Source organism: Staphylococcus agnetis, from assembly GCF_011466855.1.
Lineage (GTDB): Bacteria > Bacillota > Bacilli > Staphylococcales > Staphylococcaceae > Staphylococcus > Staphylococcus agnetis.
In genome coordinates, this window is record NZ_CP045927.1 from 288,358 (window position 1) to 403,700 (window position 115,343).

General features: G+C 35.6%; 122 protein-coding genes and 1 riboswitch (1 of these 123 running past the window's edge). Of the genes, 87 read left to right on the forward strand and 35 right to left on the reverse strand.

Going from position 1 to position 115,343, the window contains the following annotated elements; translation table 11 throughout:
• Nucleotides 1–204 precede the first annotated feature (204 nt).
• Nucleotides 205–1,092: a hypothetical protein gene (locus tag GJE18_RS01450; RefSeq protein WP_107396853.1), complete on the forward strand. Its 888-nt coding sequence runs from the start codon at nucleotides 205–207 to the stop codon at nucleotides 1,090–1,092.
• Between the two features lie 258 nt (nucleotides 1,093–1,350).
• Here GJE18_RS01450 and thiD read toward each other — a convergent pair whose 3' ends face one another.
• Nucleotides 1,351–2,181: a bifunctional hydroxymethylpyrimidine kinase/phosphomethylpyrimidine kinase gene (gene thiD, locus GJE18_RS01455; RefSeq protein ID WP_060552354.1), complete on the reverse strand. Its 831-nt coding sequence runs from the start codon at nucleotides 2,179–2,181 to the stop codon at nucleotides 1,351–1,353.
• 132 nt (nucleotides 2,182–2,313) lie between these two features.
• On the opposite strand from thiD, the gene GJE18_RS01460 reads away from it, so the two are divergent.
• The 5 genes from GJE18_RS01460 to GJE18_RS01480 all read left to right on the forward strand — a co-directional run bounded on the left by GJE18_RS01460 (nucleotide 2,314) and on the right by GJE18_RS01480 (nucleotide 6,160).
• Nucleotides 2,314–2,976, forward strand: coding sequence for a uracil-DNA glycosylase (locus tag GJE18_RS01460; RefSeq protein ID WP_060552355.1), 663 nt, complete (start codon nucleotides 2,314–2,316; stop codon nucleotides 2,974–2,976).
• Nucleotides 2,973–3,320 carry a DUF5327 family protein gene (locus tag GJE18_RS01465; RefSeq protein WP_060552356.1) on the forward strand — a complete coding sequence of 116 codons (348 nt, stop codon included), beginning with the start codon at nucleotides 2,973–2,975 and terminating at the stop codon, nucleotides 3,318–3,320. The genes GJE18_RS01460 and GJE18_RS01465 overlap by 4 nt, the downstream gene beginning before the upstream one ends.
• 21 nt (nucleotides 3,321–3,341) lie before the next feature.
• On the forward strand, nucleotides 3,342–3,704 hold the full coding sequence (locus GJE18_RS01470; RefSeq protein ID WP_037566351.1) for a DUF423 domain-containing protein: 363 nt from the start codon (nucleotides 3,342–3,344) through the stop codon (nucleotides 3,702–3,704).
• Between the two features lie 127 nt (nucleotides 3,705–3,831).
• Complete coding sequence (locus tag GJE18_RS01475) at nucleotides 3,832–5,283, forward strand: APC family permease (RefSeq protein WP_060552357.1); 1,452 nt, start codon at nucleotides 3,832–3,834, stop codon at nucleotides 5,281–5,283.
• 325 nt (nucleotides 5,284–5,608) lie between these two features.
• The gene (locus GJE18_RS01480; protein WP_060552358.1) at nucleotides 5,609–6,160 is read left to right on the forward strand and encodes a GNAT family N-acetyltransferase; all 552 of its coding nucleotides are present in this window, start codon (nucleotides 5,609–5,611) and stop codon (nucleotides 6,158–6,160) included.
• Between the two features lie 286 nt (nucleotides 6,161–6,446).
• Here GJE18_RS01480 and GJE18_RS01485 read toward each other — a convergent pair whose 3' ends face one another.
• Nucleotides 6,447–7,004, reverse strand: coding sequence for a TetR/AcrR family transcriptional regulator (locus GJE18_RS01485; protein WP_107368301.1), 558 nt, complete (start codon nucleotides 7,002–7,004; stop codon nucleotides 6,447–6,449).
• Nucleotides 7,005–7,132: 128 nt separating this feature from the next.
• Between GJE18_RS01485 and GJE18_RS01490 the strand changes: the two genes are divergently transcribed.
• Together GJE18_RS01490 and GJE18_RS01495 are read left to right on the forward strand one after the other, a co-directional pair.
• Nucleotides 7,133–7,780 carry an HlyD family secretion protein gene (locus tag GJE18_RS01490; protein WP_107368300.1) on the forward strand — a complete coding sequence of 216 codons (648 nt, stop codon included), beginning with the start codon at nucleotides 7,133–7,135 and terminating at the stop codon, nucleotides 7,778–7,780.
• Between the two features lie 15 nt (nucleotides 7,781–7,795).
• A complete protein-coding gene (locus GJE18_RS01495; protein ID WP_060552361.1) occupies nucleotides 7,796–9,538 on the forward strand; it encodes a DHA2 family efflux MFS transporter permease subunit in 1,743 nt (580 codons plus the stop codon).
• A gap of 166 nt (nucleotides 9,539–9,704) precedes the next feature.
• Here the strand turns inward: GJE18_RS01495 and GJE18_RS01500 are convergent, their stop codons facing one another.
• Together GJE18_RS01500 and pta are read right to left on the reverse strand one after the other, a co-directional pair.
• On the reverse strand, nucleotides 9,705–10,562 hold the full coding sequence (locus tag GJE18_RS01500; RefSeq protein ID WP_060552362.1) for a lipoate--protein ligase family protein: 858 nt from the start codon (nucleotides 10,560–10,562) through the stop codon (nucleotides 9,705–9,707).
• A complete protein-coding gene (gene pta, locus GJE18_RS01505) occupies nucleotides 10,562–11,551 on the reverse strand; it encodes a phosphate acetyltransferase (protein WP_037566357.1) in 990 nt (329 codons plus the stop codon). Before pta ends, GJE18_RS01500 begins: the two co-directional genes overlap by 1 nt.
• A gap of 359 nt (nucleotides 11,552–11,910) precedes the next feature.
• Here pta and hemQ point away from each other — a divergent pair, with 359 nt between their 5' ends.
• The 18 genes from hemQ (at nucleotide 11,911) to GJE18_RS01595 (ending at nucleotide 28,705) form a co-directional block, all read left to right on the forward strand.
• Nucleotides 11,911–12,660 (forward strand): hydrogen peroxide-dependent heme synthase, encoded by a 750-nt coding sequence (hemQ, locus tag GJE18_RS01510; protein ID WP_103345843.1) that lies wholly within the window; start codon nucleotides 11,911–11,913, stop codon nucleotides 12,658–12,660.
• Nucleotides 12,661–12,915: 255 nt separating this feature from the next.
• Nucleotides 12,916–14,265, forward strand: a complete 1,350-nt coding sequence (locus GJE18_RS01515; RefSeq protein ID WP_107368299.1) for an APC family permease — start codon at nucleotides 12,916–12,918, stop codon at nucleotides 14,263–14,265.
• A gap of 26 nt (nucleotides 14,266–14,291) precedes the next feature.
• Complete coding sequence (locus tag GJE18_RS01520; RefSeq protein WP_240928888.1) at nucleotides 14,292–15,053, forward strand: threonine/serine exporter family protein; 762 nt, start codon at nucleotides 14,292–14,294, stop codon at nucleotides 15,051–15,053.
• Nucleotides 15,054–15,056: 3 nt separating this feature from the next.
• The gene (locus GJE18_RS01525) at nucleotides 15,057–15,524 is read left to right on the forward strand and encodes a threonine/serine exporter family protein (RefSeq protein WP_037566360.1); all 468 of its coding nucleotides are present in this window, start codon (nucleotides 15,057–15,059) and stop codon (nucleotides 15,522–15,524) included.
• Nucleotides 15,525–15,746: 222 nt separating this feature from the next.
• Nucleotides 15,747–17,288, forward strand: coding sequence for an SLC13 family permease (locus GJE18_RS01530; RefSeq protein WP_060552365.1), 1,542 nt, complete (start codon nucleotides 15,747–15,749; stop codon nucleotides 17,286–17,288).
• 100 nt (nucleotides 17,289–17,388) lie between these two features.
• Nucleotides 17,389–17,730, forward strand: a complete 342-nt coding sequence (locus GJE18_RS01535) for a YuzB family protein (protein WP_060552366.1) — start codon at nucleotides 17,389–17,391, stop codon at nucleotides 17,728–17,730.
• A 221-nt stretch (nucleotides 17,731–17,951) separates the two neighbouring features.
• The gene (locus GJE18_RS01540; RefSeq protein WP_037566362.1) at nucleotides 17,952–18,500 is read left to right on the forward strand and encodes a flavodoxin family protein; all 549 of its coding nucleotides are present in this window, start codon (nucleotides 17,952–17,954) and stop codon (nucleotides 18,498–18,500) included.
• Nucleotides 18,501–18,646: 146 nt separating this feature from the next.
• Entirely contained in the window at nucleotides 18,647–19,129 is a 483-nt protein-coding gene (locus GJE18_RS01545) for a GNAT family N-acetyltransferase (protein WP_060552367.1), read from the forward strand.
• Nucleotides 19,130–19,150: 21 nt separating this feature from the next.
• On the forward strand, nucleotides 19,151–20,452 hold the full coding sequence (locus GJE18_RS01550) for an HD domain-containing protein (RefSeq protein WP_037566364.1): 1,302 nt from the start codon (nucleotides 19,151–19,153) through the stop codon (nucleotides 20,450–20,452).
• A gap of 71 nt (nucleotides 20,453–20,523) precedes the next feature.
• Nucleotides 20,524–21,030, forward strand: coding sequence for a YwhD family protein (locus GJE18_RS01555; protein WP_103345840.1), 507 nt, complete (start codon nucleotides 20,524–20,526; stop codon nucleotides 21,028–21,030).
• 461 nt (nucleotides 21,031–21,491) lie between these two features.
• Nucleotides 21,492–21,917, forward strand: coding sequence for a YwiB family protein (locus GJE18_RS01560; RefSeq protein WP_037566366.1), 426 nt, complete (start codon nucleotides 21,492–21,494; stop codon nucleotides 21,915–21,917).
• The gene (gene argS, locus GJE18_RS01565; protein ID WP_107368298.1) at nucleotides 21,904–23,562 is read left to right on the forward strand and encodes an arginine--tRNA ligase; all 1,659 of its coding nucleotides are present in this window, start codon (nucleotides 21,904–21,906) and stop codon (nucleotides 23,560–23,562) included. The genes GJE18_RS01560 and argS overlap by 14 nt, the downstream gene beginning before the upstream one ends.
• Nucleotides 23,563–23,697: 135 nt before the next feature.
• Nucleotides 23,698–24,579 carry an ABC transporter substrate-binding protein gene (locus GJE18_RS01570; protein ID WP_060552370.1) on the forward strand — a complete coding sequence of 294 codons (882 nt, stop codon included), beginning with the start codon at nucleotides 23,698–23,700 and terminating at the stop codon, nucleotides 24,577–24,579.
• A gap of 4 nt (nucleotides 24,580–24,583) precedes the next feature.
• Nucleotides 24,584–25,546, forward strand: a complete 963-nt coding sequence (locus tag GJE18_RS01575; protein ID WP_060552532.1) for a FecCD family ABC transporter permease — start codon at nucleotides 24,584–24,586, stop codon at nucleotides 25,544–25,546.
• Between the two features lie 162 nt (nucleotides 25,547–25,708).
• Nucleotides 25,709–26,413 carry an HAD family hydrolase gene (locus GJE18_RS01580; RefSeq protein ID WP_060552371.1) on the forward strand — a complete coding sequence of 235 codons (705 nt, stop codon included), beginning with the start codon at nucleotides 25,709–25,711 and terminating at the stop codon, nucleotides 26,411–26,413.
• Nucleotides 26,413–27,213, forward strand: a complete 801-nt coding sequence (locus tag GJE18_RS01585) for an alpha/beta fold hydrolase (RefSeq protein WP_085622163.1) — start codon at nucleotides 26,413–26,415, stop codon at nucleotides 27,211–27,213. Before GJE18_RS01580 ends, GJE18_RS01585 begins: the two co-directional genes overlap by 1 nt.
• 91 nt (nucleotides 27,214–27,304) lie before the next feature.
• The gene (locus GJE18_RS01590; RefSeq protein WP_060552373.1) at nucleotides 27,305–27,811 is read left to right on the forward strand and encodes an SA0570 family protein; all 507 of its coding nucleotides are present in this window, start codon (nucleotides 27,305–27,307) and stop codon (nucleotides 27,809–27,811) included.
• A 177-nt stretch (nucleotides 27,812–27,988) separates the two neighbouring features.
• Complete coding sequence (locus GJE18_RS01595) at nucleotides 27,989–28,705, forward strand: hypothetical protein (protein WP_037566372.1); 717 nt, start codon at nucleotides 27,989–27,991, stop codon at nucleotides 28,703–28,705.
• A gap of 160 nt (nucleotides 28,706–28,865) precedes the next feature.
• Here the strand turns inward: GJE18_RS01595 and sarA are convergent, their stop codons facing one another.
• The 5 genes from sarA to sroA form a co-directional block, all read right to left on the reverse strand.
• On the reverse strand, nucleotides 28,866–29,237 hold the full coding sequence (gene sarA, locus GJE18_RS01600; protein WP_037566374.1) for a global transcriptional regulator SarA: 372 nt from the start codon (nucleotides 29,235–29,237) through the stop codon (nucleotides 28,866–28,868).
• A 293-nt stretch (nucleotides 29,238–29,530) separates the two neighbouring features.
• The gene (locus GJE18_RS01605) at nucleotides 29,531–30,427 is read right to left on the reverse strand and encodes an efflux RND transporter periplasmic adaptor subunit (protein ID WP_085622161.1); all 897 of its coding nucleotides are present in this window, start codon (nucleotides 30,425–30,427) and stop codon (nucleotides 29,531–29,533) included.
• Between the two features lie 522 nt (nucleotides 30,428–30,949).
• Nucleotides 30,950–31,873: a DMT family transporter gene (locus GJE18_RS01610; protein ID WP_171509159.1), complete on the reverse strand. Its 924-nt coding sequence runs from the start codon at nucleotides 31,871–31,873 to the stop codon at nucleotides 30,950–30,952.
• A gap of 697 nt (nucleotides 31,874–32,570) precedes the next feature.
• Complete coding sequence (locus GJE18_RS01615; RefSeq protein WP_107368296.1) at nucleotides 32,571–32,786, reverse strand: DUF2922 domain-containing protein; 216 nt, start codon at nucleotides 32,784–32,786, stop codon at nucleotides 32,571–32,573.
• 15 nt (nucleotides 32,787–32,801) lie between these two features.
• Nucleotides 32,802–33,005, reverse strand: a complete 204-nt coding sequence (gene sroA / locus GJE18_RS01620; RefSeq protein WP_107368295.1) for a sigS mRNA-stabilizing protein SroA — start codon at nucleotides 33,003–33,005, stop codon at nucleotides 32,802–32,804.
• Nucleotides 33,006–33,148: 143 nt separating this feature from the next.
• Here sroA and GJE18_RS01625 point away from each other — a divergent pair, with 143 nt between their 5' ends.
• The 9 genes from GJE18_RS01625 (at nucleotide 33,149) to GJE18_RS01665 (ending at nucleotide 40,464) form a co-directional block, all read left to right on the forward strand.
• Nucleotides 33,149–33,700, forward strand: coding sequence for a tyrosine-type recombinase/integrase (locus GJE18_RS01625; RefSeq protein WP_037566382.1), 552 nt, complete (start codon nucleotides 33,149–33,151; stop codon nucleotides 33,698–33,700).
• A 23-nt stretch (nucleotides 33,701–33,723) separates the two neighbouring features.
• Entirely contained in the window at nucleotides 33,724–36,108 is a 2,385-nt protein-coding gene (locus GJE18_RS01630) for a DUF4040 family protein (protein WP_085622155.1), read from the forward strand.
• Nucleotides 36,095–36,520: a monovalent cation/H+ antiporter subunit B gene (locus tag GJE18_RS01635; RefSeq protein ID WP_085622153.1), complete on the forward strand. Its 426-nt coding sequence runs from the start codon at nucleotides 36,095–36,097 to the stop codon at nucleotides 36,518–36,520. Before GJE18_RS01630 ends, GJE18_RS01635 begins: the two co-directional genes overlap by 14 nt.
• A complete protein-coding gene (mnhC2, locus tag GJE18_RS01640) occupies nucleotides 36,517–36,864 on the forward strand; it encodes a Na+/H+ antiporter Mnh2 subunit C (protein WP_037566386.1) in 348 nt (115 codons plus the stop codon). Before GJE18_RS01635 ends, mnhC2 begins: the two co-directional genes overlap by 4 nt.
• The gene (locus GJE18_RS01645; RefSeq protein ID WP_107368294.1) at nucleotides 36,854–38,356 is read left to right on the forward strand and encodes a Na+/H+ antiporter subunit D; all 1,503 of its coding nucleotides are present in this window, start codon (nucleotides 36,854–36,856) and stop codon (nucleotides 38,354–38,356) included. The genes mnhC2 and GJE18_RS01645 overlap by 11 nt, the downstream gene beginning before the upstream one ends.
• Nucleotides 38,353–38,835 (forward strand): Na+/H+ antiporter subunit E, encoded by a 483-nt coding sequence (locus GJE18_RS01650; RefSeq protein WP_060552381.1) that lies wholly within the window; start codon nucleotides 38,353–38,355, stop codon nucleotides 38,833–38,835. The genes GJE18_RS01645 and GJE18_RS01650 overlap by 4 nt, the downstream gene beginning before the upstream one ends.
• Nucleotides 38,832–39,134, forward strand: a complete 303-nt coding sequence (locus GJE18_RS01655; RefSeq protein ID WP_037566390.1) for a monovalent cation/H+ antiporter complex subunit F — start codon at nucleotides 38,832–38,834, stop codon at nucleotides 39,132–39,134. The genes GJE18_RS01650 and GJE18_RS01655 overlap by 4 nt, the downstream gene beginning before the upstream one ends.
• Nucleotides 39,109–39,552, forward strand: a complete 444-nt coding sequence (locus GJE18_RS01660) for a Na+/H+ antiporter subunit G (RefSeq protein WP_060552382.1) — start codon at nucleotides 39,109–39,111, stop codon at nucleotides 39,550–39,552. Before GJE18_RS01655 ends, GJE18_RS01660 begins: the two co-directional genes overlap by 26 nt.
• A gap of 276 nt (nucleotides 39,553–39,828) precedes the next feature.
• Nucleotides 39,829–40,464, forward strand: coding sequence for a FusB/FusC family EF-G-binding protein (locus GJE18_RS01665; protein ID WP_085622151.1), 636 nt, complete (start codon nucleotides 39,829–39,831; stop codon nucleotides 40,462–40,464).
• Nucleotides 40,465–40,568: 104 nt separating this feature from the next.
• Here the strand turns inward: GJE18_RS01665 and mntC are convergent, their stop codons facing one another.
• The 3 genes from mntC to GJE18_RS01680 are packed head-to-tail and all read right to left on the reverse strand — an operon-like array spanning nucleotide 40,569 to nucleotide 43,076.
• Nucleotides 40,569–41,483: a manganese ABC transporter substrate-binding lipoprotein MntC gene (mntC, locus tag GJE18_RS01670; RefSeq protein WP_060552533.1), complete on the reverse strand. Its 915-nt coding sequence runs from the start codon at nucleotides 41,481–41,483 to the stop codon at nucleotides 40,569–40,571.
• Nucleotides 41,483–42,322: a metal ABC transporter permease gene (locus GJE18_RS01675; RefSeq protein ID WP_060552384.1), complete on the reverse strand. Its 840-nt coding sequence runs from the start codon at nucleotides 42,320–42,322 to the stop codon at nucleotides 41,483–41,485. The genes mntC and GJE18_RS01675 overlap by 1 nt, the downstream gene beginning before the upstream one ends.
• The gene (locus tag GJE18_RS01680) at nucleotides 42,297–43,076 is read right to left on the reverse strand and encodes a metal ABC transporter ATP-binding protein (RefSeq protein WP_037566396.1); all 780 of its coding nucleotides are present in this window, start codon (nucleotides 43,074–43,076) and stop codon (nucleotides 42,297–42,299) included. Before GJE18_RS01680 ends, GJE18_RS01675 begins: the two co-directional genes overlap by 26 nt.
• Before the next feature lie 120 nt (nucleotides 43,077–43,196).
• Here GJE18_RS01680 and GJE18_RS01685 point away from each other — a divergent pair, with 120 nt between their 5' ends.
• On the forward strand, nucleotides 43,197–43,847 hold the full coding sequence (locus GJE18_RS01685) for a metal-dependent transcriptional regulator (protein ID WP_060552385.1): 651 nt from the start codon (nucleotides 43,197–43,199) through the stop codon (nucleotides 43,845–43,847).
• A gap of 666 nt (nucleotides 43,848–44,513) precedes the next feature.
• On the opposite strand, the gene GJE18_RS01690 is transcribed toward GJE18_RS01685, so the two are convergent.
• Nucleotides 44,514–45,260, reverse strand: coding sequence for a M50 family metallopeptidase (locus GJE18_RS01690; protein ID WP_060552386.1), 747 nt, complete (start codon nucleotides 45,258–45,260; stop codon nucleotides 44,514–44,516).
• A gap of 567 nt (nucleotides 45,261–45,827) precedes the next feature.
• Here GJE18_RS01690 and tarA point away from each other — a divergent pair.
• Nucleotides 45,828–46,652, forward strand: a complete 825-nt coding sequence (gene tarA, locus GJE18_RS01695; RefSeq protein WP_060552387.1) for an N-acetylglucosaminyldiphosphoundecaprenol N-acetyl-beta-D-mannosaminyltransferase TarA — start codon at nucleotides 45,828–45,830, stop codon at nucleotides 46,650–46,652.
• A 61-nt stretch (nucleotides 46,653–46,713) separates the two neighbouring features.
• On the opposite strand, the gene tagH is transcribed toward tarA, so the two are convergent.
• The gene (gene tagH, locus GJE18_RS01700; protein WP_037566400.1) at nucleotides 46,714–47,508 is read right to left on the reverse strand and encodes a teichoic acids export ABC transporter ATP-binding subunit TagH; all 795 of its coding nucleotides are present in this window, start codon (nucleotides 47,506–47,508) and stop codon (nucleotides 46,714–46,716) included.
• Nucleotides 47,509–47,918: 410 nt separating this feature from the next.
• Between tagH and GJE18_RS01705 the strand changes: the two genes are divergently transcribed.
• From GJE18_RS01705 to tagD, 3 genes are all read left to right on the forward strand, one after another.
• The gene (locus GJE18_RS01705; RefSeq protein WP_037566496.1) at nucleotides 47,919–48,722 is read left to right on the forward strand and encodes an ABC transporter permease; all 804 of its coding nucleotides are present in this window, start codon (nucleotides 47,919–47,921) and stop codon (nucleotides 48,720–48,722) included.
• 182 nt (nucleotides 48,723–48,904) lie between these two features.
• Nucleotides 48,905–49,996: a teichoic acid glycerol-phosphate primase TarB gene (tarB, locus tag GJE18_RS01710; RefSeq protein WP_060552388.1), complete on the forward strand. Its 1,092-nt coding sequence runs from the start codon at nucleotides 48,905–48,907 to the stop codon at nucleotides 49,994–49,996.
• A gap of 129 nt (nucleotides 49,997–50,125) precedes the next feature.
• Nucleotides 50,126–50,524, forward strand: coding sequence for a glycerol-3-phosphate cytidylyltransferase (gene tagD, locus GJE18_RS01715; RefSeq protein ID WP_037566401.1), 399 nt, complete (start codon nucleotides 50,126–50,128; stop codon nucleotides 50,522–50,524).
• 39 nt (nucleotides 50,525–50,563) lie between these two features.
• Here the strand turns inward: tagD and pbp4 are convergent, their stop codons facing one another.
• Nucleotides 50,564–51,844, reverse strand: a complete 1,281-nt coding sequence (gene pbp4, locus GJE18_RS01720; protein ID WP_107368293.1) for a penicillin-binding protein PBP4 — start codon at nucleotides 51,842–51,844, stop codon at nucleotides 50,564–50,566.
• A 217-nt stretch (nucleotides 51,845–52,061) separates the two neighbouring features.
• Here pbp4 and GJE18_RS01725 point away from each other — a divergent pair, with 217 nt between their 5' ends.
• Nucleotides 52,062–53,786: an ABC transporter ATP-binding protein gene (locus GJE18_RS01725; protein WP_107368292.1), complete on the forward strand. Its 1,725-nt coding sequence runs from the start codon at nucleotides 52,062–52,064 to the stop codon at nucleotides 53,784–53,786.
• Between the two features lie 62 nt (nucleotides 53,787–53,848).
• On the opposite strand, the gene GJE18_RS01730 is transcribed toward GJE18_RS01725, so the two are convergent.
• From GJE18_RS01730 to GJE18_RS01740, 3 genes are read right to left on the reverse strand one after another with little or no spacing between them, the layout of a single operon-like run.
• The gene (locus GJE18_RS01730; RefSeq protein WP_060552391.1) at nucleotides 53,849–54,010 is read right to left on the reverse strand and encodes a FeoB-associated Cys-rich membrane protein; all 162 of its coding nucleotides are present in this window, start codon (nucleotides 54,008–54,010) and stop codon (nucleotides 53,849–53,851) included.
• Between the two features lie 10 nt (nucleotides 54,011–54,020).
• Nucleotides 54,021–56,015 carry a ferrous iron transport protein B gene (feoB, locus tag GJE18_RS01735; protein ID WP_060552392.1) on the reverse strand — a complete coding sequence of 665 codons (1,995 nt, stop codon included), beginning with the start codon at nucleotides 56,013–56,015 and terminating at the stop codon, nucleotides 54,021–54,023.
• The gene (locus GJE18_RS01740; RefSeq protein ID WP_060552393.1) at nucleotides 56,008–56,244 is read right to left on the reverse strand and encodes a FeoA family protein; all 237 of its coding nucleotides are present in this window, start codon (nucleotides 56,242–56,244) and stop codon (nucleotides 56,008–56,010) included. Before GJE18_RS01740 ends, feoB begins: the two co-directional genes overlap by 8 nt.
• Nucleotides 56,245–56,511: 267 nt before the next feature.
• On the opposite strand from GJE18_RS01740, the gene GJE18_RS01745 reads away from it, so the two are divergent.
• The 8 genes from GJE18_RS01745 (at nucleotide 56,512) to GJE18_RS01780 (ending at nucleotide 65,295) form a co-directional block, all read left to right on the forward strand.
• Nucleotides 56,512–57,738, forward strand: coding sequence for a NupC/NupG family nucleoside CNT transporter (locus GJE18_RS01745; protein WP_060552394.1), 1,227 nt, complete (start codon nucleotides 56,512–56,514; stop codon nucleotides 57,736–57,738).
• Nucleotides 57,739–58,250: 512 nt separating this feature from the next.
• Nucleotides 58,251–59,084, forward strand: a complete 834-nt coding sequence (locus tag GJE18_RS01750) for a YitT family protein (protein WP_037566498.1) — start codon at nucleotides 58,251–58,253, stop codon at nucleotides 59,082–59,084.
• 199 nt (nucleotides 59,085–59,283) lie between these two features.
• Nucleotides 59,284–60,090, forward strand: a complete 807-nt coding sequence (locus GJE18_RS01755; protein ID WP_037566407.1) for an ABC transporter ATP-binding protein — start codon at nucleotides 59,284–59,286, stop codon at nucleotides 60,088–60,090.
• Between the two features lie 21 nt (nucleotides 60,091–60,111).
• A complete protein-coding gene (locus tag GJE18_RS01760) occupies nucleotides 60,112–61,113 on the forward strand; it encodes a FecCD family ABC transporter permease (protein ID WP_060552395.1) in 1,002 nt (333 codons plus the stop codon).
• Nucleotides 61,110–62,126, forward strand: a complete 1,017-nt coding sequence (locus GJE18_RS01765) for a FecCD family ABC transporter permease (protein ID WP_107368291.1) — start codon at nucleotides 61,110–61,112, stop codon at nucleotides 62,124–62,126. Before GJE18_RS01760 ends, GJE18_RS01765 begins: the two co-directional genes overlap by 4 nt.
• Nucleotides 62,127–62,266: 140 nt before the next feature.
• Nucleotides 62,267–62,767 carry a hypothetical protein gene (locus tag GJE18_RS01770; protein ID WP_037566411.1) on the forward strand — a complete coding sequence of 167 codons (501 nt, stop codon included), beginning with the start codon at nucleotides 62,267–62,269 and terminating at the stop codon, nucleotides 62,765–62,767.
• Between the two features lie 380 nt (nucleotides 62,768–63,147).
• Entirely contained in the window at nucleotides 63,148–64,215 is a 1,068-nt protein-coding gene (locus GJE18_RS01775) for a YkvI family membrane protein (RefSeq protein WP_037566412.1), read from the forward strand.
• Between the two features lie 42 nt (nucleotides 64,216–64,257).
• Nucleotides 64,258–65,295: an alpha/beta hydrolase gene (locus GJE18_RS01780; protein ID WP_107368289.1), complete on the forward strand. Its 1,038-nt coding sequence runs from the start codon at nucleotides 64,258–64,260 to the stop codon at nucleotides 65,293–65,295.
• Nucleotides 65,296–65,483: 188 nt separating this feature from the next.
• Here GJE18_RS01780 and GJE18_RS01785 read toward each other — a convergent pair whose 3' ends face one another.
• Complete coding sequence (locus GJE18_RS01785) at nucleotides 65,484–65,990, reverse strand: GNAT family N-acetyltransferase (protein WP_037566415.1); 507 nt, start codon at nucleotides 65,988–65,990, stop codon at nucleotides 65,484–65,486.
• A gap of 112 nt (nucleotides 65,991–66,102) precedes the next feature.
• On the opposite strand from GJE18_RS01785, the gene GJE18_RS01790 reads away from it, so the two are divergent.
• The 3 genes from GJE18_RS01790 to GJE18_RS01800 all read left to right on the forward strand — a co-directional run bounded on the left by GJE18_RS01790 (nucleotide 66,103) and on the right by GJE18_RS01800 (nucleotide 69,425).
• Nucleotides 66,103–67,035 (forward strand): NAD(P)H-binding protein, encoded by a 933-nt coding sequence (locus GJE18_RS01790; protein WP_060552398.1) that lies wholly within the window; start codon nucleotides 66,103–66,105, stop codon nucleotides 67,033–67,035.
• A 756-nt stretch (nucleotides 67,036–67,791) separates the two neighbouring features.
• Complete coding sequence (locus tag GJE18_RS01795; RefSeq protein ID WP_039646860.1) at nucleotides 67,792–68,409, forward strand: DUF47 domain-containing protein; 618 nt, start codon at nucleotides 67,792–67,794, stop codon at nucleotides 68,407–68,409.
• A 14-nt stretch (nucleotides 68,410–68,423) separates the two neighbouring features.
• Entirely contained in the window at nucleotides 68,424–69,425 is a 1,002-nt protein-coding gene (locus tag GJE18_RS01800) for an inorganic phosphate transporter (RefSeq protein WP_060552399.1), read from the forward strand.
• A gap of 287 nt (nucleotides 69,426–69,712) precedes the next feature.
• On the opposite strand, the gene GJE18_RS01805 is transcribed toward GJE18_RS01800, so the two are convergent.
• On the reverse strand, nucleotides 69,713–70,534 hold the full coding sequence (locus GJE18_RS01805; protein WP_060552400.1) for a CHAP domain-containing protein: 822 nt from the start codon (nucleotides 70,532–70,534) through the stop codon (nucleotides 69,713–69,715).
• Between the two features lie 277 nt (nucleotides 70,535–70,811).
• Here GJE18_RS01805 and GJE18_RS01810 point away from each other — a divergent pair, with 277 nt between their 5' ends.
• The 10 genes from GJE18_RS01810 to GJE18_RS01855 all read left to right on the forward strand — a co-directional run bounded on the left by GJE18_RS01810 (nucleotide 70,812) and on the right by GJE18_RS01855 (nucleotide 78,535).
• Nucleotides 70,812–71,450: a Bax inhibitor-1/YccA family protein gene (locus tag GJE18_RS01810; RefSeq protein ID WP_107368360.1), complete on the forward strand. Its 639-nt coding sequence runs from the start codon at nucleotides 70,812–70,814 to the stop codon at nucleotides 71,448–71,450.
• 16 nt (nucleotides 71,451–71,466) lie between these two features.
• A riboswitch (TPP riboswitch) is annotated at nucleotides 71,467–71,576 on the forward strand.
• A 60-nt stretch (nucleotides 71,577–71,636) separates the two neighbouring features.
• The gene (locus GJE18_RS01815; RefSeq protein WP_060552402.1) at nucleotides 71,637–72,221 is read left to right on the forward strand and encodes a thiamine phosphate synthase; all 585 of its coding nucleotides are present in this window, start codon (nucleotides 71,637–71,639) and stop codon (nucleotides 72,219–72,221) included.
• Nucleotides 72,218–72,418, forward strand: coding sequence for a sulfur carrier protein ThiS (gene thiS / locus GJE18_RS01820; RefSeq protein WP_107368359.1), 201 nt, complete (start codon nucleotides 72,218–72,220; stop codon nucleotides 72,416–72,418). Before GJE18_RS01815 ends, thiS begins: the two co-directional genes overlap by 4 nt.
• Before the next feature lies 1 nt (nucleotide 72,419).
• The gene (locus GJE18_RS01825; RefSeq protein ID WP_107368358.1) at nucleotides 72,420–73,187 is read left to right on the forward strand and encodes a thiazole synthase; all 768 of its coding nucleotides are present in this window, start codon (nucleotides 72,420–72,422) and stop codon (nucleotides 73,185–73,187) included.
• The gene (locus GJE18_RS01830; RefSeq protein ID WP_060552404.1) at nucleotides 73,187–74,179 is read left to right on the forward strand and encodes a ThiF family adenylyltransferase; all 993 of its coding nucleotides are present in this window, start codon (nucleotides 73,187–73,189) and stop codon (nucleotides 74,177–74,179) included. Before GJE18_RS01825 ends, GJE18_RS01830 begins: the two co-directional genes overlap by 1 nt.
• A 79-nt stretch (nucleotides 74,180–74,258) precedes the next feature.
• On the forward strand, nucleotides 74,259–74,972 hold the full coding sequence (locus tag GJE18_RS01835) for a YebC/PmpR family DNA-binding transcriptional regulator (protein WP_037566429.1): 714 nt from the start codon (nucleotides 74,259–74,261) through the stop codon (nucleotides 74,970–74,972).
• Nucleotides 74,973–75,273: 301 nt separating this feature from the next.
• Nucleotides 75,274–75,837, forward strand: coding sequence for a ribonuclease FAU-1 family protein (locus GJE18_RS01840; protein ID WP_060552405.1), 564 nt, complete (start codon nucleotides 75,274–75,276; stop codon nucleotides 75,835–75,837).
• A 103-nt stretch (nucleotides 75,838–75,940) separates the two neighbouring features.
• Complete coding sequence (locus GJE18_RS01845; protein WP_060552406.1) at nucleotides 75,941–76,810, forward strand: LysR family transcriptional regulator; 870 nt, start codon at nucleotides 75,941–75,943, stop codon at nucleotides 76,808–76,810.
• Between the two features lie 13 nt (nucleotides 76,811–76,823).
• The gene (locus GJE18_RS01850) at nucleotides 76,824–78,026 is read left to right on the forward strand and encodes a sugar efflux transporter (protein WP_060552407.1); all 1,203 of its coding nucleotides are present in this window, start codon (nucleotides 76,824–76,826) and stop codon (nucleotides 78,024–78,026) included.
• Nucleotides 78,027–78,043: 17 nt separating this feature from the next.
• Nucleotides 78,044–78,535, forward strand: coding sequence for a DUF456 domain-containing protein (locus tag GJE18_RS01855; protein WP_060552408.1), 492 nt, complete (start codon nucleotides 78,044–78,046; stop codon nucleotides 78,533–78,535).
• Nucleotides 78,536–78,686: 151 nt separating this feature from the next.
• Here GJE18_RS01855 and GJE18_RS01860 read toward each other — a convergent pair whose 3' ends face one another.
• Nucleotides 78,687–79,391, reverse strand: coding sequence for a DUF1129 family protein (locus GJE18_RS01860; RefSeq protein ID WP_037566437.1), 705 nt, complete (start codon nucleotides 79,389–79,391; stop codon nucleotides 78,687–78,689).
• 89 nt (nucleotides 79,392–79,480) lie between these two features.
• Between GJE18_RS01860 and GJE18_RS01865 the strand changes: the two genes are divergently transcribed.
• The 4 genes from GJE18_RS01865 (at nucleotide 79,481) to GJE18_RS01880 (ending at nucleotide 81,427) form a co-directional block, all read left to right on the forward strand.
• Nucleotides 79,481–79,951: a GNAT family N-acetyltransferase gene (locus tag GJE18_RS01865; protein WP_060552409.1), complete on the forward strand. Its 471-nt coding sequence runs from the start codon at nucleotides 79,481–79,483 to the stop codon at nucleotides 79,949–79,951.
• Nucleotides 79,952–80,016: 65 nt separating this feature from the next.
• Nucleotides 80,017–80,400, forward strand: coding sequence for an SA0632 family lipoprotein (locus GJE18_RS01870; RefSeq protein WP_179142029.1), 384 nt, complete (start codon nucleotides 80,017–80,019; stop codon nucleotides 80,398–80,400).
• A 99-nt stretch (nucleotides 80,401–80,499) separates the two neighbouring features.
• Entirely contained in the window at nucleotides 80,500–80,799 is a 300-nt protein-coding gene (locus tag GJE18_RS01875; RefSeq protein WP_037566439.1) for a hypothetical protein, read from the forward strand.
• Between the two features lie 76 nt (nucleotides 80,800–80,875).
• On the forward strand, nucleotides 80,876–81,427 hold the full coding sequence (locus GJE18_RS01880) for a GNAT family N-acetyltransferase (RefSeq protein ID WP_060552410.1): 552 nt from the start codon (nucleotides 80,876–80,878) through the stop codon (nucleotides 81,425–81,427).
• Nucleotides 81,428–81,508: 81 nt separating this feature from the next.
• Here the strand turns inward: GJE18_RS01880 and GJE18_RS01885 are convergent, their stop codons facing one another.
• The 6 genes from GJE18_RS01885 to GJE18_RS01910 all read right to left on the reverse strand — a co-directional run bounded on the left by GJE18_RS01885 (nucleotide 81,509) and on the right by GJE18_RS01910 (nucleotide 86,331).
• On the reverse strand, nucleotides 81,509–82,075 hold the full coding sequence (locus GJE18_RS01885) for an LOG family protein (RefSeq protein ID WP_165805069.1): 567 nt from the start codon (nucleotides 82,073–82,075) through the stop codon (nucleotides 81,509–81,511).
• Nucleotides 82,071–82,541 carry a YaiI/YqxD family protein gene (locus tag GJE18_RS01890; RefSeq protein WP_060552411.1) on the reverse strand — a complete coding sequence of 157 codons (471 nt, stop codon included), beginning with the start codon at nucleotides 82,539–82,541 and terminating at the stop codon, nucleotides 82,071–82,073. Before GJE18_RS01890 ends, GJE18_RS01885 begins: the two co-directional genes overlap by 5 nt.
• 1 nt (nucleotide 82,542) lies before the next feature.
• Nucleotides 82,543–83,829 carry a hypothetical protein gene (locus GJE18_RS12135; RefSeq protein WP_240928890.1) on the reverse strand — a complete coding sequence of 429 codons (1,287 nt, stop codon included), beginning with the start codon at nucleotides 83,827–83,829 and terminating at the stop codon, nucleotides 82,543–82,545.
• Nucleotides 83,830–84,034: 205 nt separating this feature from the next.
• Nucleotides 84,035–84,391 (reverse strand): DoxX family protein, encoded by a 357-nt coding sequence (locus tag GJE18_RS01900; RefSeq protein WP_165886068.1) that lies wholly within the window; start codon nucleotides 84,389–84,391, stop codon nucleotides 84,035–84,037.
• A gap of 31 nt (nucleotides 84,392–84,422) precedes the next feature.
• Nucleotides 84,423–85,037: a CPBP family intramembrane glutamic endopeptidase gene (locus tag GJE18_RS01905; protein ID WP_157951751.1), complete on the reverse strand. Its 615-nt coding sequence runs from the start codon at nucleotides 85,035–85,037 to the stop codon at nucleotides 84,423–84,425.
• 439 nt (nucleotides 85,038–85,476) lie between these two features.
• Nucleotides 85,477–86,331 (reverse strand): undecaprenyl-diphosphate phosphatase, encoded by an 855-nt coding sequence (locus GJE18_RS01910; protein WP_037566446.1) that lies wholly within the window; start codon nucleotides 86,329–86,331, stop codon nucleotides 85,477–85,479.
• Between the two features lie 248 nt (nucleotides 86,332–86,579).
• Here GJE18_RS01910 and GJE18_RS01915 point away from each other — a divergent pair, with 248 nt between their 5' ends.
• Nucleotides 86,580–88,184, forward strand: coding sequence for an ABC transporter ATP-binding protein/permease (locus GJE18_RS01915; RefSeq protein WP_107368355.1), 1,605 nt, complete (start codon nucleotides 86,580–86,582; stop codon nucleotides 88,182–88,184).
• Nucleotides 88,185–88,255: 71 nt separating this feature from the next.
• Nucleotides 88,256–89,905, forward strand: coding sequence for an amino acid ABC transporter ATP-binding/permease protein (locus GJE18_RS01920; RefSeq protein WP_060552414.1), 1,650 nt, complete (start codon nucleotides 88,256–88,258; stop codon nucleotides 89,903–89,905).
• A 209-nt stretch (nucleotides 89,906–90,114) separates the two neighbouring features.
• On the opposite strand, the gene mgrA is transcribed toward GJE18_RS01920, so the two are convergent.
• Nucleotides 90,115–90,552: a global transcriptional regulator MgrA gene (gene mgrA, locus GJE18_RS01925; RefSeq protein WP_037566449.1), complete on the reverse strand. Its 438-nt coding sequence runs from the start codon at nucleotides 90,550–90,552 to the stop codon at nucleotides 90,115–90,117.
• A gap of 220 nt (nucleotides 90,553–90,772) precedes the next feature.
• On the opposite strand from mgrA, the gene GJE18_RS01930 reads away from it, so the two are divergent.
• From GJE18_RS01930 to mdh, 4 genes are all read left to right on the forward strand, one after another.
• A complete protein-coding gene (locus tag GJE18_RS01930; RefSeq protein WP_107368354.1) occupies nucleotides 90,773–91,693 on the forward strand; it encodes a CobW family GTP-binding protein in 921 nt (306 codons plus the stop codon).
• 23 nt (nucleotides 91,694–91,716) lie between these two features.
• On the forward strand, nucleotides 91,717–92,625 hold the full coding sequence (locus tag GJE18_RS01935; protein ID WP_060552416.1) for an aldo/keto reductase: 909 nt from the start codon (nucleotides 91,717–91,719) through the stop codon (nucleotides 92,623–92,625).
• Nucleotides 92,626–92,647: 22 nt separating this feature from the next.
• On the forward strand, nucleotides 92,648–92,932 hold the full coding sequence (locus GJE18_RS01940; RefSeq protein WP_060552417.1) for a hypothetical protein: 285 nt from the start codon (nucleotides 92,648–92,650) through the stop codon (nucleotides 92,930–92,932).
• Nucleotides 92,933–93,083: 151 nt separating this feature from the next.
• Nucleotides 93,084–94,028, forward strand: coding sequence for a malate dehydrogenase (gene mdh / locus GJE18_RS01945; RefSeq protein WP_107368361.1), 945 nt, complete (start codon nucleotides 93,084–93,086; stop codon nucleotides 94,026–94,028).
• A 136-nt stretch (nucleotides 94,029–94,164) separates the two neighbouring features.
• Here mdh and GJE18_RS01950 read toward each other — a convergent pair whose 3' ends face one another.
• The gene (locus GJE18_RS01950) at nucleotides 94,165–94,884 is read right to left on the reverse strand and encodes a CPBP family intramembrane glutamic endopeptidase (RefSeq protein WP_060552418.1); all 720 of its coding nucleotides are present in this window, start codon (nucleotides 94,882–94,884) and stop codon (nucleotides 94,165–94,167) included.
• A 289-nt stretch (nucleotides 94,885–95,173) separates the two neighbouring features.
• Entirely contained in the window at nucleotides 95,174–95,791 is a 618-nt protein-coding gene (locus GJE18_RS01955; protein ID WP_107368353.1) for a DUF1361 domain-containing protein, read from the reverse strand.
• Nucleotides 95,792–95,999: 208 nt separating this feature from the next.
• On the opposite strand from GJE18_RS01955, the gene norA reads away from it, so the two are divergent.
• From norA to GJE18_RS01995, 8 genes are all read left to right on the forward strand, one after another.
• Complete coding sequence (gene norA, locus GJE18_RS01960) at nucleotides 96,000–97,157, forward strand: multidrug efflux MFS transporter NorA (protein ID WP_107368352.1); 1,158 nt, start codon at nucleotides 96,000–96,002, stop codon at nucleotides 97,155–97,157.
• A 62-nt stretch (nucleotides 97,158–97,219) separates the two neighbouring features.
• Complete coding sequence (locus GJE18_RS01965; RefSeq protein ID WP_107368351.1) at nucleotides 97,220–99,547, forward strand: CDP-glycerol glycerophosphotransferase family protein; 2,328 nt, start codon at nucleotides 97,220–97,222, stop codon at nucleotides 99,545–99,547.
• 31 nt (nucleotides 99,548–99,578) lie between these two features.
• Nucleotides 99,579–100,040 carry a Cys-tRNA(Pro) deacylase gene (gene ybaK / locus GJE18_RS01970; protein WP_060552536.1) on the forward strand — a complete coding sequence of 154 codons (462 nt, stop codon included), beginning with the start codon at nucleotides 99,579–99,581 and terminating at the stop codon, nucleotides 100,038–100,040.
• A gap of 154 nt (nucleotides 100,041–100,194) precedes the next feature.
• The gene (locus tag GJE18_RS01975) at nucleotides 100,195–100,950 is read left to right on the forward strand and encodes a DeoR/GlpR family DNA-binding transcription regulator (RefSeq protein WP_037566461.1); all 756 of its coding nucleotides are present in this window, start codon (nucleotides 100,195–100,197) and stop codon (nucleotides 100,948–100,950) included.
• Complete coding sequence (gene pfkB, locus GJE18_RS01980; RefSeq protein ID WP_060552423.1) at nucleotides 100,947–101,870, forward strand: 1-phosphofructokinase; 924 nt, start codon at nucleotides 100,947–100,949, stop codon at nucleotides 101,868–101,870. The genes GJE18_RS01975 and pfkB overlap by 4 nt, the downstream gene beginning before the upstream one ends.
• Nucleotide 101,871: 1 nt before the next feature.
• Nucleotides 101,872–103,785, forward strand: coding sequence for a PTS fructose transporter subunit IIABC (locus GJE18_RS01985; protein ID WP_107368350.1), 1,914 nt, complete (start codon nucleotides 101,872–101,874; stop codon nucleotides 103,783–103,785).
• Between the two features lie 407 nt (nucleotides 103,786–104,192).
• Nucleotides 104,193–105,554: a hemolysin family protein gene (locus GJE18_RS01990; protein WP_085622138.1), complete on the forward strand. Its 1,362-nt coding sequence runs from the start codon at nucleotides 104,193–104,195 to the stop codon at nucleotides 105,552–105,554.
• A 280-nt stretch (nucleotides 105,555–105,834) separates the two neighbouring features.
• Nucleotides 105,835–106,800 (forward strand): glycosyltransferase family 2 protein, encoded by a 966-nt coding sequence (locus GJE18_RS01995; RefSeq protein ID WP_103345897.1) that lies wholly within the window; start codon nucleotides 105,835–105,837, stop codon nucleotides 106,798–106,800.
• Between the two features lie 431 nt (nucleotides 106,801–107,231).
• On the opposite strand, the gene GJE18_RS02000 is transcribed toward GJE18_RS01995, so the two are convergent.
• The 5 genes from GJE18_RS02000 to queC form a co-directional block, all read right to left on the reverse strand.
• On the reverse strand, nucleotides 107,232–107,489 hold the full coding sequence (locus tag GJE18_RS02000; RefSeq protein WP_037566470.1) for a GlsB/YeaQ/YmgE family stress response membrane protein: 258 nt from the start codon (nucleotides 107,487–107,489) through the stop codon (nucleotides 107,232–107,234).
• 76 nt (nucleotides 107,490–107,565) lie between these two features.
• Nucleotides 107,566–108,153 (reverse strand): hypothetical protein, encoded by a 588-nt coding sequence (locus GJE18_RS02005; protein WP_107368349.1) that lies wholly within the window; start codon nucleotides 108,151–108,153, stop codon nucleotides 107,566–107,568.
• A gap of 99 nt (nucleotides 108,154–108,252) precedes the next feature.
• Nucleotides 108,253–108,966: a 7-carboxy-7-deazaguanine synthase QueE gene (gene queE, locus GJE18_RS02010; RefSeq protein ID WP_105994958.1), complete on the reverse strand. Its 714-nt coding sequence runs from the start codon at nucleotides 108,964–108,966 to the stop codon at nucleotides 108,253–108,255.
• On the reverse strand, nucleotides 108,959–109,390 hold the full coding sequence (gene queD, locus GJE18_RS02015; protein WP_107368348.1) for a 6-carboxytetrahydropterin synthase QueD: 432 nt from the start codon (nucleotides 109,388–109,390) through the stop codon (nucleotides 108,959–108,961). Before queD ends, queE begins: the two co-directional genes overlap by 8 nt.
• The gene (gene queC, locus GJE18_RS02020; protein ID WP_103345894.1) at nucleotides 109,390–110,058 is read right to left on the reverse strand and encodes a 7-cyano-7-deazaguanine synthase QueC; all 669 of its coding nucleotides are present in this window, start codon (nucleotides 110,056–110,058) and stop codon (nucleotides 109,390–109,392) included. Before queC ends, queD begins: the two co-directional genes overlap by 1 nt.
• A gap of 456 nt (nucleotides 110,059–110,514) precedes the next feature.
• Between queC and GJE18_RS02025 the strand changes: the two genes are divergently transcribed.
• The 7 genes from GJE18_RS02025 to ltaS all read left to right on the forward strand — a co-directional run.
• On the forward strand, nucleotides 110,515–111,108 hold the full coding sequence (locus GJE18_RS02025) for an anthranilate synthase component II (RefSeq protein ID WP_060552430.1): 594 nt from the start codon (nucleotides 110,515–110,517) through the stop codon (nucleotides 111,106–111,108).
• The gene (gene pabB, locus GJE18_RS02030; protein ID WP_107368347.1) at nucleotides 111,092–112,225 is read left to right on the forward strand and encodes an aminodeoxychorismate synthase component I; all 1,134 of its coding nucleotides are present in this window, start codon (nucleotides 111,092–111,094) and stop codon (nucleotides 112,223–112,225) included. The genes GJE18_RS02025 and pabB overlap by 17 nt, the downstream gene beginning before the upstream one ends.
• Before the next feature lie 3 nt (nucleotides 112,226–112,228).
• Nucleotides 112,229–112,837 carry an aminotransferase class IV gene (locus GJE18_RS02035; RefSeq protein WP_060552432.1) on the forward strand — a complete coding sequence of 203 codons (609 nt, stop codon included), beginning with the start codon at nucleotides 112,229–112,231 and terminating at the stop codon, nucleotides 112,835–112,837.
• Nucleotides 112,838–112,849: 12 nt separating this feature from the next.
• Nucleotides 112,850–113,053 (forward strand): hypothetical protein, encoded by a 204-nt coding sequence (locus tag GJE18_RS02040; RefSeq protein WP_085622134.1) that lies wholly within the window; start codon nucleotides 112,850–112,852, stop codon nucleotides 113,051–113,053.
• Between the two features lie 17 nt (nucleotides 113,054–113,070).
• Complete coding sequence (locus GJE18_RS02045; protein WP_037566480.1) at nucleotides 113,071–113,754, forward strand: 5-oxoprolinase subunit B family protein; 684 nt, start codon at nucleotides 113,071–113,073, stop codon at nucleotides 113,752–113,754.
• Nucleotides 113,751–114,755: a 5-oxoprolinase subunit C family protein gene (locus GJE18_RS02050; protein WP_037566482.1), complete on the forward strand. Its 1,005-nt coding sequence runs from the start codon at nucleotides 113,751–113,753 to the stop codon at nucleotides 114,753–114,755. Before GJE18_RS02045 ends, GJE18_RS02050 begins: the two co-directional genes overlap by 4 nt.
• A gap of 521 nt (nucleotides 114,756–115,276) precedes the next feature.
• Nucleotides 115,277–115,343 carry the 5' portion of a polyglycerol-phosphate lipoteichoic acid synthase LtaS gene (ltaS, locus tag GJE18_RS02055; RefSeq protein WP_060552434.1) on the forward strand. It continues 1,871 nt past the right edge of the window, so 67 of the gene's 1,938 nt are visible here — the first part of the coding sequence; it begins with the start codon at nucleotides 115,277–115,279; its stop codon lies off the right edge, out of view.

Below are 115,343 nucleotides of genomic sequence, written 5' to 3' on the forward strand. Positions count from 1 at the left end.
CGATTCACTTAAATGAAACGATGCTCAACTTTATAAATCGATATTTAATGATGAAACATTCACAGTGCTTAGGTATATTATTTTTTAAATTGCATTATTAGTATATTAAGAATTTAAAAAGTAATTTATAATTTGGAATGTTATAATAATGAGTGATATATATCATAAAAATGATAGACATATTTAGGGGAGGTATGAAGATAGATGAAAAAGTGGATTCTCATAGTGATGACCCTTGCTTTAGTATCAGCGTGCGGTAATGAGCAACAATCGGCACAACCATCTCATAAAGATGAAAAATCAACCACACATAAGCAAGACTCTGCCGATACAAAAAAGGCATCAAAGGACAATCAAGCATCAACGGCTAATAAAACACAGACAACTACACATGAGGACGACGTCGCCAAATTGCCGGATCAGATGAAAGCAGCTTTAGTATTTTCATCACCAGAAGCAACTGCGTTTACATTATCGAAAGAAGAGATTTTAACGGGTGTTTTCGAACAAGATTATTTGAATAAACCTCAAAAGAAACAATTGTGTAAATTATATTTAATTGAATCAAAAGGGTATACAAACGGACCCGATGATATGAAATTTTATAGCGTTTATCCGCCCAAAAAAGGGTTTAATACCGTCATGGGAATTGGGAAGCATAAAGCATTTATCGGAGGTACGCAAAGTCCAGGAACGTATCAACAATTATTAGAAACGGGTAAAGAACTAGATTTAGACACCTTATATGCCCAAAATAAACAACTTAAGTCACTAACCGAACTATCACAAAAAGTTGAATTTACAAATAAAAATCCTATGGAAAATGAAGCAACGCGTAAAGATTTTGAAGAAAAAGAGAACCCAGCAACTATGGCACATGCACGAAGCCAAGTGTATGAGATGATCAACAAATTTGAAGGAAAACCTATCAATACAAAAGATTATATTTGGGATAATGTGCGTTGGGACAATGGTCTTACTGGGTGGACAGTGAATTATCGCAATCATAATTTAGAGATTGTAGGTACATACAAACAAGTAGAAGGACAACCTTTGGTAAAATTGGATGCAAATGGTCAAAAAATCAAATAGCAATTAATAAGTTTAAGTTCTGTAAAACATCGATCTAGTGAATCAATTGTGCGTATCATTAGATCGATTTTTTGTTTTTAAAAATAGCTTAATCATCCTTTTATTAAAGGTGACTAAACCACCATTAAAATAGAAAAATGTGCCTATTAAATTTTTATATTACAAGCAACATAAAAACCTTCAAAATCAAGATAATGAATTTTGAAGGTTTTATTATAGGTCTGATTTAATTTGGTCATTGTGCGTGACCTTTATTTTTTAAATTTCTGTAACTTCAACGTCAATTTTTTCAATGCGATTTGCGGCACCGTGATCAACTGGGCCTACAAAGTCGTTCATTTTCCATCCATTTTTAATCGCTGAAGCAACAAACGCTTTTGCATTAATAACAGCTTCTTTTGGTGTTAAGCCGTTTGCCAAATTTGCTGTCGTTGCAGCGGCAAACGTACACCCTGCACCATGATTATAACTTTGTTGGAACATATCTGTCGTTAATTGATAGTATGTTTGACCATCATAATACAAATCGTATGACTTATCTTGATCCAGTGCTTTACCACCTTTAATGACTACATGTTGCGCACCTTGATCATGAATGATTTGAGCCGCTTTTTTCATATCTTCTATAGATTTTAATGCCCCCAACCCTGACAATTGACCTGCTTCAAACAAGTTGGGCGTCACAACAGTTGCTTTTGGCAGTAAATATTCAATCATTGCATCAGTATTTCCCGGGTTTAATACTTCGTCTTCCCCTTTACATACCATAACAGGGTCTACAACGAAATGCTTTGCGCCAGACTCTGTAAAAGCTTCCCCGGCACGTTTGATAACTTCTTGTGTACCAAGCATACCTGTTTTAACGGCATCTGGGCCAATACTAATGACCGTTTCGAGTTGTTTATTAAACACATCGAATGGAATTGGTGTCACATCGTGTGACCATGTGTTTTTATCCATAGTGACAATTGCAGCAAGTGCAACCATGCCATAAGTGTCATGCTCTTGAAATGTTTTTAAATCAGCTTGCATGCCAGCCCCAGCACTTGTGTCAGAACCTGCAATGGTTAATACTTTTTTTAATGCCATTATTTATACACTCCTCGAATTCAATTATTAATTATTATCATATCACGCACGGCTTTAAGTGGAAATATATTCGTTTTAACGCGGGCGAGTTTTTCATTGAATTGTGTTAAAATGTGAACTGAGGTGAAGGTTATGGAATGGTCCACCATTTTTCATGAAATAAAATCAAAACATGATTTTAAAGCTATGCATGATTTTTTAGAAAAAGAGTATGCGACTGAAATTGTTTATCCAGAACGTAAAAATATATACCAAGCGTTTGATTTAACACCATTTGACAATGTCAAAGTTGTGATTTTAGGTCAAGATCCTTATCACGGTCCGAACCAAGCACATGGTCTTGCTTTTTCAGTCCAACCCAATGCGAAATTTCCACCTTCGTTACGCAATATGTATAAAGAGTTAGAGGCTGACATTGGCTGTCATCGTACGTCGCCACACTTGCAAGATTGGGCGCGAGAGGGTGTCCTGTTATTAAATACTGTGCTTACAGTCCGCCATGGAGAAGCGCACTCCCATCGAGATATTGGTTGGGAAACGTTTACCAATGAAATCATTCAATCTATCTCAGACAATCGTGAAGGTGTTGTATTTATTTTATGGGGAAAACCTGCACAACAAAAAGAACGCCTCATCGATACGTCAAAACATTTTATTATAAAATCACCCCATCCGAGCCCATTGTCGGCACATCGTGGTTTTTTTGGTTCAAAACCGTATTCACAAGCAAATACTTATTTAGAACAACAAGGCAAAACACCCATTCATTGGTGTGAAAGAGGAGGAGACGCATGATTAAAGATAAACTTATCGAATTAATTGAAGCAGAACTCGTTAAAGCAGATGCATCTGCTTCGGATGCTGAATTTCATAAACATATGTATGCCATTCATACGCTTACATCATTATATTCACATTCCGATTCACAATCTTCTGCACCATCCTTACAGCGCAAGCAAGGGGAGCAAGCTACCGTTTCACACGCTTCATCCTCTGCAAAGACGGTAACAGATGAAGAAATTCGTTTAATGGGTGGTAAAGTGCCATCACAAGCGTCACATGCATCACACACACCTTCGAATCCTCGAATGATCACGGATGATGCCTTAGGAAATGGAGAATCACTTTTTGACTTTTAATAAATGATAGGAGCGAAACTTATGAAAGTATTTATAATTTTAGGTGCATTAAATGCACTATTCGCTGTTGGCACAGGTGCATTCGGCGCGCATGCTTTAGAAGGAAAACTCTCTGAACACTATATGTCTGTTTGGGAAAAAGCGACGATGTACCAAATGTACCATGCATTGGGATTAGTACTGATTGGTATTGTTGGTGGTGCATTTGACGTAAATGTAGGATGGGCCGGTTGGCTTATGTTTTTAGGTATTCTGTTCTTCAGTGGTTCATTATACATTTTGTCGCTCACAGGTGTGAGTGTATTAGGCGCTATAACGCCCATTGGTGGCGTGTTATTTGTCGTGAGCTGGCTGATGCTTGCGATTGCAGCATTTAAAATATAATTATTAAACACACATTTGAAGCTTTGCTAAGGCAAAATATTGTTTAAATGTGTGTTTTTAATTTGTTTAAGAAAATGATTGTTAATTTTTTAGTCATCGGTATAATGTAACAAGGGGTGAATAGTATATGCAAAATAAACACAATCAAATTGATCGTGGAGATTTACAAGCTAATTTATCAGAGAAGTTTGTTTGGGCGATTGCTTACGGCTCTTGTATAGGATGGGGGTCCTTTATTTTACCAGGTGACTGGATTGCACAATCAGGTCCGATTGCGGCATCAATTGGCATTTTAATTGGTGCATTACTCATGATAGTGATTGCCGTAAGTTATGGCGCTTTAGTCGAACGCTTCCCAGTTTCAGGTGGAGGATTCGCGTTTAGTTATTTAGGATTCGGGCGTTATGTTAGTTTTTTCTCATCTTGGTTTTTAACATTTGGATATATATGTGTTGTTGCATTAAATGCGACAGCGTTTAGTTTATTAATTAAATTTTTATTACCAGACTTATTGGAAGTTGGAAAATTATATACGATTGCTGGTTGGGATGTATACATCACTGAAATTATCATAGCTACAGTCTTATTACTCGTATTTATGCTTATTGCGATAAAAGGTGCAAGCGTCTCAGGTTCATTGCAATATTATTTTTGTGTTGCGATGGTCACAGTGGTCGTATTACTTTTTATCAGTTCCTTCTTTGGTTCGAACTTTTCATTAGACAATTTAAAACCGCTCAATGGTCCAAAATATGGATGGTTTCAGGCGATAGTCATGATTGTAGCGGTTGCACCATGGGCTTATGTCGGGTTTGATAATATTCCTCAAACAGCCGAGGAATTTAATTTCTCTCCGAATAAAACATTTAAACTGATTGTTTATAGTTTGATTGCTGCCGGCCTAACGTATACAATGATGATTTTATACACTGGTTGGTTAAGTGGTGCAAGTCAAGACTTATGGTTAACAGGTTCAGTTACGCGTGAAGCGTTTGGAACGATTGGTTTGGGTGTGTTAGCTATTGCTATAATAATGGGAATATTCACAGGTTTAAATGGCTTCTTACTTAGCTCAAGTCGTTTATTGTTTTCAATGGGACGCTCAGGGATTATGCCTACCGTTTTCAGTAAACTACACCCAAAATACAAAACACCTTATGTGGCGATTATCTTTTTAGTTTCATTGACACTAATTGCACCTTGGCTTGGACGTACTGCACTCACTTGGATTGTGGATATGTCATCTACAGGGGTTTCGGTCGCGTATTTTGTGACGTGTCTAGCAGCGGCCAAGTTATTCAGTTATGACAAATCGAGTCCGTCTTATGGGCCCGTCTATAAAACATTTGCGATTGTAGGTTCGGTGATTGCATTTGTGTTCTTATTCTTATTGCTGTTCCCATGGTCACCAGCATCATTATCAGGGCCATCGTATATTGCATTAGCAGGATGGACAGTATTAGGATTCATTTTCTTCATCATACGTTATCCTAAATTACGTCGCATCGATAAAGAAGAACTTTCAAAATTGATTTTAGATGCAAATAACAAAGATATCGTAAAAATGATTGAGAAATAGTAATACCTCGCATTTCTAAAAACTTTACCACAAAATATATTTTCGTTTATGGTTAAGAAATGAATCGAATTGATATGTTTTAAATACATGATTTTTATTACGCTTTGATGATTAAATTTATTTAAAATGATATGCACCCTATAAAGTAGACGCTTGAATAGTGAACACTTTATAGGGATTTTTTGTATGTGGAAAAGTAAAAATACTGGAAGGGTTACAAGAGTTGAGAAATCTGATTTTTTTCTGAATTTTTATATTGTTTTGCAAATTTTAGAATGATATGTTTTAATTAAAAGTAATTTTATATAAAAAAGGGTGGTCTCAGATGCATTATTTTAGGTTGCCAATAGACACACGTTTTAGTTTAGTGAAATTAGATATGTCGCGAGCCTATGAAGTATTTGAAGTTGTAAAGCAAGAGCGTGAACATTTACGCGAGTTTCTAGATTGGATTGATTACGTTCAATCGATAGAAGATGAAGTGAAATTTTTAAAAGAAGCGCTGAGATTAGAAGCGGAGAATCAATCACGTCTATATTTTATTTATGAAGAGAATCAACTTGTAGGTGCGATCGATTTACATAAAATAGACACGATAAACAATCAAGGTGAAGTAGGGTATTGGTTGAGTCAGCATGTGACAGGTCAAGGTGTGATGACTAAAGCGGTCAAGTTATTATGTGATATCGCTTTTAACGAATTAATGTTAAATCGTCTCGAAATTCGTGCACAAAAGGAGAATATAGCGAGTCAACGTGTCGCAGAAAAAGCAGGATTTCGATTTATGGGGGAAGCGCGTGAATCGCTTTACCGAAACAACACCTATGTGACGATGTATCATTATGAGTTGCTTAAACGACACTTTTCAACAACATGAAAATGGGATATTTTAAGCCAATTAAGTAAAATGTTCATAAAAAATTAATAAATATTCAATATTTCTATCCCAAAAATTCAGAAAACATGGTACATTAGATTTAAGCAAAAGATATGCACAGTCACGACATATCATTTTGTGTTTTTCATTTTCAAAAAAGTTCTCCAATAAAAAGGCCTGCTCATTAAGATAGCGTAGCGACTGTCTTAAGTGAGTCAGGCCTATTAACATGCTTATCTTTAAAGCGCAGTGGACGTTTGCATGACATAATAATTTGACTGCTAGGCTAACGATTAACTTTGATAATATTGTTGAATAATATTTGCGCCATTGTTTCACTGTTTTCTTGACATCCTACTGAAAGCCACGAATAGATAATTGCGAGTTGTCCTCCAATGGTATAGTCGATAAAGTACTGTGAATCTTTTAATGGCGGTAGCACTTCTAAAATAGAGGAGTAACCTTCTTTAGTAAATTGAATATAATCGCGTACGAGGCGATACTGTGACTGTGTCAAAACAAGACTCATGAAATATTTTTTAAAACGTTGCATATACGTAAATAACACGCGGAAAACTTGAATAAGTCGCTGTTTTGCAATTTCCAAAGGATACGTTTCTATGAGGTTTTTCGTATAGCGCATAAGCTTATGGTATCTTTTCATATGGTATGCTTGAATTGTATCCATTAATTGATATTTATCTTCAAAGTGTGCATAAAATGTCGAGCGATGGACCCTACTTTCAGCACAAATTTGTTTGATTGTTATATATTCAAATTTTTCAACCTCTAACAATGACACCATTGCCTTAATAATGGCAAGCCTTGCATTTCCTCTATTCATGTCTATCACCCAAAGCTATTATAATATATTTTCAAATCCGACACATTTAAAAAGATTGTCTGTATAAATCACTAGATAATTGGTTATATAATACAGATTGTTAATTTTAACTGGAGGAGATTTTTTGTATGAAAAAAATTATTTTGATTAATATTGTAACGATACTGTTGTTAGTCGTGATAGGTGTAGTTGCATTTTACTTCTATAATCAATCTGCAAATTATATAAACACAGATAACGCTAAAGTAGATAGCAAGCAAATGAAACTTGCAAGCCCAATTTCAGGAGAAATTTCAAAATTAAACGTTCAAGAGGGTGACAAGGTGAAAGAAGGGGACACGGTAGCTGAAATCCGTGGTCAAGGTCAAGATGGGCAACCTCAAACTATGGAAGTGAAAATGCCTAAAGATGGCACGATTGCCAAATTAGATGGACAAGAAAAAGGAATAGCACAAGCAGGTCAACCTATGGCATATGCCTATAATATGGATGCGCTCTATATTACTGCCAACATTGATGAAACGGACATTAAAGATTTGAGTGAAGGTCAAACGGTGGATGTCTCTATTGATGGTCAAGATTCGGAAATTAAAGGTCATGTTGATCGTATCGGTAATGCGACTGCGGCGAGCTTCTCATTAATGCCTTCATCTAACAGTGATGGTAACTATACTAAAGTCAGTCAAGTTGTTCCTGTAAAAATTAAATTAGATAGTCAACCTTCTAAGGGGATTGTGCCAGGAATGAACGCGGAAGTGCGTATTCATAAAAATTAATAGGGAGGACAAAAGATGTTCATTACGTTATATGTCGTTGTTGCCCTTATTGTGATTGTTTGTATGAATATGGTAATAATCAAGCGAAATAAGCGTTTATCCAGATTGCAAACATCTGAAAAAATAAATCAAAAAGAAGCATCACAATCTAAAGCAGGGACGTCTTCCTCTGCTTATCAATTTCAAATCGACGAAGAAAATGAATCCCAGAAGCCTGTTAATGAAACGGCGCAACATGCCACTCAAGATTATGTGTTTAAAAAGGGGATTACACGTAATAAAATTTTAGTAGCAATGGTGTTCGGCATGTTCATTACCATATTAAATCAAACATTGCTTAATACGGCATTACCTGTTATAAATACCGACTTTAATATCTCGGCTTCAACAGGACAATGGTTAATGACGGGGTTTATGTTAGTTAATGGTATTTTAATACCAGTTAGTGCGTATTTGTTTCATAAATTTTCTTATCGCAGTCTATTTCTAGTAGCGATGGTCGTGTTCACATTAGGTTCATTTGTATGCGCAATTGCGTGGAGTTTTCCAGTGATGATGACAGGGCGTGTATTTCAAGCGATTGGAGCAGGTGTTTTAATGCCACTAGGAACAAATGTGTTTATGACGATATTTCCGCCTCAAAAACGTGGGATGGCCATGGGGATTTTGGGTGTAGCGATGATATTAGCGCCAGCAATCGGACCGACTTTGTCAGGTTATATTGTTGAAAATTTCGATTGGCATGTCATGTTTTATGGCATGTTTGCAGTAGGTTTCGTATCTTTTATGCTGTCTTATATTTGGTTTGGTATATACCAAAAAACAACACAGCCAAAGGCGGATATCCCAGGAATTATATTCAGTACACTTGGTTTCGGTGCTTTATTATACGGCTTTAGTGAAGCCGGCAATAAGGGTTGGGGTTCTCCGGAAATCATTGCCATGTTTCTGATTGGAAGTACGTTTACAATCACGTTTGTTATACGTGAGATGACTATGAAAGCACCTATGCTTGATTTTGGTGTATTAAAGTACTCGGGATATACATTAACAGCACTTATAAATATGATTGTAACAATGAGTTTGTTTGGTGGTATGATTTTATTACCACTTTACCTTCAAAGTTTGAGGGGTTTCTCAGCCTTAGATTCAGGACTATTATTATTACCAGGAGCAATTATCATGGGCTTTATGGGGCCAATAGCGGGTAAATTACTTGATACTATTGGTATTAAACCATTGGCCATTATTGGTTTGGCGATTACAACGTATGGCACATGGGAATTAACGCAGTTAACCATGAAAACACCGTATTCGTCTATATTAATGATTTATATGATTCGCTCTTTTGGTATGAGTTTTGTGATGATGCCAATTATGACAGCAGGTATGAACGCATTACCAGCAAGGTTAATTTCTCATGGTAATGCATTAATTAACACGATGCGTCAACTCGCAGGATCTATCGGTACTGCAATATTAGTGACTGTGATGACGCAACAAACAGAATCACACCTCGCTTCATTTCAACAAGATTTAGACCAGACTAAGCCTTTTATAAAGGATCAAGTTGGTATGATGGCGCAACAAATGGGTGGAAAAGAACAGGCTTTAGGAAGTGTTATTAAATTTGTGAACCAGCTGGCTTCTGTTGACGGGGTTAATAGCGCTTTTTGGGTAGCAACGGCACTAAGCTTTCTTGCGTTTGTTTTGAGTTTCTTTTTAAAAGGAAAATCACACTACATTTCGCATGAATAAGCAGAATATAAAGTGGGAAAGTAAAAATTCATAAAAGACGGGGCTAGGAGATAGCCACCCTGTTAATCAAAAAACCAACAAAGTGCTTCGTACATGAACTTTGTTGGTTATATTTATATATTGAGTCTTTACGCGGGGAAGGATGGTAAATCAAAATTGAAATGATTTATGTCCGAGTCCCTTTAGATTCACTTAAGCGTTCATTCATTTTAGCATTGCGCTCTAACATGCGCTGGTAATAGTACTCATAACGGGCCCATTCCTCAGATGTGATAGGATCCGTAGTGAGTGTGCCACCTAAGTCTTTGATCGCATACAATAACTTAAACATGACATCTTGCACTTTAATGTCAGATTGAAAGAGTTCTTGTAATGACGCCATATGATGTGGATAAATGTCAGGATAGGTGAATTTTGTTTTTTCACCTTTTAATGCATGAGCGTAAAAATCTTTCATTAATTGTGCACGTTCACGACCTGACCCCTCGACACATAAATAGATTTGTACAGCAATACCTCCGCGTACACGTCTTTGAGAGATGCCCGCAAATTTTTGATGATTGATACTCAAATCGAATTTACCCGGGCAATATGAATGTGTAATTTCAAACGTATCAATATCTACATTTTCATCCTCAAACATTTTACTTATGAGTAAATACATGACTGTAAAAGCTTCATCAATGGACGTTTCTGTTTTTCCTTTAAACATTAAAGAAATATTTAAAATGCCTTGATCTAATACCACACCTAAACCACCTGAATTACGCACGATAGCATTGTAACCTTTTTCATCCGTTAAAAATTGAATGCCATCTTTTAAGTAAGGTAGCCGGGAGTCATGAATGCCTAAAATGACGGTATGTTGATGTATCCATGTGCGAACAACATTTGGTGACGTGTCTTTGCCTACACTTTCAGAAAACGTATCATCAAAAGCAAAGGATTGCATCGGCGCTAAACCCGTTGCATGATCAACGTAGCGCCATGCGATATCCTTAAAATATTTAGAGGTTAAGTCCATTATTGTAAACTTTGCGCAGCGGTAATGATAGATAAGTTGTAGACATCTTCACTTGAACAACCACGTGATAAATCGTTAACAGGTGAATTTAATCCTTGTAACACAGGACCTACTGCGTCAAACCCACCTAAACGTTGTGCGATTTTATAGCCGATATTACCCGCTTCTAAGCTTGGGAAAATAAATACATTCGCGTCACCTTGGATTTTAGCGCCCGGTGCTTTTTTCTTTGCTACTTCAGGAACGATTGCTGCATCAAATTGGAATTCACCGTCGATGACTACGTTAGATAAGCCTTCCGCTTCAACTTTCTCTTGCGCAAGTTGAACCGCTTCAGAAACTTTTTCAGTATCATCTGATTTTGCAGAACCTTTTGTAGAGAAACTTAACATTGCAACGCGAGGATCCATACCGAAGCTTTGTGCTGATTTTGCACTTTCAACAGCGATTTCAGCTAAGTCAGATGCACCGAGTTCAGGGTTAATTGCACAGTCTCCGAAAATATATTGTTGATCCTCTTTAATCATGAAGAAGATACCTGACGTTTTAGACACGCCTGGTTTAGTTTTAATAATTTGTAATGCAGGACGTACTGTGTCTGCTGTAGAGTGTGCAGCACCACTAACTAAACCGTCTGCTTTACCCGCATAAACAAGCATAGTACCGAAGTAGTTCACATTGTTTAATAATTCTTGTGCTTGTTCTTCAGTTGCTTTACCTTTACGGCGTTCGACAAATTTAGCAACTAAATCTGCTTTTAAGTCACTTGAATCGGGTTGAATGATTTCTAAGCCATCGATAGAAAGCCCTTTATCTTTAGCAAGTGTTTCAATGTTCGCTTTGTTACCTAATACGATTGGCGTCACATAATCAGATTGTTGTAAGTCAACTGCTGCAGTTAAGACACGCTCATCTTCACCTTCTGGTAATACGATACGAACATTTTGTCCTGATAATTTTTCTTTTAAAACATCTAATAAACTAGACATATTTGTCCTCCTCTACTTTCCTTTCAACATTTCATGCCATTGTAATTATACGATAATTAATATGACTTTTCCAAGGGGGCGTTTTATCGAAGAAATCCTATTATAATTTTGTAAATGGTAACTGATATAAAGGTATAATTACCGTTTAAATTCTCAATATAGTTAAATGTGGATCATGATTGGATTCAATTTAGAATTGATAGTCATTGTGCGCATTTTGAAAACGCAACGTATATACTTTATAGCTACTTTGTATATTATTTTGTTCATAAAATGTTACTAATCGTAACGTTCGGTCTTGAGAAAGGAGTATGATAAACTTTAATAAGTTAGAGATTAAATTAAAGGAGTGTTCATGAATGAGTCATGCAGCAGAGACTTTAGATGGATGGTACAGTTTACATTTGTTTTATGCAGTAGAATGGGCTTCTTGGCGTTTAGTACCTGAAGAAGAACGGCACAATATGATAACAGAATTTGAAAATAAATTAAATGAATTAAAAGGCGTGAAAGACCAAGGTCAGGGCGACCATGTAATGTATAATATTACGGGTCAAAAAGCGGACATCTTCTTATGGTTTTTACGTCCAGAAATGAAAGACTTAACGAAAATTGAAAATGAATTAAATAAATTAGCCATTTCAGATCATTTGATTCCTACATATTCTTATGTATCGGTGATTGAGTTAAGTAATTATCTTGCTGGCAAATCAGATGAAGATCCATATGAAAACCCACATATTAAATCACGTCTTTATCCGGAACTTCCTACGACTGAATACATCTGTTTCTATCCGATGAATAAACGTCGTAATGAAACATATAACTGGTATATGTTATCGATGGAGGAACGTCAGAAATTAATGTACGATCATGGTATGATTGGACGTAAATATGCAGGTAAAATTAAACAGTTCATTACAGGTTCTGTTGGTTTTGACGATTTTGAATGGGGCGTAACGTTGTTTGCGGAAGACGTGCTTCAATTCAAGAAAATTGTGTACGAAATGCGCTTTGATGAAACAACTGCGAGATATGGAGAATTTGGTAGCTTCTTCATAGGTAATCGTTTAGATACAACGATGTTAAAAACATTTTTTGAAATTTAATAGATAAGAAGCGAGGTGGGTGCTCGTCCCACTTTAATACAAATAGCCGTCAAAGTCATCGATTGATGAACATTGAGGGCTATTTTAATGCGATAAAATATTTATGAGACTACCCAAAGGTGGAACATGATTCGGTTACGTGTTTCAAATGCTGACTTCAAGCAACTTTTTCAACAAAGATGATTTTATTACAATTTTATATGACGTTTCATGTTATAGTTGAATCGTTAAGATTTCAATGAGGGAGGCAAAGGCATGCAGTCGGATAAACATACATTGAAACCCACGATTGGACTATTTACAGCTGTGACTATCATTGTAGGAACAATCATTGGTTCGGGCGTATTTGTAAAGCCAAGTTCCGTTTTAGCCTATGCAGGAACGAGTAATATGGCTTTATGGGCTTGGGTAATTGGTGGTGTGTTAACACTCGCATCTGGTTTAACAATTGCCGAAGTAGGGGCTCAAATCACGCGTACTGGTGGCTTATACGCATATATTAAAGATATTTATGGATCGTTTTGGGGATTTTTAACAGGGTACACATTAACGGTACTTTACGGGCCGGCCATTATCGTATCTTTGATTTTATTTTTAGGCATATTGATTACAAACTTCTTTGCCTTGTCCCAATTTTGGATTATTCCTATCGGTGCAGGAATTTTTCTGTTTTTACTTATCACCAATATGGTAGGAACATATTATGCGAATGCAGTTCAAAATGTCACAACATTAGCTAAATTAATCCCAATTATTGCTATCGTCGTATTTGGATTAATTTATGGTCAAGCAGGCATTTTCGGTCAAGATGTCACTGAGTTGATTTTAAATAAAGATGGCACAGTGAACTTTGGGCGCGCTGTACTTGCGACGCTTTTCGCTTATGACGGATGGATTATGTTGACGACGATGTCAGGTGAGATGAAAAATCCACAAAAGCATTTACCATTAGCAATGTTTATCGGTATTTTAACAGTGACACTGGTTTACGTATTAATCAATGTGGCGATATTTAAAGTGTTGCCAGCCTCGGACATTTTAAGCTTTGGTAACAATGTGAGTGCTGAAGCGGCGATTGTACTTTTTGGAGGTATTGGTGCAAAGATTGTCAATATAGGACTGATTGTCTCGATTATCGGTACGTTGAATGGGAAAGTAATGACATTTCCACGTATTCCATTCGCTATGGCGCAAGATGGCTTGTTACCTGGTTCGAAAGGTATCAGATACGTGAGTCCACGATTTGAAACTCCAATTGGTGCGCATACGGTCATGTCGATATTAACTCTAATCATTTTAACGTTAAGTTTGACATTCCCGACGGTTTTTGATGCCGATTATTTATCAGAGATTACCATTTTTATTATTTATTTCTTTTATATGGCTGCCTTTATTGGGGTGTTTATTTTAAGACGTCAAAATAAAGGAAAGCCACGTGCATTTTCTGTACCATTCTATCCAGTGCTTCCGATATTAGCACTTTTAGGTGGCATGTTTATTATTATTAATACATTGGTTTCCGATCCTCTGGGAGCAGGTATTGCTGTCATAGGGTTATTAATGGGTGTCCCACTGTACTGGTTTACGGTTAGAAAAAACATTTAACATTGATAGAGAAAGAAGGTGACAACGTGTCGCATACATTACCAACAGATAGAGACGTTGCCAATATTATTATTCTTGCGGGCCGTATTTTGCTTGAATCAGGTGCTGAAGCAAAACGTATAGAAGATACGATGGTCCGCATAGCGGCGAGTTATGGATTTCGTGAAGTACAAGGTTATGCGTTAAATATTTTCATTGATTTTTCGTTGTCACCTGACCATGAATCACGCATGGTAAAAATTAACAAAAATGATACGAATTTACGCAAAATCTTTTTAGTGAACCAAGTATCTCGCCAAATTGCGAGAAATGAATTGTCATACAAAGAAGCATATCAAGCATTAAAAGACATTGATAAAAATACAAAACGCTATCATCTAGGTCACAAAATGTTGTTTGCAGGGATGATTTCGATGAGCTTTTTATACCTACTTGGTGGCGGTTGGTTGGAATTATTTCCAGCAGCTCTAGCGGGTGCTCTAGGCTTTTTAGTTACCGAGTACATGAAGGGAAAACAGCTCACGCTTTTTATCCCTGATATGATTGGTTCATTGGTCATAGGTCTTGTCGCTCTTTGTATAAATATGTGGCTACAAAGTCCGAATTTAGGTTCTATTATTACTGCAGCAGTCATGCCAATAGTGCCGGGTGTGTTAATAACGACAGCTATTCAAGATTTATTTGAACGACACATGCTCATGTTTACTGCAAAATTTTTAGAGGCGATTGTGACATCGTTTGGTATTGGTGCGGGAATAACAACAGCATTTTTATTAATAGGAGGTTAAAAGATGGTTTTAGTTTTTATGTTTATATTTAGTTTCTTAACCGCCTTCTGTTTTGCTTTTGTCTATGACGCACCTAAGCGGCTCTTTATCCCAGCTGGCTTATGCGGAGGATTTGGATATATCATTTTTCATATTGCGACAGTTATTCTTAATGTCGATAGCATTTACGCAAGTTTATTAGGGAGTTTTACATTGGGCATTTTAAGTCATGTTATGGCACGAGTGATGAAGTCGCCAGTCATTATTTTCATGGTACCAGGCATCATCCCCTTAGTCCCAGGAAGCATCTTTTTTAAGGCAGCTCAAAAGTTGCTAACGCTTGATTTTAATGAGGCCAATGTCATTTTTATACGTGCAACACTTATCGCAGGTGCCATAGCTGTCGGACTATTATTTTCAGATCAGATTGCCAAATCTTTTATACGAAAACCAGTACAAATTATAAAACCGAAACGCAAACATATTGAATAATCAATTGAACGAGATTAACGTAACTGTCACTTGAAGCGGTTATGGCCATCTCGTTTTTTTATTTGATTTACTTATTAAAATTAATTTGTAATTTCTAACATATATGACACGTTGTTTATGAAAAAGTATATATTAATTCCCTATTAATTATGCTATTATATTTAAAATATCTTATTTGGTAGCGCTACCAAATAGGGTGTGTAAAGGGGGAAGGGTGTTTTGATGCAAAATCAGTCTCAATTATTAACTTATTTTTCGAAAAAGCAACCAGAACGTCAACCGTCATACTCTAAGGCACAATGGATTGGGCTCATTTTAGGTCCATTGTTATTTATAGTGACATTACTTTTTTTTAAACCTGAAAATTTAGCCTTTCAAGGCGTTTATGTGTTAGCGATTACGGCTTGGATTGCTGTATGGTGGATTACAGAAGCCATCCCTATACCAGCGACCAGCTTACTGCCGTTAATTTTATTACCTCTTGGAAAAGTGATGGATAGTGCAACAGTATCCGCACAATATGGGAACGATATTATCTATCTCTTTTTGGGAGGCTTTATATTGGCAGTTGCAATGGAACGATGGGATTTACATACGCGTATCGCGCTTACAATTATTAACAGTATCGGAACGAGTACAGGGCGTATATTACTTGGCTTTATGGTCGCTACCGGGGGACTTTCGATGTTTGTATCGAATACAGCGGCTGTTATGATTATGATTCCGATAGGGCTTGCGATTGTAAAAGAAGTCCATGAATTAAAAACGGATCAAACGAATGATGAAAGCATCTCTAAATTTGAGCGTTCGTTAGTTTTAGGTATTGGGTATGCGGGAACGATTGGTGGACTCGGGACATTGATAGGAACACCACCACTAATTATTTTAAAAGGTCAGTATGCGTCACATTTTGGTGAAGAATTAAGTTTTGCTCGTTGGATGATGGTTGGAGTGCCAGCAGTCATTTTGCTCTTGTTTCTCGCGTGGCTATATTTTAAATTTATTGCGTTTAAGCATGATATGAAAACGTTACCCGGTGGCAAACAAGTAATTGAAACAAAGCTCAAAGCGCTAGGAAAAGTGAAATATGAAGAAAAAGTTGTTTTCACAGTATTTTTACTTGCAAGTTTTTTATGGGTATCACGAGAATTTCTATTGGCGAAGTGGGCGCCTACAGCATTTGTAGCAGATGGCACGATTGCTATGTTTGTGTCGGTATTACTTTTCTTAATCCCGGCTAAACAACAACATCGTCGTATTATCGATTGGACAATTGCTAAAGATTTACCATGGGGTGTATTAATTTTATTTGGTGGCGGTCTCGCACTTGCCAAAGGTATTCAAGATAGTGGTTTGGCCAAATGGTTAGGTGAACAATTAACATTACTTAATGGTGTGAGTCCGATTATCATCGTCATTGTAATCACAATATTTATTTTGTTCTTAACTGAAATCACTTCAAATACGGCGACAGCTACAATGATATTACCTATTTTAGCGACATTATCTGTAGCTATACACGTTCATCCTTTATTGCTCATGGTCCCTGCAGCAATGGCAGCTAATTGTGCGTACATGTTGCCAGTGGGCACACCGCCGAATGCCATTGTTTTTGGAACAGGTAAAATTCAAATTAAAGAAATGGCTATTAAAGGGTTTGTCATGAATATGTTGAGTATTGTTGTTATTATATTGATTGTCTATTTCTTAGTACCACCTATTTTAGGTATCGACATTACACAAAGCTTGCCAATTAAAAATTAAAATGATTAATTATGTCATAATTTATTTGCCAACACCTTGAAAAAATAACAAAAAAGAGTAAAATAAGTAGAGTTATCATTTAAGGAAAGGTGTGGCGTAGTTGAAAAATAAATTCATGGTCTGTGATGATTGCCAAGCAGTGAATTTAAAAAGTGTCATGAGCAAATTGAAAAAAATTGACCCTGATGCTGAAATTGAAATTGGTTGCCAATCGTATTGTGGACCAGGTCGACGTAAAACTTTCGCCTTTGTTAATAATCGTCCTCTTGCTGCACTGACAGAAGAAGAGCTCATGGAAAAAGTGGTAAAACAGTTAGAAAAGCCACGAGATCCTGAAGAAGAGGAACGTTTGCGTCAACGTAATGAAGAACGTAAACGACGCAAAGAAGAGCAAGATCGTAAACTTAAAGAAAAATTAGCGAAACGTAAACAACAGAGCTAAGACAGTGTTGTTTTAATTCAATACATTTAAATCTTTTAAGAGAATGGGAATGGGTAACCCCGTTCTCTTTTTTATTAGATATGCTTTGTATCAATGAAATATTTGATTGAATTGAGTGTGTTTGTATTCTGGGAAAATTAGTGAAAATTGTATGCTTAAACTTCTGTACAAGGGGAATAGTTTCTACGAACGCAATATGTTTATGTTTGTAGGTGTTAAAAATGATTACAGTGTTATTTGGTGGAAGTAGAGAAAATGGAAACACAGCAACATTAACTGAAAAAATTTTAGAAGGTCAAGACTATCGATGGATTGATTTAACGCAACTCACCTTAAAACCAGTTAGAGATGTACGGCATTATGATAGTCAGATTTTAGAATATAATGATGATTATCAACGTGTGATTGATCAAGTTTTAGAGAGTGATGAAGTGATTTTTGCTTCACCAGTGTATTGGTATAGTATTAGCGCAACGTTAAAATCATTTATTGATCATTGGTCTGAAACGCTACAAGATCCACGTTATCAAGATTTTAAAGCAAAAATGCAAAAAATTAATTTCCGACTTGTACTGGTTGGTGGCGATAGTCCGAGAATTAAAGCGCTCCCTTGCGTGCAACAGATCGAATATAGTTTGCAATTTTTAGGCGCACATCTTGCGAGTTATTTGATTGGCTATGCGGAAAAACCTGGTGATATTGAACAAGATCAATATGCGATGAAAGAAGCTGAAAGATGGAATAGTAACTTTCTTGCTTCAATAGATTAAACGTGCAATTCCAAGCATCGAAGGTACGTCAAAATCGGTATCTTATGCTATAATATAATATATTCAATGTGATTAATGCGTATTGTATGAGTGGTGTTTTAACCCTACATTGCGCATTGATTTTTATTTAAGGGAGCGGTTTAGGAATGTATGAAGTAAGAATTGCTACACCTAAGGATGTTATTGGCATTCGAGATGTTGCAACAAAAGCATGGTACAACACATATTTAGATATTTATGCAGCTTCAACGGTTAATGCGTTATTAGCTGCTTCATATAATGAAAGTCACCTCTTAAAACGTTTAGAAGACCAACTGTTTTTAGTCGCAATTGAGGATGGAGACGTCGTTGGATTTGCCAACTTTATTAGTGGCACTGAGTTATATTTATCTGCGCATTACGTACGTCCTCACTCGCAACGTAAAGGTTTTGGACGTTTACTATTAGAGCAAGGTTTCGCGCATTTTAAAGGGCAATATGACGCAGTATATTTAGAGGTTGATACACAAAATGAACGTGGTGTGGCATTCTATGAAAAAGAAGGTTTTGAAATCATACGTACATATGAAAGAGAAATGTATGAGGAAACAATGCACTTGGCTTTAATGAAAAAAACACTCACTACATGATGGGTTAAGGAGGGATCTCGTTTGTCAGAGATACCGTATGTCAACCGTAAATTATCAGAAGAAAAAGTATTCAAAGACCCGATACATCGCTATATTCATGTGAAAGACCAACTTATTTGGGATTTAATTAAAACGAAAGAGTTTCAAAGGTTACGACGTATTAAACAGTTAGGGACATTAAATCTAGCATTTCATACGGCTGAACATAGTCGCTTTGGACATTCTCTAGGTGTGTATGAAATTGTGCGTCGCATGATAGATGAATCATTCAGTGGACGAGATGCATGGCGAGATGAAGACCGTCCATTAGCGATGTGCGCCGCGTTGCTTCATGACTTAGGACACGGTCCATTTTCCCATTGTTTTGAAAAAATATTTAATACTGATCATGAAAAATTTACACAAGCCATCATTACTGGCCATACAGAAGTCAACCAAGTATTACGGCGTGTAAGCCCAGATTTTCCACAAGCAGTTGCTGAAGTGATTAATAAAACACATCACAATAAACTTGTGATTTCAATGATTTCTTCTCAAATTGATGCAGACCGTATGGATTACTTACAACGTGATGCGTATTTTACAGGTGTGTCTTATGGCATGTTTGATATGGAGCGTATTTTACGCTTAATGCGTCCGTCTGAAAATGAAGTGTTAATTAAAGAGAGCGGCATGCATGCGGTTGAAAACTTTATTATGAGCCGTTACCAAATGTATTGGCAAATCTATTTTCATGCAGTAAGTCGTGGCGGTGAAGTGCTTTTAAATAACTGTTTTAAACGTGCAAAATATTTATATGAAACAGGTTATCATTTTGATACTGTTCCAATAGATTTTATACCGTTTTTTGAGGAACGTGTAACGATTGAAGAATATATTAAATTAGACGAAACGGATGTCACTTATTATATGAAAAGTTGGACGAAAGAATCCGACCCGATTTTGAGTGATTTAGCTCGGCGTTTTATTAATCGTGACTTATTTAAATTTATTCCTTTTGATGGGTCTATTATTACCATTTCAGAATTACGTGAACTCTTTGAAAAAGGTGGTATTGATCCTGATTATTACTTTGTAAGTGATTCATTTTCTGATTTACCTTATGATTATGATCGCCCAGGTTCTAATCGACAACCGATTCATTTACTTCAACCTAACGGTGGGATACGTGAAATCAGTAGTCAATCACTGATTATTTCAAGTATTACTGGTATTAAAAGAGAAGACTATAAATTGTATTATCCAAAAGAGTTAGTTCTAAAAATTGAAAACCTGGAAATTAAAGGGGCTATTATCAATTTATTAAATGAACTCAATTCATAATTGAAGGAATACTCATTGATATAATATTAGAGAACGACACATTAATGTCGCATGCTACAGGAGGTATAATCGTGGCAGAACAAAAAGGCTTTAAGTTTAATATTATTAAAAACGATCCTTTAGACGGTCATAAAGGGACAAATATTGGGTCGATTAGTTTAGATAATGTGGCACCTGTGTTTATAGATATTGAGGCGCAAGAAGCGTTTATAGATATTGGTGCGATGCATGCACGTGCGGATGTAGAACGTGGAGTAAAATGGATTACAGATAAGGACACTGTGAACGTTGAAGGTGCTAAAGCATATTGGTTATGCTGGGTGACGACAGAACGTGGTGAGCAAGGTCCTTATTATGCTGGTTTAACAGCTGCTTATTTGCTCGTCAACAAATCTATTAAACGTGGCTATAAAAGCATGCCAGAACACGTCAATATGATGGACAAATCAATGAAACATAAAGTCATCATTGATCATATTGGGGAAGCAAACAAACACGTATTAAAAACATTTTTAGAAACGCATAATGCAGAGATGTGGCGAAACTCAGGTGAGGCGCTGAAACAAGCATTATCTTAAATACACGAATGAGAGGGGCTGGGACATCGTACAGCTCCTTTTATCATTGAAGCCAACAAGTTCATGTACAAATGAAATTTGTTGGCTATTATTTTCTATATAGATACTTTAATCTTTGTGAAAGTAAATAGATGAATTCACAATTATCAATTCAAACGAGGCCTTAGCCAAGACTTCTGAGGCATTGAACCGAAATCGAAAATTCATTTTGTGGTAAGGTGCCATGAAAAGTGAGGTTTTAGGAACGATTAAAATTAAGAATGTTTAGGTCCTCACTTTTATTTATATGAATAAATATAAAAGAGAAAGAGTTAAAATTAATCGCTCTGTATGGTTGAGTTCACGAAGCTTTTGGTATTGGGACCGAATGTCAACATTCCATCATCGTTTTGCTTCTTTTTTCTCCCTACACCATTATGTTATAATTATGAGTATTATTTATAGAGATAAGGTGAAGCGAATTGGAAAGAAATGTGAGGATAGAAACACTCCAAATTGTGAAACAAGATGACAGCAAAGAGAAATTTGTGAACCAACTTGAAGGGACACTCACTGAAAAAAATGCGACATTTATCCGTTATAATGAACAAGTTGATGAAGTAAACGTCAATGTAACTGTTAAGATTGCGCCAGATGCTATTAAAATTATTCGTAAAGGCGACATTAATATGACGTTACATTTCCAAGAAGGTCAACCTACGAAAACGTTTTACCATATTCCTGAAGGTAAAATGTTGTTGATGGTCAATACATTGAGCATTATTCATTTTGTAGATGAAGCTGGCGGAAAGTTAAAAATTCATTATGAGTTATACCAAGATGATGACAAAATGGGCACGTATCAATATGAAATAAAATATAAGGAGATAAAAGATGAACTTAATTGATCAAGTCAAACAAACATTAGTTGATGAAATTAAAAAAAGTATTCAGCAAGCCGGTATTACAGATGACGTACCAGCGATTAAAATTGAAATACCAAAAGACGAGAAAAATGGTGATTATTCTACAAATATCGCCATGGTTTTAACGAAGATTGCAAAACGTAATCCAAGGGAAATTGCGACGCTAATTGTTGAAAACTTGGATGCGACGAAAGCGCATGTAAAGTCTATTGACATTGCTGGACCAGGATTTATTAATTTCTATTTAGATTCAAGTTATCTATATGAAGTCATCGATCAAGCAATGGAAAAAGATGAACGTTTTGGCTATGCAGACGTCCCTAAAAATGAAAAAATCCTTGTGGAGTATGTCTCTGCCAATCCAACCGGGGATTTACATATCGGTCACGCGCGTAATGCAGCAGTAGGTGATACGTTATGTAATATTTTAAAAGCGGCTGGATACGACGTGACACGAGAATATTACATTAATGATGCAGGGAATCAAATTACGAATTTAGCAAAATCCATTGAGGCGCGCTTCCTTCAGAGTTTAGGTGAATCAGTAGACATGCCAAAAGATGGCTATCATGGTAAAGACATTAAGAAAATTGGTGAAGATTTAGCGGCGACGCAGCCTGAACTAAAATCTTTAGACAGCGACACACGTATTAAGCAATTTAGACAATTAGGTGTGGACTATGAAATGAAAAAATTGAAAAAAGATTTGGCTGATTTCAATATTCATTTCGACAATTGGTTTAGTGAAACAACGTTATATGAAAAAGGTGATATTAAAGCTGTATTAGAAAAAATCACTGACCTTGGCTATATTTATGAAAAAGATGGCGCGACGTGGCTACGTACAACAGATTTCAATGATGATAAAGACCGTGTATTAATCAAACAAGATGGTTCTTATACGTACTTCTTACCAGATATTGCATATCATTTTGACAAAATTCAACGTGGAAATGATAAGTTAATCAATTTGTTTGGTGCTGACCATCACGGATATATTAATCGTTTAAAAGCAGCGGTGGAAACGTTTGGTGTGGATCAAGAACGTCTTGAAATTCAAATCATGCAAATGGTACGTTTAATGCAAAATGGCGAAGAAGTTAAGATGAGTAAACGTACTGGTAATGCAATCACTTTAAGAGATATTATGGATGAAGTAGGTATTGATGCCGCACGTTATTTCTTATCTATGCGTAGTCCTGATACACATTTTGATTTTGATATGGAGCTTGCGAAACAACAATCTCAAGATAATCCTGTCTATTACGCACAATATGCACATGCGCGTATTTGTTCAATTTTGAGACAAGCGGATGAAAAAGGGTATCATGTCGAACAAGGTTTGGATTACACAACGATCACGAATGATAAAGCGATTGAATTGCTTAAAAAGATTGCAGAATTTGAACCAATGATTGAAGGTGCTGCTGAAGCACGCGCAACACAACGGGTGACAAACTATATTCAAGATTTATCTGCACATTTCCATAGATTTTATAATGCTGAAAAAGTGTTAACTGACGATGAAAATAAAACAAAGGCGCATTTAGCGTTAATCACTGCAACACGTATTACATTACGTAATGCCTTAACTCTAGTTGGTGTAACTGCACCAGAACGTATGTAAGATTAATCTAAAATTCTATAGAAAAAATGATGTACGACAACGTGCATCATTTTTTTGTTGGCATTTTATAAATAATAGTGGTATCTTACGCGGGATTTGTTATAATTTGTGAATAATCAGATGAGGAGTGAGCACATGAATTTAAAGCGTGTCATTGTTTTTGTTTTGACGGTAATCATCATGTTATCAGGATGTAGTTTTAACCAAAATCAATCGCAACAATCTGGTAAAACTTCAGATAAAGTGCCTAACCGTATTATTTCACTCATGCCGAGTAATACTGAAATTTTATATGAATTAGGGTTAGGTAAACATGTGGTAGGCGTATCAACCGTTGATGATTATCCTAAAGACGTACGTGAAAAAACGCAATTTGATGCGATGAAATTAAATAAAGAATCATTGATAAAAGCACAACCCGATCTTATTCTCGCACATGAATCACAAAAAGCATCTCAAGGGAAGGTGTTAAAAAGTCTTGAGCATAGTGGCATCCATGTGGTTTATGTTAAAGATGCACACTCTATTAAAGATATGTATGAGAGCTTTGCACAAATAGGAAAAGTGACGCATAAAGAGCGAGAAGCTCAAGCATTAATTAAAGAAACGCAAGCAAATATTGACAAAATTACAAAACAAACGAAAAAGAAAAAAACCAATCCAAATGTATTTATTGAAATTGCTTCAGAGCCTGAAATTTATTCTGTAGGTCAAAAGACATTTATGGATGACATGTTAACACAATTGCATGCTAAAAATGTCTTTCACGATCAACAAGCGTGGCCTACAGTGAGTAAAGAACAAATCATCCAAAAAAATCCAGATGTGATGATTACGACATCAGGAGTATCAACTAAAGAGTATCAACAACTCGTGGCACAACGTGGCGGCTTTAATAAAGTTAACGCTGTAAAAAATAACCGAATTATTGCATTAAACGATGATGTGTTATCTCGACCAGGTCCACGCATTGATGAGGCAATGAAGCAACTGAGTGATGCGATATATGAAAAATAATATGATGAAAGACCTCATAACTTTAAGTTTATGGGGCTTTCTTTTAATCGGTATCACCATTTACAGCTTGTGTAGTTTTATGGATTGGTCAAGCCCTTATGCGTCAACAATCATTTTTGAGGTACGTTTGCCTCGGATTTTACTCGCACTTTTATCAGGGATGGGGTTAACATTAGCAGGTTTTTTGTTTCAGCTTATTTTAAACAATCCCCTTGCTGATAGTTTTACACTCGGTTTAGCAAGTGGGGCGACACTAGGGGCTGCACTCACTGTGTTTTTGGGGATATCTTTTTTATGGATTGCACCTATTTCCATATTATTTGGAGTGGTTTCGCTCTTCGTTGTAGTTTTAATAGCGCATGTTGTATCGTGGGGATACCCAACTAAAATGTTAATTTTATCAGGAATTATGGTAGGCGCGTTAATGAATGCCATTTTGTATCTCTTAGTTCAAATGAACCCACAAAAATTACAAAATATATTAAATTATATGTTCGGTGGATTTTCAGCAGCGGAAATGAGAGAAGTTATCATCATAGGTAGCGTACTTTTATGTGTCATAAGCATCATTTCAGCGTTATTACCTCAATTAAAGTTGCTACAACTTAATGACTTGTCTAGTCAAAGTCTAGGACTTAAAACGCAACAACTCAGTTTCATCACATTATTTATTGCAACATTACTTTCTGCAGTCATTATTGGTTACGTCGGGGTCATTGGGTTCATAGGCATCGTGATACCGCAATTTGTTCAGCGTACGAGTCGAGGTCATTTAGGGGTTAAAATGGTTTTGAATCTGATTATAGGTGGTACTGTGATGGTGTTTGCAGATGTATTAGGAAGTCAGTTATTAAGTCCTACGCAACTGCCGGCAAGTATCGTTTTAGCGTTAATCGGGATTCCTTTAATGTTTTATATATTGGTTATAGAACAAAAAAACCGGCATCAACATAGCACCAATATATAGGACACGCAAAAATATGCCACTTCAATCAGCATTTAATACCGTAGTTGATAGGTATACACAATGTGTACGTACTTTAATTTTAGAAAAAATGAAGGTATGCTACTATTACATTAATAAATTTCGTAGCTAGGATTAATTTTTAAAAGTAATGAGGTCGTCATAATGGAATTAAAACATATTAAAGCAATTATTTTTGATTTAGAAGGAACGTTGCTTGATCGAAAAAAATCTAGAGATAAATTTATAGAGGAACAGTATGAACGGTTTCACGACTACTTAGTGCGTGTTCAAGCTTCTGATTATCGTAATAAATTTATTGAGCTAGATGATGATGAAGATCATGATAAACCAGACGTGTATAAAGAAATCATTAAACAATTTAATGTAGATAGACTTAGTTGGAAAGATTTGTTTCATGACTTTGAAATGCATTTTTATCGCTATGTATTTCCATTTTATGACACCACATATACACTACAAAAGTTGAAAAAAGCTGGCTATAAAATCGGTATAATTGCTAATGGGAAATCAAGTATTAAACATTATCGTGTCTATGCGTTAGGGATTGAAGATTACGTCAATCATCTGTCGACATCTGAAGCGGTAGGTTTTAGAAAACCTCATCCGCGCATTTATGAAGATATCATCGAAAAGTTGAATGTAGACCCTTCAGAGGTTGTGTATGTCGGTGATGATGCTTTAAATGATGTAGCGCCCGCTAGAGCTATGGGAATGGTGAGTGTATGGTATCGTCATAAACAAGGAGAATCAGACCTTGAGCCATTAGCTTCAGAAATGGATTATGAAATCTCTACATTAGAAGAAATATTAGATATTTTGAATATACCGAGAGGGGATGAAAAATAATGAAATTATTTCGTACATCAGATGGTACAGCTTTATACTATCGTTCAATGGGTCATGGAGAACCGATTATTATGATTCACACAATTCATATGAATCATACCGTGTTTGAAGACATTTCTAAACGATTATCACGTCATTATCAAGTGATTCTTATTGATTTAAGGGGGCACGGTTATTCTGACAAACCTTTAAGCATTGCATTTCAAGCTTTTGCGCAAGATATTAATGAGCTGATGGAATTTTTATATTTAAAATCAAGTATGATTGTAGCAAATGAATTAGGAAGTATTGTTGCCATGGATTTAGCAGTACGCTATCCAAATAAGGTCACAGAACTTGTGCTCATTAATCCAACCGTTAGTAACGATTTATTGCCTAAAGAACGCTTATTTTTAAAATATGCCGAAAAAATCAGAACGTGGGATAAGGCAGACCAAGAGCAGTTTTTTGAAAAACATTTGTATTACGCTAAAAATAAAGTGCGCAAATTTTTAAAAGGGGTAGATAATTCAGCGGAACTACTCACGGATTATGAACAACGTGCAGTCGATCAAGCATTTCAAAGTGTGGACATTAAACAATTGACGATGCAAGTCAAGAAGCCAACGCTCGTCATTGCAGGTAATGCCAATGAGCGTGTTACACCAATTGAATCAAAAGACGTCGCAGACTTAATTCCAAATTCTGAATTTCATCTATTTAAAAAATCAGGCGTGTATCCTTTTGTTGAAGAAAAAGAACGATTTTTAAAAACACTAAAAACATTTACAAATAATAATGTGAAAGATAATGTTTTGTAATCTTTTTGTAATATAACTGTTATTATAATGACATTTCGTGTATACTAGTAGTGAGCACAGAATCGAAAGAACGAAAAGGAGCGTGTGCTTTATGAAAAAACTCGTCATCGCTGTACTTATTACTGGTTTAACATTGTCAGGAGTAGCAACAGGATCTGCCTCTGCGATGGAAGGCAATACCATTCAATCTGTAAAAGCTTTACAAAAAGGTGATCAAACAGTTGAAGGTGTTAAAATCGGTCAAAATATGGCAGACGTGATTCGTGTCAAAGGTGAAGGTATTCATACACAAGCAGGATTTGGTTCTGAACAATTTTATGAGTACCATACATCTAAGGGAACAATGATTGTCACAGCGAATTCTAGTAGCGCAAATGCGAAAGTGACACGTATCTCAATGAGTTATAACAAAGCAAATGGCCCAACTTACAAAGAGGTTAAAAAGAATGTAAGTGATAAGGCTGTGACACGTGAACATTATAATAAAGTAACAGGTAACAGTGGCTTTATTATTGATGGGAAACGTTCATATCAATTTGCATCTACATCACCTAAAGACAAAGTCATCAAATTGTACAGAATTGATCTTGAAGGATAAATACATTGATGTTTGATTATCATGACTGGGGACAGTGGGGCTGAAATCGTTAGAGAGCATCTTTAGATTTCTTAGTCTCACTTCCTTTGATTTATGTATAACGACACTTTATACTTATGGTTTCGGGTACGGGCACTGTCCTTCCACCGAACATAAGTATTGATGTTGGAGGCACTTATGAGACCGAATGATCGCACTTTAATAGATAACGTGGAAGATTATCTCACGCATAAAGGGATAACCACGACGTTAATAGATGATGTTAAAGAAAATTTGAGAAAAGATATACAGAAATCTGAAAAACAAGGTGTAGATTATATAGAGTATCGTCAAAAATCGACTGCTGAAATTATATTAACGATTCAAAAAAATTTGTTCACATTACAGTTTAATCCAGTAGTCTTTTTTATTATAAACTTTATCTTGATTTCCTATCTTTACGATAAGCAACTGGTACCATTTGGTGCGGCTACAGGTTTATCTATTTTATATATCTTAGTTTTATTGCCGATTTCTGTAACGATTTATTCACGCATTATGCGTAAAAGTTATCTTTATCAAAATCGCCTTGAAAGTTATATAGGATTAATATTAGCAGTTGTCGCTATGTTGCTTATCGGAATGAATACATTTGATATTACATTAGGCATCCATATTGTCACACAATATACGCATCTTGTTATCGCAGTTTTTGGCATGTTTTTTACTCTATGGGGATTATATCGTAAACGTTTAGAATATACGGGTGTGGGTTTATTACTCGTGCAAAAAACGGTAGATATCATCATACGAGATCCTCAAGCAGCACAACTCATCTCTATCGCAATATGGGTGATGATTCTTGTCCTTATTATTTTTTACACGATTGAACTTTCGTCAAAAAAACAAGTTTAATGGGCGCGTTGCATTAAATTAACGTCATAAGTTAGAACGTTTACAAACGTTACTTAATCGAATGTTAGTTTATAAAATGATCGATTTCGATAACTATAAGGTTCAGTTCAATATAAAAAAGTACCACTTCACATCGGTTAGGTGAAGTGGTACTTTTTTATTATTGTGGTTTAATGTCGGTGCTTTTGATTGTTTCGTTTACACGATTTAACAATTCGTCGATTTTTTTACGTTGTTCATCGTTTACCAAAATTAGAACAGTTCGCTCATCCTGTTCGTTACGACGCTTGTTGAAGTAACCTTCTTGAGATAAGTTCTTTACCGCTTTAACAACTTGTGGTTGTTTGTAGTTTAAGTTGTTAATAATATCTTTAAGGTAATATTCGTCTTCGATGCGGTAGCTTAAGTGAGTTAATACTGCAAACTCCTCAAAACTAATTTGGAACTCTTTTTTGATTACGCTTTTTAATCTGTCTGCGTACGTAACCATTGATAATAATTCGAAACAATCTTTTACTCTAGTAACAGCCATGTTCATAACCTCCCGTATTTCATTGCCCTTGGATATATTTTTCAAAACTGTCTTGGAAGACAGATTAATGAAACCCTTTACTTATTAATTACAAATGAAATATCTATACCTTCTTTTAAAAAGTTATTGATATTATTGCTTGTGAATTGATTTAAGTGCAATTAGATTGTAATTATAACCAAATTATTTTTGATTGTAAACTAAGAAGGCTTAACCGCACTCTATATGAAACAAATTTTTTGTAAAATAGTGGATTCCGTCACCTTAAAGCAACATGATCATGCTTCTCTATTTTAGTGCGCATTTATTTCATGTGGATATCGTACGACTTTCTCCCCTGCAAATATTCCATTCTTAATTATAAGTTGCTCATTTATTCTATCATAACTTATTATTCGTTTAACCAATTTGCTTTTCTTATAAATCAACACGGAATTTTCATCCAGTAAAATGTCACGCGGTAATATCATTTGTGGCTTTGAAAATTGGACTTCAAAATGAGTGCCAATAGGGTAGGTTTTAGGTGTCTTAATTTTAATAAAATAGTACGTTTTTCTAGAAATTTCAGGGGAATATGTAGGGGTGAAATGTGTTGATACTACAGTGCCTTTAACGGTTTTATCCATTAAAGTAGAACGGAGTGTAACGGGTTGCGCTTTTTTAAATTTTGTATATAAATGTTCGGGAACTTTAACCAGAATATGTTGTTCTTTAGATGATATTTCTAAAATTTTTTCTTTATTTTTGTCTGGAACAAATTCATGCAAACGCACGATTCCTTCTGCAGGTGATGGTATTGTATGATACAAATCTGATTTCAGTTGTATAATTTCTTTATTGATTTCGAAGATTTGGTTGGCGTTTAATTGAGAGGATAATAATTGATTTAAAGCGTGAATCAAAGGTATTTTCGAGGGGTTGTGATAGGTGATTAATGGTTGATCTATAGTTACTTTTTCATTATCTTTCACATGAATATCTTGAACAAAACCTAAATTCTCATTATATTTTAATATATAGTTATAGTCAGATTGCACAATGCCTTTCAAATATTGAGGGTATGTGAATGTGGCACGTATCGTTTGAATATTTGGTTTGTTTAGTTGGTAAATAAAATAAACAGAAATGCTTAGAATTAAAATTAATAAAATTAAACTTGATGAAATAAAGAGGATAAAGGACTTTTTCATTTTATCACCTCGAAATGTAGTTGATGAAAATTATACTCTAATAATGTTTTTGTGCAATAGAAGTATGGTGGTTATAAACAGAATTCTAAATATAATTAAAACAACATTCGAGAAAAATGAAAAAATCTTGATAATGTGTTCCATTTGATATAAAACATTTCAAATTGTACAGATTATATCTAATTTTCTGAGTTTTTGAATAAGAATTACTGGTTTGAAAAAAGTAATTCGTCTTGGAATGTGACATAGATCATTAAACCTATGATTGTCCCTAACGCCTCGCTTTTCTAGGCGCCTTACCTCAAAATGGATTTTCGGTTGCGGCTCAATGCCTCAGAAGTCTCGGCTAAAGGATCAATCACAATGCATCATAGTGTCCATCACTAAGACAAAATCGATTTATATAAATAATAGCTAACAAAGTTCATGTATAAATGAATTTTGTTAGCTTATTTTTTATTAAAAGGTCTGCTATGTCCCAGCCCCGACAGGCGAAACTGATGGTTGAAAGGGGTTAGTGCGTTAATGAAACTGAATCAAGATAATAGCTGTAATGATACACAAAAGCCCAAGTAGACGTTGGCGATCAATGGAACGTTTGGTCATTCCCATCCATCCAAAATGATCGATGCATAACCCCATAACAATTTGACCTAACATAACGATGATTAACGTTATGGTGATGCCTAATAGAGGCGCCACGATGATATTCGTTGTAACAAATAAAACACCTAGTGGTCCACCAATAAAATGCCATATGCGTAAGGGTCCGTAAGTATCGTGGTGCGTGATGATTTTGAAACGGCGATGCACGATAAGGGTTAATAGCATAAGTGTGAATGTACCTACTAAAAATGAAACAAAAGCTGCAAATAAAGATGAGTGCGTGAGCTGACCTAGGCTGCTGTTAACAGCTGTTTGAATGGGGGGCGCAAATCCAAACATGATGCCAATAAGCATCCAAATGACGTTTTTTTGACGAGTGTCTACCGCTGATTTGGGTTGATAGTTCATCAATAGGATGCCAAGTATAAGAATGAAAAAGCCAACGATTTTGAGAACCGTTATGGTTTGCACTGGCATCTGAAACAAGCCGAACGTATCAATAATCACTCCCATCATCATTTGACCCGAAAGTGTTGTGATCACGGTCAAAGACGCACCAATACGCGGGAGTAAAAGAAGGTTACCTGTTAAAAAGATGACCCCCATTAATCCTCCAATAATCCATCGATAATCAAGCGTATAGGAATTGAATATATTGAGCGAAAAATATTGGGGTTGCGATAGTATAATGATGATTGCTAAAACACACGTTCCTGTAAAAAAAGACACTGTAGATGCGTAAAATGCAGATTGCGTATATTGACGTAAACGTGTGTTAATGGATGTTTGAATAGGAATCACTGTACCAGCTAAAAGTGTAAGTAACATTAAAACGAAAATCATAATAGCTCCTTTGTTTGTAATATGATGCATTTAATTTATAAACGATGTCTTTCACATTTTAAAACGGCATATAGACAAGTGAAAAATGGGACTGCACTAAAGGTATTAAGCTTATTAAATGAATGTAAAGATTAAAATAAATTTCTATTAAAGTTTACATGGTATGTACAAGTTTTAGTACGATAGTAATAACTTAAAGAGAGTGCGGTGATTTTTGTTGTCTGAGTTTGAAGTGGTAAGACTGATTAATGAAGAAAAGTTTATCGTAAACAATGCCGTCGAGGGTGCATTCCAAAGTAATGATTACGTAGAAGTATTACGCGTGGAATCACCTTATCAAATTATAGCACGCGTATGTGAAGTATATGACAAATACATAGTATGTAAAACGATTGACACATCAAAAGTGTTTTATGGGGAAAAGGTTAGGATACTTGAATAACATATTGTATTCATCATACGATAATATGCTTAATCAGTTGTGATGCTACTTAAACAAAAAGGCCTTCAAAATTCATTCTAAAATGAACTTTGAAGGCTATTAAAATACATATAAGGAAATGCTGCACTGTATTTGTGTGATCATAATACTTTTACTTTCATATCAAAATCTTTATTAAAAATTTTGACATCAAGCATAAGTGCCATGAAGCTGGGGATTTAAGGGGAAGTGACGATGTTTTGAAATATGAATCTAGAACAATACTGTAATATTGCGGTCTATCAACTGTGCAGATTTAACTTTTGTAATCGGCGTGCCATTGTTATTTAAAATATTTAATTTAACAATCTTGTCCGCTTGAATTTCTACGAGCTCTCGTGTAATTGTCGTTGCTAACTTAGGAAGTTGAAACTTAAAGGGCTTTTGTAATGTGTTCTCAAATGTGATTTCTAATGTTTTAGTGTTCATTGGGTACCTCCAGAATTATCCGATTTGTTCAGTTTTTACAGTTTCAATAGTGTCATAATGTTCACCAGTCAGAGCTTCTATCACTTTAGCGAATGAAAGCAATTCTTGCGTCGTGGCAGAGCCTTTAATTTGATTAAATCGACGGCTCATTTTGGTAGTCTTTCCCTCTGGTGATAAAGTGGTTTGTGTCAGAATAAGTGTCAAATTTGAATTGTTCATGATGTCTGACCTCCTTTCACTTTATATATCGTAAAAAAAGCAACAAAAGGTCAAAACTTTTTTGAAAAATTTGAACTTAACCCTTTAATGTTACAAAAATATATTATATCATTGTATAAGAAACATTAAATGAGGTGTGATAAGTGAATTTTGTAGATCCTATTAGAGATAAGTCTGATATTCATAAAATGTATGTCTATTTGCAAAGTCAATCTATGCGAGATTACTTATTGTTTAAGTTTGCGATTCATACAGGAATCAAATTAAACGAACTTCTAAATCTTGCGGTGAAAGATGTTTATAACGACCATCATGAAATCGTCCATGTTTGGGTTGCGAGTTCATCTGAAGAAATTCGCGTCATTATACCAGAGAAGTTAAGAAATGAATTGAAGTGGTTTATTGATCAGGAGAAGTTGCAGTGTGACGATTTGTTATTTCAATCTAAGCGCACTAAAAAAGGCTTAAGTCGCCAACAAGCGTATCGTATTATTAATGCTGCCGCAACTAGAGTAGGGATTGAACATATTGGATTGACGACGTTACGTAAAACATTTGCTTATCATACGTATCGTTCCGGTGTATCCATTTCAATTATTCAAAAATATTTAGGGCATCAAACTTCATATGAAACGATGAAATTTATCGGTATTACTAAGAAAGAGATCAATACCACAATCGCCTTAAATTTATAATTTTAAACAAGGGAGGATGATTTATGCACATTATAGGATTAATGATATTTTTAATTCTAATGATTCTATTTTTGTCAATTATGATAAAGTGGGATTTTAAACAATGGCCAGGTTATATCGCATTATTAGCACCTATTGTAGCCTCTTTATTTTTTATTACACACATACCCAATGTCCTCAATCATCAATACGTCACATACACCTTAAAATGGTTACCTGCTTATGATATCAATATAGACTTTAGGCTTGATGGATTAAGTTTATTTTTTGGACTGTTAATATCTGTAATTGGCATCGTAGTCTTTTTCTACGCGACCCAATACTTATCTCATAAACATAATGATTTACCACGTTTTTACATGTATTTAATCCTTTTCATGTTTAGCATGTTGGGGATTGTACTTTCGAATAATACCATTTTGTTATATGTCTTTTGGGAATTAACAAGTGTTTCTTCATTTTTATTAATTAGCTATTGGTTTGACAAATCTGAGAGTCAACGTGGCGCTGTTACTTCATTTATGATTACAGTGTTTGGTGGCTTAGCGATGCTGGTGGGATTTATTATGCTTTATGTCGTAACAGGTACAAACACCATTACTGAACTCATTGCTCAAAGACATGTAATTGTGTCACATTCGCTCTTTATTCCGATTGTTTTGATGTTATTACTCGGTGCATTCACTAAATCGGCACAATGGCCATTCCATTTTTGGCTACCACGAGCAATGGCCGCACCGACCCCGGTCAGTGCATATCTACACTCAGCTACAATGGTCAAAGCGGGTATATTTCTGTTGTTGCGTTTTACACCGATATTAGGTCAAAGTACTTTTTACATTTATATAGTGACGGGAATTGGATTGTTAACGATGATATTTGGTGCTATCGTAGCGGTTCGTCAATATGATCTTAAGAGTATTCTTGCCTATTCTACGATTAGCCAACTGGGCATGATTACAGCAATGGTTGGTCTCGGCGGTGGTATTGCGACAGCAACGGAACCTGCCATGAGTGAAGCCTATGCATATGTCTTATTTGCAGCGCTTTTTCATTTGTTTAATCATGCGTTATTTAAAGGGACGTTATTTATGGGTGTCGGATTAATTGATCACGAAACAGGAACACGTGATATCCGTGAACTTGGAGGCTTAAAATCTGTACTACCAATAACGATGGTAGTCATGACGTTAGCAGCGCTTGCCATGGCCGGCGTGCCATTTTTAAATGGATTTCTTAGTAAGGAAATGTTTTTTGAGGGGCTTGTTCAGGCGTATCAATTTAAAGATTTTAATCTATTATCAACGATTGTTATCACCTTAATTGGTTTTATTGCGAGTATTTTCACGTTCATATATTCATTAAATATGATTAAAGAGACGTTTTTTGGGAAGTTGAAAACGAATAAATCTATTCATGAGCCGAAATATTTTGTATTACCGGCAGTGTTCACTGCTTTAGGCTTACCTTTATTTTTTATAATGCCACAACTTATAGGAAATACTGTTTTAAAAGCAGCATTTACCACAATTGTTGCATCCGAATCTCTAGCAACGTATGCACCAAAGTTAACCCAATGGCATGGCGTGACACTACCGTTAATCATGAGTGTATTGATTATCATCATTGGAACACTCAGTGTCTTATGTATCAACTGGAATTCATGGATTCAATCGAAAGAAAGCCGTTGGTCTAGTCTTAATGTTTATCAGGAATCATATATGTCTCTAGAAGCTTATTCAGGTTATGGTTTACGCACGTTGATGAATAATCGACTTAACTCATATATTATTCTCACGCTAATGATTTATTTTGGGATTAACGTATATGGCTTGATACGTGTAGGTGTACCTGAAATGTATCGTATTGATGTTACGAACTATCATATTTTTCATGTTCTTTTATTAATTACCGTTATAGTTATTGGTTTTGCGTTAATTTTTATTCGTCAACGTCTTACGATGGTTATTTTAACCGGTGGGATCGGTTATGCTGTTGCATTATTCTTTATACTCATGCGTGCTCCAGATTTAGCATTAACGCAGCTTGTGACAGAAACGATTACCACTGTGCTTTTTATTGTCAGTTTTTCAAGATTACCCAATATTCCGCGTGGTACCTTTAATATGAAAAGAGAATCTGTAAAAATCATCGTATCCTTAATCACTGCACTTACCGTCGTAGGTTTTGTATTTATGATTCAACAAGCGAGTGCATTAGAAACCATATCTGTGTTCTATCACGATGCTTATGAAAAGTCTGGTGGTAAAAATGTCGTCAATGCCATATTAGGTGATTTTAGATCACTCGATACGATGGCTGAGGGATTGGTATTAATTATTGCAGGACTAGGTATCTATACGTTACTCAACTTTAGAGATAGGAGGGGACAAGATGAAAGAGAATGATTTAGTTTTAAAAACCGTCACGCGTATTGTCATATTTATCATTTTGACTTTCGGTTTCTATCTCTTTTTTGCCGGGCATAACAATCCAGGTGGTGGTTTCATAGCTGGTTTGATATTGAGTTCTGCATTTATATTAATGTTTTTAGCTTTTGATGTTCAACGTGTAATTGAAGCGTTACCTATCGATTTTAGAAAATTGATGATATTGGGTGCGTTTGTATCATTTACAACAGCACTGGTTCCCGTGTTCTTTGGTAAAAACATTTTATATCAAGCTGATGCATATTTTAGTTTTCCTTATTTTGGTGAAGTGCATCTTTCTACAATTACATTGTTTGAAGCGGGTATCACACTCAGTGTCGTGGGTGTGGTAGTCACTACGATTTTATCATTGAGTGGGGGGAGATCATGAATATTATATTACTCCTCACAATAGGCTTTTTAGTTTTTATTGCAACGTATATGATTCTATCCAAAAATTTGATTAGAATTGTGATTGGTATCGCGATTTTTACACATGCAGGCAATCTGATTATTATGAGCATGGGAGAATACACAGCGAATAAGACAGAACCGTTAATTGTTACGGGTAAAGAAGATTTTGTGGATCCATTGTTACAGGCAATTGTACTTACGGCTATTGTTATCGGTTTTGCGATTACCGCATTTTTACTCGTATTAGTGTATCGTACCTTTAAAGTGACAAAAGAAGATGAAATTAATGTTTTAACAGGTGGTGAAGAAGATGAACGATAATATGTTAGCAATTCCATTTTTATTACCACTTGTAGGGGCATTAATTTTAGTGATGTTGAATAAACAAGTGAAAATTTCACGTATGATTGCGTTGGTCATACTTTTTATATCATTTATTTCGTCTTTAATGTTGTTGATTTATGTGATGTATCATCAACCGCTTAAATTGGATTTTTCAGGATGGTCTGCACCATTTGGCATCCAATATGTTGGGGATCCTTTGAGCTTATTACTTGTTACTACAACACATTTTGTCGTCTTTATGATTATAGGGTTTGGATTCGGTCGAGGTGAAAAGCGTGCCAATCGTTATTACTTGCCATCCTTTATTTTGTTTTTAGCGGTCGGTGTTGTAGGGTCTTTCTTAACTGCAGATTTATTCAATTTATACGTGATGTTTGAAATTATGTTATTAGCATCATTTGTACTTGTTACGCTGGGGCAATCAGTTGAACAATTGCGCGCAAGTATCATTTATGTCGTACTCAATGTCATTGGTTCATGGATCTTTTTAATAGGTATTGGTTTGTTATACCGTCAACTTGGAACTTTGAATTATACGCATATAGCGATGCGCATTAATGAACTTGAGGATCCGACTGCGATACATTTAGTCGCGATGTCATTTATTGTGGCCTTTGGTTCAAAAGCGGCTTTAGTGTTATTCATGTGGCTTCCTAAAGCTTATGCCGTGTTAAACACTGAACTTGCCGCGTTATTTGCTTCCTTAATGACAAAGGTGGGTGCTTATGCACTTATACGCTTTTTCACACTGATTTTCAATCAAAGTAATGATGTTACAGAGCCTCTACTCATTGTTATGGCGTGTATCACAATGGTGATTGGTGCAGTAGGTACTGTTGCGTATAAAGATATTAAGAAAATTGCTGCGTATCAAGTTGTACTATCCATCGGTTTTGTCATTTTAGGTCTAGGAACTCATACGGTTCATGGTGTGAATGGTGCGATTTTTTACCTCGTGAATGATATTGTTGTTAAAGCTTTATTGTTTTTTGTTATAGGTATTATTGTGTATACGACAGGTTATCGTCAATATCGTCATTTGAAAGGTTTAGCGCAAAAAGAACCTTGGTTAGGTATCGCCTTAATCGTTGTGACACTGGCAATTGGTGGTGTCCCACCATTCAGTGGATTTCCTGGGAAATTATTTATTTTTATGGGTGCTATTGAACATAAACACTATATAGGATTAACATTAATGATTCTAACGAGTCTAGTAGGTATGTATAGTTTATTTAGAGTGTTTTTCTATATGTACGCAGGCAATCAAGAGAAGGGCGCTGAAATTACTTTCCATCCTATACGACCTGTTCGTAAACGCATCATTATGATAATGACGTGGATGGTTTTAATAATTGGACTCGCAGCACCTGTAATCATGCAAGTCACAGAACGTGCAACTGCTATAAATATGAACGTACATCAATATATAAAAATGGTTAATCCCGAGTTAAGAGGTGATGCTAAATGAGACAAATCGCCTTAAATATTATGATTGCTATGCTTTGGGTACTTTTTCAAGATGAAGATGCGTTTAAGTTTCCAACATTTGCAGTGGGATATATGATCGGTTTAATCATTATTTATTTGCTTCATAAGTTTTTCGACCAAGAGTTTTATCCTAAAAAGATATGGGTGTCCTTTAAATTTTTAATGACATACTTATATCAATTAATAACATCTACATTTTCTATCATCAATTATGTATTGTTTAAGACGCATAAAATGGATCCAGGACTCGTATCTTATGAAACGAAATTAGATACAGATTGGGAAATTACATTTTTAACGATACTTATCATTATTACGCCAGGATCAACAATCATTAGGGTGAACCGTAATCCGAATGTATTTCTGATCCACGCGATTGATATTACAGCGAAAGAGAAAAAACAATTATTAAGAAGTATTAAAAAATATGAGGAACTTATTGTGGAGGTGACGAAATGATTTCAACAGTGACAGAGTTACTTTTATCCGGTGCGTTAATTATTTTTGCAATTTCACTTGTTGTAGTGTTGTTTCGTTTAATAAAAGGACCGACAACGGCTGACCGTGTCGTCGCATTTGATGCGATCAGTGCGATATTAATGTCCACAGTAGGTGTCCTTAGTTTATTGTTTAAAACGTTCTCGTTTTTAGATTCGGTCGTTTTAATCGCGATTATATCATTTTTAAGTTCCGTAACTATTTCTCGCTTTATAGAAGGGGGGAATGTGTTTAATGGAAACAATAAACGACATCATTAAACTATTCGCCGCTTTTTTAGTGTTTGCAGGGAGTATCATTGCGCTTATTAGTGCAGTGGGGTTAGTTCGCTTCCAAGATGTGTTTTTACGGATTCATGCCGCGACCAAAGCCTCTACGCTGGCCGTTTTATTAACGTTATTAGGTGTATTTATCTATTTTATATTTGAACAAGGTTATGTCAGTGTCCGCACATTGTTAGCATTGGTTTTTATTAATATCACTTCTCCGGTGGGTGGTCATTTGATTTCCCGTGCAGCTTATCGAACTGGCGCATATATGTATCAAAAACATGTGACAAATGAAGAAGATGCAGATCTTAACAAAGCGGATTTAGATGATGAAGCCAAACGTCAAATCAGAGTGGAAAAGCGAGCCAAACGTCGTAAAGAAGTTTATTCACGGCTAGATGACGATTAAATGATGTTAATGGGTTGATACCTAACGCGTGCAATTGATGTGTTTAAAACTTGGTTTGAGTTCATGTCTCCTCCATTCGAAATTAATCCTTGATGATATCATTCGTCTAATGAAACTGATATAATAAAGTGTATTATTATACGAGGAGATGATTGTATGAGACATGTTAATGTGTCTTATATCATACGCCATAGTACATTCATTACAAATTTTGAAGTACTTTAGGGCAAATATTCATTTCTTAAAGTACTTCACATTAAAATGGAGGCATGAGAAATGAATCAAATTAAAGCGTATGAATTTATAAAAGTAAAACAGCGCGTCAATCAACTTATACGATTATATAAAACGAATGATATTCAAACTCACGCGATGCAAAAACAAATCATATTTAATGAAATTAAAGAGATTTTCGAAGCACAACATATTTATATTGATGATTTTATCAATCAAATCGATGATGTGACTTTGACGAAAAAGAAAGCATCCATGTTATTAGAAAATTTAAAAGTACATGTAGAGGCATTTGAATTGCCAACCTCTAACGCGTTGCATAAGTGTTTTCGCAAAGTGAAAAAACTTAAATTACCGGAGACTGACCATATAGATCTCAAAGAGACAACATTTTTAGGTTGGAATGATTTAGCGTCTCATCGAAAATACATTGTTTATAGAGAGGACAACCAACTTAAAGGTATGTATGGTGACCTCTCTCCAACTAAGGTTAAAGGATTTTGTAAGATATGTAATGCTGAGTCGTATGTTTCTTTATTTCTAAATCAATCTAAACATAATAAAAAAGAAGGAACGTACACAAAAAAGGGTGACTACATTTGCTATGATAGTGTGGCATGCAATGGTCAATTAGAAGACATTACACGGTTGTATCATTTTATTGAGCAAACAAAATAAGCGAGTTGTATTCTAGTAACATGTATAATGGTTTACCCACCGCATCTATCGCTGATCAATAAAAAAGGAGTGAACGGTTTAAGTACCCGTTTCACTCCTTTTTCTTATTTCATACTATCATGTATCGTTTTAATATTTGAAGCCATCATTTTGTAATATGAGTCTCCATCGCTACCTTCTTTACCAATTGAGTCTGTATAAACTGTACCAAATATTTTAGCATCAGTATCTCCACTTAAGCGTTTCATTGCTTTATCGCTTACGCTTGTTTCTTGGAGAAGGTGTTTCATGTGATTGGCTTTTACAAAGTCAATGGCTTGTTTCATTTGTTGAGGCGTACCTTGGTTTTCTGTATTAATTTCCCAAATGAAACCGGCTTTGATGTCATATTGTTTTGCGAAGTACTTAAACGCACCTTCACTTGTAATCATGACACGTTTGTCTTTTGGAATATCATGAAATTGGTTATGACTTTTCTCGTTTAATGACTTAAGCTCTGATAAATATTTGTCGCCTTGTTTTTGGTAATCTTTTTTGTGGTCTTTGTCCGCTGATTCTAATCCTTCTTTAATGCGTTCAACATATTTAATACCGTTACCTAAGCTTAACCATGCATGTGGATCGATATGTGCATCTGACTTTTCGTTACCATTTAAATAGATAGGTTCTACTTTTTCAGAAGCTTGGATGACATTTTTATCTTTTAGTGATTTATTGGCTTCTTTTAATGCTTTTTCAAACCAACCATTACCACTTTCCAAATTAAAACCATTGTAAATGACTACGTCGGCATCAGCTAATGCTTTAATATCTTGAGGTTTAATTTCGTATTCATGTGGATCTTGACCAATAGGGACAATACTATGTATCTCCGCATGTTCACCAGCAACGTTTTTAGTCATGTCATAAAGAATTGAATTCGTTGTTACCACTTTTAATTTGTTTTGTTTTTCGCTTTTACCAAATCCACAGGCTGTAAGCATTACTGCGACAAGTAAAAGGGTAATAATACGCTTAATCATGATGTATGGACAGCTCCTTTGAGTAATTTTGATTTGATTTTGATGTAAATAAAACTTAATACATATAGTGTTGCGGCGATAAGTACAATCACTGCACCACTTGGTAAATTAAGTTGAAAACTAATGTATATGCCGAGTGTAGCGCTAATCATACTACAGATACATGAAATCATTAGCATCGTTGACAGTTTGTTGGCGATAAGGTAGGCAGTCGATGCGGGTGTAATTAACAATGCAACAACTAAAATAACCCCTACCGTTTGGACACTCGTAACAATGACGAGTGCTAAAAGCAACATAACCAAATAGTGAATGAAGCGTGTAGGGATGCCGTTCATTCTGCTGAAAATCGGATCGAATGTCGAAATTTTTAACGGACGGTAAAGAAACAGTATAACACCAACTACGCACAGACTAATCCAAAGTGTTGTATAGAAGGCATCATCTGTAATGGCTAAAATATTACCGAATAAAATATGATACAAATCGGTTGTGGACTGTATCGCACTGATTAAAATAATACCTGTAGCCAGAAAAGTGGTGAAAATAATACCAATGGCTGCATCTTTTTTAGTTTTGGTTGTGTCAGAAATGTAACCAATACATAAGCTACTTAAAACACCTGTCACTAAAGCGCCGATAAACATTGGAATATTAAGTAGAAACGAAATCGCAACGCCTGGCAATACAGCATGACTCATTGCATCTCCCATTAAAGACAGACCTCTTAATAGAATGAAACAGCCGACAATACCACATACCGCACCAACGAGAATAGCCGTGAGTAAGGCACGTGTTAAAAACGGATAATCAACGAGATGTTGTAGGAATTCCATTGTTAGATTGCTCCTTTCGTTGATTCATATGTGTCATGGCTTCGCTCACATGTAATGAGGCTAGGAACGTTTGTTCAATATTTGATGGGATTAATACCTCACGGGTAATACCAAAAAATTGAACACTCTGATTAAGCAATAAGACACGATCAAAATAGTCTGATGCTGTCGACAAATCATGATGAACGATGATGATGAGTTTGCCTTCTTCTTTGAGCGCATTTAATTTTTGGATAATCATTTTCTCGCTCTTGAAATCAATGCCTACAAAAGGTTCATCTAAGATATAAACGTCATGTGTACGCATTAATGTACGCGCTAAAATCACACGTTGTAACTGGCCACCACTTAATGTATGTAGTGGACGTTTTCGCAAATCGAATAGCTCTAATTCTTGTAACAATAAATGACATTGTTGGCGTTTTTGATGTGGTACCCGTTTAAACCAACCGATTTCACCATAGCACCCTGATAACACTAAAGATTCAACGTCAATTGGGAAATCAAGGTCTAAAGCCATTTTTTGAGGCACGTATGCGACATGACGCTTGAGTTGACTTAATGGTTTACCGTTTAATGTAATCGTACCTTTATATTGCAACTCTCCTACTAAAGCTTTAACTAATGTAGACTTACCGCTACCGTTTGGTCCCATAATACCTATAATTTCACCATTTAACGGTAACTTTAATGAAATATCTTTAAGTACATGCTTATGTTGAAGGGTAAGGTTTAAGTTGTTAATTTCAATCATTTTAACACAACCTTTTAAGTAATTTAGGTTACCCTAATAAATTTATATTATAGAATGAAATCTGTCAAAGTCAAGATGTTTCGTGATACAATAAGGTGAATCTTTTTAAGAGGTGAAAAAATGTTAACTGAGGAAAAAGAGGATTATCTTAAAGCGATACTAAGTCACGACGGAAAAACGCATTATGTTTCGAATAAAACGCTCTCTCAGTTTCTGAATATAAAACCGCCTTCAGTAAGTGAAATGGTGGGAAGATTAGAAAAAGAAGGCTTTGTTGAAACAAAACCCTATAAAGGTGTAAAGCTATCTGAAAAAGGCGTCTCAGCTACTCTAGATATTATTAAGAGACACCGTTTGATTGAATTATTTTTAATCGAAGTGATGAATTATACATGGGAAGAAGTACACGCAGAAGCAGAAGTGTTAGAACATCGTGTATCTGATCTCTTTGTAGAGCGCTTAGATGAGTTGCTTCAATATCCTGAGACATGTCCACATGGTGGTATGATTCCAAGAGGGCATGACTTTGAAGAACGTTACAAGACACCTTTAATTGATTTCGATGCTGGGGATAAAGTGATTATTAAACGCATCAGAGACAAAACAGAACTATTAATTTATCTTTCAAGTAAATCAATTCAAATGGGTGACACGGTAGAAATTTTACAAAAAGATGAAACGAACCAAATGCTTGAAATTAAATATGAAAATCAAACTGTCATTTTGAGTTATGAAAACGCAAAAGTAATTTTTGCTGAAAGAGCATTTTAAGTAATATCAAAATGAAAAGCAGCCCGATACATTTATATGGACTGAAAGAGCCATCAGAGTTCATCACGAGATGAATTTTGATGGCTCTTGATTGGTAGAGAGAAAGTCCTCATCATGTGTTTCAATTGTTATAGGTTCTTGTAAACGACAAAACGGGGATGCGTCATAGCACACCTATTAATTAAAAATAAGCCAACAAAATTCATTTATACATGAACTTTGTTAGCTATTATTTATCTTTATAAATCGATTTCGTCTTAGTGATGGAAACTATGATGAATTGTGATTGATCCCTTAGCCGAGACTTCTGAGGCATGTAGCCGCAACCGAAAATCCATTTTGAGAGCAAAAATCTAAGACTAATGGCTTTTACAATATATAAGGCAGTAGCTGATTGGATTGCGTATGCGCTTAAAAGCTTGGCTATTGACCTCCTATTCACGCATGTTCATAGGTGTACTGAAGACGTAATTCATTTCATTCCTAACGTCTTCATGCACCGGCGGGCATTACAACGAAATCAATTAGATTTCTGTAATGCTCCCTAGTTGAGGTGAGGCACCTAGAAAAGCGAGGCGTTAGGGACAATCATAAATTAAAACGATTGATGTCACAACCCTGTTTAAATCTACCATCTTATTACCATACTTGAGTGATTTTAAGTGTTTACGATGCAAAGAGTTGTTGAAAGAGAAAGTAGATACTTGTAAAGTTTAAAATGATCCAAATACTTGAATAAAATAAGGTAGGAATGTGTGTGAGAGCACTCAACGCACTTCCATCCCATGAAGGTCTAGGTCTAGTGAAAGTTAATTGGGCAATCGTCACGGTTGACTGCAACACTTCACCAAGTAATGTGCCTAAAATAAAATGATAGATAAGCATATAAATGTATGAGTAATTCGTTAGATTTTCAGATTGTACACCTAAATAAATCGTTAAAGTAAGTATTAATATAATGAAGATAGGTGTGATTTTACGAGAAGTAACGACCGTAAAATATAAAAATATTAGGACATAAAATAAGATGAATAATGCGCCATATCCTTTACTTTGCATAATGAGGCCTACACTCAACATAAAAGGAGGCATAATATAGCCACCTAAAGTAGTCCAAATTTGTCCTAAGCGGTTTCGTGATTTCGTAATCGCATAGCCTTGTTGTCCTGTTGTAAGTCGTTCACTTCTTTTAACAACAACGACAAAATCAACGGCACGCCCACCACTTAATCGATTGAACAATACATGCCCGAATTCATGCGTAAGGACTGGAATATAATTTAATACAATGTCTAATAATGAAAAAATAGGGCGACGTTGATAGTAATGGCTTACCACGTAGAGGGTGGTAATAAATAATAAAAGCATAATGGAAATCGGAACAGGAGAAATGAGCCATGATTGATCCATCATAAATGTAATCCTTTCTGAATGTAATTGGGTTTATTATACGTGATTGTTCCGGGCCTTGACTATAGACTTTAGACGTATATCTTCATGGGTTGGCAATCTTAAAGATGTACACGTATGTTTACTAAAATGAGTTGTGTCCATTTTAACATAGGAGTATAAAGAGAGGATGAGTGAATAAAAATAAATGATGGGCATAAGCATAAAATTTTTATCAATTAAGCATTAAATCTAGTTATAACTATGTAAAAAAGATGATTTAGTTTTAATAATGCATCAATAAAAATGGTATGATTGTATATCGTTATAACAATAGGCACATATCATGCTTGTACTGAAGTCAACTACATAAAGATTCAATCGGCACCTATACGTGCGTTACACATGATGGGACACTTCAATAGACGGTGAATCTTAAAATTATGGCGTTATTGTGAATTAGGATTAACTTCGCCCTCATACTTTGGTATTAATTATGTTTAATTAACTTGATTTAGGTGTAAAATGTGTTAAAGTTACATAAATGATATGTAAATCTTATGTAAAATACAAGGGAATGAAGGTGAGACTATGGCAAAAGTGTTGCCAGAGATAAAAAGTGAGCGCTCTTTTCCTAGTCATGACGTAGTTAGCAAACCGGATTCTTATGCACTTGAAAAAAAACATGCTCAAGTTCAAGTGTTGGATGTTAAGTTTGATAACGTTACATTACTAGATATGCGTGAACATATCATGCGTTATATGCATACAGACACAGCACATAATTTATTCGTTGTGACCGCAAATCCGGAAATAGTTCACTATGCATCAGAAGAACCATTGTACCAAAACATTATTACGAAAGCGGATTATATTATTCCAGACGGCACAGGCATTGTTAAAGCAGCGCGAATTTTAGGCCAACCTTTACAAGAGCGTGTACCTGGTATCGAAGTCATGGAACAATGTTTAGATATTGCCGATATTGAGAAACGCAAAGTATTTTTACTTGGAGCAACGTCTCCTGTAGTTGAGAAAGCAGCGCGTCGTATTAAAAAGCAATATCCTAATTTAATCATTCAAACGCATCATGGTTTTATTGACATTACTGACCCTAAAGTTGTTGAAGTCATCCGTGACTTTAATCCAGACTTTATATTTGTTGGAATGGGTTATCCTAAACAAGAACAATGGATTCAGCATCATCGTCATCATTTTGATCACACGATGATGATGGGTGTTGGTGGCTCCATAGATGTTTTTAGCGGTGAAGTGAAACGTGCCCCATATATGTGGCGTGCACTCAATTTAGAATGGGTATATAGAGGCATTACCGATATTAAACGTATTCATCGTTTTAAACGTATTCCGAAGTTTATCCTTGCTGTGTATAAACAAAAATATTTTAAAAATTAAAAAGACGCATTTCCATTAGTATATTGGAAATACGTCTTTTCTATTGTATGGTGCATCAATGTTACTTGATTTCAAAACGATCTGCATCTAATTGTTCTCTAAATGCTTTTTGATCAGCGACTGATTTCTTCTTAAAATCTTTTAAAAAGGCTTCGTATTTTGGGAGAATTTCATCAACAGGTCCAAAATCTTTAAGGCGTCCAGCTTCAATCCATGCGATTTTAGTACAAAATTCGCGAACTTGTCGTAAGTTATGACTAACAAAGAAGATTGTTTTTTCGGCTTCTTTAAATTCATATATCTTTTTTAAGCTTTTTTGAGTAAATGTTTGATCTCCAACGGATAGAGCTTCATCGATGACTAATATTTCAGGGTTGATCGTAACGCTAATCGAAAAACCTAGCTTCGAACGCATCCCACTAGAGTATTTCTTAACAGGTTGGTAAATAAATTCGCCTAATTCACTAAATTCTACGATTTGAGGTGTGAGTGCTTTTATTTCGTGTTTGTTAAATCCCATGCACAACATTTTGAACTCAATGTTTTCCATACCTGTCAAATTGCCATTCAAACCAGCATTAATCGCAATGACACTTACGTCACCTGCTTTATCAATGTGTCCGTGAGTAGGTGTAAGGGAGCCCCCAATCATATTACTTAACGTTGATTTTCCAGATCCGTTAATACCTACAAGACCAATGACATCACCCGCATAGGCTTGTATGGATACATCTTTTAATGCATAAAAGGTCTTATTTTTATGTTTTGGCCAAATGGCGTCCTTAATACGTTCTTTATTATTACGATAGATACGGTATTCTTTTGTAACATGGTCGATGTTTACCGTTGGCTTCATTATTCAACATTCCTAACTTAAAAAGTGTATTACGTGAAAGATTATATTTCATTCGTGCCTCATTTGTAGAGTCGTGGTAGAGTAGTAGTATAGATATAAATTATCTATGATAAATCGTTTGTTTTGATTATAATCGTATCAAATGAAGTTACAGATTTTAAAATCTTTCATTTTTGACTTTCATCAATCAATCACTTTAGATTATAATCATATTACTAAGTAGTTGTTAATTTTGTAAAGCTATTGTAAATTATTTAAGGATACAATGTATTAATTTTACTTAATGCAATGAACTATTTCAATTAAAGGATATGCGATATACGCGAGTCGGTCAAACTTTAAATAAATTGGGAGTTATTTTTAGTTTGTGAGATATCAATAGATTGTCGCATGTGAAAGCGTGGTCAGTTATGAAATCTGTTTTAACCGTGCTAAAAGAGCACGTGAGAAGCTTCTATCTCATACAACGTTTAGCACAGTTCCAATTGAAAATAACCAACCATAATAACTATCTTGGGTTAGCTTGGGAAATTATTAATCCAGTGATTCAAATTTTAGTGTATTGGTTTGTTTTTGGTTTTGGAATTCGAAGTAACCATCCTATTGATGGTGTGCCGTTTATCTATTGGTTACTCGTTGGTATTAGCATGTGGTTCTTCATCAACCAAGGGATTTTAGAAGGGACAAAATCTATTACGATGAAGTACGGACAAGTGGCGAAAATGAATTTTCCACTTTCAATCATTCCAACGTATATTGTAACGAGTAAATTATACGGTCATCTTGTGCTTGTATTGGCGATAGTTGGACTTTGTACGATTGTAGGGCTTCCGCCTTCAATTCATATTATACAATTAGTCTTATTTATTCCGTTAGCGTACTTTATCACAATGTCAATTTCATTGCTAACGTCAACGTTAGGTGTACTTGTACGTGATACGCAAATGGCGATGCAAGCTTTATTAAGGGTTCTTTTCTATGCATCACCGATTCTTTGGGTACCTAAACCAGGATCGTTGCCGGAAAAGATTATGATGTTTAATCCAATTTATTTTATTGCGGAAAGTTATCGTGCGGCGATATTGTTTAAAGAATGGTACTTTATCACGCATTGGGAACTCGCTTTATATAATGTTTTAGTTGCAGGTGTATTCTTTGTAATTGGGTCGATGTTGCATATGCGCTACAGAGATCACTTTGCAGATTTTATGTAATACAATCAAAGAATGAGCGGTTAACGAATCCATCTAATGATTCGTTGCTGACAGTGGTGGCTTGGTGCTAAGTATGCAATGTTGTGCTTTTGACCAGTCATTCAATGTCAATATTCTATGAAGCTGGCGCGCGAGTGGTCCAGCTTTTTTTATAAACAACATATATAAGGCGGTGTTTTGTAATGGTACGATATTGGCTTAAAGAGATGTACATCATAATGATTAAGTTTTTGATGGCTTTTTTTCAAAAACGTGGCGTGGATGCCAATCATATCGTAGTTATAATGAATTTTAAGGAAGACATGTATCCGATTATAAATAAGTTGAATGAACGTGGATTTCGCGTCACCGTTTTTGCGAAGCGGGAACATCTTAAAGCAGTGAGCGCTTTGAAGGAAGTCTCTAGTTATGAATTTCATCAGTTTAATGTATTGAGACTTCTGTTTATGATGGCAAGTGCAAAAGTGATATTTGTCGATAATTTGCATCTCTTTATGGCAGGATTTAAGAAGAAAAAAGGTCAGACGGTTATCCAAACGTGGCATGCGGCAGGTGCCCTAAAGAAGTTTGGTTTTGAAGATCGTTCGGTAGATCATGAGCATGACAAATTAGTCAGGCAATACGAAAACGTTTATAATGCAACGGATAAATATTTAGTGGGTTGCCAACAAATGGCGACATGTTTTCAAAATGCATTTAATGCACATTACGAACAATTGGTTAATTTTGGTGTGCCGAGGCTCTCGCGTTATTTTTCTGTAGACATCGATGCGCTAAAGGTAGAGCTTAAGGAGAAACATGGATTAGATGGGAAAATTGCGGTATATTTACCGACCTATCGTGAAGAGGGGATGACGAACCGTATCTTAAATAAAGAAGCGTTCGAGTCAGCCTTACCTGACTATACATTAATTTCGCGTTACCATCCATCCGTCAACGTTATGTCAGAGCATTATGGATTATCTGTATTTGAATTAATTGTACTGGCGGATGTCATTATTTCTGATTATAGCTCATTACCTATTGAGGCAAGCTTAATTCAAAAACCGACATTATATTATGTTTATGATGAACAAGAATATGAAAAAGCACGTGGGTTGAATGCTTATTTTTATGATATCCCTACAGATTATAAAGTGTATCGTGAAGCGGATATTTATCAACGTTTAAAACAACATGAATTAAAACCCCTATTTGAAGATTGGCATACGTATAATAAGCAATCTACTTTAAATCAAATCGCTATATATGTAGATCGTCTTACTAAAATATAAATTATAAGGTTATAGCGAAATTATTTAGTATTGTCTTTATTATGAGTTTTAAATTGTATCTCCCTTTGACGCATGGTATACTCTTATCATATGTTAAGGAGAGATTAAAAATATTAAGGAGGCGTAAATGTGAAACGTGTCATAACTTATGGAACGTACGATCTTTTACATTACGGTCATATCGAATTGTTACGCCGTGCAAGAGAAATGGGAGATTACCTTGTTGTTGCATTATCTAGCGACGAATTTAATCGTATAAAAAATAAAAAGTCTTACTATAATTTTGAACAACGTAAAATGATGTTAGAATCAATTCGATACGTGGATTTAGTTATTCCAGAACATGATTGGGGTCAAAAAGAGTCTGATGTAGAAAAGTATGAGATTGATACTTTTGTGATGGGGCATGATTGGGAAGGCGAATTCGACTTCTTAAAAGATAAATGTGAAGTGATATATCTTAAACGTACTGAAGGTATTTCAACAACACAAATTAAAAAAGAATTATACGGTAAAGACGCAAAATAAGGGAAAGTTGCTCAAGCAACTTTCCCTTATTTTATAATTTTATCGTCGTTTAATTGTTAAAAATAATAAGTAATAAATGGTAACGGATAAGAAGCCGATTAAAAAGATAAATCCTAAAGATGTTAATATTGGGTGATCTTTCCAAGAACTGACAACAAATGATTTGGATTGATACACAATAGGTTTTTCAACTTCAACTTTTGGAGGACCATAAGCTTTAGAAATAAACTGACGTTTGTAATTAAGGTGAACTTCACCGTTTTCAATGACTAATTGATAAGGTTTGGTCATTGATTTTGGCACAATATCATATAAATCTTGAGTAACATAATACGTCTTACCATTAATCTTATGTTCTCCTTTAGATAAGATTTTACGGTAATCGTACTGATAAAATGCAACATTAATTGTGCTTGCACTCATCATATTACGTTCTTTTTCGCCACCCAAATTTTTATAATCTCCAGCACCCATAATGACATGGAAAATTCGAAACTTTCCGCGTTTTGTCGTTAATGTATTATTATAATCAGCAAGATCACTTGAACCTGTTTTAAGGCCGTCGGTACCTTGTAAACTCATGTTTCCGCCTTCAAGCAGGTCATTAAATGTATAATATGTAACACCGTGCTGAGTAGGAGCGATTTGTTTTGTGAAATCTAATATCTTCGGTGTGTCTTGCACCGTATGTTGCGCTAATATAGCATAATCACGTGGCGATGAAACAGATGAGGTTTCATTTTTATATTTTTGTGGCACAAATTCTTGCAAACGAAAATTTTCAGCACCTGTTGGATTGACATAATGCGTTTGAGTCATGCCTAAATCTTTTGCGGTTTGATTCATATCATCGACAAATTTAGATGTGGAACCTGATACTTTTTGAGCTAATATTAAGGAAGCAGCATTACTAGAAGCGGAAACTGTGATTTGAAGTAATTCTGCAATTGTATAAGTTTCTCCTGGATAAAGCTTTGTATTGCTCAATTCAGGTAATGTAGACATTCTATAATGCTGATCTGTAATTTTAACCGTATCATTAAGGTTTAAGTCGCCTGATTTAACGGCTTTTAATGTCAGATACATGGTCATTAATTTTGTCATAGAAGCAGGGTACCACTTTTGTTTATCTTGGTATTGATAAAGAATTTGGCCCGTTTCACTTATATTGACAAGGCCTTCAGGTTGAAATCCATAACCAACGCCATAGCCGTTTTGATTTGCGATATCAACAGGTGTTGCTGTATTCGCTTTAGTAAAAGGTGTTATAATAGTTGTAGCGAAGAATACAACTAAAATACTCAGAATTACTTTTTTCATATGCACTCCTTCAAAAATGATAAAACTTTTTTGTTTGGAACAACCGAAATTATATTTTACCACAGTTTTTTTGTGAGATGTATGCGTCTTGCGATGGAACATAAAAATTATTGTGTTGAATGAACAGTGTATATGTTAAATAAGACGTCCTGAAGTATGACGTCGGTGTGAGGGGAGACTCCCTTCACGACAATAATCAATAAAGAGGTAACCATTTATGAAAAAAGAGAATCCACTTATTTACTTATTAAAAAAAATATCATGGCCAGTGGGTTTGATTATTGTTGCAGTTTTAATCGCATCTTTAGGGAGTTTAACAGGGTTATTGGTGCCTTTATTTACGGGGCAACTTGTTGATAAGTTTACATTAACTTCAATTAATCCAACATTTATTATGATTATTGTTGGGGTATTTTTAGTCAATGCAATACTTAGTGGACTTGGTTATTATTTATTAAATAAAATTGGTGAAAAAGTCATTTACGCGATTCGCTCCGTTTTATGGCGTCATATCATTCATTTAAAAATGCCATTCTTCGATAAAAATGAAAGTGGTCAACTCATGAGCCGCTTAACGGACGATACGAAAGTGATTAATGATTTTATATCTCAAAAATTACCAGGTTTCTTTCCATCTGTCATTACTGTTATTGGTTCTCTAATCATGTTATTTATTTTAGATTGGCAAATGACATTATTAACGTTTATTACCATTCCTATATTTGCAATCATTATTACACCACTTGGTAAAATTATGCAAAAAATATCGACGAATACGCAAAATGAGATTGCAAATTTCAGCGGTCTACTTGGACGGGTTTTGACAGAAATGAGACTTGTAAAAGTGTCGAATACGGAACATATTGAACTTGAAAAAGCGCGCTATAACTTAGATGAAATCTATAAACTAGGTTTAAAGCAAGCAAAAATTGCCGCAGTGATTCAACCTATTTCAGGCATAATTATGCTGATTACAATTGGTATGATTCTAGGGTTTGGTGGGTTGCGTATATCTTCTGGTGCGATATCAGCCGGTACACTAGTTGCGATGATATTCTATGTACTCAATTTATCAATACCGCTTATTAATTTATCTACATTAGTGACGGATTACAAAAAAGCGGTCGGTGCAAGTAGTCGGATTTATGAAATTTTGCATGAACCACTTGAGCCTATAGAGCCTAAAAATACCAAACATCTATTAAAACATGGAGATTTAACGTTTAACAACGTGTCTTTTAAATATGAGGTTAAGCCGATATTACAAGATGTATCATTTACCATTCGTCGTGGTGCAGTGACAGCATTTGTTGGGCCATCTGGGTCAGGAAAAAGTACAATTTTCAGTTTGATTGAACGTATGTATGAAATCGAATCAGGAGATATTCAATATCATCAACAATCAATTTATGACATTAGTTTAAGTGATTGGAGACGTAAAATCGGTTATGTGATGCAAAGTAACGCGATGATGAATGGTACAATACGAGATAATATTTTATACGGTATTGAGCGAGAAGTCTCACAAGAGGAATTGGAGTATTATGCACGTCTTGCGAATTGTCATGATTTTATTCAAACATTTGAAGATGGATATGACACGATCGTAGGTGAGCGAGGATTGAAGCTTTCCGGAGGTCAACGTCAACGTATTGATATTGCGCGTAGCTTTATTAAAGATCCTGATATTTTATTACTAGATGAAGCAACTGCCAATTTAGATAGTGAAAGTGAACGTAAAATTCAAGAAGCGTTAGATGTTTTAATGGAAAATCGAACAACTATTGTCATCGCACATCGACTTTCAACGATTAAAAAAGCAGAACAAATTATTTTCTTAGATCAAGGTCGTGTGACTGGAACAGGTAAACATGGGGAGTTAATGCAATCTCATGAAATGTATCAACATTTCGTAGAAACACAAAACTTAACAACATCATAATAAGGTGGCCAAGACATGTTGAAGCAAAAATTGACATCAACGTGTACAAGGCCACCTTGTTTTTATTTTATATTAGGTTTAGAAATTGTATGAGAGGTACAACCATCGTTGACGTCACAAGCACTACATTGTCCTTGTTTAGACTTTCGCATGTAACGCCGTAATACAAAAGCAACGTAACTGACAATGATTAAAACGAATACAATATTGATTAATAAAGTCATCTCATCACTCCTATAGCATTAAGCTACCAATTTGATAAATTACTAGAGATAGTAAGTATGCAACTGTAATTGGATAAGCCACTGCGAGTAATGTCCATTTCCATGATGTTGTTTCTTTGCGTATCGTTGCAACAGTTGCTAAGCATGGTGTGTACAACAAGATAAATACCATAAAACTATAAGCGGACAACGCTGTGAAATGCGTAGAAACCATAGATACTAACGCATCGTCATTAACCGCATAAATGATTGCCATCGCACTGACAATAACTTCCTTTGCTAAAAATCCAGGAATTAAAGTAGCTGCGGCTTGCCAACTATCAAAGCCAACAGGTGACAAGATTGGTGCAATCGCTGAACCAATGACATGTAAAAAACTTTCATGTGCTTGAACATTAATACCATGAGGTCCTGCATAGTTTAATAACCAAATTATCACTGAACCCGCAAAAATAAATGTGCCTGCTTTTTTGACAAAACCTTTTCCTTTTTCCCAAGTACTACGCCATAACGTTTTTATAGAAGGAAGGCGATAGGGTGGAAGTTCAACGACAAAAATGGAGGTATCTTTTTTTAGAACAGTCTTAGTTAAAATGTAACTCATTACTAAAGCAGCTACGATACCTAACACGTAAAGACTTAATACGACAAGTGCTTGATGTTGTGCAAAGAATACGGCAACGAAAAGGCCATAAACAGGTAAGCGGGCAGAACAAGACATAAATGGTGTGATTAAAATTGTAGTTAATCGTTCTTTTTCCTCTTCTATACTACGTGCGGCCATAATCCCTGGTACATTACAACCAAAACCAATAATCATTGGGATAAAGGACTTTCCATTTAAGCCAAAATTTTCCATTATTCTATCCATAATGACCGCAATACGTGCCATATAACCAGAGTCTTCTAATAAAGAAATGAAGAAAAATAGCACTAAAATTTGAGGAACGAATACTAATACGCCACCAACACCAGCTATAATACCATCTGTGACTAATGCTTGAATAGGCGGATAAATGCCCAACATCGTCATTATTTTTATGGCAAAGTCAGTGAGTGTGCCACCGAAAAATGCATCAAGTTGATCAGATAGTGGTGTTCCTACCCAAGTAAAAGTAATTTGAAAAATTAGCCACATTAAACATAAAAATATAGGGATACCCAAAATTTTATGCGTTAAAAGCGCATCGACACGTTCTGTAAGATGATGCTGTGGTGTTGAGGGATACGTGACCACATCATCTAATAAACGATTGATATAATGTTGGCGTTGCGTAATAATTTCTTGTTCAAGATCGACATCTTGTGTAGCTTTAAAAGCTTGAATACATGCATCTATTTTCTCTTGGGTGATTGAATCTAAAGAAGTTTTAATCGTTGGATTATCTAAGATGTATTGAATGGCGACGAAGCGATGATGTTTTTGATGTAATACGTAGTTTTCTGGAATGTGTTGTTTTATTTCAGTAATCAATTGCTCAATTGGTGTACCATAATGAATCATTAATGGGCGTTGAGGCGTTAAATGATAATCAGTTAATGCGTTTAACATGTCTGTGCTGCCTTTTCCAGTCCGTGCAATCACTGGAATAATAGGGACGTGTAATTTACGCATAAGTGCCTCATAATCAATTTTAATACCTCTTTGACTTGCCACATCTATCATATTGAGTCCTATTAATAATGGTGCACCGTATTCTAATAATTGAATGGTTAAATTAAAATTACGTTTAATTTGAGCAGCATCGATAATATTAATCATGCCATCAAATTGATCGTGAATGAGGTAATCTGTAACGACAGTTTCATCACGAGAAATAGGGACTAAATCGTAAATGCCTGGAAGATCAATTAATTGTCCTGTGTGCGATTTAAGTTGCCCGACCTTTTTATCTACAGTAACGCCACTCCAGTTACCCACATAGTCATATGAACCCGTTAGTGCATTAAAAAGGGAAGTTTTACCGACATTTGGATTTCCTAAAATACAATAAGCGTTACTCATGACAATGCTCCAAACCAATTTTACATGCGTCACAATAACGTATTGAAATATGTTGACCATTAATATTGATTGTACAAGGGCCTTTAAACAACCCTTTTTGTTGCACTTGTAATTGACACCCTTCAATGCATCCGAGTGCACGTAAGCGATGTTTTAAGTTGATATTATTCATCTCCAAAGTCGTAACGACATAATTCACTCCGAGTTGAGCCTCAGCAACATATGTCATGCAAACCACCCACTTTTAAATGTTAATGATAATCATTTTCATTGAAGATTATAAACGCTTTAACACTTTTTCACAATAACTTTTTTGTGGAAAATACGTGACATTAAACATTTTATGCATTTGACCGATAAAGTAAAAATGATTAATCAAATACAGTTTGTATCACAAAATATGGCGTGTAAGGACAATTAAAAAGATATTCTCACCAACAATCGTGCGTGGTATACTTAAAGTGTTGAAATCAGAGAAAGGATAGGGTTTAAACCTATGTATTTAATTATTAACATAATTGGGTTGTTAGCTTTTATAGGCGTTGCAGCATTGTTTTCACGAGATCGTAAAAATATTCAATGGGGATCAATTGGGATATTAGTGCTATTAAACTTGTTTCTTGCATGGTTCTTTGTATACTTTCCGGCAGGTACAAAAGTTGTTGAAATGGCAGCTGCAGGTATTTCCTGGGTAATTGATGCCGCATTCTCAGGCGTTGGTTTCGCGTTCAAGAGTTGGACAACGAATAAACAAATGGACATGGCGGTCGCAGCTTTGTTCCCGATTTTATTAGTTGTACCATTGTTTGATGTTTTAATGTATTTACGTATTTTACCGTTCTTTATGCGTGGTGTCGGTTGGGTGCTCGCTAAAATTACACGTCAACCGAAGTTTGAAGCATTTTTTGGAATTGAAATGATGTTTTTAGGAAATACAGAAGCCATTGCTGTTTCAAGTGAACAAGTGAAACGCATTAATGATGCACGTGTACTTACGATTGCAATGATGTCGATGAGCTCCGTTTCAGGTGCAATTGTTGGTGCTTACGTGACGATGTTACCTGGCGAACTTGTATTAACAGCTATTCCGCTCAATATTATTAATGCGATGATTGTCGCTTCTATTTTAAATCCAGTACGTATTGATGTAGAAGAAGATGTGATTTATGAACTGAGAACAAACGAAAAGCGTCAACCGTTTTTCTCATTTTTAGGTGATTCAGTATTAAATGCTGGGAAACTTGTCTTAATAATTATTGCTTTTGTTATAAGTTTTGTAGCTTTAGCTGAATTAGCAGACCGTCTTATTAATCTTATTTCAGGAGGCATCGCATCGCTATTCCACGTTAAAGGTAGCATCGGTTTAGACCAAATTTTAGGGGTATTTATGTATCCATTCGCATTACTGTTAGGTCTACCTTTTAATGAAGCGTGGGATGTGGCACAACAAATGGCTAAAAAAATCGTGACGAATGAGTTTGTTGTTATGGGTGAAATCATGGGCGATGTGCAACATTACGATCCACATCGTCGTGCAATTATTACAACATTCTTAATTTCATTTGCAAACTTCTCTACAGTAGGGATGATTATCGGTACCCTTAAAGGAATAGTTAATGAAAAAACGTCGGATTTTGTATCAAAATATGTACCGATGATGTTATTGTCAGGTGTTTTAGTTTCATTATTAACTGCAGGATTTGTAGGTTTATTTGCTTGGTAAACAACATTTTAGGCGATAGATATTACCATTGAGAGCTTTGATGATAAAACCTCCAACATTTACAGATGAATGTTGGAGGTTATTTAATAGCTTTAAAAATCAAATGAAAAAATAAGACAGCTCAGCTATTGCCGAACTGCCTTGACGGGAAATGAATAATTGGGTTGATACTCGAGCAAAATATCAACCTACGAGCAAAAATCTCTCTTACTATAAACAACACAAAGGAGATGGCCTATTGTTGACTTGCAACAAATAAGGTAATTCTTATTATACATAAAGATAGACCTAAAGTAAACGAAATATTCAGAAATTTGTAAAATTATTTATTTCAATACGCTACTATCTTTGATATGACAAGGATGAGAGGCGTTTGATTTTTTTGAAAATGAATTTTGATTCAAAATTATGTATGGCAATACAATATTTCTCATGGGGTACGATTAGTGACCAAATTGTGATAATATGGCTAGTGTTAAGAGTGTAGAAAAATGAATAAGGGGGATGATGGTGTGAAAAGAACAGTGAGAGATTTAATATTAGTCATCATCGGTAGTTTTATTTTTGCGGCTGGGGTCAATGCATTTATCATAGCGGGTGACCTCGGTGAGGGTGGCGTAACAGGTTTGGCAATCATTTTATACTATGCGTTTCATATTTCACCTGCATGGACCAATTTTATCGTGAATGCGGTACTGATTGCAGTCGGATACAAGTATTTAAGTAAACGTAGTATGTATTTAACGGTGTTTGCGACAGTGCTTATTTCTGTTTTTTTAAGTTTAACAGAATCATGGTCTGTTAAAACGGATGATATTCTTGTCAATGCCGTTTTCGGTGGTTTGACGGTAGGGTTAGGTATAGGCGTCATCATACTTGCAGGAGGCACGACAGCCGGAACTACGATTTTAGCGCGTATTGCCAATAAATATTTAGACGTGAGTACACCGTATGCATTACTATTTTTTGATTTTATTGTGGTGATGATTTCATTAACTGTTATTCCATTAGACCGTGTATTAATCACATTAATCAGTCTATATATTGGCACAAAAGTGATAGACTTCGTAATCGAAGGTTTAAACCCTAAAAAAGCAGTGACTATTATTTCTAAAGAACCTGATCGTGTTGCGAAGATGATAGATGAAGATATTGGACGTGGTGTAACAATCTTAAATGGGCGCGGATATTTTTCTAAACAAGAAACAGATGTATTATATGCTGTGATTAGTAAAACGCAATTATCAAGAACGAAGCGCATGATTCGAAAAATTGATCAAAATGCATTTGTCGTAGTCCATGATGTGCGCGATGTTTATGGAAATGGTTTTTTAGTTGAAGATTAATATGAATTAAGACAGGAATCGTTAATACGCACGATTCTTGTCTTTTTTTGTACGTTACATTTTATGATTTTCAAATAGAAAAGCGTTTTAAAAAATGATATAATGAACGGACATGAAAATGATTCTCAATTAGAGATGCATATTCGCATATTTTATAAATGAACGCTATAAAATGGTAAGCGTAGAAAGAAGGATAATGATGAGTAGATTAACAGGAAAAGAAGTGACAATTGGATATGGTGATCGTATCATCGTGAATAACTTAGATGTTGCAGTTCCTGATCGGAAAATCACATCTATCATCGGACCTAATGGTTGTGGGAAATCTACATTGTTAAAGGCTTTATCACGATTATTAAGTACGAAGAGTGGAGAGGTTTATTTAGACGGGAAAAATATTCAGTCACAGTCAACGAAAGAAATTGCGAAAAAGATTGCGATATTACCCCAGTCTCCTGACGTAGCTGATGGGCTTACTGCAGGTGAGTTAGTCTCCTATGGTCGTTTTCCTCATCAAAAAGGCTTTGGTCGTTTATCAGATGAAGATAAAAAAGAAATCGAATGGGCCATGCGTGTCACAGGCACTCATGATTTTAAACACCGTGCTGTCAATGACTTAAGTGGTGGTCAGCGCCAACGTGTATGGATTGCTATGGCGCTTGCGCAAAAGACAGATATTATTTTCTTGGATGAACCAACTACGTATTTAGATATTTCACACCAACTTGAAATTTTAGAATTAGTTCAAACATTAAATCAAGAACATGGGACAACGATTGTAATGGTTTTACATGATATTAACCAAGCCATTCGTTTTTCAGATTACTTAGTGACAATGAAAAATGGTGATATCGTTAAACAAGGCGAAACAGAAGATGTTTTAACAAATGAAATTCTCGAAGAAGTGTTTAATATTGACGCTGAATTAAGCACGGACCCAAGAACAGGTAAACCGATGTTAGTAACGTACAATTTACTGTGTAAACACTATGAAAAAGTAAATTAATAAAATGAAAGAGGACTTCGAATGAAAAGCACAGTGACTGCTCAATTAAAATTCAGTGTATATATGCTCGTGGCAATATGTGTGACAGTGATTGCTTTTATCGCATCAATGATGTTAGGACAAGCACACGTTAGCCTACACACGATATGGACTGCAATATTTCAATATGATGCCTCTAATCAAGCACATAATATTATAGTAGAAATTAGATTACCGCGTGACATAGGGGCCTTGATTGTTGGCATGGCACTGGCGGTATCTGGTGCTGTAATTCAAGGTGTTACAAAGAATGGACTCGCAGACCCAAGTTTAATTGGTTTAAACGCTGGGGCTGCGTTTGCTTTAGCGGCTACTTTTGTGTTTTATCCAGAAGCGCCGTTTTTTGTAGTCATCCTATTCAGTTTTATGGGTGCAATTTTAGGTGGGGTATTTGTATTATCAGTGGGTGCATCTAAACGTGGTGGTTATCAACCGATGCGGCTTATTTTAGCTGGTGCAGCGATTAGTGCATTGCTCACTGCACTGAGTCAAGGACTGGCATTAACGTATCGCTTAAATCAATCAATTAATTTTTGGAACGCTGGTGGGATATCGAGCACAACATGGCAGCATTTATCTATCAGTGTGCCACTTGTTGTGACAGTAACATTTGTACTTATGCTGATAAGACGCCAGCTGACTATATTGAGCTTAGGCGACGCGATTGCTAAAGGATTAGGACAAAACACGACACGTATAAGCATCATTGCATTATTATTAACGATGCTTTTAGCAGGAATTTCAGTGGCAATGGTAGGCCAAATTGCTTTTGTAGGGCTGATCATACCACATTTAGTGCGATTTTTAGTAGGTACAGATTATGAAAAAATCTTGCCACTCTCAGCTTTATTTGGTGGTGCACTCGTCTTAATTGCAGATATTATCGCAAGATTACTAGGAGAAGCACCTATGAGTGCCATTATCGCATTTATTGGTGTGCCTTTTTTCTTGTACTTAATTAAGAAAGGAGGTCGTCTCGTGTGATTGCTCGAAACATCAAACAAAAGCGACACCTTTCATTAATTTTAACGGGTATTTTATGTATCCTTTCTATAATATTGAGTTTAACCACAGGAGCGTTTCCGATGACTTTGGGAGAGTTGGTCAGCGCACTCATTGGTCAAGGTAATGGGGCGACACAGCTTATCCTATTTGAATTTCGTTTACCGCGTTTAATTGTCACGCTATGTGCTGGGATAGCACTCAGCTTAAGTGGTGCCATATTACAAAGCATAACAAGAAATGGTCTTGCTGAGCCTGGCATACTTGGTATCAATGCTGGAAGCGGTTTTGCGATTGCGTTATTTATCGCGATAGGACAAATCAAAGCTGACGACTTTGTTTATATGTTACCAATTGTCAGCTTATGTGGTGGATTGATTGTTACACTTTTTATTTTTTATTTTAGTTATGAAGGTGAAAAGGGTTTATCACCGGCAAGTATGGTTTTAGTGGGTGTTGGGTTATCCGCGGCGCTTTCAGGTTGCGCATTAACGTTAATTTCTTCGTTTGATCGCAGTCAGTCAGAATTTATTTCAACTTGGTTTGCAGGAAATATTTGGGGAGATACGTGGCCATTTGTATGGACTTTTGTGCCATGGCTTCTCATCATCATTCCTGTTGTGTTATATAAAGCTGAAATACTTAATATTTTAAATACGAGCGATGCGATTGCATTAGGCTTAGGTATCTCTCTTAAACGTCAACGTCTCATATTAGTATTTCTTGCCGTATTATTATCTTCAGTAGCAGTATCCATTGTAGGTGCGATTGGATTTATAGGTTTGATGGCACCCCATATAGCACGTACAATCATTGGTCCAAGACATCAAAGTTTTTTACCGTTAGCGATGATGATAGGCGGGATACTCCTAGTCATTTCAGACACTATAGGTCAAAACTTAGTACAACCCAATGGATTGCCAGCAGGAATTATCGTTGCGATCATTGGAGCACCTTATTTTTTATATTTAATGTATAAAGTTAAAGGGACATAAATATGTGTAGTGATGTGAGCGTACATCGTGAATTTATGTGTTTCTAAACAAAATTTAATGATGCATCAGTAAGCATTTCCTTAAAAATTATGTTAAAATAAATGTAATTATTATGAGATGCAAATTCAGGAGGACAAGCGATGCAAGATTTAATTCAAAAACACGTATTGAACGGCGAATTTTCAGCTGTTAAAAGCTTAATGTCCGCGACTGATTTCTTAGCTTTTGAAGAAGCGTATATTTCTAGTGCTCATGAGGATGAAAGTGTGATGTATTATACGTGTCTTCTCGATATGATTAAACAAGAAGAAACGTCAGAAATTCATGACCTTGCGTTTTTGCTCCTCGTATATCCTCTAAGTGATGTACCTGGTGCACTCGATGCAGCATACTATCATGCCAAGTCATCCATTACTTTGACTGAAGGAAAAGAAGTTAAAAGCTTACTTCAAATGTTATTACTTCATGCGATTCCTGAACCAGTCATTTCGGATAAAAAAGCTTTTGATATTGCCAAGCAGATATTAAAAATTGACCCTGAAAACAAAGTAGCGCGTAATGTATTAAAAGAAACAGCGAAGCGAATGGATCAAGTCGTTGTAGATATTGGTGATTTAAATCATTTCAAAGATGCAAAGTAAAATTGTTACTATATAAGAGAGGTGGGAACTATGTACCATCTCTTTTTTTATATTAATTTATAGTGTTGCAAGTGAGTTCTAATTATAAAGTAGTTTTAACATGTTTAATGTCATAAGATTGCAGTGTACAATTGACAACAAATTTTCATCGCGTCGTTTGTAAATGGCTTATTTTTGCATAAATATACAAAATCAAAATGAATACGTTTCAAATTATACTTGTTTGTGTATAATTACAATGGCATAATAAGTTTTATTTTGTGTTTAAATCCCGTCATTACAATGGTTATAGCAATTGATAAGCGGGTTATAAATTTGAAATAAAGCGTATAATGTGGTTTAATGTTTAACGTGTTTTGCAAATGAGGAGGTCAAAACAGATGCACAAATATTCTGAAGCAATTAAAATTGCTTTTGCTTATGTTGGCGTTGTCGTAGGTGCAGGTTTTTCGACAGGTCAAGAAGTAAAACAATTCTTTAGTATGTACGGGATTTATTCTTATATTGGGGTGGTTATCTCAGGTCTTATCCTTACATTCATTGGGCGTCAAGTAGCCAAAATCGGAACGGCATTTGATGCGAATAATCACGAATCCACTCTAGAATATCTATTCGGCAGAAAGTTAGGATTGATTATTGATTATATTTTAATTTTATCGCTGTATGCAGTAACCATTACAATGATTGCTGGTGCAGGATCCACGTTTTTTGAAAGTTATGGTGTGCCAGTATGGTTAGGCGCGTTAATTATGTGTATTCTTGTATTTCTGACATTGTTGATGGACTTCAATAAAATTGTCGGGGCGTTAGGCGTTGTAACACCTATTCTAATTATTTTAGTTGTCATTATAGCGGCAACATACTTATTTAAAGGATCTATCGGCTTTTCGGAAGTCAATAGTGTTGTTGAAAAACCAAGTCTCATTCAAGGTATATGGAATGGTTTTAACTATGGTGGTTTAGCTTTTGCTGTTGGCTTTAGTACATTAGTTGCGATAGGTGGCGATGCGTCTAAACGTAAAGTATCAGGTCTGGGTGGCCTTGTTGGTGGTGTAGTATATCTCGTTTTACTTGGATTAATTAACTTTGCGTTACAGTCTGAATATCCAAGTATTAAAGATTCAGCGATTCCAACACTTGTGTTAGCTGGGCAGATTTCACCAATTTTAACGTTTGTATTTTCAATCGTAATGCTTGCGGTAATGTACAATACGATTTTAGGTTTATCGTATTCATTTGCGGCACGTTTTACAAAACCATATACTAAAAAATATTACGTCATGATTAGTATCATTATGCCAGTGGCATATGCCTTAAGTTTTGTAGGTTTTGAAGGGCTTATCGCATTTGTTTACCCGATGATGGGTGTGATTGGTTTATTTATCGTCATTGCTGTAATGGTTAAATATTTTTATAGAAAATCTCAAGATAAGAAATACATTGCTTAATTCATAAGATATGATAAAATTTTTCCGAAAGGGAAGATTGTTATGAAAAAACGTAAAAAGAGTTGGCTTGTGATTGCATGTATTGTCTTTATAGTCATAGCCGGCCTTGTCGTCGGCTATTTTTTTGGAACTAAAAAGTCACAAGAAGCATCACATAAAAAGAAAGTTGCTATTCAAAATAATAATGTCACGGCACTTACGGACATCACATATATGAAAAGTTTGCCTAATAGTCAATTGGATATTTTGATGCCTAAAAATATTAGTGCAAATGAAAAATTACCTGTCATCTTTTGGGCGCATGGTGGTGGATTTATTGCGGGAGACAAACAATATAAAAACCCCTTGCTCGCTAATGTTGTTGAACGTGGCTATGTTGTAGTCAACGTCAACTATGCGTTAGCGCCTGAATATCAATATCCAACGCCATTAATTCAAATGGATAAAGCAGTAGCTTTTATCAAAGCCAATCAAAATAAATTACCTGTAGATATGAATCAAGTTGTTTTTGGTGGTGATTCTGCTGGCGCTCAAATTAACAGTCAATTTACTGCGATACAAACCAATGCCGAACTAAGAGGAGCGATGGGATTTAAACAACAAGTGACGCCAAACAATATTAAAGCCGCTATTTTTTTCGGGGGTTTTTATAATATGCATACAGTACGTGAAACTGAATTCCCCCGTATTGATTTGTTTATGCGTAGTTATACAGGGGCCAGAGATTGGGAAAGCCATTTTAAAACTATTAACCAAATGTCTACAGAACGTCAAATTACATCGAAATTTCCATCAACGTATCTATCTGTAGGCGATGCTGACCCATTCCATTCTCAAAATGATTCATTTTCACATGCTCTAAAATCGCAACAAATCCCGGTTGATACGTTGTTTTATAATGGGTCACATCATTTAAAACATCAATATCAATTTCATCTTGAAAAACCAGAATCTCGTGAAAACATACGTCGCGTTTTGAGTTTTTTAAGTAGAAATACCACACAACAAAATTTGAAATCTGACATTGATGAAGCACCACAAACAGATATTAACCTAAATCCGTATGAAGAAATGCCTTAAACAGATGTATAGCCAAATGGATGAGATTATAAAGCAACAACGTCTATAAAATAGCCCTCAAACATGTTGTCGTCAAAATGTTTGAGGGTTATTTCTATACTTGTATTGATTTTTATTTACTGTATTGCATGGTAACATCATACTAAAAGGTAGGTATTTCAAGTGTCCAATGATAAAATAAAGACGATTTAATGAACGATGTATGCCATCATATATTCATTGAAATATTGGTCGTCAATCTTAAGGGTATGTTGCATTTCGCCTTCCACTTTAAAGCCTGCGCGTTTGTATAAACGATATGCACTCGTATTATCGGTTACAACGGTTAACTCAATACGGGTCATTTGATGATCACGACACCAATTTTTACATGCATCTAAAAGTGCTTGGCCGATACCGAATCCCTGCTCTTGATTTAAGACACCCATTGCTATTCTTGCTTTATGTTCAATTCGATGGAGTTTCTTTGAAACAATGGTAATGTAACCTACCAGCATGTCGCTTTTTTCAGCTACTAAAATAGCTAAGTGAGGAGATGTAATGACTTCTTCAAGATTAGAAATGGCATATTCTAATGAAGGTACGTACTCGCCAGGTGCATAAAGCATGTATTCTGACTCATCATAAACCTTTTGCATTAAAGTGGTAAAAGCTTCTACGTCGTTAATACTTATTTCTCTAATGTTTAAAGACATGCTTTCAACTCCATTTTTATAAATTAACGTCCCTTAAAAGGGGAATAAGATACCATCATTTATTGTATCGCACTTTACCATGTATAGGAAGTTATTAGAAAGGGGCATCATTATGCGACTCAAAATATTATTAGCAGGTGGAACGGGGACAATCGGTAAATCCTTAATTGAATCTTTAACACCCGAATATGATATTTATACTATGTCTAAATATCCTAAAAAGCACGCACATCCTCACGTGACGTGGATAAAAGGGGATATTTATAATTACTACGATGTGAAAAAAGCAATGGAAGGCATCGATATAGCGGTATTTTTTATTGATCCAACGAAACATTCGGCGAAAATGACACGTGCACTTGCGAAAGAGCTCAATATCATTGCGGCTGATAATTTTGGAAGAGCAGCAAAAGCCTGTGATGTACAAGAAATCATGTATGTGCGAGGAAGCAAATTTGACCAGGAAACGGTGACGCAACTTCAATCACATGGTGTTCATGTTCGAGCGACGAGTAAACGTATCAATAGACCACACATATCAGTAGAATTTCAAGCCGCTAAATATGATGACATACGGATTGCGCATCATATACCTAAGCCACCACATTGGGAAATGGAAACATTTATTGACGAAATGTCCCGTTGGCTTTCTCAAACTACCGGAACACGCGTTAAGATCGTTAGAGAAGGGGATTGTTTCAAGTTTTATAAGAAGAAAAACAACAAACTTTTGTTTGAATTTGAGCTAGAACGCATTGATGAGCACTACTATCGACTCGTGGCGAAAGAGAGTTCAATTTCATATACAAAAGAAGGGAAACGCGCATGTGTTGAATTTAGATACATTCCTCAATTCAATTGGATTATTGTACATTTATTCGACTATATTCCACGAGCAATTTGGCCGATTGCATATATGATTCAAGTGCCGTTTTACCAAATGCTTATTCGTGGCTTTGATACGAAATGTCGTATCCAAACACTTCAACATAAACAAATCAATGGAGAGTTTATGAGTTACACCAAAAATGATAAAAAGTCGTAAATATCAATGAATTCGGTCGGTATTTGTCTTACTTTAAATCACTCATATTAATTTTAATTGATACAATGAGTTGTTGTGATGTAATAAACACCCATGTATAACTGATCTTACTATCACTAAGTGATTATGATTTCACACGTTATCAAAACATGTGTGAGATCAAGAGGTGCTTGTGATGGTGGCTTAAACTTTATGATTGCCTTTGAAATTTGTTACGAATTGTCAAAGGCTTTTTTTAGTGCATCAGCGAGTTGTTTACATCATGATAAAGACAAATGATTAAGAATTGCTTGCCAATATAACACACAGTTATGAATTTATGATAACTTTTTATTATCGACTCTATAATTGATTATAACTTTAAATGATTAATTGATGTTCAATTATGAAAATTTTGTAATTGGTATAGATGGTCTTCAATTAAAAGGCTTCACGTAGCAACTCAAGTGTATTTAATGTGAAAATTTTACGAAAGTTTATCCCAAATGGTAGGCATATGACGTATTTAAGGCGATAATAAATTAGAAATGTTAAGGTTTTGTAAATTTAATTGTAGATATGTAAAATTTATGCTATTTTCAAATAGGATTATGAAATTTTAGTGAAAACGTATCGTTTCAATTCTTGTTTCTATAGTAATAACAGAATTGCGTACTTTTCACTAAATAAGTTAACAAAGATTTAACATTGATTTATAATTAAATAAACAATGAGTTTACAAATGGGATAGGACGACAGTTGAACGGAGGATTTCAAATGATTAGAAAAAAGAAGGATAAGTTTATGGAGCGCTTAGAGGATATGATTTATAACCTTGATCGTGCTGCTGTAGAATTCGGTAAAATGGATTTCAATACTCATTTAGATCTACGTACATATGCAGATAACATCAAAACGTATGAATCTCATGGTGACGATTTAATGCATCAAGTGATTACAGATTTAAATCAAACGTTTATTACACCAATTGAGCGTGAAGATATTATGTCTTTATGTAATGCGATTGACGATGTATTAGATGCAATGGAGGAAACATCTGCAATGTTTGAAATGTATTCCATTGAATACACAGATGAGTTTATGGCCGAATTTGTTGAAAACATCCAAAAAGCCATAGGAGAAATGAAATTAGCAATTGGTTTAATGTCAGAGAAAAAGCTATCTCACATGCGTGTACATTCTATTAATATTAAAGAATTTGAAACAAACTGTGATGGCATATTACGCCAATCCATTAAACATATCTTTAACAGTGAAACAGATCCTGTCACTTTAATTAAAATTAAAGACATCTATGAAAGTTTAGAAAATATTGCTGACCGTTGTCAGACAGTAGCGAACAATTTTGAAACAATAATCATGAAAAATAGCTAAGGAGTATCTATCTTATGGAATTATTAGTGCTGATAACGGTGGCTATTGTTATATTTTCATTAGTGTTTGATTTTATTAACGGGTTTCATGACACAGCCAATGCTGTAGCCACTGCTGTTTCTACGCGTGCATTAACACCTAGACATGCGATTTTATTAGCGGCCATTATGAATTTTATTGGTGCCTTAACTTTTACAGGTGTAGCAACAACAATAACAAAAGACATTGTTGATCCATTTACGATTCACAATGGTTTGGTTGTTGTGTTAGCAGCGATTTTAGCAGCCATTGTATGGAACTTGGTGACATGGTATTTTGGAATTCCTAGTTCATCATCACACGCGCTGATTGGGGCGATTGCTGGATCAGCGGTTGCTTCAGCAGGTTCATTTAGTATTTTACACTTTCAAGGGTTTACGAAAATCGTTTTAGTATTATTACTTTCACCAGTCATCGCTTTTATCGTCGGGTTTACGATTTATTCAATTGTAAAAAAAGTATTTAAAAATGCGAATCTTGCACGAACGAATCAAAACTTCCGATTTTTCCAAATTTTTACAGCAGCGTTGCAATCTTTTTCTCACGGTACAAATGATGCTCAAAAGTCAATGGGGATTATTACGATGGCATTGATCGTAGCCAATCTTCAATCAGACGTAGAGCCTGCATTATGGGTTAAAATTTCATGTGCTGCAGCAATGGGGCTCGGAACCGCAGTTGGTGGTTGGCGTATTATTAAAACAGTCGGTGGAAACATTATGAAAATTCGTCCTGCCAATGGCGCAGCTGCAGACCTTTCTTCTGCATTGACAATTTTCACAGCGTCTTATCTTCACTTTCCACTCTCAACGACACACGTTGTATCCTCATCTATTTTAGGTGTAGGCTCAGCTAATAGAATTAAAGGTGTTCATTGGAATACAGCAAAACGTATGATTGTGACATGGGTAATTACATTACCAATCACTGCAATCATTGCAGCTATTTTCTATTTCATTTTGAACCTCTTTATATAATAATAGACTGGATTACCTTTAATATAAAAATCATGTAATGGTACTTCAAATCGCCTTCGAATGCTCATGTTTAAATGAACTTCGAAGGCGATTTTTTCTATGTGTAATAGGGCATACCTCATCGCATATAAATACTATTCAATAAAGGGACGGTAAATAAGTGCTCCGCTAATCCTGAAAAATGGGGATGAAACATAGTACACCTGTTAATTAAAAATAAGCCACCAAAATTCATTTATACATGAGCTTTGGTGGCCTATTTTTATATAGTGTTCAATCGATTCGTTTTAATGAATGTAATTATAAGATGATGCAATTGAAGCTGGAATTGTACGATAATCTGGTGTACCTGGTGGTGTATTATAGTTTGTTTCAGAAATTAAAATGCTGCCATCAGGATTCACACGTTCAACATATGCGACATGACCAACTGGGCCTTCGTAGTTTTGCATAATTGACCCAACAGTCGGGTTATGATCTACCACATAACCGTCAGCCGCAGCATTCGCAGCCCAATGATCTGCATTCCACCAATATGTACTAATAGGTTGGCCTGCTTCAGCACGTTTATTAAATACATGCCAAGTACATTGACCCCAATCATAAAGGTTTTGATGGTTGAATGTTGGTGACGTATAACCGCCATTAGATGTTTGCGTAGTGCCTGTAGGTGACCCTGAAGTTGTTGTAGCATTGCCACCTGAACCGCCAGGAATTGTTAATGTTTGATTAGGGAAAATAAGGTAACCATTTAATTGGTTAGCATTCATAATATCTTGCGCTGTTACACCATATTGCGCTGCGATTAAGTCCAATGATTCACCTGCGCGCACGGTATGTGTATTACCTTGAGATACATTTGGTGTGTTGTTTCCAGTTTGGTTATTGTTAGCTGAACCAATTGTAAGCACTTGACCAGGGAATATAATATGGTTAGATAAATTATTGTCTTGTGTTAATTGATCTACAGATACCCCGTATTGTTGTGCGATAGACCAAATAGACTCGCCTGACTGTACCGTATGTTGTGTTGAAGCTTCAGCATCTTGGTGTACAAGTAGCGCTGCAGCTCCTGAAGTAAATGTAAGTGCGAATGCGAACTTTTTCAAAGTATTGCCCCCTTATATCCATAATTTTTTAATGAATGACTTTAAGTATTAGATTCCACTTCATGGTATCAAAATTTAAAGACATTTTGTGCGTTGTTACAAAGGTGTAATATTGTGATAAACATAGTGTTTTTTTTAAAAGCTTTGAATAGGTTGAAATATAAGACTTTAGACCTATACCCTATTTTTAAGTTCGTTAAATATTAAAATGGTTGTAATAATTCATTAACTGTTTTAGCATATACATATTCTGATGGATTGGATAGGAGGTAAGCATATGTCATCACCCACACGTCAATCAAATATAAAACCACATCCGTTACAATATGGTAAAGTTTGGCTATTTTTTATGTATTATTGGTTGATTTTTGGTATATCAACGTATGTTGGACAGTTCTTACCTTTAACGTGGCGACAACCACTTTCCATTGCCTTGTTAATACTCATTCTGCTTACAATGATTGTACAGCGTGCACGTTTTAGTGGTCCAATCATGTCACACATTTATACCATCGTATCAGGGTTATTATCTTATGCCACGTTTACAGTTGCACTACAAGATCTTGGCCCGAGTATATTTTTCAAAAATGTATTATTAGCCATTGTTGGATTTGTCATCTTTGGTTGTATAGGGTTCTTTTTAATTAAAGACGCGTCGAATTTAGGGAAGTACTTATTTGTAGTGTTGATTGCGTTAATTGTCGCAAGTTTAGTAGGTTGGTTCATTCACAATCCGATTTATCATACGCTCATTTCATTAGTTGGGCTGTTGCTTTTTTTACTTTATACGTTGTATGATTTTAATAGAATGAAAAGAGGCGCTTATTCTCCTCGTGAGATGGGGTTCAATTTATTCTTAAATCTGTTTAGAATCATTCGCTATGTGCTGAACCTGGCACGATACGCGCGTCGATAAAAAATTGAATAGTTAAAGTTACCACTGGAAGTGCCGTCAATTAACGGCTGAGATTAAAATAGTGATTTTAAAATTCCTTGACCTGATCCAGATAATGCTGGCGTAGGAAAGTGGCATACGTTTTTTGATTTGCATGCTACTTTTCTATGTTTAGAAAAGTAGTATTTTTTTTGAGGAGGTGACGTGATGCTCATCGTAATTACGCCTTTTGAAATATTAAATGAACAACATCAACAATGTTTACTACATAGAGCTTCGTTCATTGATGGTGTCATTCTGCGCACTCCGATGTCAGATCCTGCACTCAAATTATGGATACAGATGCTACTTAATCAAGGATTCCCAAAACACAAACTCATTATTCACACACGTGTAGCTTTGGCGCAGGAATTCGATATTAAGCGCATTCATTTTCGTGAGTACGACATTCCTGCACATTTTAACACTAAAGCATGGCAAGTGAGTATGTCTGTGCATTCACCTAAAGCGATACGTTATGCGTTAGATAAAGGGGCAATATGGGGATTGTATGGGCATCTGTTTCAAACCGAATCTAAACATGGTCTAAGGCCCAGAACGAAAGCTGAGGTTCGACACGTATTAGCGCAATCATTACCTCTAGTGGCTGTAGGAGGAATAAATGCAACTACTATTGTCAACGTTTCACATCAATTTATAGGCATCGCGATGATTCGCGGGGCTTTTAATCAAAAAGTGTCTCACGTTAAGCAAGTTAGGTCTATATGGATGAAAGGAGGGGGACAGTTATGAAAGTAAAGATCAATGGAGATACACATGATTTCAAAAAAGGTACGACAATTACACAAATGCTTCAATGTTTTGATATTGAAAGCAAACGTATGGCAATTGAAATAAATGGTCACGTTGTAAAAAGGTCGGTATGGCCACAATATACGTTATCAGAATGTGATCAAATTGAAATTTTAGAATTTGTAGGAGGCGGATAATATGTTTCAGATTGCACATTTTTCATTTGATTCAAGGTTATTTTTAGGAACAGGAAAGTTTGAAAGTGTAGATATTCAAAAACAAGCTATTGAAGCATCAGAAACAAATGTTTTAACTTTTGCAGTACGCCGTATGAATTTATATGACAAGACATTGCCCAATCCATTAGCGGATGTGAATTTAGAAAAGTTTATTACTTTCCCTAATACTGCGGGTGCTAAAACAGCTGAAGAAGCTGTGCGCATTGCGGAAATTGCTCATGAAGCTAGCGTGTGTGACATGATTAAAGTAGAAGTGATTGGCGATGATCATACACTACTACCAGATCCTTTTGAGACGTATCGCGCGTGTGAACAATTGCTAGAAAAAGGTTATATCGTATGTCCTTATATTTCAGATGATGTCGTCTTAGCTCGTCGATTAGAGGAATTAGGCGTCCATGCGGTCATGCCGTTAGCATCCCCGATTGGAACGGGGAGAGGATTGAGCAACCCTTTAAATTTACGTTTTATCATTGAAAATAGTAAGATTCCAGTTATTGTTGATGCTGGTATAGGCTCTGCAAAAGATTGTGCGGAAGCTATGGAGTTAGGCGCGGATGCAATACTATTAAACTCGGCAATTTCTGGTGCTAAAGATCCGGTGAAAATGGCGCGTGCAATGAAAAAAGGGATTGAAGCGGGACGTCTCAGTTATGAAGCGGGTCGCATTCCGGTTCGGTATAATGCCGTCCAATCTAGTCCATCAGAAGGACTTGGATTTCTTTAATGTCACGCTATGATAGACAAGAAAAATTCCACGCATTTGGACAACAAGGCCAACAAAAACTAGCGCAATTGCATGCATTTATTGTAGGTGTAGGTGCACTGGGGAGCGGTATCGCTGAACAACTTGTGAGAAGTGGCGTAGGAAAGTTAACGATATTAGATAAAGATATTGTGAGTATGTCGAATTTACATCGGCAAAGTGGTTACTTAGAAAGAGACGCCAATCAGCTGCGCCCAAAAGTGTATGCGTTAAAAGAGCGGCTTAATGCGATGAACAGTCATGTTGAAATCAACGCGTTAAATAAAGAGTTAACGTCAAATAATGCAGAAACACTTTTCCTTCAATATCAACCTGATTTAATTTTAGATGGGCTAGATCGATATGAGCCAAGATATTTGCTTAACGAGGTGTGTCATAAGTTAGATATCCCGTATATTTATAGTGCAGTCGTAGGAAGTCAAGTTAGTGTTTTTCCAATAGGTAAGGATGGGCCATGTTTGAACTGTCTCATGCCGGATGTACCCGAGACAATGGAAAGTTGTGCGCAGTATGGTGTTTTACCCCCTGCTGTTCATATTGCGAGTAGTCTCGTCGTTGCAGAAGTATTTCACTATGTGATGCACGGACAATTTTCATTTGAAATGAAAGCTTTCGATATTTATAAAAACACATTTAAATCAATAGATATCACTGAATTAAAAGAAGCGGCTTGCGATGTCTGTCAAAAACATCATTACCAAAGACTGACATATAAGCAGCAACATACTGAGACTTTTTGTGGAGGTGTTATTCAAATCCGCTTGACACCCCAAGATTTTCAGCGACCACTTGCACAAGAAGTCTTGATACTTCACCAAAACGCCTATGTTAAACGTTTGAAATATAAACACTATACAATGACGTTTTTCCAAGATGGTCGTTTATTAATCTATGGAAGCAGTCACACCAAATATGTGGATGACGTAACGCGTCACATTTTCTTTTCATCTTAATATAACGTGAGTTGATAATATTAAAATAAAAGCGGTATAATAAAAAGTATTCATTAGCAACTGAAAGTGAGATGGAAATATGGGACGTAAATGGAACAACATTAAAGAAAAAAAGGCACAAAAAGATAAAAATACAAGCCGTATTTATGCAAAGTTTGGTAAGGAAATCTACGTTGCAGCGAAATCTGGTGAACCAGATCCTGAATCAAACCAAGCTTTAAAACTTGTGCTTGAGCGTGCAAAAACGTATTCAGTACCCAACCATATTATAGATCGTGCCATTGATAAAGCTAAAGGTGGTGGCGATGAAAACTTTGATGCGTTACGTTACGAAGGATTTGGACCAAGCGGATCTATGGTCATTGTTGATGCGTTAACAAATAATGTAAATCGTACAGCATCAGACGTGCGTGCAGCATTCGGTAAAAATGGTGGCAATATGGGTGTATCAGGATCTGTAGCCTACATGTTCGACCATACAGCAACGTTTGCCTTTGAAGGATTTGATGCAGATACTGTTTTAGAAAATTTAATGGAAGCAGATGTAGATGTGCGTGATGTGATTGAAGAAGGAGGCTTAACGATTGTTTATGCTGAGCCGGATCAATTTGGCATTGTACAACAAGCGTTAAAAGAAATGGGTGTAGAAGCATTCGAAGTGGCTGAATTCGAAATGTTGCCTCAAACAGAAGTACAACTTTCTGCAGAGGACCAAGAAACGTTTGAAAAGCTTATAGATGTTTTAGAAGATTTGGAAGACGTCCAACATGTTTTCCATAACGTCGAATTATAAAAGTAAGTGTATTAGGAGGTGGAACGCGATGTTTCACCTCTGTTTTTATAATGAAAACATAAATTTAAGATGCATACGATACCATTAAGACCCTTGACGTTTGTAAGTGGCATCATCCCTTAATTATATGAATGAGATGAGTAGAGGTGAGGGTTATTTTAAACAAACTTTAAATTTGAAAAAAGACTTTCGTTGCAATTAACATAAATACTATTTTCATATAGAACTGTCTCCATCTTGTCTTTCTTTAGTGACATCATATAAAAGTTTATATATAATGAACAAAAGGGAGTTGGTGACTGTGAAAGTAAAGTATATTGATAAACGTCACTGGCGTCGCCTCATAGATCGGGATTATATCGAAGTCAAAGTAAATAACAATAAGTTTAAAGGAATTATCGGTTTGATAACGATGAACAAGGTGAAAGAGCCTTTGGAGGTGACCGTTGTTGGTAAACGAATGATTGTGGCAAATGATCATTTTCAGTGGCTACAAATTTTGCCGGAAAAGAAACGTTATAGTATGACCGTTATGTTTAACGATAAAGGGGAGCCTTTACAATATTACTTTGACATTAATTTAAAAAATATTACGCAAAAGGGTAAAGCGCGTACAGTAGATTTATGTTTGGATGTACTTGTATTACCTGATGGAAAATACGAACTCGTAGATCAAGATGATTTGGAACGCGCATTAAAATCAAAGCAAATTACCAGAAAACAATACCACGAAGCCTACGTAATTGCACATCAATTGATGATTCAAATCGATGAAGATTTCGAGAGTATTCACGATAAAGCAATGTATTGTTATAAAAAAATCAATCATAAATACCATAAAACAGAAAGAAGTACGCAGCTATAAACGTCACAGCAACATCGTAATTAGACATGAAGTTGTGAGGATATTTCTGCACACTGGACATGTGATGTCTAGTGTTTCTTTTTATTTTTACAGGAGGGTGAATATGAAAATTGATGATTATCGATTATTGATTACTTTAGATGAAACGCGCACGTTAAGAAAAGCTGCAGAGCGCTTATATATTTCACAGCCTGCGGTGACACAACGTCTCAAATCCATTGAGCGTCACTTTGGTGTTGAAATATTTATTCGTACCAAAAAACAGCTGATTACTACAATCGAAGGCGCTATGGTTATAGAGCATGCTAAAACGATGCTAAAACGGGAACGTCTTTTTCAAGATAAAATTAAAGCGCATATCGGCTCAGTGAGTGGTACGTTATCTATTGGGTGTTCCTCATTAGTGGGTCAGACGGTATTACCCGAAGTGTTGTCACGTTATACGAACGAATTCCCGAATGTTGAAATCCAACTTCAAGTAGGGTCAAGTGAGCACATTAAAGCACACCATAACGATTACCATATTATGATTGTGAGAGGAAATCAGCTACTCAATCTTCATAATGACCATTTAATGGATGATCAACATTATTTTATTTATCCTAAAAGTAAAGCATCTGAACTTCAAAAATTACCTTTTATTGAATTCCAAGCAGATCCCGTGTACATCAATCAAATTAAAACATGGTATCACCATCACATGTCTCAAGATTATCATGCGCGTATTAAAGTAGACCAAGTGGCGACATGTAAAGCGTTATTATTAAGCGGCGTAGGGGTAACGATTTTACCAGAAATTATGGTTAAAGACTTAGACGAAAATGAGTTTGAACTTGTGAAAGTGGATATAGAAGAAGAGTCGCTCATTCGCTCTACGTATTTAAGCTATGATGTCAGTATGTTACAACTGCCTCAAGTGAGTTCATTCATCAATATTTTAAAAGATCAAGTAGCAGCGTCATCAACAATTTAAAAAGGAGGCGCACATGTTTCGAGAATTACTTCAAATCAAAAACTATAAACTTTTTGTTGCGAATATGATGTTAATTGGAATGGGAATCGCCGTAACGGTACCCTTTTTTGTATTATTCGCAACAAATAAACTTGGGATGACCACGAACCAATTTGGCTTATTGCTCGCACTTGCAGCGATTTGTCAATTTTCAATGAATACCATAGTGGCACGTTTCTCTGACACACATGCGATCAATAGAAAAGTCATTATCATTTGTGCATTATTCATGGGAGCAATGAGTTTTGCATTGCCATTTTTTGTAGATAATATTTTATTATTCATCATTTTATATGCTATTTTTCAAGGGTTATTTGCACCAGCTATGCCACAACTTTATGCCTCGGCAAGAGAATCTATTAATCAATCCACATCTAGTAGTCGTGCAGTATTTGCAAATTCAGTGTTAAGGTCGATGTTTTCATTCGGATTTTTATTCGGTCCTTTAGTAGGAAATCTTTTAAATCAATCCTGGGGATATGATGGATTGTTTGGTGGTACGGTAGCAATTATCATACTAACATTAATTTTACAAATCTTTTTCTTCAAAGAGACGAAAGTGAAACAACCTATTCGAGGTAGTCACACATTAGAACAAAATGCGCCTTCAATGTTAAAACACACATATTTAATTATTCCGTTTTTAGCGTTTATCTTGCTGCATATTGGCCAATGGATGTATACATTAAATATGCCTTTATTTGTGACACAATATCTTCATGAAGATGAAAAGTATGTAGGTCATTTAGCCAGTTTATGTGCAGGTCTTGAAGTGCCTTTTATGATTATTTTAGGAATGGTAGCAAGCAAAATTGAAACGAGAACATTGCTTGCAATTGCCGCAGTATGCGGTACGCTCTTTTTTGGAAGTATTGGTATTTTCAACAGCGTCACGATGATGTTAGTAGGGCAAGTCTTTTTAGCAGCTTTTTTAGCTGTGTTGTTAGGAATTGGGATCAGCTATTTCCAGGATATTTTACCGCAATTTCCAGGTTATGCGTCTACTTTATTTGCAAATGCAATGGTAGTAGGACAACTATTAGGTAATTTATTAGGCGGTGCGATGAGTCAGTGGGTTGGACTTGGCAATGTATTTTATGTTTCAGCATTGTCACTTGCACTTGGTTTTCTATTAATATTATTAACAAAAACGAATGTCCAACCACACGCACAATAGAAAGGGATGATGTAGCAATGACAATACTATTTTGGTTATTGATTGTAATATGTTTTGCAGTTGCATTATTCAGTCTAATCAAGCCGATTATTCCAGGTGTCCTCTTTTTGTGGATCGGGTTTTTAATTTATCAGTTTGGCATTCACCAACACACACTATCATGGGTTTTTTGGAGTGCAATGGTGGGCCTAACTTTATTTATTTTTATTTCTGACTTATTAATGAATCGTTATTTTGTCAATCGTTTCGGAGGTAGTAAAAAAGGAGAGTGGGCTGCTTTAATAGGTGTCATCGTTGGCTCTTTTGTGTTACCTCCTTTTGGAATTTTAATTGTGCCATTTATCTTAGTATTTGTAATTGAAATGATGGAACAACGAGCGGTTGATAAGGCGCTAAAAGCGAGTTTTGGCTCCCTAGTCGCATTTTTTTCAAGTGCATTCATGCAAGGAATTGTGATGTTGATAATGATTCTATGGTTTTTCATTGATGCGTTATTCATCAATACGTAAGACGCATCAATATGATAAATAATAGCAGATTCAGGGCACATCATGATATGTGCTGTAGAACAGTTAAAGTTAAATAGCCTTCAAAGTTCATGTTCCGATGAACTTTGAAGGCTATTTTTATATTGAATATGTTTAGAAAAAATGAGAAGAATTAAGTCCCTTTATAACGCCAAGATGCCGTCTCTGTTTTATTTTTTTTATCTTGACGGTCATTAATATATAATCCAATTGGTATGACTACAAAAGAAATTAATATAAATGTCCAATTGCCAATATTAATGTACGGACCCCATTGTAAAAAGTTTTGAGGAAAGAAAAACAGTAAAAATAAAATGATGAATAACGCAATAATAACGATATAACCAAAAAACCATGAGAACCTTGAATAACTAAACGCTTGAAGTTGTACCATTTTATAGCACGCCCATATAAATAAAAACAATACAAAGACCCCTATGACAAATGTGATGGGAAATGTATATAAATAAAGACGTGTATCATTAATGAAAAAACCAATAAAACCTTTTAAGAAACAAAAAACACCAAGTAATAATATTAAATGCTTAAGAATGGTTCTAAAAATATTGACAATAGTATGATTCGGTAATGTTTTAATGGTGTGTATGGCATGTTTTTTAGGGTCATGATTAAAGAAATCCATAGCATGCGTCCCTTTATCTTCTGCTTTCAAAAGATGATCCAAAATGTGTTGTAACACTTTTTCTGATTCATATGCATTCACGCGCATATCAGCTCGAACATAAGTCATGTAACTTTCAAAAATTTGGCGATCGGTATTATTTAAACGTAATGATTTAACATTGTTGTCTCGCGTGAGTTGTTCTACAGACTTCATCATACACACCTCCTTGAAATTATGGCATAATTTAAATTGATTATAGTATGACTACGTGCAAAATACAAATGAATTAAGGTGAGGTTATTATGAGAAAGGAGACTGTAATCAAAAACATAACCCACGCTGATGTGGCGTGCATTCAAGACATCGCTCATAAACATGTGCAAATGTTGCAAGGGGACCCTACAGTTCAAAAAGGCGTGACTACGATGATGTGTGCATTATACGAAGAAATGATATTGCGTTGTCTCCAATATGAACAAGAGTGTATCCGTGTAGTATTAAGAGAAACACTGGTCGTAAGCTATATTTGGGCTCATTATGATCAATCATCGAAAACAGTGACGATTGAGTCCTTATATACCCATCCAGACTATAGACAACAAGGTATAGCAATGGAACTTAAACAATATGTTGAAAATTGGGCTAGAACACTTAAAGCCCATCATATGATAGGGACAGTTTTAGCTACCAATACAGCGATGCAGTCATTAAATGAAAAATTAGGCTATCGTGTGCAAAAAGTCATCATGCATAAGCCACTGGATAGTGACTAAAGATGCGTATACGATAGAACCATGATAAAATAGAACACAGTAATTCAGTGATGGAGAGAAGATAAATGAAAAAAGTACTCGGTGCATTGATAGCTAGTGCCATCCTTTTATCAGGCTGTGGGCAAAGTGAGAAGGATAAACTTCAAAATGAAATTAAATCCTTAGAACAAGAACAAAAAAGTTTAGAGAATGAGAATAAAAAATTAAAAGAACAAAGCAAAAAATTAGATGATCAAATTCAGCAAGTACAAGAAGATATTAAGAAACCTGAATCATCTTCTAAAGAGAAGCATAAAACTAACGACAAAGAAAAGCACAAAGACAAACCATCTTCTCAAGCAAATGAAGACGCATCAAAGTCATCTGAACATGCGCATCATGATAAAGTAAAAGACAAAGAAAAAACAGTTCAAGATTCAAATGATAAGAAAACCTCCACGAAAGAATAAGTTATATTAAATAGTTGTACAGTGGGCGGTGCGTTTCGTCTCAGATGGTTTAGGGTAAAAAATTACATATATGATTGTAGAGAAAAGAGGGACTGAACTATGTACGAAAAAGAATTTAATCTCATTGAAGGTCGTGAAATGTCATTAGTTGAACTTGGCCGTGAAATCGAAAATATAACAGGTTACACATTAGTAGATTCTACAGGAGATATTAATCGATATATTGCGTTAAAACCAAATTTTAAACATGACTGGGAAACGTATACAGCTACATATCGATTAAATCATAAAAACGATTTTGTAGATGCGATTTTTACGACGACAAAAGGTCAAGATATGGCGCGTATTAAAGATAAAGCTGTTAAAATTCAACTCATTAGTTACATTTCAAGAGCATAGATTTTAGGTGTTAAACGCGTTCTTTAGCGAATGTAGCTATTGAGCGCTTTTTTATATTTGAAAAAGGAGGATTTCAATGTCTGTCTATATCGAAACGGAACGCCTGATTTTAAGAGATTGGGAAGATGAAGACTTATTACCATTACAACAAATGAATGCGAACCGACAAGTGAGGCGTTATTTTACAAGTTTATTGAGCTATCAACGTTCTAAACTCGATTTTGAAGCCATGCAACGCACATTGAAAAAACATGGTATTGGGTTGTTTGCAGTTGAACTAAAAGCAACGCATCAATGGATTGGATTTATAGGTTTAAATTACCTTACTAAAGAAAGCCCATATCCATTTGATGAACTTCCGTTTTATGAAATTGGTTGGCGATTGCTACCTGAAGTATGGAATAATGGTTTAGCGCAAGAAGGGGCTAAAGCTGTTTTGAAGTATGTTGAAAAAATGGATTTAGGACCCATCTATGCGATTGCAGCAAAAAATAATACAGCTTCTATCCGTGTGATGCAAAAAATTGGAATGACTTTTGTCGATTATTTTGATAAACCTGAATTAAGTCAATTCAATGAATTAAAAGAGAACGTAAGATATGTATGGACACCACAACAAAGTGCCTAAAGGAAGATGTAGATGATTTCCTTTAGGCACTTTTTGAATGTGAAGGGCGATGCTGCATTATTTTACAGTAGTTCAGGTACATTAATCATACGTTCTAGTAGATATCGGTTTAAAATTATTTAAACGTTCAATTAAAGATTGAGGTTCGTTATGAACGTGTGCAAGGTGTTGATATTTACTGTCTATAAAACCTTCTTTTATCATATGTTGTATTAAAGAAACGAGGGGTTGGTAGAATTGATTTGTATTATAAATGCCAATTGGTTTTTGATGTAAGCCGATTTGTGCCCATGTATAAATTTCAAAAAATTCTTCTAATGACCCTGCCCCACCTGGTGCAAGAATAAATGCATCAGCAAGTTCAGATATTTTCTGTTTGCGTTCATGCATAGAATCAACAAGGATGAGTTCTGTTAAATTTTGACTAGTAATTTCACGAGTATCTAAAAAGTGAGGCATGATACCAATTACTTTTCCACCGTGATCGAGGACACCTTGTTGAACGGCACCCATAATACCGATAGATCCTGCGCCATAGACAAGTTCGATGTGTTGTTCAGCTAAATATTTTCCAAGTTGGTAGGCTTCATTTACATAAATATCGTTATGGCCTTTACTGGCACCACAAAAGACTGCAATTCGTTTAATCATATTTGTGCTCCTTTTCTAATTCGTATTGAATAATGCGTTGAAGTGCAACTTCAAAATGATGACGTTGTGCTTCGGAGAATGGTTTAGGACCCTTCGAATATCTTCGAGATTTACGACGTTCCTGTTGACTATAAAATCGTTGCGTTAATAATTGATCGATATTGTCATCAGTGTAAAAGTAGCCTAAATGATGCATGACATATTTTGATTTTTGAAGTGCGATACTCGCGAGTCCGTAATCTTGTGTCACGATAAGATCGTGTACTTGCATCGATTTAATGATAGCAAAATCGACCGCATCGCGACCACCATCAATATATTTAAGTTGCACATGAGAGGGGTAATCTCGATTAGAATAATGCGCGTAACTACGAAATATGTATACAAAAATGCCTGTCCCTATAGTAAGTTCAATAATTGAATCTACTACAGGACAAGCATCGCCATCAATGAGTATACGCATATTACTTTTTTAACTTACTTAAAGCATCATCAGATACTTTATTCAGTTTTTCATCCTTACGTTGTTGGTCGTTGTCTTTCACATGTTTTTCCATTTGCGCATATTGTTGTTTGAAAAGTGGTGCGTGATTCAAGTTTTCGTCAACGTTTGTATTCAAACTTGTTTTCTCATCTTGAGGCCCTTGATTCGCATCATTTTTAGTGTTATGATGCGCTGATGATTGAGGTGTTTGATCTTTAGACACTAACCCTGTTTGGGCTTCAAAAGATTGTACTTCTGCCATTGACTTAATGCGTGGCGGTAACTTATCTTCAGACGGAGCTTCAGCAGCTAGGTCTACGTTTTGAGCACTTTTTTGTATTTTCTTTTCTAATTTTTTTGCTTGTTTTTGACGTTTTTTCTCGTCTTTCTTCTTTTGTTTTAACGCTTTTTTAGATGGTGTGCCTGTTTGGTCTTGGCCTGCTGTCATCGCTTTTGTACTTGCTGTAGCGCCTAAAGTATCTCTATCTACAACGTGTTCAGATGGTTTTGGTGCATTTTTTTGAGCTTTTTTGAGTTGTTTCTGCCGTAACTTTTGATCTTTTTTTGCTTGTTTTTCTTCTTCTTTATGACGTTTTTCAATGTTTTTTTGAAGCTTTTTATTCATTTTACGCGATTGTACTTTGTTTTTTTGTTCTAATTTGTCGCCATCTGCCATTACTTTAGAGCGGTCCTTATTTCCTTGAAACGCTTTTTCGTTAGCTGGAGATGCAAGCTCAAAATCATTTGCGTCATTATCGCCAGGAACATGGCCTGCTTTTTCTTCATATTTCTGCATTTTTTCTAAGTTTTTAACCATATGCTTTTGGCGTTTTTCAATCGCTTTAGTTTCTTCTTTATGGCGCTTATCAATATGCTTTTGAAGTTTTTTATTAAACTTACTAATTTCTTTTTGGTTCTCAGCTTCAAGTTCCTCGCCACGTGCACGCACATTTTCTTTTCTTCGATAACGCTGTGCTTCAGCTTCTTTTTTCATAGCTTTGTTGTAATCACGACGACGCTTTTGCGTAGCTAAGTTTTCTTTAAGCTGACCTGTGTTTGATACAACTGCGTGTGATACACGTCCAGCAGTCGACTTTACATGGTGTGCTGCATGTGTCGTTTTATGAGCCACAGTTTTAGAAGTATTCACAGTCACATCCGTCACTTTTTTGACTTCAGGATGTTCTTTGAATTTTTGACGTTCATTTATTAATGGAACGATAAAAATAGGTAATACGTTAATAATCGTTTTAATCGTTTTATTCATGCACGTTGCCTCCATTTAAGAATATACTTAAGTCCTTTTACCCTATGATACTAGAATATAAACGCATAATACAATTCATAAGGCGTGAACATACAGGGGAGAAATGCTATACGATTACTTTAAATATAGAATATAAAAACGGTCCAAAACACAATAAAAAAAGAATGAGACGCCATAGTGTCTCATTCTTATAGGGAGGTGCAAATTAATAAAATTGCATCCATTTATTCCATTTGTAACTACAAATACACGCTAAGTTCATCACGATATGAATAATTTCAAATTCAAAACCACTCACATAGCCACGCCCTAACTTTAATGTGAAAATAGAACCTAACATCACACTAATATAAAATACATTGACATAGGGTGTTAATATCCCTGCAATTAGCATCACACCGCCAACGACTTCAACAATAGACATTAATACGGCAATCGTAGGAGGTAATCCAAGCGATCCCAAAAAGTGAATAGTGCCATCTAAGTCAACAAATTTTAATGTGCCGTGAACTAAAAAAGAAGTTGCAAGCATCCAGCGTATTAATAACATACCTAATTTCATAATGAACATCCTTTCTTGTTATATGATTTATTTAAATAAATAGTGTACTCAGTAAGTTGTTAAAGAAGTGAACGAGTATTGCTGCTTCTATACGTTTCGTTTTTAAATAAACGAGCGCAAAAATAATGCCAGAATAAAAATATGGAAGATAGCCGATGAGAGAATCAGCTTCATGTAACCACGCAAAAATGATGCTGGAAACAAGCATACCGATAAATAAATGATTTCTAAAAAACACCCGCATTACTATACCACGCATCATAATCTCTTCTGATATGGCAGGTATAACTGCAATACTTAATATTGCTGCCCAAGTAGGTACGTCTTTAAAATCATTGAAAATATTGTCATCATTGACGCTACTAGCATCTATGAAGTAGTCAAAGAGGTTATCTAAACTTATCATTAGAAGCAGCCCAGCAATGACTAAAAACCAGTCACTTAATGTTAATGCACGAAATGACAAAAATGAAAAGCCACAACGTTGCATTATTAAAAGGATGATACAAGTTAAAAGAAAAGAAATCACTGCCCATATTGAATGGGTAGGGGTTTCATTACTTACTTCAAAAGCAATACTAAGCAGTATTGCAAACAATAATCCTTTACCAAATGCGTGCATATAGGGTGCCTTTGTTACGGTCATATCATCATCGAATCGTTTCCTTAGAGGGGTCATACATTCACCTTTCAAATTTATTTATAATGATATATTAAATGGTTTAGATAAAAATAAACATTAAATGAATCTTAAATATAATAAGGGGATTAGAATTAAGTTGATTTTAATATTGGCGTAGTGGAGAGAAGAAATATAGAAGGGGCTGATACATAATTCATTGCAATTGATGATTGTCCCTGACGCCTCGATTTTTAGGTGCCTTACCTCAAAATGAATTTTCGGTATCGGCTTAATGTCTCAGAAGACTCGGCTAAAGGATCAATCACAATTCATCATATTGTTCGACACTAAGACTCAATTTATTTAGATAAATAAAAGCCAACAAAGTTCATGTATCAATGAATTTTGCTGGCTTATTCTTAATTAACAGGTGTACTATATTCCACCTTTGAAAGATACGATATTATTTAATGATGCCATAATAAACAACTGCGATGACTACTACAAGCACGATTCGATAAATCGCAAATGGCAATAATTTGACACGTTTAATTAATGATAAGAATAATTTAATCGATAATAGACCGAAAATAAAGGCTGCAAGAAAACCAAGAATATAAAATGGAATATGTGTTAAATGAATATAGCTAAAGTTTTTAATTAATGATAAGCCACTAGCGGCCATCATAATAGGGACAGCCATCATAAATGTAAAATCTGAAGCGGATTTATGATCCATTTTCATTAAGACACCTGTTGAAATGGTAGAGCCTGAGCGTGAAAATCCTGGCCACATTGCAATAGCTTGAGAAAGACCAATTACAAACGCTTGAAAATAATTTATTTCATCGACATTTTTAGGGTTGCGTACACCGCGGCTATATTTATCTGCAATAATCATATAAATTGCACCTAAAAATAGACCAATTAATACAGTAGGCACACTAAAGAGATGTTTTTCGATAAAATCATCAAATAATACACCTAAAATACCTGCTGGAATCATACCTACTAAAATATGAGTAATTTTTAAACGTCGAGGTTTAGAGCGACGTCCTTCTTGAACTTCAGGTGCATATTTTCCAATATGAAGCATTTCAAAATATTTATGCCTAAATACCCACGCTGCAGCAAAAACAGAACCTAATTGAATCACAACTTTAAAAGTAAAAGCCGATTCTGATCCTAAAAATTGCGTAGATTTTAACCACATATCATCAACTAAAATCATATGGCCTGTTGAAGAAACGGGTGCGAACTCCGTTAATCCTTCTACAATACCAAGCACTAATGCCTTAAGCAATTCAAAAAATAGCATAACATTAACCCTCTTTATGTTTAATTTTTGCTTTATAACTTAGCATATCATAGCACATCTTAATAAGCATGTCTTAATAAATAAATGCTATCAGTCCAAAGTATGAGCATCTCACATGTAAATAAACTGTCACAACTTTTTATGAAAACAAGCGTCATCAAATGCACGAAAAAATACAACCCTATATACTAGTAATACATTCATTGTAAACTGAAAAAGTATTCACGCAAATGTAAAGGACGGATAATATGAAATGGCTTCACAGTTGGTTAAAAAAATATAGGCGGTTTGCGGTGCTCTTAAGCGTGACAAATATCATGTTAGCGCTCATTATCATTACCCAAAATATTACGATTGCAATGATACTTAATGAATTATTATTAAATCAAAGCCATCATTGGCAAACGTTACTTATCATTTTAGCATTTGCACTCTTATTAAGAGCCACTTTCATGATGCTCAATGATTGGCTTGGTACACGTTTAAGTCATCATGTTAGAGGAACAGTACGACGTCAATTACTGCAATTACAATCGCAACAACCGGTTGGAACACGACTCGCTATTGCTACTGAAACGTTAAAAGAGATGCTACCGTTTTTCAAAACGTATTTACCACAACTTTTTAAATCTACATTGATTCCAATATCTATCATTATTACAATGTTCTTAATTAACCTTCCAACGGCCATCATTATGATGGTGACAGCACCTTTTATCCCGTTATTTTATATTATTTTTGGGTTGAAAACACGAGATGCTGCTAAAGATCAAATGACGTTTTTAAATCAATTCAGTCAACGATTTGTCAATTTAACACGTGGTTTAGTGACTTTAAAGTTATTTCAACATACGGATCGCGCCGTTAAAAAAATTGAACATGAAAGTACTCAATTTCGTGATAAAACCATGATTATTTTGAAAAGTGCATTTTTATCTGGTTTGATGCTAGACTTTATAAGTATGCTTGGCATTGGACTTGTAGCGCTAGAAGTTGGGTTAAGTTTAATTGTATTTCACCGTATTTCGTTTTTAACCGCTGTGATTGCTTTAATACTAGCGCCTGAGTTTTATAACGCGATTAAAGATTTAGGACAAGCGTTTCATGTTGGTAAAGAAAGTGAAGGGGCGAGTGAAATTATTCGAAATACACTTCAAGCACCGTCGGAAACACATGAAACGCCGCAAAAAATCGCAAATCAAGATGCATTAATTCAATTAAATCAAGTATCATTTCGCTATCCAAATACAACGCATCATGCAATAAAAGCGATAGATGCTAAAATCTATGAAGGTGATCATATTGCGCTTGTAGGTCCGAGTGGCGCGGGGAAATCAACGCTCGTACGATTACTCTTAGGTGAAGTGAAGGCTTCAGAAGGAAACATTACATTTTCAAAAAAGATTAATATTGGTTATTTATCTCAAAATCCTTATATTTTTAATGCATCAATTGCAGACAATATCACGCTATTTAATGACATTGATGACAATAGCATTAAAGGTGTACTTGAAGAAGTAGCGTTAGGTCATAAGATTAAACAATTTCAAGAAGGTATCCATACGCGTATCGGTGAAGGCGGAGAAATGTTATCAGGTGGAGAAATGCGCCGTATTGAACTTGCCAGAGTACTATTGTTAAAACCTGATGTCATTATTTTGGATGAACCAACAACTGGATTGGATCGTAGCACTGAACGTAAAATACAAGAAGTCGTCCAACGCCATTTTGCGCATATTACGCAAATCACGATTGCGCATCATCAAGCATCGTTGATACATGCCCATCGACGTTGGTATATCGAGCAAGGGTGTTTGATTAAAGATGATGAAACGATTTTGACAGAAATTTAATTCAATACGTTGTTGTGGGTGATAAAACTAATTAAAAAGTACAAAGACAACAAAATGGAGGTGAGATATACGTGGAAAGTGACAAAACGAATGTATTAAGTCAATCAGTGAATATAAAATGGAACCGTGATATTGTAGTAGCTATTGTTTTAGGTGTTGTGGGAAGTAGTGTAGCCTTAGCGATGTTTTTCTTTAGTGGCTATATGATCACACAAAGTGCACTAGGTGCGCCACTTTATGCGCTTATGGGGCTCATTGTCACTGTGAAACTATTTGGCTTTACACGGGCGATAACGCGTTATTATGAACGTTTGCTCTCACATCGCGCGACCTTCACAATGTTACGTGATGTAAGAGTGCACTTTTATCAAGCGCTGATTCCTATCGTTCCTAATGTTTTTAGACAATTTAAAACAAGTGACTTATTAGGCAGAATGGTCTCACAAATTGAGGCGTTACAAAATATTTATTTACGCGTGTATTATCCACCTATTGTATTAACTTTAACGAGTGGATTAACCATTGGTGTTTTGTTTTATTTTTCAATTTGGCATGCACTGACACTTTTAATTGTGATTGGGCTCTCGCTATGGTGTATTCCATGGATGAGTGCTAAGCGTGCAACAATGATTAAAAAAGATATGGACCAAAAATATCAAATGTTAATGCATCAATATTATGATTATATTTTAGGGTGTGAGGAATTAAAACGGTTTGGTCAGCGTCACTCTTATGAAACACGTCTTTTAAATGCAGAAGCAGCACTCAGTGACGTGGAGTATCGAGAACAAATGTTTCATATTATTTACCAATACATCTTAAATGTGATAAGTATGATAGCTATATTTATGACTATTTTATTAACTGCGATTCAGGTGAAATCTGGAGCATTTGATCCTATCTATGCTACAAGTATTGTACTGATGTTACTAACTTTATTTGAGCAACATGTCATGATGAGTCAGGTGGCTTATTATAAAAGTGAGACAGATGAGGCAATCCATCAATTAAATGATGTGATGTCGGTGGCGCAATTAGATGAAGGGACACACCACGTTAAAGTACATCAATTAGACAAGCAAACACCATTATTTCATCTCGAAGGTGTATATCACCAATTTCCAACGCAACAACGCGCCACTTTAAAAGATATTCATCTTAATATTCATAGGGGAGACCATATTGCAATTATAGGGGCGTCTGGTTCTGGTAAATCGACATTGTTACACATTTTATTGGGACTATATCCAATTTCTGAAGGAAAGATGGCTATAGGAGGTCAAGTTGATTTTCATCGCACGCATTGGCTGACTCAAGTGAACCCACTTATGCAAGATGCACAATTTTTTGATGGCACACTTCAAGACAATTTATTAACTACGTATGGTGAGGAAGCGTGTCTCGATGCTTTACACCGTGTGGGTCTTGATAATATTCCTTTAACAAGAGCAGTTACATTAAACAAAAATGCGTTATCAGGCGGTGAGTTTCAAAGATTAGCAATTGCCCGTTTATGGTTAAAAAATGCGCCTGTGTGGATTTTAGACGAGCCTACTAAGGGCATTGATGTGCAACAAACGTCACATATCATGCGTCAAATTCATCAAACTGCAGAAACACTCATTGTGGCAACTCATAATTTAGAAATATTAAAGGACTTTGATGTCGTTTATAAAATGGAAGAGGGTATGTTAACGCGCGTTGACCCTCAGTTACTTTGAAAACACACAAAACATTGTGATATGGAAGAAGGGCTTGGATTTTAATCCAAGCCCTTGGTTTCATGTGCCATGCTTTAACTATAAGGAAGAAGAATCGCCTATCTTCTTCACATATATGCTAAATAATCCAAATTTTAATCCATTTAGTTAGAATAGGGTGTAATAGCTTTAGGGCCTACACCTTTACTGAAGTTAATCTGTACACTCAATTATTTTGATTCACTAAAAGCAGTAATGATTTTATCAAGTAAACGGTTCAATTCTTTGATTTCATCGGGATCAAGCGAAGACGCTTCTGCAACTGTTTTTGAAGCGTTTTCTAATTCAGGTTTCATACTTTCACTTTTTTCAGTTAAATGTACGTATACTTCACGTTGATCGATTTCAGAACGTTCTCTTTTAATTAAATCGATTTGCTCCATACGTTTCAATAACGGTGAGACAGTACCTGTATCTAATGCAAGGTCTGTTACAACTTTTTTCACATTAACAGGTGACTGGTTCCAAAGAATTTCTAAAACTAGAAATTGTGGATACGTTAAGTTGTACTTTTTGAAAATTTTGTTTGAATAATAACGATTCACTTGACGTTGTGCATTATACAAACTAAAACATACTTGCTCTTTTAAATTAAGATGATCAGACATAATTTTTTTCCTCCAGACATTCTATCCGTATTTCTCTCTCACGGATGGGAATCCGTCCATAATTGAGTGGATTTAAGTCGCTCTACTTAAATCTATGCTATGCTAAAAATAAAGCATGCAGTAATTTTAGAAGATTCTACACACTTTATCAAGCTAAAAGACAGATTTACACATACATTGTTGAAAATTTGTTGTTTATTTAAGAGAAAGGTTAGATTTTATGTTAAATAATAAAACAAAAGTTACAATTGTAAACGGTTTTTTAGGGAGCGGAAAAACCACATTCTTAAGTAATTATATGCCCCAAATATTAAAAAATGATGAGAAAGTTGCGCTAATTGTAAACGAATTCGGTAACTTTGACATGGATAGCGAACTTTTAAACCATATCGATACGAAAGTGTCTTTAATGCATGGTTGCGTATGTTGTGACTTACAAACAGAGCTCGTGAGTACCATACACCATTTAATCATACATAATCAAGTAGAACACATTGTAATTGAAGCGACAGGCATCGCAAATCCTATTGATATGTTGATGGCGTGTGAAGACCCTATAATTTCACAACGCGTTCAATCCCCTCAAGTCATCACAATTGTTTCAGCATCTGATATTTGTCGTAAAGCATCCTTTAGCCAAGCCAAACAACAATTAATAGAAGACCAAATGCGTGCCAGTCATCATATCATCATCAATAAAATCGATTTGCTAGACAATGCGGAACAGCAAACAGAGGCTGTTAAAGCTGTTCGAAAGTATGCACCACATAGTCAAATCATTTCAACGTCATATGGACAGTTGTCCCAAGTGCTTTCCTACGATAACACTACCCAGAAAATGCCCGCTCAAACGACAGGTCACCCAACTTTTCAAAGTATGACGTATACCTTTCAAGGTCCTATTGCCCAAGATGCATTTATCGAATTTATATTGAAGTTACCTGAAACGATACATAGAGCGAAAGGATTTATTCGATTTAGAGCAGAACCGCAAGAAACAATAGTATTTCAATTTGCACAACCTGTACCTTCTTTAGAAAAAATAGGTGAAAGTGATGTACCACTTTCAATCGTTTTGATCGGAGAACATTTAGATAAAGCGCAATTAAGAAATCAGTTAGATATGTTACAATTTAGCTAATAGTAGAAGCGGGGTGGCTTATAATGGAAAAAGTATCAATTAACCAACACGTGTCTTACTCAAAAATAATTCAAGGGTTTTATCGTGCTGATCGTTGGCACATGTCCAAGCAAGAATTAAATACATTTATTCATCAATTAGTAGCGCGTGGAGTTACAACGATGGACCATGCAGATATTTATGGAAAATACACAGTTGAACAAATGTTTGGAGAGGCTTTAAAGTTATCACCTCATTTAAGAGAGAAGATTGAAATTGTAACGAAGTGTGGAATTGTACAGCCTAATGATATTTTTCCAGATCAAACAGCACACCGATATGATTTAAGTAAAAAGCATATTACACGTTCTGTTGATCGTGCTTTGAAAAATTTGGGTGTAGATTCGATCGATACATTATTGATTCATCGCCCATCACCATTAATGAAACCATGTGAAATTACAGAAGCACTTCAAGATTTAGTTGAAGAAGGTAAAGTGAAGTCTTTTGGTGTATCAAACTTTAGACGTTCCCAATACGAATTGCTGAATGATTGTTTAAAAGATGACCGCTTTCATATCGCAGTGAATCAAGTAGAAATTTCACCGTATCATTTAGATGCATTCCACGATGGTACGATTGATGATATGTATAAAGATGATGTGAAATTAATGGCGTGGGGACCTTTTGCAGGAGGAAAGTTATTTGATCCAACTGATAAAAAATCACAACGTGTCCTTCCAGTATTAGAACGGCTTGCAAAAGAGTACAATACCCATGTCGCATCTATTATTGTCGCTTGGTTTCATAAACACCCAGCGTCTATCTTACCTATATTAGGCACGCATCGGATAGAACGTGTTGACCAAGCTATTCATGGATTAGACATTTCATTGAAAGATCAAGATTGGTTTGATATTTATACCGCAGCTCAGGGCTATGATATACCCTAAGTCATTTAAAGGAGATTGAAATATGGCTCATGATTCTAAACGCCAACAATTTGTGTTTATGCGCAATATGATTGCGTTACCTTATGTTCTATTTGCCATTTTAATGATGATGGTGGTACTTTTTTCGCCACAATTAATTTGGTTTGTAGCAATAACGGGTGTGTTTATGGTCTATCACGTTATTGCCACGTTTATAGCATTTTTATTGAAGTACGGCAAAATTTGTTTAATATTACTCTTTATGACGCTTTGTGTTGTAGGGGGATTTGCTGCAATTCTTCACGTGTTTTTAACATTACATGCATAATCATGATAACAGTTCAGGCAGCCAATTTACGTAGGTGATTGCTGTCTGAAATATTTTTTCACAATTAACGAAAACGCTTTCATAAAATCAGTTCATTCCACGAGTACAATGGTATAATAAGGATGAAAAGAGTATAAGGGGGAGCATGATGATGAAACGTAAAAAAGTCACAATAGTAGGGTCTGGACATACTGGCGCAACATTAGCATTTATTATTGCTACACATGATATTGCGGATGTTGTTTTAGTAGATCGCAAGAAGAACGAAGCACAAATCAAAGGGAAAACATTGGATATTTTACAAAGTGGTTCGATACTAGGGTTTGATACGCATGTAACATCCACAGTTGATTATGCTGAAACTACTGATTCAGATGTCGTAGTCATAACTGCTGGTGTGCCACGATTGCCAGGTATGTCGAGAGATGAGTTGATTCAAACCAATGAACAAGTGATGATTGAAGTCACAGAACAAATTGTTAAATATTCGCCACACTGTAAAATTATTGTATTGACGAACCCTGTTGACGCGATGACATATACAGTATATCAACATTCTGGATTTTCAAGTGAACGTGTGATGGGCCAGTCAGGTGTGCTTGATTCAGCACGCTTTAATACCTTTGTAGCTGAGGCACTCAATGTAGCTGTAAATGACGTACATGGTATTGTTTTAGGTGGTCATGGTGATACTATGGTGCCACTCATTCGACACTGTCATGTAAATGGGGTGCCAATTACAGAACTTTTACCTCAAGAGAAAATTGATGACATTGTAAAACGTACGCAAGGTGGAGGCGCTGAAATTGTAAAATTATTGGGTGATGGCTCTGCGTACTATGCTCCTTCAGCAGCGGTTTATGAAATGATTGAAGCAATCATTTTGGATAAGCAACGCGTGCTACCAACTATCGCATATTGTGATGGGACATACGGTTTAGAAGATTTATACATTGGTATCCCTACCGTTGTAGGTGGGAAAGGGATTGAAAAAATAATCGAGCTGGATCTTACTAGTGAGGAGAAACAACAATTTAAACATTCTGCAGAAGCGGTCAGTGCGTTAAAGTCAACTTTAAAAAGTGTACAAAAATAAAACTGACATAGCGTGGCGGTTGTAAAAATGTACAATGGTGCATATTGAGTTACACATAAAGCGGATGCTTAGTAAATGACTAAAAGCCTTCAAAGTTCATCTTAACATGAATTTTGAAGGCTTATATATTTAATATTTATGCCAAGCTTTGTACGATAACGCCGACAAAGGATACGGCATTTACAAGCATATGTAAAAATATGGAAACCGCAATGTTACAATTTGTGCGTATATACATTATAACGAAAAGTGTTGCCATGACTAGGTAAGGTATCACTTCAAGTGGTGATTGGGCGTTAGTTACATGTAACATAGCAAAAGTCACCACAGATATACCCCCCATCACCCAAACGCCAAACTTTTTACCGAGTTCACCAATAATAACATGCCTAAAAAGTAGTTCTTCAGTAATGGGAACTAAAATCACTAAAACGATAAAAACTAAAGGCAACCAGGCTTTATCTTGAAATAATTCGACGATGCCTTTTTGGTTGACTGTAGTATCAAATTGCCAAGATTTAGGCAATAATTTGAAAGTGATGCTCATAACGATACTTACAACTACATATAAAATATAAGCGAATAAGACGAGTTTCATCTGTGATTGAAGTTCTCGTAATCGTTGGAAAATTTTTGTTTTGAGATGCTTCCGATGTGACCATATTAAGAATGATATCACAGATAAACTCGTGCATACACTCGTTAATAAAAACACCTTCGGATGTTCGATGTTATAGTTAAACATAACCGGATGAATAGAATAAATTATAGAACTGAAAACCATAGCACTTATATAATAAATAACGAAGGCTAACAAATCTCTCCATGCAGGGCGAAGCGTTTTGTGTTGATTCATACCAACCCTCCTTAAAAAAATGAATACTTCTATTTAACCACAAAAAGTACTATATACAATAATACAAATTCAAAAAATGTAATTATATACATGTACTTTAAACGTATTTTTATATTTAAGGGGACTTTCCACTCTGGGTAGTGCCGTTCATAATAAAAAAGTTGAATTAAAAATAATCCGATGCCAAAAGGCATAAAGAACAACATGATTGCCCAATAAAAAGGCCATTTAAGTTGGTAAAGCAATATTGACATAAGGCATTGTAAGATGATGAGCAATAGTAACACAGTCATGATCTCGTTCTCACTCCTTTCAAGCATAAGAGTAAGAGGCATTGCATGAGTGCAATTAATCCAATAAATGTTATCGCAGGAGCATCTATCGATTTTAAAGTTGAAATAACCACAGAAAATGGATTGTTAATGAGATGCACACTATGGAATCTTAAAAAACGGCCCACATAAATGCCCAATCCATTCAATAACGTCATTCCTAATAAAATGATGTAGCGGGTCCATAACGGAAATGGTAAATGAAAGAGTTCTAAAGCAATAAGTGTAAAACAATATACCGCAAATAAAACACCTGTCACCAATAATCCAAAATGAATCCATTCAATCAAAACTAAACCGGATAAAAAGCTAAACGAAAATTGATTTAAATGTATAAGGTCTGTCACCATGTAGAATGTATTAGGTAACATCAGTATAAAAATGCCCAGATATATGACAAATAATGGCCATTCGAATAACCGTTTGGGTACGAATAATTTAAGTAGATATGCGAGTTCTAAAGGGATATAGGCGAGTGTCAGATTTAATAATAAAAATTTGAAATGGTTCGGAACAACGAGTGTTGTGACGAATAAAAATACATATAAGAGCCGAGCGATATAACGCGCTTGCATCTCATCCCTCCTCGAAATTGATGAATATGATAAACTGAAACTAATCTTTATGCGATAGTGGTTGTAAAAAGTACGTGCCCTTAGACTTGATATCCGTCAAATACACTACGGAATATCTGTTGAAAATTCAACTCATAACGCTTTCCAATTTATGTTGACTATTATATAATATGCTAACCATTTTTAATTGTAGGGGGTGTATTGAACCATGACAAAACAGTTTATCATTTTATATATGAATATATTTCTCATCTTTTTAGGCATTGGTCTTGTCATACCGGTATTGCCGATTTATTTAAAAGATTTAGGATTAACAGGTGCAGATTTAGGGGTTTTAGTAGCAGTTTTTGCACTTGCACAGATGGCAATCTCTCCCTTTGGTGGCACACTTGCAGATAAGTTAGGTAAAAAACTTATCATATGCATTGGATTAATTTTGTTTAGTTTATCAGAGTTCTTATTTGCGATTGGTCATACATTTCCTATTTTAATAATTTCTCGTGTGTTAGGTGGATTTAGTGCAGGTATGATTATGCCTGGCGTTACGGGGCTTATTGCCGATATTTCACCTGAGCAAGATAAAGCGCGTAATTTTGGCTATATGTCTGCAATTATTTCTGCTGGCTTTATATTAGGTCCAGGTATTGGTGGGTTTTTAGCAGAAATCTCACACCGCGTACCCTTTGTTTTTGCAGGTATACTTGGTATTTTCGCATTTATGGGTACCGTACTCTTTGTCAAAACATCACAAAAATCATCACAAGGCTTTACTACACTTGAGACACAAAAGTTAAGTCAGGTTAATTTAAAAATGTTTGTAACACCTGCACTTTTAACCTTAATTTTAGCGCTTGGATTATCAGCATTTGAAACTTTATTCCCTTTATATACAGCAGACAAAATGAATTTTCAACCTTCAGATATCTCTATTGCAATAGTAGGCGGAGGGGTATTTGGAGCAATCTTTCAAATATTTTTCTTTGATAAATTAATCCGTCATTTTAATGAATTAACGTTTATTACGTATGCATTAATCTACTCTGCCATTGTATTAAGTTTTCTTATTTTTGCTTATTCATACTGGCAAGTCATGGTGATCTGTTTTATTGTGTTTATCGGTTTTGACTTAATCCGACCTGCGTTAACAAATTATTTTTCAAATATTGCAGGAGACCGACAAGGGTTTGCTGGGGGCATCAATTCTACATTTACAAGTATGGGCAACTTTGTGGGGCCTTTAATTGCAGGTGGGTTTTATGATTTGAATATTGAATATCCGTTAATCATGTCTATCGCATTTATGTGTTTAGGTTGTATCATTATATTTATTGAACAACGATTGAGGTCTCATTATAAAGCGTCTTGATTTGAGACTTGCATAGATATCCAATAAAGTAGTTATGTTTATAAAAAGTAGGAGCGACAAAGATGCATATTAAAATATTAGGATTTAACTTATTTCAAAAAGGGGGGACATCACGCAGTAATCTGAACTTACTACGTGCCCTTAAAGCAGCGAATCATACGGTCACATACATTAATTATGTACCATTTCGTAAGCGCCATGTCGAACACTTAAAAAAAACAGCTGTTCGCGAAATAGAGGGCGTAAATTTTGAAAGTTTTCATAATGTGAAATCTTTAACTGCGTGTGATGTGCTTATTTTAACAAGAGAAGATTTTTTTAAATATGCGCGTGAGGTGAAACGTCAAGCACCGACAATTCAAATTTTAGGTGAACTACATGCGCCTTTAGCATATATTAATCCATCTTTTGATTTGGCATTAGAAGCAATAGATGCAGTGCGTGTCAGTACGCCGGACATCGCAAAAGCGTTTGCATCACGATTTGAATATCCTTACGTTTTTCCGATGTATGTTAATACAGATCATATTGTCTTTCAACCTCAACCAAGTCCTAACACGAAAGCGCTCATGATGAAAGCGCGTTTTGAGGATGCCATAAAAGACATTTCTTACGCTCTAAAGTTAATGCATTTCATTGTTTACACAAAAGGTCACCATGATGTTGAATTTCATATACAAGGGTATGGTCCTTCTTTAGAATTATATGAACAACTTATTACGTATTATCAATTAGAACGCCAAGTTTTTTTGAATGGAGACATACCAAAGCATGCGATATATATTTCAACTTCTCCTTATGAAACGTTAGGTTATTCTATACTAGAAGCAATTGGTGATGGCAACCAAGCATGCATCTATCCTGGAGATGACGCGGTACTAACATCGATTTATCAACCGTTTCACGCTGTCCATTTTTTAAATAAACAGTTAGAACATGATTACCAAGTTATTATGGCCACCATTCAAGAAACCTATACGGACACCATGCGTAATGAAGACTTTCACTATTTTAATCAACAATTTCAATATGAGGACTATAGCGACACATTGTTAAGGCAATTGGCTGAAAAGGCGGATCAGCATGTGATAACGCCACATTTAATAGAAAAAACGCGTGTTGAACTGCCATTCTATTACAGTCGATATGTCGTAAAACATACCGTAAAAAAAGCGTTGAACCGTTTGCCTAATAGCTTTAAACGCGTACTGAATAAAAAGTCACGACTCTATCAATATATGCGTCGAGGGATATTTGCTGTAGAAAAACAAGTGAAACAACGACGTCAACAGCGCATACATCCTTCGCGTTCTCATGTGTTTATTGAATCTTTTCATGGCAAAAATTTTTCGGGCGATCCTAAAGCAATCGCACTTGAAATTCAGCGTCAATATCCTGACAAAGTTATATATGTTAGTGCTGCGAATGAATATGTTGATATTGAAATACGCCAATTTGATATGCAACCTGTTCGTTTTGGGTCACGTGAATACATTCAAGCGTTTGAACGTGCGCAATTTGCCGTGATTAATGGTAACTTGTGGGATCGTTTACTCAAACATCCAAAACAAACTGTGATTCAAACGTGGCATGGGATGCCTTTAAAACGGATGGTGAATGATTTGATGGATCCAGTAGAACGCCAACAACAAAGTGAAGCGTTCTTGCCTAGAATGTTAAAATGGGATGTTTTACTGTCGTGTTCAGAACGTTATGAAGCATTGATTTCAAGTGCGTTTAATTTATCTCAACATCCATCATTAAAAATTTGGCGCGAGGGTGCACCACGTAACAGTATGCTTATTAGGCATCAAGAGGATGAGCATAAGCGTCACGACATTCAAGAAAAATATGTGGGGATAGCGACTCCGGAGAAACGATATATCTTATTTTGTCCAACATGGCGTAAATCGCAACGTCAAAATGTGTCAGAACTTGATTTGAAGACGCTTGTGCATTTATTACCTGACAACTATGAAGTCATTGTGAAACTACATCCAAATGAAGGTCATTTGTATACTACTTATCGTAATATGGATTCGCGTATTCATTGCTTTATGAATGAATGGGTAGACATACAAGAATTATACTTAATATGCGACGCGCTCATTACAGATTATTCATCAGCGTTATTTGATTACGCACATTTAAATCGTCCAATAATCGTATTAGATGAAGATACACAGGATTATCATCAAACTGTGGGCTTTTATTTTGAATTGGATGAAATGGTTTCCGTGAAACAATGTACTGCAAATGCAGAAGTCATTGCAGATTACATCTTAAAGCATAAAAGCGTAGACCATTCGGCTATTATTCGTAAATTCATGGTATTGGATCATGAAGCATCTGATAAAAATATCGTAAATCACATGTTTAGTGATAAGTAGGAGAGGACTTATAGTGAAAAAAACGAATGCAATGCGACTCTTAGATAAGCACAAGGTAACGTATGATGTACGCGCATTTGAAGTGAGTGAGGCACATATGGATGGGGAAATGGTGTCATCAAAAATCGGTGTGCCCCCTCACCAAGTTTTTAAAACACTAGTCTTAGAAAATGAGAAGCGCGACCATTTTGTTTGTGTCATCCCTGTGAGTGCGCAACTCGATTTAAAATATGCAGCGCAACAATTTCGTCAAAAGAAATTACAATTAATACCTCTTGATGATTTAAAACGTGTAACGGGTTATATTCGTGGAGGGTGCTCGCCTTTAGGAATGAAGCGATTGTTTCCGACAATTATCGATCTTACAGCATTTTCACAAGATGTCATATATGTTAGTGGGGGTCAACGTGGCGTCCAAATAGGCGTTGCTCCAAAGACGCTCGCAACCATTGTAAATGCACAATGTGCACACATTTCAATCGCAAATAATTGAGTAATAATTTGACACATGTAGTGGTTTCGCAATGAAATCGCCCAACATGTGTCATTTTTATATCATTTTATGATTGTTTATGATTGTTTGTGAAAGAAAATGATTGATTTTTGGAAACGCATTCATTATACTGTAAGAGAAATGAGGTGGAGGCATGTTAACTGAAAAACGTCATGAGATGATTATTGCTGCACTTACACAACATCACTTTTTATCATTACAACATTTAATGGAGTACACAGGGTGTAGCGCGTCTACCATTCGTCGGGATTTAACGAAGCTACAAGATGAAGGTGTTTTAATTCGTGTTCATGGTGGGGCTAAACTGAGTCAAGTACAACATGAACTCGCATTAGATACAAAGCGAACGCAACATATTGATGAAAAAATACACATTGCTAAACAAGCAGCATCAATGATTAAAGATGGCGATAGTATTTATATTGATGCAGGTTCTACAACGTTAGAGATGATTGCGTATATTGATGCGCAAGATGTGACTGTAGTCACTAATGGTCTACCTCATGTCGATGCACTGATTAAAAAAGGTTTGCGTCCAATAGTTGTCGGAGGAACAATTAAAACGACAACAATGGCAGTTGTAGGTGTAAGAGCCGCCGACAGCTTAAAGCATTATTCATTTAATAAAGTTTTTTTAGGTATCAATGGCATTGATTGTGATGCAGGGTTCACTACACCTGATGAACAAGAAGCATTAATGAAAGAAAATGCGATGAAACAAGGGTTACAGACATATATTCTCGCTGATGCATCTAAATTTCATCAAAGTTACTTTGCACGAATTTATACGCAAGACGAACCAATTATTATCACGTCCCAAAAGGCGATGGATACGATTGATCTCAATCGTTTTAAAGCCAAATATGAATTTTTAGGAGGAGCAGAATGATATATACAGTGACTTTGAACCCATCAATTGATTATATTGTCTTTCTAGACGACTATCACACTGGTAAATTAAATCGTTCAACCGCAACGGCTAAATTTGCAGGTGGCAAAGGGATTAATGTATCAAGAGTTTTAAATACACTCAACGTTCCTTCCGTTGCGTTAGGGTTTATTGGTGGATTTCCAGGCCGATTTGTTCAAACGCAATTAGAAACGTCAGGTATTCCAACGCAGTTTACTGAGGTAGATGAAGATACACGCATTAATATCAAGCTGAAAAGTGACGATGAGACAGAAATTAATGCGCCTGGTCCACATATAACACAACACCATTTTCAAGATTTACTTAATCGTATCGCTCAAACAACAGAAAACGATATCGTTGTTTTAGCCGGCAGTGTGCCAAGTAGCTTGCCGCAATCAACGTATGCGGAGATTGCTAAAGTTGTAGAACAAACAGGAGCAAGACTTGTTGTAGATGCTGAAAAAGGATTGATGGAAGGAATATTACCGTATCATCCTTTACTTATTAAACCAAATCAACATGAACTTGAAGAGATGTTTCATACACAAATCACTACTGATCAAGAAGTGATTCACTATGCTACAAAACTTCTTCATAAAGGTGCACAAACCGTGCTCGTTTCACTTGGAGGAGACGGTGCGATTTATGTTGATCAACACTGTGCATATAAAATATTAGCGCCGAAAGGGACCGTGGTGAATACGGTAGGTGCTGGGGATAGTACGGTTGCAGGTATGCTTGCAGGTTTATCATTATCACTTTCAATCGAAGCGCAATTAGAACTTGCTATCGCAGCAGGCTCAGCGACCGCATTCAACGATGATTTGGCAGAACGTGAAGCAATACAATCATTACAATCAAGCGTGTCAGTGACACCATTAAATAAGGAGGGGTAACATGAGAATTACAGAGTTACTCACGAAAGAAACCATTGCGATGGACTTAACAGCAACAGATAAAAAGAGTGCGATTAAGGAACTTGCATCGCAACTCGACAAGGCTGGAAAATTAAATGATGTCTCAGCATTTATTGAAGGGATTGAAAATCGCGAACGTCAAAGTTCAACTGGAATTGGAGAAGGTATTGCGATACCTCACGCTAAAGTTGCAGCTGTAGCACAACCGGCCATTGCATTTGGTAAATCGAAAGCGGGTATCGATTATGACAGTTTAGATATGCAGCCCGCACATTTATTCTTTATGATTGCAGCACCAGAAACAGGCGCACAAACACATTTGGATGCATTGGCAAAATTGTCAGGTATTTTAATGGATGAGGCAGTTCGTGCCCGTTTGTTAGACGCAACTACGCCTGAAGAAGTGTTGGCGATTATTAATGAAGCAGATGATGAAGCAACAGATGAAAATAGTGATATTCAAGAAACAGTGGCACCCTCAAACAATGACGAACCTTATGTTTTAGCGGTGACAGCTTGTCCAACAGGTATCGCGCACACATTTATGGCACGCGATGCATTGAAGAAACAGGCAGATCAAATGGGCGTTAAAATGAAAGTTGAAACGAACGGTGCAGGTGGTATTAAAAATAAATTAACTGATGAAGATATTGCGCGTGCAACTGGAATCATTGTTGCTGCCGATGTTCACGTGGAAATGAATCGTTTTCATGGTAAAAATGTCGTTCAAGTTCCAGTAGCAGATGGCATTAAGCGTCCTGAAGCGTTGATTCAAAGCGCCATGGATTCAAATAGAAAACCTTTCGTAGCAGAAGGGCATCATGACAACTCTGAGTCAAAAGAAGAAAAATTAGGAATAGGTAAAACGATTTATAAACATTTAATGAATGGTGTTTCAAATATGTTACCGCTTGTCATCGCGGGTGGTATATTAATGGCTATTGTATTTATGATCGGACCAAACGCGTTTGATCCAAAAAGCTCGGACTATCATCCATTTGCGGCAACGTTATGGGAAATAGGGAATAAAAGTGCCTTTGCCCTTATTGTACCTATTTTAGCTGGATACATTGCACGAAGTATCGCAGATAAACCAGGTTTTGCTGCTGGTTTAGTGGGTGGTATGTTAGCTGTGACAGGTGGTTCCGGATTTATCGGTGGGATTATTGCCGGTTTCTTAGCAGGTTATTTAACGCAAGGGATTAAAGCATTAACGAAAAATTTCCCACCGATGTTAGAAGGTTTAAAACCGACATTAATTTATCCGATTTTCTCCGTTCTTATTACAGGCTTATTAATGATTTATGTATTTAATACGCCTGCAGCATGGTTAAATGAAGCACTTCAAAATGGACTTAACGGACTCTCAGGTTCTAACATTGTTATTTTAGGTATTGTAATTGGCGCGATGATGGCTATCGATATGGGTGGTCCATTCAATAAAGCAGCATATGTCTTTAGTACGGCTGCGTTAACAGCAGGAAACGCTGCACCGATTACTGCAGCCATGGTTGGCGGTATGGTACCACCTATCGCAATTGCCTTTGCCATGATTATCTTTAAAAGAAAATTCACGAAAGCACAACGTGGCTCTATTATTCCGAACTTTGTGATGGGCGCATCATTTATTACTGAAGGTGCGATTCCATTTGCTGCAGCAGATCCGTTACGTGTGATTCCATCCATGATGTTTGGCTCAGGTATTGCCGGTGGATTAGCATTATTATTTGGTTCACGTATTCAAGCACCACATGGTGGTTTAGTTGTTATTTTCGGCACAGATATCAGTCATGCGCTATTTACAATCATAGCAATCTTAATCGGTGCGCTCGTAAGTGCTGTGCTTTATGGTATGTTAAAAAAGAATACTGAGACAGTTCAAGCAACGAAATAAATATCACAGTTGCATGATAGTATCACAATTTAGTAGTTAAGACACGAAGTTTGACATTACATTCAACCTCCAAGGCTCATGGATATGACACTTGGGGGTTTTTTATCTTTAGATCACATATTTTTATAGTTACGTGTTCATTTTTTACCTGAAAAACAATATTTTAAAATCGATAAAACCCAACACAATCTTCACTTGAATTAGGTTGTCAGGGTGAGTATTTATAGTATAATTTCACTAAGAATTATGCTATGATAAAATTAATATTTTTGCGTCTGGAGGGAGCTCAATGGGAAGGATTTAACATCAAGAACGGCACTAGCACAACGAATTAAATTTTTGATGTCATCGCCTTACATGAGCGATGCAAAATAACGGAGGTGAATCCCTTTCTATAAGGGAACTAATTGGATAGTACGACCATATTATATTTAACAATATTTGTAGCATTAATTGCATTAACCACAGTATTCGTGGGTTCGGAGTTTGCGTTAGTAAAAGTGCGTGCTTCACGTGTGGAACAACTCATTGCTGAAGGTAACGGCAATGCAAGAGTTGTGAAAAAAATGATTTCAAATCTAGACTATTATTTATCTGCATGTCAATTGGGTATTACAGTGACGTCGCTTGGATTAGGATGGTTAGGTGAACCATTATTTGAACGTATTTTACATCCTGTCATCGAATTATTACATTTACCGAATGCATTAGTCGCAACCATCTCGATTGTGACAGCATTTATCATCGTAACCTATATCCATGTGGTCGTCGGAGAACTTGCACCTAAAACACTCGCAATTCAGTATACAGAAAATATTGCGTTATTGTATGCGCGTCCACTTTACATTTTTGGTTTAATCATGAAACCATTAATTTGGCTAATGAATGGTTCTGCACGCTTGATTATTCGTTTATTCGGTGCAGACCCTAATGCAGGTAACGAAGCGATGTCTGAAGAAGAACTAAAAATCATTATGAATAATAGTTATCATGGTGGCGAAATCAACCAAACAGAACTTGCATATATGCAAAATATATTTTCATTTGATGAACGTCATGCTAAAGATATTATGGTACCGAGAACACAAATGATCACATTAAATGAACCGTTTAATGTTGATGAATTACTCGAAACGATAAAAGAACATCAATTTACACGTTATCCAATTACTGAAGATGGAGATAAAGACCATATTAAAGGGTTTATCAATGTAAAGGAATTTTTAACAGAATATGCTTCGGGCACACCGATTAAAATAGGGAACTATATTCATGAGTTGCCGATGATTTCAGAGACGACAAGAATTAGCGATGCATTGATACGAATGCAACGTGAACATGTTCATATCAGTTTAATCATTGATGAGTATGGCGGTACAGCTGGGATATTAACTATGGAAGATATCCTTGAAGAAATTGTAGGCGAAATTAGAGATGAATTTGATGATGATGAAGTCAATGATATCGTCAAATTGGATGACAACACATATCAAATTAATGGACGTGTATTATTACGTGATCTTGAAGAAGAATATGGAATAGCGTTTGAAGATTCAGATGATATTGATACTATCGGTGGTTGGTTACAATCTCAAAATACAGAGCTTGAACAAGACGACTATATTGATACGCAATATGATCGATGGATTGTTTCCGAAATTGAAAACCATCAAATTATCAGTGTATTATTACGTTATGAATGTCATGAAGAGCGTCATCGCATTGGTGATGAAGACGACGAGACACTAGAAAACGCTCAAGATAAATAATAAAAAAACGGACATGTTTGCTTATCTATATGATGTATAAGTAAGTGTCCGTTTTCTTTTCTTAATGCTCTAAGCGAATGTAATATAAAAATGGTTGAATCTTATCAAATGTTCACTTTTCGCTAGATGTCAGAGTACTTATATTGGTATAGTTAAAGGAAGAGTGACAACATTTTTTAGTTAAATATGTTAAAATATCAGCGCATTGTGATACGCAAACAGCGTTGATTGTTTTGTACGCTTATAAAAAAATAAAGTGGAGATAAGTAGGTGCACTATAATGAAATTGAGAGTCATCGTACCTTGTTATAACGAGACGGAAATAATAAAAGAAACCATTACTAAATTAACGTCAATTTTAGATGAAGCCTCTAAGTTAAAGTCATTTGATTATGATGTCTTGTTTGTTGATGATGGAAGTAAAGACAATACAATTGAAATTCTACAAAATGCTGCAGCGTCTAATGCTAAAGTAAAATATCTTTCTTTTAGTCGTAACTTCGGTAAAGAATCTGCCATGATTGCTGGATTTGAACATAGTACAGACTGTGATGCCGTGGTCATGATTGATGCCGATTTACAACATCCGCCTGAACTCATTCCTCAAATGGTCGATATGTATCGTGAAGGATACGACCAAGTGATCGCCAAACGTAATCGTGAAGGTGAAAATGCTCCTCGTAAATTCATGACACGTATTTACTACAAAATGATTAATTATTTTGTTGAAGAAATCCACTTAGAAGATGGTGTGGGTGATTTTAGATTACTCAGTCAGCGCGCGGTCCAATCACTTGTGAGTTTAAGTGAATATAATCGTTTTTCAAAAGGATTATTTGCATGGATTGGTTATAATACAAAAGTCATCACGTATAAAAATGTAGAACGTGAAGCTGGAGAATCAAAATGGTCTTTTGGTAGTCTACTGAATTACGCGATTGATGGTTTAATTTCATTTAATAATAAGCCTTTGCGTACGATGATTTATTTAGGTTTCATTATCTTTATGATGAGTATGCTTTATGTGGCGTATTTATTGTTTGATACCATTACACATGGTGTATCCGTACCAGGATATTTTACTATCATTGCAGCAGTATTATTTATCGGAGGCATTCAACTGATATCGATAGGGGTTATTGGTGAATATATCGGTCGCATCTATTACGAAGTGAAACGAAGACCCAAATATATCGTTCAAACTTCAAACCTACAACCTCCAAAAATGACACATGATCACGAATAATAGCAATGAAAAAAACTTTAAGTATCGGATATTATTCTATACTCAATAGGGATTGGGACGTAACAATCCTGTAAATCAACTTAGCCAATAAAATTCATTCTTTTTACGCTCCCTATAAAGTAGACACTTAAAAAGTGAAAACTTTATAGGGGCTTTTTATATGAGGAGAAGCATCGTCAATGAAAACTTTACTTTAATTGTTTCCGTTGCTGAAACTTTTGAGGTGATTCGACTAGAAAAGCGAGCGTTAGGAAGAGTCGAAATTGAAATGATTAATCACTCCACTCATAGTTGTATGAGATTTTAAGTATAAAGCGATGCATCGCTATCGTTTGCAATTTGGAACATTACCAATGATATATGAATAAAAAAAGACAAACTTGCTTTTAGTAAGCAAAGTTTGTCATTAATCATTTTAAAAAATTTAAATTCTAGCGTTTTTTACCACGTAAAGCGCCTAAAATTAAAGAAATAAGTACGATAAGAATAATTGAACCAATTAAAGCTGGTAAAATGTATACGCCACCTAAAGATGGACCCCAATGACCAAGTAACGCTGTACCTAACGCTGAACCAACAAGACCAGCGATAATGTTACCAATAATACCACCAGGAATATCTTTACCTAGGATTGCACCGGCTGCCCAGCCGATAAGTCCACCTACGATTAACATTAAAATAAAGCCCATTTAAAAAACCTCCTTTATGCCAAAGCTATTGTCTTGATACATATACCACGTTTAAACAAAATCTAATCACCAATTTTTAAATTTTGTATAATTTTTCTAAAGTGATAAGGACAAAAAAGCAAAAATGGATGGTTAAAATGACATACCATTGCGGTGTCAATAAGGATAGGACGGTAAGTCCGAGTATCATAAAAAAAGTACCAATCCATAGAGGATTTTTAACTTTAATTCTTTTATAAAAGTTTTGAAAGTAAGGTGAATGAAAAGAACTCGAAAAAAACAAAATGCCCCCGAATATAAAAATGGTCGGTGCTGCAAATGGCACGGACATATAGTACGATTCATCACCAGTTTGGTAGGTAATTAATAATGTCATGCTTACCATAATTGTAAAAATCGCCAACAGAAATTTTTGTTTATACACTTTAAACGGTGTCTTTTGACGATCAACATAAAAATGAATGATGGTCCAAGCAATATACATGAACATTGCAGCTAAGGAGATAAAGGTAACTTTCCCTAATAGTATTTGATTTAAAAAACTATTGATTGCAATCGCTAACAATGCGCTACTAAATCTAAATGACTGAAATTGGTTTTTATATAAATCGAACATTAAAATAATGCCGACGACTACAATATTCAATATAACAAAAAGGACCATTGTATTCTCCTATCTTTTAGTTCATCTTTTCATTATAACAATAAGATGTTGAGATAGCATGTGAAATGGTCCTTTTTTATTTATTTAATTTCTTATAATTTATACACCTTTTTTATTGCTCCATAGTAACGTATGTAGTTGAGGTAATACGAATACATTGTTCATTGACGGGTCTGTCATGACACGATCAATTAAAGTTTCATATCGAGCAAGTAATTTATCTGTATGATGGTCTACGTCAGTTTCTAAATAAGGATTACCAACTTGTAAATAAAATGGCAGGTGAGGATAACGGTGATGTATTGTCTGAGCGAAATGGTAATCGTCATCATTAAATATAACAACTTTTAAGTTCAATGTTTCAGGTATACATTGGTCAATGACTGAATCTAAAATATCTAAATTTTGTTTCATACCTGAACTTGGTGGTTTTGGTGATACTGTTAAATCATTAATTTGACGCATCCAAGGTTGATATTTACTTCCTTGCGTTTCCAGTGCCGTTTGAATGTCTTGAGATTGAAATAAATCGACGAGTGCTTGAATGCCTTTAATTAAGGCGGGATTACCACCAGATATTGTCACATGATTAAATTGATTACCGCCAATGGCTTTAAGTTCATGTAAAATCGCTTCGGGTGTCATCATCCGAATTTCATCTTTTGCACTACCGTCCCATGTGAATTTAGAATCACACCAACTACATCTGAAATCACATCCAGCCGTTCGTACAAACATCGTTTTTCGTCCAATGACGCGGCCTTCACCTTGAATCGTAGGGCCAAATATTTCTAATACAGGTATTTTAACCATGTGGTGTCTCCTTCTTCTTTGGTCGGTAAACGACGTAACTCGAAGGCGTTTCTCTTAAAAATACTTGTACACATTGCGGTTGATGTGGAAGGGTTGCTAAATGTGATGAGACAATACCGTAAATCGTTTCGGCAACAATTTCAGTAGAAGGCGACTTCCCTTTAAAAAGTGGTAAATCATTTAATAAATGATGATCGAATTGATCGTGTACCAATTGTTTTAACGTGCTGAAATTAACGAGAAATCCTAAATCATCGAGTACATCACCAGCAATAGTTAAATTCACAAAATACGTATGACCATGGACACGCTCGCATTTTCCAGCACGTTTATCACAAATGGCATGTGCTGCTGAAAAGTTAAAATCTTTATTCAGTTCATAAATATAATTGTGAGAGATTTGGGGATACATTTGATGTAGCATTATGATTGCACTCCTTTCTCGTTTAAATAGGCTTCTAAGCCTTTTTGTCTTAATAGACATGCAGGACATTCACCACATCCATCAGCAATCACACCGTTATAGCATGTTAAAGTTTGTGTTCGAATATAATCCAATGCGCCAAGTTCATCGCTTAAAGCCCAAGTTTCTTTTTTATTTAACCACATGAGTGGGGTGTGTATGACAAAGTCTTTATCCATAGCGAGATTCATCGTCACATTCATAGATTTTATAAATGCATCCCTACAATCTGGATAGCCAGAAAAGTCAGTTTCACATACACCAGTGATGATATGCTTTGCATTAATTTGATAGGCAAGTGCACCTGCAAAAGATAAGAAAAGTAGGTTACGTGCTGGAACAAAAGTGTTAGGCACACCATCCGTTGTATCTATCGTCATATCGTGAGAAGTTAATGCGTTAGGTGAAAGTTGACTTAAAAGTGACATATCTAGAACGTGATGTTTCAATCCTTGTTCAGCCGCAATCTTTTTTGCGACTTCAATTTCTTGGGCATGGCGTTGTCCGTATTCAAAAGTGACAAGTTCAACTTCTTTAAAATGTGCTGTCGCATAAAAGAGGCAAGTGGTACTATCTTGACCTCCACTAAAAACGACAAGTGCTTTTTCATTTTGAAGCACGTCAGACATAAAAAACCGCTCCTTTTTAGAGAAGCTCCTATAAATGTTATCAACACAATTGAGTTTAGCATCGAAGTGGTTTTCTATCTTATTATACGCAGCGAATTTTAAACGTATATTAAAGGGGGAGACGTTGTATCATGTTTAAACTCATTGTAGTATATGAGAAGGGTGTGGACTTCAATCCAAGTTGCCTTCTCTCTTCGTCCATAAAAAAAGCCTGTCTTCTTATTTGAAAAGACAGACAGGACTAGACCAAATCATGTGATGATATCATTTCACATCACGAAAAGGTGTCTAGTTTTTTATAGAGGGTTAATTGCTAGGAACCTCTGTCTTTTAGTTACGTTCCATACTTTAATACATTTATTAAGAGAAAGCAAGATGAAAATTTGATAACCCCTTTGTCAATCACTCTCACATCTGTGATAATAGATTTATTATAGAAAAATGAGGCGAATTAACATGATAGTAATGATAGATAATAAAGATTCGTTTACATATAATGTTGTTGATTTAATATATCAAGCGACATCATGCCATGTTGAAGTTATTGATATTCATGATGTAAACATCGATACACTTCAACGCATACAACCTGAAGCCATTGTGATTTCCCCTGGACCTGGCACTCCGAAAGATTATCCAATATTGTTTGATGTTTTAAAGCATTTTGAACAACAATGTCCCATACTCGGGGTATGCCTAGGATTTCAACTGATTGCAGCATTTTACGGGTGTCACATCATTAAAGCTCCTTGGCCTATCCATGGACATACAACAACGATGTATCACAATCAAAGTGATTTATATGAAGGGCTGCCTTCTCCGTTTAAGGTGATGCGTTACCACTCTTTAATGGTAGATATCGCAACATTGCATAATCCTTTAACGATAACAGCGAAAAATGACGACGGCATTGTGTTAGGTATTAAACATGATCATTTACCTATTTATGGGGTGCAATATCATCCCGAATCTATTTTGTCAGAATATGGCTGCACTCAAATGAACAACTTCTTTAGTAAGGTAGGTTTAAAACATGGTTGCCACATTTAATTTTCAATATTACGCTAACCCATATGAGACGGAACAATTACAGTACATATTTGACAACTGTTTTTATCATTCTATCGCTAGGGACCTCTCAGAAGTTGGAAATGTCATTAGCGAAGCTGAAACATATCAAAAAGCGGGATATTATGTTGTGATTTATTTACCCTACGAAGCCGCAAGTTACTATAACAACAATTTTAAAGTGAAAAAGCCAGAAGATGGGATTTATGCCGCTTGTTATGTCTATACTAACCCAGTACATGGTAAGTCTGACGTGACGAGAGATGTTCCAAACGCACTGAATTTCACCTTTACAGAAACAAAAACGCATATTCAAAATCAAATTAAACGTATTCATCAAGAAATCATAGAAGGTGAAACGTATCAAGTGAATTATACGACGCGATTAGAAGCATCTCAATCCATGACGATTCAATCATTATATGCGAAACTGACATCTAAAATGAATGGGCACTATACGGCGATGATAGATACTGAAGCGTTAAAAATTGCTTCTATTTCACCAGAATTATTTTTCCAAGTTGGACCTTTTCAAGACGCAACACGAACAATTGTTAGTAAACCTATGAAAGGAACAATGCCACGAGGAGCGACGCAACATGATGATTTACATAATGAAACCACATTACAGACCTCGCCAAAAGACCGTGCTGAGAATGTTATGATTGTAGATTTATTACGAAATGATATTACACGTATTGCGACGCCGGGTACAATTCGTGTGCCAAGGTTGTTTGATGTGGAACGCTACCCTACCGTTTTTCAAATGACATCAATGGTGACGGGAGATGTAGACGAGACAGTTACGTTAAATGATATGCTACGTGCGTTGTTTCCATGTGGCTCAATTACAGGTGCCCCTAAAGTGAATACGATGCGTATCATAGATGAATTAGAAGATGCACCTAGACATATTTACTGTGGGGCACTAGGCCTTTGCTTGCCTGATGGACGTGCTGTTTTTAACGTTCCAATACGTACGGTACAGTATGTTAATCAGAAAGCCATCTATGGGGTGGGGGCAGGAATAACAATTGATTCCGATGTTGATATGGAATATGCAGAGTTTAAGGATAAAACTAAAATATTAGAGGGATAAGCGATGGAGCTATTTGAAACGATGCGTTTAGAACAAGGTCATATTTTGCGAGAAGCGTACCACCGAAATCGTATTAAGCAAGCATGTACTGATTTGAACTTTGAATTTAATGAAGCGGCATGGTCCAAATGTATATACCGCTTTCAAGAAAAGTTTCAAGTCGGCACATATCGCGTTAAATTAATCGTCGATGATAAGGGGAGGATTCATGAAGCGTATGCCCCTTTACCCGACACCACTGTGATGTCAGCGCGCTTAAAAAAAGTGGCGCATTCGACACCAATGTGGCAAAGAATATATAAAACGACAGAACGCGACTATTTAAAACATACACATGAGACACAATTAATTTTACTTTATAATGACAATGAAAAAATTTTAGAATTTGATATTGGTAATGTCGTCGTTGAATATGAAGGGCTTTATTACACGCCACCTTATGAAAATGATTTTCTTCGTGGATGTATGCGCCAATCATTACTTGATGAAGGTCAAATAACAACAAAATTATTGAATATCCATTCATTAAAGCAATTTCTACATCAAGGTGGTAAACTATGGATGATAAACAGTTTGAGAGGTTGGGTACCTGTACAACTGAGTGACATTTAGAAGGTGAGCTGTGTGATACTTTTATATCTATTATGTATTATCAGTTTGTTGTGGTTAGGGCAATGGATGAATCATCAATTATTAAATCGACAATTAGAATGGCTTGCGTATCTGTGGCTTATATTAGTGCTCTGTATGCAAGGTGTTTTAATATACCATTTTGTAAAAGCGATTTTGAAATGGCTCATGTTTATTTTAAAGTTATTCTATAAATAATTACTGGAGTGAATATCATGAAGGTTTATAGCCAAGGCGATCAAGCGATTGTCGTTTCATTAAAAGGTGCACTGACACCCGAAGCGACAGAGCGTTTATTAGTGTTACGCCAATATTTATTGGAACAAAACTATCCATTTATTACGGAAATCGTTCCAACTGAAACAGACATGCTTATCTCATATGACGCAAGACAAATGATGAAACATTTAAATGTAACTTCGCCATTTTTACATATGAAATCTTTAATAGAAAAGATTGACTTAAGTCATAAAACTTGGGATGAAAAGCGTCATTGTATTAGAGTGCCCATCTATTATGGAGGAGAGTATGGTCCGGATTTTGACTCGATTTTAGAAGAGCTTGGTATTACACGTGAAACGTATATTCAACAGCATACTGCGCCCGAATATTTCGTATCTATGATGGGCTTTTCGCCAGGTTTTCCATATTTATCGGGATTACCAGAAGCACTTGCTGTTAATCATACAGCTAAAGAAAAACAATATATACCGGCTGGTTCTGTCATATTAGAGAATAAAAAATGTGGTATTACTACGACGGATACTTATGAAGATTGGCTCGTGATAGGCTATACACCTTTAAAACTCTTTGATGTTCATCGCGAGGATATGGTACTCATGTCTATTGGTGATCACGTTAAATTTTATGATGCCGAAGAAAGAGGTGGGGCACGATGACAATCATCATAGAAGAAGGCGGCTTATTTTCAAGCTTTCAAGATTTTGGACGTGTGGGATATGAACATTTAGGTGTCATTCGAAGTGGTGCGTTAGATGTGCTCGCACATGAAATCGCGAACCGACTAGTGGGGAATGATAAAAATGAAGCGACACTTGAAATGACGAATCAAATGGCACGTATTCGTTTTACAGAACCTACATTAATCGCGCTATCAGGCGCACAAGCTATTGCGCAAACACAAGATATGCGCGTCAAAATTAATACGTTATATTTAATGAATAAAGGCGATGTGTTGTCTTTTGATCATATCAAACGTGGTGCGCGTGTCTATATGGCTGTCGCAGGTGGCTATGAAGTAGATCAATGGCTAGGCTCCACTTCAACGGACATCATTTCTCAAATGGGTGGCTTCCATGGCCATACGTTAAAAGACGGTGACGAAATTCAAATGAAGCGTGATTATAATGAGCGTCATCATAAATTATTTGAAAACCTTGAAGAAACAAGACATACGGATTGGGGAGTTGATGGGTATGCACTCTCATTTAATTACCTTTCAGATGTCGTGCATGTTATTCCTAATAAAGGGACTGAAGACTTTGATGACAAGATTTTAACGCAATTTACCCGCGGTGAATATCGTGTGACAAGTAAAGCGAATCGTATGGGCATTGTTTTAGAAGGTGCACCCATTAAAGCGTATTATAAGGGGTTTCCACCACATCGTTCTGTAAAACGTGGCACGATTCAAGTAAAAAAAGATGGGTCACCTATCGTATTGTTAAATGATCATTACACTTTAGGAAGTTACCCTCAAATAGGTACTATTGCAACGTATCATCTCACGAAAATCGCCCAAAAAAGACAGGGCTCTAAAATTAAGTTCCAATTCATAGATGTTCTTCAAGCTGAACAAAACCTCGTTAAATATCACAAATGGATTAAACAGTTGTTCCACGGTATTGAATATCGTATGCAAAGTGAAATGTTAAAATGAATACTATAGTGTGAATAAGAGGAAAGGTAAAGGAAGGTCGCGCATACCATTTCTTTACCTTTTTATTTATAATTTAACAAATGAATCCCAAAGTGACGTCTATCTTTACAGTAATTAGAATGAAACGATGATGTTATAGGTTGCTATGGTTGCGTTTTAATTTTCTACAACTGTAGGCCGAGTACAAATCATACTAAAGCCGTTATAATGAATGTTATTGAATAAATAGACACCATTGTTAAGGGGTTATGAACTACGTATAAATACAAGATGATTTTAATTTTGAGTAAATATAAATTTATTCGAAATAAAGCCTAAAAACCCTTTTTCACTTGAAAAATGACACTAATTCGTATATATTGTTATATTGAACTTACATATGTTTATTACGAAAATGTTACAATTATAAAGAGAATTCAATTTATTTATTGATAAAATGAACTTGATTGAGATGCAGAAAAAAATATGAACTTAAACTGTGCTAAATGCACCATATGAGATGAAAATATGGGGGAACATGAATGGAAAATAATAGAAAGAAGATAGGGATTTTCACGTTTTTCTTATTAATGGTATTAACAATTTCAC

What these genes read in the sequence shown, in the direction of transcription:
- GJE18_RS01460 (WP_060552355.1), top strand. Translation starts at nt 2,314, where the DNA reads ATGGAATGGTCCACCATTTTTCATGAAATAAAATCAAAACATGATTTT.
- GJE18_RS01955 (WP_107368353.1), bottom strand. Translation starts at nt 95,791, where the DNA reads ATGCAAGCGCGTTATATCGCTCGGCTCTTATATGTATTTTTATTCGTC.
- GJE18_RS01760 (WP_060552395.1), top strand. Translation starts at nt 60,112, where the DNA reads ATGAAAAGCACAGTGACTGCTCAATTAAAATTCAGTGTATATATGCTC.
- GJE18_RS01845 (WP_060552406.1), top strand. Translation starts at nt 75,941, where the DNA reads ATGAAAATTGATGATTATCGATTATTGATTACTTTAGATGAAACGCGC.
- GJE18_RS01725 (WP_107368292.1), top strand. Translation starts at nt 52,062, where the DNA reads ATGAAAAAAGAGAATCCACTTATTTACTTATTAAAAAAAATATCATGG.
- GJE18_RS01680 (WP_037566396.1), bottom strand. Translation starts at nt 43,076, where the DNA reads ATGATTGAAATTAACAACTTAAACCTTACCCTTCAACATAAGCATGTA.
- GJE18_RS01665 (WP_085622151.1), top strand. Translation starts at nt 39,829, where the DNA reads ATGAATCAAATTAAAGCGTATGAATTTATAAAAGTAAAACAGCGCGTC.
- GJE18_RS01790 (WP_060552398.1), top strand. Translation starts at nt 66,103, where the DNA reads ATGCGACTCAAAATATTATTAGCAGGTGGAACGGGGACAATCGGTAAA.
- queC (WP_103345894.1), bottom strand. Translation starts at nt 110,058, where the DNA reads ATGTCTGACGTGCTTCAAAATGAAAAAGCACTTGTCGTTTTTAGTGGA.
- GJE18_RS01860 (WP_037566437.1), bottom strand. Translation starts at nt 79,391, where the DNA reads ATGAAGTCTGTAGAACAACTCACGCGAGACAACAATGTTAAATCATTA.
- GJE18_RS01950 (WP_060552418.1), bottom strand. Translation starts at nt 94,884, where the DNA reads ATGAATCAACACAAAACGCTTCGCCCTGCATGGAGAGATTTGTTAGCC.
- pfkB (WP_060552423.1), top strand. Translation starts at nt 100,947, where the DNA reads ATGATATATACAGTGACTTTGAACCCATCAATTGATTATATTGTCTTT.
- GJE18_RS01590 (WP_060552373.1), top strand. Translation starts at nt 27,305, where the DNA reads ATGAAAAAACTCGTCATCGCTGTACTTATTACTGGTTTAACATTGTCA.
- GJE18_RS01495 (WP_060552361.1), top strand. Translation starts at nt 7,796, where the DNA reads ATGTTCATTACGTTATATGTCGTTGTTGCCCTTATTGTGATTGTTTGT.
- GJE18_RS12135 (WP_240928890.1), bottom strand. Translation starts at nt 83,829, where the DNA reads ATGAATAAAACGATTAAAACGATTATTAACGTATTACCTATTTTTATC.
- sarA (WP_037566374.1), bottom strand. Translation starts at nt 29,237, where the DNA reads ATGGCTGTTACTAGAGTAAAAGATTGTTTCGAATTATTATCAATGGTT.
- GJE18_RS01450 (WP_107396853.1), top strand. Translation starts at nt 205, where the DNA reads ATGAAAAAGTGGATTCTCATAGTGATGACCCTTGCTTTAGTATCAGCG.
- GJE18_RS02005 (WP_107368349.1), bottom strand. Translation starts at nt 108,153, where the DNA reads ATGGTCCTTTTTGTTATATTGAATATTGTAGTCGTCGGCATTATTTTA.
- GJE18_RS01470 (WP_037566351.1), top strand. Translation starts at nt 3,342, where the DNA reads ATGAAAGTATTTATAATTTTAGGTGCATTAAATGCACTATTCGCTGTT.
- GJE18_RS01465 (WP_060552356.1), top strand. Translation starts at nt 2,973, where the DNA reads ATGATTAAAGATAAACTTATCGAATTAATTGAAGCAGAACTCGTTAAA.
- GJE18_RS01475 (WP_060552357.1), top strand. Translation starts at nt 3,832, where the DNA reads ATGCAAAATAAACACAATCAAATTGATCGTGGAGATTTACAAGCTAAT.
- GJE18_RS01905 (WP_157951751.1), bottom strand. Translation starts at nt 85,037, where the DNA reads ATGACCGTAACAAAGGCACCCTATATGCACGCATTTGGTAAAGGATTA.
- GJE18_RS01485 (WP_107368301.1), bottom strand. Translation starts at nt 7,004, where the DNA reads ATGAATAGAGGAAATGCAAGGCTTGCCATTATTAAGGCAATGGTGTCA.
- GJE18_RS01890 (WP_060552411.1), bottom strand. Translation starts at nt 82,541, where the DNA reads ATGCGTATACTCATTGATGGCGATGCTTGTCCTGTAGTAGATTCAATT.
- GJE18_RS01910 (WP_037566446.1), bottom strand. Translation starts at nt 86,331, where the DNA reads ATGCTATTTTTTGAATTGCTTAAGGCATTAGTGCTTGGTATTGTAGAA.
- GJE18_RS02000 (WP_037566470.1), bottom strand. Translation starts at nt 107,489, where the DNA reads ATGGGCTTTATTTTAATGTTAATCGTAGGTGGACTTATCGGCTGGGCA.
- argS (WP_107368298.1), top strand. Translation starts at nt 21,904, where the DNA reads ATGAACTTAATTGATCAAGTCAAACAAACATTAGTTGATGAAATTAAA.
- GJE18_RS01900 (WP_165886068.1), bottom strand. Translation starts at nt 84,391, where the DNA reads ATGAAATTAGGTATGTTATTAATACGCTGGATGCTTGCAACTTCTTTT.
- GJE18_RS01675 (WP_060552384.1), bottom strand. Translation starts at nt 42,322, where the DNA reads ATGGAATTCCTACAACATCTCGTTGATTATCCGTTTTTAACACGTGCC.
- GJE18_RS01530 (WP_060552365.1), top strand. Translation starts at nt 15,747, where the DNA reads ATGCAAAATCAGTCTCAATTATTAACTTATTTTTCGAAAAAGCAACCA.
- GJE18_RS01865 (WP_060552409.1), top strand. Translation starts at nt 79,481, where the DNA reads ATGAGAAAGGAGACTGTAATCAAAAACATAACCCACGCTGATGTGGCG.
- hemQ (WP_103345843.1), top strand. Translation starts at nt 11,911, where the DNA reads ATGAGTCATGCAGCAGAGACTTTAGATGGATGGTACAGTTTACATTTG.
- GJE18_RS01585 (WP_085622163.1), top strand. Translation starts at nt 26,413, where the DNA reads ATGAAATTATTTCGTACATCAGATGGTACAGCTTTATACTATCGTTCA.
- GJE18_RS01635 (WP_085622153.1), top strand. Translation starts at nt 36,095, where the DNA reads ATGAAAGAGAATGATTTAGTTTTAAAAACCGTCACGCGTATTGTCATA.
- GJE18_RS01935 (WP_060552416.1), top strand. Translation starts at nt 91,717, where the DNA reads ATGGAAAAAGTATCAATTAACCAACACGTGTCTTACTCAAAAATAATT.
- GJE18_RS01875 (WP_037566439.1), top strand. Translation starts at nt 80,500, where the DNA reads ATGTACGAAAAAGAATTTAATCTCATTGAAGGTCGTGAAATGTCATTA.
- GJE18_RS01855 (WP_060552408.1), top strand. Translation starts at nt 78,044, where the DNA reads ATGACAATACTATTTTGGTTATTGATTGTAATATGTTTTGCAGTTGCA.
- GJE18_RS01815 (WP_060552402.1), top strand. Translation starts at nt 71,637, where the DNA reads ATGCTCATCGTAATTACGCCTTTTGAAATATTAAATGAACAACATCAA.
- GJE18_RS01575 (WP_060552532.1), top strand. Translation starts at nt 24,584, where the DNA reads ATGAAAGACCTCATAACTTTAAGTTTATGGGGCTTTCTTTTAATCGGT.
- norA (WP_107368352.1), top strand. Translation starts at nt 96,000, where the DNA reads ATGACAAAACAGTTTATCATTTTATATATGAATATATTTCTCATCTTT.
- GJE18_RS01540 (WP_037566362.1), top strand. Translation starts at nt 17,952, where the DNA reads ATGATTACAGTGTTATTTGGTGGAAGTAGAGAAAATGGAAACACAGCA.
- GJE18_RS01515 (WP_107368299.1), top strand. Translation starts at nt 12,916, where the DNA reads ATGCAGTCGGATAAACATACATTGAAACCCACGATTGGACTATTTACA.
- GJE18_RS01785 (WP_037566415.1), bottom strand. Translation starts at nt 65,990, where the DNA reads ATGTCTTTAAACATTAGAGAAATAAGTATTAACGACGTAGAAGCTTTT.
- GJE18_RS01630 (WP_085622155.1), top strand. Translation starts at nt 33,724, where the DNA reads ATGCACATTATAGGATTAATGATATTTTTAATTCTAATGATTCTATTT.
- mdh (WP_107368361.1), top strand. Translation starts at nt 93,084, where the DNA reads ATGAAACGTAAAAAAGTCACAATAGTAGGGTCTGGACATACTGGCGCA.
- GJE18_RS01880 (WP_060552410.1), top strand. Translation starts at nt 80,876, where the DNA reads ATGTCTGTCTATATCGAAACGGAACGCCTGATTTTAAGAGATTGGGAA.
- GJE18_RS01480 (WP_060552358.1), top strand. Translation starts at nt 5,609, where the DNA reads ATGCATTATTTTAGGTTGCCAATAGACACACGTTTTAGTTTAGTGAAA.
- GJE18_RS01730 (WP_060552391.1), bottom strand. Translation starts at nt 54,010, where the DNA reads ATGACTTTATTAATCAATATTGTATTCGTTTTAATCATTGTCAGTTAC.
- GJE18_RS01570 (WP_060552370.1), top strand. Translation starts at nt 23,698, where the DNA reads ATGAATTTAAAGCGTGTCATTGTTTTTGTTTTGACGGTAATCATCATG.
- GJE18_RS01580 (WP_060552371.1), top strand. Translation starts at nt 25,709, where the DNA reads ATGGAATTAAAACATATTAAAGCAATTATTTTTGATTTAGAAGGAACG.
- GJE18_RS02050 (WP_037566482.1), top strand. Translation starts at nt 113,751, where the DNA reads ATGACAATCATCATAGAAGAAGGCGGCTTATTTTCAAGCTTTCAAGAT.
- queE (WP_105994958.1), bottom strand. Translation starts at nt 108,966, where the DNA reads ATGGTTAAAATACCTGTATTAGAAATATTTGGCCCTACGATTCAAGGT.
- GJE18_RS01595 (WP_037566372.1), top strand. Translation starts at nt 27,989, where the DNA reads ATGAGACCGAATGATCGCACTTTAATAGATAACGTGGAAGATTATCTC.
- GJE18_RS02035 (WP_060552432.1), top strand. Translation starts at nt 112,229, where the DNA reads ATGGAGCTATTTGAAACGATGCGTTTAGAACAAGGTCATATTTTGCGA.
- mnhC2 (WP_037566386.1), top strand. Translation starts at nt 36,517, where the DNA reads ATGAATATTATATTACTCCTCACAATAGGCTTTTTAGTTTTTATTGCA.
- GJE18_RS01645 (WP_107368294.1), top strand. Translation starts at nt 36,854, where the DNA reads ATGAACGATAATATGTTAGCAATTCCATTTTTATTACCACTTGTAGGG.
- GJE18_RS01940 (WP_060552417.1), top strand. Translation starts at nt 92,648, where the DNA reads ATGGCTCATGATTCTAAACGCCAACAATTTGTGTTTATGCGCAATATG.
- GJE18_RS02045 (WP_037566480.1), top strand. Translation starts at nt 113,071, where the DNA reads ATGAAGGTTTATAGCCAAGGCGATCAAGCGATTGTCGTTTCATTAAAA.
- pbp4 (WP_107368293.1), bottom strand. Translation starts at nt 51,844, where the DNA reads ATGAAAAAAGTAATTCTGAGTATTTTAGTTGTATTCTTCGCTACAACT.
- GJE18_RS01810 (WP_107368360.1), top strand. Translation starts at nt 70,812, where the DNA reads ATGTCATCACCCACACGTCAATCAAATATAAAACCACATCCGTTACAA.
- feoB (WP_060552392.1), bottom strand. Translation starts at nt 56,015, where the DNA reads ATGAGTAACGCTTATTGTATTTTAGGAAATCCAAATGTCGGTAAAACT.
- GJE18_RS01995 (WP_103345897.1), top strand. Translation starts at nt 105,835, where the DNA reads ATGAAATTGAGAGTCATCGTACCTTGTTATAACGAGACGGAAATAATA.
- tarB (WP_060552388.1), top strand. Translation starts at nt 48,905, where the DNA reads ATGGTACGATATTGGCTTAAAGAGATGTACATCATAATGATTAAGTTT.
- GJE18_RS01985 (WP_107368350.1), top strand. Translation starts at nt 101,872, where the DNA reads ATGAGAATTACAGAGTTACTCACGAAAGAAACCATTGCGATGGACTTA.
- GJE18_RS01930 (WP_107368354.1), top strand. Translation starts at nt 90,773, where the DNA reads ATGTTAAATAATAAAACAAAAGTTACAATTGTAAACGGTTTTTTAGGG.
- pta (WP_037566357.1), bottom strand. Translation starts at nt 11,551, where the DNA reads ATGTCTAGTTTATTAGATGTTTTAAAAGAAAAATTATCAGGACAAAAT.
- GJE18_RS01915 (WP_107368355.1), top strand. Translation starts at nt 86,580, where the DNA reads ATGAAATGGCTTCACAGTTGGTTAAAAAAATATAGGCGGTTTGCGGTG.
- thiD (WP_060552354.1), bottom strand. Translation starts at nt 2,181, where the DNA reads ATGGCATTAAAAAAAGTATTAACCATTGCAGGTTCTGACACAAGTGCT.
- GJE18_RS01825 (WP_107368358.1), top strand. Translation starts at nt 72,420, where the DNA reads ATGTTTCAGATTGCACATTTTTCATTTGATTCAAGGTTATTTTTAGGA.
- GJE18_RS01655 (WP_037566390.1), top strand. Translation starts at nt 38,832, where the DNA reads ATGATTTCAACAGTGACAGAGTTACTTTTATCCGGTGCGTTAATTATT.
- GJE18_RS01755 (WP_037566407.1), top strand. Translation starts at nt 59,284, where the DNA reads ATGAGTAGATTAACAGGAAAAGAAGTGACAATTGGATATGGTGATCGT.
- GJE18_RS01965 (WP_107368351.1), top strand. Translation starts at nt 97,220, where the DNA reads ATGCATATTAAAATATTAGGATTTAACTTATTTCAAAAAGGGGGGACA.
- GJE18_RS01800 (WP_060552399.1), top strand. Translation starts at nt 68,424, where the DNA reads ATGGAATTATTAGTGCTGATAACGGTGGCTATTGTTATATTTTCATTA.
- thiS (WP_107368359.1), top strand. Translation starts at nt 72,218, where the DNA reads ATGAAAGTAAAGATCAATGGAGATACACATGATTTCAAAAAAGGTACG.
- pabB (WP_107368347.1), top strand. Translation starts at nt 111,092, where the DNA reads ATGGTTGCCACATTTAATTTTCAATATTACGCTAACCCATATGAGACG.
- sroA (WP_107368295.1), bottom strand. Translation starts at nt 33,005, where the DNA reads ATGAACAATTCAAATTTGACACTTATTCTGACACAAACCACTTTATCA.
- GJE18_RS01615 (WP_107368296.1), bottom strand. Translation starts at nt 32,786, where the DNA reads ATGAACACTAAAACATTAGAAATCACATTTGAGAACACATTACAAAAG.
- GJE18_RS01660 (WP_060552382.1), top strand. Translation starts at nt 39,109, where the DNA reads ATGGAAACAATAAACGACATCATTAAACTATTCGCCGCTTTTTTAGTG.
- GJE18_RS01870 (WP_179142029.1), top strand. Translation starts at nt 80,017, where the DNA reads ATGAAAAAAGTACTCGGTGCATTGATAGCTAGTGCCATCCTTTTATCA.
- tarA (WP_060552387.1), top strand. Translation starts at nt 45,828, where the DNA reads ATGGCAAAAGTGTTGCCAGAGATAAAAAGTGAGCGCTCTTTTCCTAGT.
- GJE18_RS01705 (WP_037566496.1), top strand. Translation starts at nt 47,919, where the DNA reads ATGAAATCTGTTTTAACCGTGCTAAAAGAGCACGTGAGAAGCTTCTAT.
- GJE18_RS01780 (WP_107368289.1), top strand. Translation starts at nt 64,258, where the DNA reads ATGAAAAAACGTAAAAAGAGTTGGCTTGTGATTGCATGTATTGTCTTT.
- GJE18_RS01605 (WP_085622161.1), bottom strand. Translation starts at nt 30,427, where the DNA reads ATGAAAAAGTCCTTTATCCTCTTTATTTCATCAAGTTTAATTTTATTA.
- queD (WP_107368348.1), bottom strand. Translation starts at nt 109,390, where the DNA reads ATGCTACATCAAATGTATCCCCAAATCTCTCACAATTATATTTATGAA.
- GJE18_RS01975 (WP_037566461.1), top strand. Translation starts at nt 100,195, where the DNA reads ATGTTAACTGAAAAACGTCATGAGATGATTATTGCTGCACTTACACAA.
- GJE18_RS01500 (WP_060552362.1), bottom strand. Translation starts at nt 10,562, where the DNA reads ATGGACTTAACCTCTAAATATTTTAAGGATATCGCATGGCGCTACGTT.
- tagH (WP_037566400.1), bottom strand. Translation starts at nt 47,508, where the DNA reads ATGAAGCCAACGGTAAACATCGACCATGTTACAAAAGAATACCGTATC.
- mgrA (WP_037566449.1), bottom strand. Translation starts at nt 90,552, where the DNA reads ATGTCTGATCATCTTAATTTAAAAGAGCAAGTATGTTTTAGTTTGTAT.
- GJE18_RS01690 (WP_060552386.1), bottom strand. Translation starts at nt 45,260, where the DNA reads ATGATGGATCAATCATGGCTCATTTCTCCTGTTCCGATTTCCATTATG.
- GJE18_RS01685 (WP_060552385.1), top strand. Translation starts at nt 43,197, where the DNA reads ATGTTAACTGAGGAAAAAGAGGATTATCTTAAAGCGATACTAAGTCAC.
- GJE18_RS01490 (WP_107368300.1), top strand. Translation starts at nt 7,133, where the DNA reads ATGAAAAAAATTATTTTGATTAATATTGTAACGATACTGTTGTTAGTC.
- GJE18_RS01740 (WP_060552393.1), bottom strand. Translation starts at nt 56,244, where the DNA reads ATGACATATGTTGCTGAGGCTCAACTCGGAGTGAATTATGTCGTTACG.
- GJE18_RS01835 (WP_037566429.1), top strand. Translation starts at nt 74,259, where the DNA reads ATGGGACGTAAATGGAACAACATTAAAGAAAAAAAGGCACAAAAAGAT.
- GJE18_RS01830 (WP_060552404.1), top strand. Translation starts at nt 73,187, where the DNA reads ATGTCACGCTATGATAGACAAGAAAAATTCCACGCATTTGGACAACAA.
- GJE18_RS01545 (WP_060552367.1), top strand. Translation starts at nt 18,647, where the DNA reads ATGTATGAAGTAAGAATTGCTACACCTAAGGATGTTATTGGCATTCGA.
- GJE18_RS01650 (WP_060552381.1), top strand. Translation starts at nt 38,353, where the DNA reads ATGAGACAAATCGCCTTAAATATTATGATTGCTATGCTTTGGGTACTT.
- GJE18_RS01775 (WP_037566412.1), top strand. Translation starts at nt 63,148, where the DNA reads ATGCACAAATATTCTGAAGCAATTAAAATTGCTTTTGCTTATGTTGGC.
- GJE18_RS02025 (WP_060552430.1), top strand. Translation starts at nt 110,515, where the DNA reads ATGATAGTAATGATAGATAATAAAGATTCGTTTACATATAATGTTGTT.
- GJE18_RS01770 (WP_037566411.1), top strand. Translation starts at nt 62,267, where the DNA reads ATGCAAGATTTAATTCAAAAACACGTATTGAACGGCGAATTTTCAGCT.
- GJE18_RS01850 (WP_060552407.1), top strand. Translation starts at nt 76,824, where the DNA reads ATGTTTCGAGAATTACTTCAAATCAAAAACTATAAACTTTTTGTTGCG.
- ybaK (WP_060552536.1), top strand. Translation starts at nt 99,579, where the DNA reads ATGCGACTCTTAGATAAGCACAAGGTAACGTATGATGTACGCGCATTT.
- GJE18_RS01525 (WP_037566360.1), top strand. Translation starts at nt 15,057, where the DNA reads ATGGTTTTAGTTTTTATGTTTATATTTAGTTTCTTAACCGCCTTCTGT.
- GJE18_RS01745 (WP_060552394.1), top strand. Translation starts at nt 56,512, where the DNA reads ATGTATTTAATTATTAACATAATTGGGTTGTTAGCTTTTATAGGCGTT.
- GJE18_RS01795 (WP_039646860.1), top strand. Translation starts at nt 67,792, where the DNA reads ATGATTAGAAAAAAGAAGGATAAGTTTATGGAGCGCTTAGAGGATATG.